Here is a 91,777-nt window from a genome sequence, read left to right as displayed (position 1 = left end):
GCGGCTCTCCCGGGGGCCCCGCGGGGCCCGGGCCGCGGCCGCCCCCCGGGGGGGGCGGGACCCCGGGCGCGGGCCCCGCGGCCGGGGTGCCGGCCGGGGCCGGTCGCCCCTGGCAGGGCTAGGCGGCCGCTTCCGGGGCCGGGAGGTCCTGGAGGACGTCGAAGCCCAATTGGAGGGCGGGCAGCCGGAGGACCCGCAGCAGCGGCGGGTGGGTGCACACCAGCCGCAGCCGCCCCTCGCGGGCGACCGCGCGGCTGCGGGCGCGCACCAGGGTGCTGATGCCGCTGCCGTCGAGGAACTCGACCTGCCGCAGGTCTATGAGCAGGTCGGGGTGGAGGCCCGCGGTCAGCGCGTCCAGGAAACGGCTGAGGCCGGGGGCGGTCAGAAGATCGATCTCGCCGCGGAGCGGCACCACGGTGCAGTCACCATGGGTGTGGGTGTGGTCCGGTGCGAACACGGGCGTGCTGGACACTTCCACGACGGCTCCCTCGGATACGGGACGATCGTGCACGGGCACCGACGGGGTCAGGGTCGACGCGAGTTACCGTACGGGTGCTCGACGGGATCCGGACGCCATTCGGCGAAATCCTGCGGCAATGGCGGCAGTTGTGGTAGAGCGGAGCCACTCGGCGCACCCCCTCCCTGCAACGGGCCGCCGGACGCCGGGCCTCAGCCGGCCGCGGACGCGAGGACGGCGGCCACGTCGGGGTTCCTGACGCTCAGCACGTCGAAGAGCCCCAGGGCGTCGAGGGCGGGCCCCAGTTCGCGGATCTCCGCGGCGACCGCCCGGTACTCCGCCCCGGCCGGATCCAGGCTCTCCAGGGCCCTGGCGTTGGCGAGGAAGGCCGCGATCGACCCCTTCCGGACGAACAGCCCGTTGAACTCGGCACCCTCCTGGCCGTCGGCGAGCACGTCCCGCGCGGTCACCGGCCCGGACGGCGCGGACGCGGACGGGGTGGGCTGGGACGGGGTGGGCTCGAAGGTGCTGGACTCGAAGGTGCTGGACTCGGACATGGGGGACCTCTTTCCCGGGCTCTCGCCGCCGATAATGCGTGCCAGCGGCACGCTTCTCCGACGGTAACAGAGAAACGTGCCGCCGGCACGTACACTCTCCGCATGGACAACACCCCGGTCGCCGCCCGCGTCGAGGCCTCCCTCGGCCTGCTGCTCCGCCGCAGCACCCGAGCCGGCCTGTACGCCGGACTCGTCGACCAGCTGGAGGGCGTGAACGAGACCACCTATCCGGTGCTGAGCGGGATCGCCCGCCTCGAACCGGTGAGCAGCAGCCGGCTCGCCGCGGAGATCGGCATCGACCGCACCGCGACCACTCGGTACGCCGGCCGCCTGGCCGACGCGGGCCTGGTCGCGCGCGAACCCGACCCGGCGGACGCCCGGTCCACCCTGCTGCGCCTCACGGAGCGGGGGCGGAGCACCATCGACGTCGCCCGGGTGCGCCTGGTCGGCCAGGTGGAGGACGCCCTCGCGTCGTGGCCCGCCGACGAGCGCGCGGTCTTCGCGACGGTGCTGGAGCACTTCGTCGAAACGCTGCGCTCCCGCTAGCCGAGGCGGGAGAGCTTGTCGGGGTTGGTCACGAAGTAGATGCCCTGCACCCGCTCGCTGCCCGGGACCAGTTCGACGACCAGCACCGCGAAGGGCGTCCCGGCACGGAACAGCACCGCCGAGGGGTCCCCGTTGATCCGCTCGTAGCGAATGTCCAGGCCGCGCCCGGTGCGGCCGGCGCCGGCGGACAGCACCCTGGCCACCTTGTCGCGGCCGTGGACCGGCCGCCGCCCGGCGGCGGTGGCCTTGCCGCCGCCGTCGGCCCACAGCGTCACGTCGGGCGCCAGGAGTTCCAGCAGCCCCTGCAGGTCGCCGCCGGAGACCGCGGCGGCGAACCTCTCGGTCACCTGCCGGCGCAGCCGCGGGTCGGCCCGGTAGCGCGGGCGGCGGGCGTGCACGTGCTCGCGGGCGCGGTGGGCGAGCTGGCGGACCGCCGCGGGGGTGCGGCCGAGGATGTCCGCGGTCTCGGTGTGGGCGTAGCCGAACAGCTCGTGCAGGACGAACACCGCGCGTTCCAGCGGGGTCAGGGTCTCCAGGACGACCAGCAGCGCCATCGACACCGACTCGGTGCGCTCGGCGGCGTCGGCCCCGTCGCCGGGGTCGGGCGGGTCGGTGAGCGGTGTGATCAACGGCTCGGGGAGCCACGGTCCGATGTACGTCTCCCGGCGCCGGCTGATCACGGCCCGGCGGGCGAGCGCCTTGTTCACCGCGATCCGCACCAGGTACGGGCGCGGGGCGGCGATCGGCTCGGCGCCGGGCGCTCCCGCCCGCGAGGTCCACGCCAGCCAGGTCTCCTGCAGCACGTCCTCGGTGTCGGCGACGCTGCCGAGCATGTCGTAGACGATGGAGAACAGCAGCTCGCGGTGGCCCACGAACACCTTCGTGGCGTCGTCCGCCGCCGTTTCGGGGGCGCCGTCGGCGGGCGGGGCGTCGGCGGGCGGGGCGTCGGACATCGTGGGCCTCCTGTCGCTGGTACCACCCGAGAGCGGTGCGGACGGCCGGAGTGTGACATCCGCGGCGACGGTACGGGCCCCGCCCGCGACGGCGGGGGGCGTGGCCCCCCGGAGAGGGGGTACACGACGAGCGACGAATGTCCCCCGCGAGACCCGGAGGTGTGCCGTGGATTCTTCCCGCCTGCTGCTGAACGCTGTCGTGCGCGTCGTCTGCCCGCGCTGCCACCGCACGAGGTGCATCTGCGCCCTGCGGGGGCAGCGCTCGTACTGACCGACCCCCGGCGGGCCGCCCGCGGCGTCAGTCCCGGACGCTGATGGCCCCCGCCGGGCAGCAGGCGACCGCCTCCTCGACGGAGGACTCGGCGTCCTCCGGCGGGGTCTCCACCAGGAGGACGACGCGCCCGTCGTCGTCCGCCTGGTCGAAGACGTCGGGGGCGGTCAGGACACACAGGCCCGAGCTGCAGCACAGGGCACGGTCGACGGTGACGCGCACGGGGTTACTCCTTCACGACGGGGGCGACGGGGCGGCAGGGGCGACGGACGGCACGTGGTCACACCGACCCACGGCCGAGCGGTCCCGCGGTCACCAGACGACGGGCAGCCGGAAGAGTCCGAAGATCGCCATGGTGTCGCGGAACGCCAGTTCCCCGGCGGGCACGCCGATCCGCAGGCCCGGCAGCCTGCGCACGATGCCGGTGAGGGCGACCTGGAGTTCCAGCCGGGCCAGCGGCTGCCCCAGGCACTGGTGGACGCCGAAGCCGAAGGCCAGGTGCCGGCGGCCGGGACGCCCCACGTCGAGCAGGTCCGGTTCGGGGAAGGCCCGCTCGTCCCGGTTGGCCGCCGCCAGCGAGACCAGGACGCCCTCGCCCGCCCGGACGGTGATGTCGCCGATCTCCACGTCGGCCAGCGCCACCCGCGGCAGCCCGGTGTGCACGATGGTCTGGTGGCGCAGCAGTTCCTCCACGGCGCCCGCCACGCGGCCGGGATCGGCGCACAGCAGTTCCCACTGCCGCGGGTGCTGCAGCAGGTCCAGGACGGACAGCGCCGTCATGTTGGCGGTGGTCTCGTGCCCGGCGATGAGCAGCAGCAGGGCCATCCGGACGGTGTCGTCCACCGTCAGCTCGTCGCGCTCGGTGCGGGCGGTGAGCAGCCTGCTGAGCAGGTCGTCCCGCGGCCGGGCGGCCTTCTCCTCGACCAGCTCCCGCAGGTAGCCGCTCAGCTCGTCGCGCGCGGTTCGCACCTGCTCGACGGGGGCCAGCTGGTTCAGCAGCACCCGGCTGCGGTCCTGGAAGAAGCCGTGGTCGGCGTAGGGGACGCCCAGCAGTTCGCAGATCACGAGCGAGGGCAGCGGCAGGGCGAACGCGTCGACCAGGTCCGCCGGCGGGCCGGCCGCGACCATGTCGTCGAGCAGGCCGTCGACGATCCGCTCGACGCGCGGGCCGAGCCGCGCGACGCGCTTGATCATGAACTCCTGCGTCACCATCCGGCGTTGCCGGTCGTGCTCCGGGGGGTCCATTCGGATGAACGAGGGCGGCGAGTCGCGCAGCGCGGTGGCGGCCGGCGAGACGAACGGAAAGCCGTCCCGGCCGGAATCGGCGCTGAACCGCTCGTCCCGCAGCACCTGCCGGGCCTCCGCGTGCCGGGTGACGAGCCAGGGCCGGCTGCCGTCCCACAGCGTGACGCGGGACGCGGGCGCCTGCTCGCGCAGCTCACCGAGGAGGGCCGGCGGATCCATCGGGCAGCCGCGCCGTGCCGGGAAGGCGGGGTCGGCGTGGCCGGCGGACGGACCGTTGTGGGAGTGGACGGCGTCGGTGTGGGTCATGGCGAACATGCACCTCCGGGGTGGCCGCGCGACGATTGGTCGCCTGAGGTAACCAATTCGACCGTAGATCGTCCCTTCCGGAAGCGGTAGGGCGCCTTCCGGACAGGGTGGATTCCGCGTCCCGGCCGCCCGGGCTTCCGGCGAGTGCCAGACTGGGCGCGTGATGGGGCACATTCCCGAGGAATCCACCAGTTTCGTCGGACGCGTCAGCGAACTGACCTGCTTGGACGGAGCGTTGACCGGACACCGGCTGGTCACCCTGACCGGCATCGGAGGTGTGGGCAAGACACGGCTGGCGTTACGGGCGGCGGCCCGCGCCGCCGAGCGGTACCAGGACGGCGTGTGGTGGAGCGACCTGTCGTCCCTCGACGGGGAACGGCTGCTGCTGGCCACCGTCTCGGACGCGGTCGACCTCGCCGACCACACGTCCCGCATGCCGGTCGAGTCGCTGTGCGAATGGCTCGCCGGCAAGGAGATGCTGCTGGTGCTCGACTCCTGCGAGCACCTGGTCGACAGCTGCCGGGACCTCGTGGCGGACCTGCTGACCACCGTGCCGGGCCTGACCGTCCTGACCACCAGCCGCCAGCCCCTCGGCCTGGAGGCGGAACACGTGATCGACGTGCTGCCGATGCCGGCCGAGGGCCAGGACGCGACCTCCCTGTTCAAGGAGCGTGCCACCGCCGCGGGAGCCGCCGGCCGGCTCGCGGAGCCCGGCGCCGACGAGGCCGTCCTCGCGATCTGCCGCCGGCTGGAAGGCGTCCCCCTGGCCCTGGAGCTGGCCGCCGCCCAGGTCGGCCGGGCCACCGTCCAGGAGGTCGCCGAACGTCTCGGCTCCCGTTTCGACCTGGTCAGCCGCTCCCTCGTCGTGTGGCCGCAGCGCCACCGGGCGCTGCGGACCACGATCGGCTGGAGCCATGAGCTGTGCCGGCCGGTGGAGCGGCTGCTGTGGGCGCGGCTGACGATCTTCCGGGGCGGCTTCGACCTCGAGTCGGCCCGCTCGGTGTGCTCCGGCGGCCCGCTGAGCGCCGAGGCCGTCGGCCCGGTGCTGGAACGGCTGGTGGCGCAGTCGGTGGTGCGCCGGGACGGCGACCACTACCGGATGCTGGACACCATCCGGGAGTACGGCCAGTGGTGGCTGCGCGCGCTGGCGGAGGAGTCCGCGCTGGCCGACCGCCACGCCTTCCACTACCTGCGGCTGGCCCGCCAGGCCGACGAGGGGTGGCTCAGCGCCGACCAGGCCGGCTGGTACCGCTGGGTCAACACGGCGCGCACCGACCTGTGCACCGCCCTGGACCACCTGCTGGCCACGGCCCCCCGCTACGGGCTGGACCTCGCGGGGCTGATCGGCTTCTTCTGGAGCGGCTCCGGCCGGCTCCACGAGACCCGCGGCTACCTGGAGCAGGGGCTCGCCGCATACCCGGCGCACGGCCCGGAACGGACCCGGGCGCTGTGGGTGCTGGGCCTGACCGTGACGCTGCAGGGCCAGTACGAGGACGCCCGCCGGCTGAGCGTGGACGCCGCCCGCGCGGCCTGGGAGGAGGGCGACAACGAGGCGGTCGTCGCCGCCGCCAACATCAGCAGCCTCATCTCCGTGCTGACCGGACAGCCGCTCGCCGCACAGGTGACCACCGACCACGCACTGGAGGTCGAACCCGGCCGGCACTTCGCCTCGGCCGCCCGCTTCCGCTGCCACCTGGTCCGGGTCTTCGCCCTCATCGGCCTGGGCAAACTGCGCGACGCCCGGGCCGAGGCGGAGGCGCTGCGCGACCGGTGCGTGGAGCTCGACGAGTGCTGGACCCGCTCCTATCTCGACTACCAGCTCTCCATCGTCGCCCTCCTGGCGGGCAACCCCACCGTCGCGGCCTGCCACGCGCGCACCATGCTCGACGGCAAGCGACTGCTGCGCGACAACTTCGGCATCGCCCTGGGCCTGGACGTGCTGGCCGCCGCCATCGCGGCCCAGGGCGAGGCCGAACGGGCGGCCGGGGTCTTCGGCGTCGGGCAGGCCTACTGGCGCACGGTCGGCCATCCCCAGCGCGGAACGCCGGAGTTGGGCCCGATCCGGGCGGAGTGCGAGCGCTCGGCCCGCGCCGGCATAGGCGACGAGGCCTACGAGCGCGCCTTCCGGCGCGGCGCCTCGGCGGACCTGCAGGCCGCGCTGGCCTCCGTGCTGGACGCCGCCTCCCCCATCGAGGCCTGACCGGGCCCGCTCCGGGCCCGGCCGGAATCCGGCCGGACGCGTACGAACGCCCCACCCACCCCCTCGGCGGAACCCGTCCGGCCCCCTGAACCCCCATGGGACCACCCCCGCCGGGGGCTCAAAAGCCCCAGTTCAGGACGGTGGGGGCAGCCAACGAGGGCAAGGTCACAGTCATGGGCCTGCCCTGCCTTTAGCGGCTGCCCTAGCCTTTCCCCATGACGGTCCCGCCAGATCACGGACTCCCCTTGGCCGACGAGTTCCCCGACGCTTCCCGCGAGCAGTGGCAACGCCTAGTCGAAGGCGTTCTCACCAAAGCGGGCACAGCCGTCCCGGGCACCCCGGCCGAGGAGACGCTGTCCACCACGCTCCAGGACGGGATCGCCACCCGTCCGCTGTACACCGCACAGGACAGCGCCGCGGAGCCCGGCTATCCCGGCTTCCCGCCGTTCACCCGGGCCGGACGGCCCGAGGGCACCGCGCGCGCCGGGTGGGACGTACGCCAGCGGCACGCGCTGCCCGACGCGAAGCGCACCAACGAGGCCGCGCTCGCGGACCTGGAGAACGGCGTCACCTCGCTGTGGCTCCTCGTCGGCGGCTCCGGCCTGCCCGTGGCCGGGATCCCGGCGGCCCTCGAGGGCGTCTACCTCGACCTGGCCCCGATCGTCCTGGACGCCGGCCCCGACTTCGACGCCGCCGCCCGTGCCCTGCTGGACCTGTACGAGGCGCGCGGGGTGCCGGCCGCGTCGGCGCTCGGCAACCTCGGCGCGGACCCGCTGGGACTTGCGGCCCGCACCGGCCGGCACGACGGCTACGCCGACCGGTCCGCCGCGGCCGCCGAGCTGGCCGCGCTGTGCCACCGGCAGTACCCGGGGCTGCGGGCCCTGACCGTGGACGCGCTGCCCTACCACGGGGCCGGCGCCTCGGCCGCGCAGGAGCTGGGCGCCTCCCTCGCCACCGGCGTCGCCTACCTGCGGGAGCTGACCGCCGCGGGGCTGAGCGTCGACACGGCCTGCGGCCAGCTGGAGTTCCGCTACGCCGCCACCGCCGACCAGTTCCTGACCATCGCCAAGCTGCGCGCCGCCCGGCGGCTGTGGGCCCGGGTCGCCGAGGCCAGCGGGGCCGCCGACGGCGCGGGGGCGCAGCGCCAGCACGCGGTGACCTCGCCGGTGATGATGACCCGGCGCGACCCGTGGGTGAACATGCTGCGCACCACCGTGGCCTGCGTGGCCGCCGGGGTGGGCGGTGCCGACACCGTCACCGTGCTGCCGTTCGACGACGCGCTCGGCCTGCCGGACGACTTCGCCCGGCGGATCGCCCGCAACACCTCGTCCATCCTGATGGAGGAGTCGCACCTGGCCCGGGTCATCGACCCGGCGGGCGGCTCCTGGTACGTGGAGCGGCTGACCGACGAACTGGCGCACGCGGCCTGGGCCTGGTTCCAGGAGATCGAGCGCGCCGGCGGCCAGGCGGCCGCCCTGCGCTCGGGGCTGATCGCCGAGCGCCTGTCCGACACCTGGGAGCAGCGGTCCGCGGACCTCGCGCACCGCCGCGAGCCGATCACGGGCGTCAGCGAGTTCCCCCACCTGGCCGAGCAGTTGGTGGAGCGCGAGGCCGCGCCGGAGCCGGCCGGGATCCTCACCGGCGACGGCGGCGGGCTGCCCACGGTCCGGCGCGACGACGCTTTCGAGGCGCTGCGGGCCCGCTCCGACGCCCACCTGGCCGCCACCGGCTCCCGCCCGCGGGCGTTCCTGGCCGCGCTGGGCCCGGCCGCGGCGCACACCGGGCGGGCGAGCTTCGCCGCCAACCTCTTCCAGGCGGGCGGCATCGAGACTGTCCAGGACCCGGTGACGGTCGACGCCGCCACGGCCGCCGAGGCGTTCGCGCGCAGCGGCGCCACCGTGGCCTGCCTGTGCTCCAGCGACAAGCTCTACGCCGAGCAGGCCGCCGACACGGCGGCCGCCCTGGTGTCGGCCGGCGCGCAGCGGGTGTTCCTCGCGGGACGCCCCGGCGAGCAGCGAGAAACGTACCTTCGGGCCGGAGTCGACGAGTTCGTCTTCGCGGGCGGCGACGCGGTCGCCGTCCTCGCCTCCGTCCTCGACCGCATGGGAGTGGCGTGATGCAGGGCAGCACGGGGCAGCCGGGGCCGATTCCGGACTTCACGCAGATCAGCCTGGACGCGGACGGCCCGGCCGCCGGCGTCACCGGGGAGCAGTGGCGGGCGGCCGTGCGGGAGAGCACGGGCAAGGACGACGAGGACCTGCTCTGGCAGACCCCCGAGGGCATCGCCGTCAAGCCGCTCTACACCTCCGACGACCTGGCCGGGCTCGACTTCCTCGAGACCTACCCGGGGATCGCGCCGTACCTGCGCGGACCGTACCCGACCATGTACGTCAACCAGCCGTGGACGATCCGGCAGTACGCCGGCTTCTCCACCGCCGAGGAGTCCAACGCCTTCTACCGGCGCAACCTCGCGGCCGGCCAGAAGGGGCTGTCGATCGCCTTCGACCTGCCCACCCACCGCGGCTACGACAGCGACCACCCGCGGGTCACGGGCGACGTCGGCATGGCGGGCGTGGCCATCGACTCCATCTACGACATGCGGCAGCTGTTCGACGGCATCCCGCTGGACCGGATGAGCGTGTCGATGACGATGAACGGCGCGGTGCTGCCGGTCCTCGCCCTCTACATCGTCGCGGCCGAGGAACAGGGTGTGCCCCCGGAGAAGCTCGCGGGGACCATCCAGAACGACATCCTCAAGGAGTTCATGGTCCGCAACACCTACATCTACCCGCCGCAGCCGTCGATGCGGGTGATCTCCGACATCTTCGCGTACACCTCGCAGAAGATGCCGCGCTACAACTCCATCTCCATCTCCGGCTACCACATCCAGGAGGCCGGGGCCACGGCCGACCTGGAGCTGGCCTACACGCTGGCCGACGGCGTCGAGTACCTGCGCGCCGGGCTGGAGGTCGGCCTCGACGTGGACGCCTTCGCACCGCGGCTGTCGTTCTTCTGGGCGATCGGCATGAACTTCTTCATGGAGGTCGCCAAGCTGCGGGCCGCCCGGCTGCTGTGGGCCAAGCTCGTCAAGGGCTTCGACCCCAAGAACCCCAAGTCGCTGTCGCTGCGCACCCACTCGCAGACCTCGGGCTGGTCGCTGACCGCGCAGGACGTGTTCAACAACGTGCCGCGCACCTGCGTCGAGGCGATGGCCGCCACCCAGGGCCACACCCAGTCGCTGCACACCAACGCGCTGGACGAGGCGCTGGCGCTGCCCACCGACTTCTCCGCGCGCATCGCCCGCAACACCCAGCTGTTCCTGCAGCAGGAGTCGGGCACCTGCCGGGTCATCGACCCGTGGGGCGGCAGCGCGTACGTCGAGAAGCTCACCCACGACCTCGCCCGGCGTGCCTGGCAGCACATCGAGGAGGTCGAGGCGGCCGGCGGCATGGCGAAGGCCATCGACGCGGGCATCCCCAAGCTGCGCGTCGAGGAGGCCGCGGCCCGCACCCAGGCCCGGATCGACTCCGGGCGGCAGGCGCTGATCGGCGTCAACAAGTACCGCGTGGGCACGGACGAGAAGATCGACGTGCTGAAGGTCGACAACTCCTCGGTGCGCGCCCAGCAGATCGAGAAGCTGCGGCGGCTGCGCGCGGAGCGGGACGAGGGCGCCTGCCAGGACGCGCTGCGCGCGCTGACCGCGGCCGCCCGGAACGGCAACCGGCCCGGCGGCGGCCTGGAGGGCAACCTGCTGGCGCTCGCGGTGAACGCCGCACGCGCCAAGGCGACCGTCGGGGAGATCTCCAGCGCCCTGGAGGAGGTGTACGGGCGGCACGTCGGCCAGATCCGTACCATCACCGGTGTGTACCGAGACGAGGCAGGAACGTCACCCGGCGTGGAGCGCACCCGCAAGCTGGCGGACGCGTTCGCCGACGCGGAGGGCCGCCGCCCGCGCATCCTGGTCGCCAAGATGGGCCAGGACGGCCACGACCGCGGCCAGAAGGTGATCGCGACCGCCTTCGCCGACCTCGGCTTCGACGTCGACGTCGGCGCGCTGTTCCAGACGCCGGCCGAGGTGGCCCGGCAGGCGGTCGAGGCCGACGTCCACATCGTCGGGGTCTCCTCGCTCGCCGCCGGCCACCTGACGCTGGTGCCGGCGCTGCGCGAGCAGCTCGCCGAGGCCGGCCGGGAGGACATCACGATCGTCGTCGGCGGCGTCATCCCGCCGCAGGACATCGAGACCCTCCACGAGGCGGGCGCCACGGCGGTGTTCCCGCCCGGCACGGTCATCCCGGACGCCGCCTACGACCTGCTCAAGACCCTCGCCGCCGCTCTCGGCCACGAGTTGTGAGCCGATGGCACCCACGATCGACATCGACAGTTACATCAAGGGCGTCCTCGACGGGTCGCGACCGCACATCGCCCGGGCGATCACCCTCGTCGAGTCCACCCGCCCGGCCCACCGCGAGCTGGCCCAGCGGCTGCTGACCGAGCTGCTCCCGCACTCGGGAACGGCCCGCAGGGTCGGTATCAGCGGGGTACCCGGCGTGGGCAAGTCCACGTTCATCGACGCGCTCGGCACCCTGCTCACCGGCCTCGGCCACCGGGTCGCGGTGCTGGCCGTGGACCCGTCCTCGACCAGGACCGGCGGCTCCATCCTGGGCGACAAGACCCGGATGGAGCGCCTGGCGGTGGACCCGGCGGCCTTCGTGCGGCCCTCCCCCACCTCCGGCACGCTGGGCGGGGTGACCCGGGCCACCCGTGAGTCGATCATCGTCATGGAGGCGGCGGGCTACGACGTGGTGCTCGTCGAGACCGTCGGGGTCGGCCAGTCCGAGACCGCCGTGGCCAACATGGTCGACTCCTTCCTGCTGCTCACCCTGGCCCGCACCGGCGACCAGCTGCAGGGCATCAAGAAGGGCGTGCTGGAACTCGCCGACCTGGTGGCCGTCAACAAGGCCGACGGCCCGCACGAGCGCGAGGCGGCCTCCGCCGCCCGGGAGCTGGCCGGCGCGCTGCGGCTGCTGCAGCCGCTGGACGCCGGGTGGACGCCGCCCGTGCTCACCTGCAGCGCGCGCGAGAACACCGGGCTCGACGCGGTCTGGGAGCGCCTGGAGCAGCACCGCAAGGTGCTGCTGACCGACGGCCGGCTGGAGGCGAAGCGGCGCGACCAGCAGATCGAGTGGACCTGGTCCATGGTCCGCGACCAGCTCCTGGCCCGGGTGCGCGAGCACCCGGACGTGCGCGGCCTGGCACCGGACGTCGAACGCCAGGTCCGCGAGGGCACCCTCACCGCGACGCTGGCCGCCGAGCGCCTGCTCGCGGCCTTCCAGCCGCCGGACGCCTGAGGCCGGCCGGCCTCAGGCGCAGCCGGCGGTGCGGGACAGCTCGACCTCGTCCGCGTACAGCAGCGGCCGGTTGTTCCTGGCCAGCCACTGCCGGTACGCGGTCGCCGCGGCGGCCGCCTCCCGGTAGGCCGCCTCCAGGTCGGCGTAGAGCGCGTCGACCCCGTCGGCCCCCACCCCGTCCGCCCCGCCCTCGGCCGGCGGCCGGGACGCCATGAACAGTTCGACCGCGATCGGGTCGCCGCGCAGCGGCCGGATCGCCATCCCGTGCCGCGGCTGCGAGGTCGGCTGGCAGGGCGCGACCGCCTCACCGGCGGCGACCAGGTCGGCGGCGGTGAGGTAGTCGCCGTACGCGACGCGCGGGGTGAACCCGGACGCGCGTAGCGCCCGCCGGACACCGTCCCACTCACCGTCCACGCTCGGGTCGACCATCCACCGGTCCCCCGCGACGTCCGCCAGCGGCACCACGCTCTTGCGCGCGGCCGGATGGTGCGCGTGCAGGGCGATGAACTGCGGCTCCCGCGCGACCAGGACCCGCCGTTCGAGGCCGTCCGGGATCCGCAGCGGCGCGCCCTCGACCTCGTGGACGAACGCGACGTCGAGCTGGTTCAGCGCGACCATCTGCAGCAGCGCGTTGGCCGACACGTCCACCCGGATCGTGGTCTCCGCGTCCGGCAGCCGGGCGTGCACCCTGCTGACCCAGCCGGCCATGGCGCGGCTGGCCGTGCCGCCGATCCGCAGGTGCGGCCCCGCGGCCCGGTCCACGGCCGCCTTCGTCTCGGCCACCAGGGTGTTCATCTCGGCGACGAGGGGCCGCGCCCGGCACAGGACCGTCCGCCCCAGCGGCGTCGGGCGGCTGCCCGTGCGCTCCCGGGAGAACAGCTGGCCGCCGAGCGCGCTCTCGATCCGTCGGAGCTGTGTCGTCAAGGACGGCTGGGTCATCCCCAGCTGCCGCGCCGCTTTGCGGACACTGCCGGTATCGGCGATGGCGCACAGCGCGCGAAGGTGCCTCACCTCGAGCTCCATGAGCGGAGGATATGGCGGCATCCGCACGTCGCACCAGGGTCCCGAATCGCAGCAATACCCGTCTTTCGCGTACGAGTCGACCCGCCGGTTCGGGTGATGTCGCCGGCCTATCGGCCCCTGACATCATCCGCGACGGTGCGCGCCTCCCGCACACTCACCGGCATCAGCAGTTCATCCCCCAGCCCCGGTCGCCGTTCCCCCCAATTCAGCTCTACCCGACGGCGACCGACGGCTTCTCGGAGGAGAAGGAGACCCCCCATGCGATACCCCAAGGTGCTGCTCACGGCAGCGCTGGGCATCGGCCTCGCTGCGAGTCTGGGCACCGTGCCCGCCATCGCCGCCGCCCCCCAGGCGGAGCAGAGCGCCACCCAGGCGTCGGCGTCCTACGAGGCCTACGCCGGCTCGAACGAGAACGCGGCGGCCAACAAGGCGTTCTTCGAGGCCGTGCAGCGGTCCGTGGCGGCCAAGCGCGCGGCCAACCCGAGCCTGCAGACCGTCACGCTGATCTACAGCACCGGCAACGCGCCCTCGTTCCGGTCCCAGATAGCGCGCAGCGCGCAGATCTGGAACTCCGCGGAGAGGAACGTGAAGCTGGCCGAAGGCAGCAACGCGGACTTCGCCTACTACGAGGGCAACTCCAGCCAGGGGTCGTACGCCAGCACCGACGGACACGGCAACGGCTACATCTTCCTGGACTACCGGCAGAACCAGCAGTACGACTCGACCCGGGTCGTGGCCCACGAGACCGGGCACGTGCTCGGCCTTCCGGACCACTACTCGGGCCCGTGCAGCGAGCTGATGTCGGGCGGCGGCCCCGGCACCTCCTGCCACAACCAGGTGCCCAACGCCACGGAACGCGCCCGCGTGGACCGGCTGTGGGTCAACGGTCTGGCCGCGGGGATCGCGGGCCGCGGCTGATCCGCCCCGCCTGAAAGGCCCCGGAAGGCCCCCGCACCGCACGGTGCGGGGGCCTTCCGGCGTTCGGCGCCGGGGGTCAGGGACCGGCCGGCCGGCGGCGGACCCAGGCGAGGACGACGACGGAGGCGGCCGCGGCGAAGGCGCACCAGGTGGAGACGAACTCCAGCCGCCACGCCGCCGCGCAGATCACCGCCCCGGCCGTGACGAGCCCGCCGAGCAGCCGCAGCCACCGGTCACCGCTCAGCAGCAGCGAGCCGATGGTCGCGAAGAGATAGCCCGCGACGACGAGCACCGGCCACGGCAGGTGCAGACCGTAGCCGACGGTGTGGCCGCGCACCTCGGCGGTGACGGTACCGACGGCGAGGAAGTACCCGAGGGCCACCGCGGTGGCCAGCCCCACGGCGGCCGGGACCAGCAGCCGCCGCCGCGCGCTGCGGGGCGCGGCGAGCAGCACCCCGAACGGCACCCACACCGGCAGCAGCGGCAGGGCGATGACGGCCCAGGCCGTGGTGTCGGGGCCGGCGCCGCCGCCGGTCCGCCAGACGGACGCCTCGATGATCTGGTGGGCGCCGAGGAGCAGCGGCAGCGCCGCGAGCGGCAGATCGCGGGCCCGCCGCACCCGCGCCACGCAGACCGCGCCGACCGCGGCGATTGCGGCACCTGCCACCAGGTCGGCGGTCGCGCTCCAGCACATGGCGTCATCCCGGGTTCGGTGGAGAAGGGGGGCGGTACACCTTTCTCCACCGTACGACCCGGGCGGCGGCGGAGGGCTCAGGCGCCCCGCCCCGTCAGCCCGCGACCGCGACCGCCAGGGCGCTCTGGCACTCGGCGAGCTGGCACTCGATGGCGTCGCGGTCGGCTCCGGACAGGTCCAGGGCCCGCCGGTAGTCCGCGATGGCGGACCGCCAACTGCCCGCCGCCTGATGGGCGAAGCCGCGGTTGTACAGCAGGTCGGCGTCGTCACCGGTCACCGCCAGGGCGCGGGTCAGGTCCTCGACGGCCGCCGCGTGGTCGCCCGCCTCGTAGTGCAGGACGGCGCGGTTGGCCAGCGCCGCCGAGCGGCGCGGGTCGGCGGCGAGCGCGGCGTCGAACGCGGCCAGGGCCTCGTCCGCGGCGTCCCGCTCCATGGCGAGCAGCCCGCGGGCGCACAGCAGGTCCGGCTCGTCCGGGTGCAGCTCCAGGCCCTGCGCGAGGTGGACGGCGGCGAGGTCCGTGTCGCCCGCGTCGGTGAGCAGCGAGATGAGGTTGACCCGGGCGGCGAGGTAGTCGGGTTCGAGCTCCAGCACGTACCGCAGGTCGCTCAGCGCGCCGTCGGTGTCCCCGGCGTCCGCGCGGGCGTCCGCCCGGTTGTAGTACAGCTCGTGGATGGGCGGGGTGAGGGTGGCGGCCGTGTCGTAGTCGGCGAGCGCCGCGTCCAGGTCGCCCCGCTTGTACTGCAGCGCGGCACGGTCGCAGTAGTACTCGGGGTAGTACGGATCGAGGGCGAGGACTCCGTCGAAATCCTCCAGCGCCTCGTCCAGCCGGCCGAGGGCCACGTTCACCTGGGCCCGGTTGTGCAGCAGCACAGAGCGGTGCAGCGAGTGCGCGCCCTCCTCCAGCTCGCGGTCCAGCCGGGCGAGCCCCTCGGTGACCAGCCGCAGGGCCGTCTCGGGGTGGCCGCGGCGCAGTTCGACCAGGGCCAGTCCGTTCTGGTGGAAGACCGTGTGGAAGGCGCGCTCGGCGGGGTCGGGCAGCTGCTGGGCGATGGCGATGGAGTTGTGGACGTACTGCTGGGCCAGGTCCGGGTCGAGCAGTTCCTCGGGGTGGATCCGGGTGTACAGCATGGCCAGCGCGTAGCTGGAGACCATGTGCACCACCGGGTCGGTGTACCGGCCGCGCAGCTCGCGGTAGATCGCCTCGGCCTCGGTGGTGCGCCCCAGCGCGCCCAGCGCCTGGGCCGTCTTGCCGCTGGCCACGCAGTACAGCCGCTCCCGCGCCACCGGGTCGAAGCTCGCCCGTCCCTGGCTGCCGAGTTCGATGGCCGCGTCGTAGTAGCCCATCCGCAGGCAGTAGTCGGCGGCGGTCAGCAGTTCGCGGCACTCGTCGTCGGTCCGCTCGCCGGCGCGTGCGCGGTGGTGGGCGATGGCGCCCAGCCGCAGGCTCCAGTCGCTGTCCTCCTCCAGTTCGACGGCGCGGACGCGGTGCAGTTCCTCGCGCAGCCGCGGGTCGGCGTTGCGGTAGGCCGCCGCCTCCGCCGGGTTGTCGCCGGTGCCGTCGGAGGCGATGTACGCCTGGAGGAGTTCGTCCGGGGTGCGGGTGTCCGGGGTGGCGGGCGCGGCCGGCAGGGCGGTGCGCAGCGTGTGGCGCTCCAGCGCCTGTACCAGGGCGTCGGGGAGGTCCGGGGCGGCGCAGGTGCCGATCGCGATCGTGAGCACCTCGGTCCTGGCGCGGCGCAGCAGGACCGTGATCAGCTCCTGGTCGGTGGGGTCGGCGGCGTGCAGGTTGTCGAAGAGCAGCAGTTGCGGCCGCCCCGCGGTCGTCCCGGCGTCTTGGGCCCAGGCGTTGAGGAATTCGGTGAGCCCGTGGGCGATCCTGCGGGTGCGCAGGGGCGAGTAGTACCGGGTCCGTTCGGTGGGCGACGCGAGCGAGGTCAGCGTCTGCGGCGGCGCGTCGACGGTGTCCTGGAGTTCGGGCGCGACCGACAGGATCTCGATGGCGTGCCGGGCGACCAGCGCGGGCCTGCCGCGCAGCACGCCGGGGACGATGGCGCGCAGCAGGCTGCCGGCGGCGGTGTACGGCCCGCGCAGCTGCCGGTGGCAGTCGACGGCGGTCAGGTGCCCGGGGGCGGCCAGCTCTCCGGCGGCGGCGACCCGCACCGTGCGGTCGGGCCCGCTGAGCCAGTGGTGGCGGGGCGTCGGGCGGTTGCTGCTCATGGGGTGCGTTCCTCTCTGCGGGCGCTCTTCCTGGCCGGCAGGAGGAACGGCAGGGCGAATTGGGCGAGGATCAGGGTCACGGAGCCGATGGAGTCCCAGAAGTACGGGTCGGTGGCGCCGTCGCCGGTCAGCCCGGCGGCCATCCGGGTCCCGAACTCCACCAGCGCCGGCACGATGGCGAGGGCCGCCCAGGCGATCAGCAGGACGACGCCGCCGATCATCGCCGGGGCGTACCAGCGCGCCACCGCGGCGTCGCGCGGCGACCAGGGTCCGGCGTCGGCCGGCCGGGGGCGCACGCCGGGCACCCGGCGCCACTGCCTGCGCAGCCGGGCGGTCGCCGCCGCGTGCAGGTCCGTGCAGCCCAGCACCGTCGTGACCATGTAGTACAGGTCGGTGCGCAGGAAGAAGAAGAACTGCCAGGCGATCCTGAACAGGGTGGGGAAGGCGAACGCCAGGGCGAGGCGGCCCGGCCAGGACAGCCCGCCGTGCGCCGCGTCGGCCGCGGCGCCCACCGTCAGGGCCGAGAAGAGCAGCACGTCGGCGAGGACCCCGGCGGTGAAGGGCAGGTAACGGCGCCGGGCCGGTACGCCGAGCAGGCCGTCGAGATGGGTCTCCAGGACGAGGAAGTACATCCGCCGCCCGATGGTCATCCGGGAGCCGACGCCGAGCCGCCGGGCGGCCAGGACGTGGAACATCTCGTGCCACAGCAGCCCCGGTATCTGGCCCAGCAGCAGGACGAGTTGGGTGAGCAGCAGCGAGTCCGCCAGGAAGATCGCGTGGGGGTGCGGGCGCGCCGACGGCTCGCGGATGATCGCCAGGATCGCGGCGGCGGTCAGGGCGGCGAAGACGATCCAGGCCGGGGGTGAGAACAGCCGGCGGCCCAGGCGCTGGTAGCGCACCGGGGCCGGCGGCGCGGTCTCCTCGCCCTCGGAGCGGACGAACCCGCAGTCGTCGAGGGTGCTGAGGAAGTCGGTGATGTCGACCGGCTCGCCGTAGGTCTCCTGGTACCAGTGGGCCGCGGCGGCCGTCTCCATGCCGTCCATGAGGCGTCGCAGCAGTTCCGCGCCGTCCGCCGGGAACGTCACGTAGGACTCGATGTCCGCGCGCCCCACCGTGACCTCGTCGCGGTCGGTCACGAAGGTCAGTTCGTGGAATTGCGGGTGCGGGGCTGTCATCACACGTCTCCTGCAACGGCCTGAGCCCGCGCACGGGAGGGATTCCCGGGCACGGGCCACCAGCGGAACGGATCAGCAGAAGGGCCAGGTCCCGTACTGGGACGAAGCCGAGGTCAGCTTGACCGGGCCGTTCTTGCGGACAGTGATCTTCTTCATGTCATCACCTCCTCAGGCGGAAGGTGATGACCGTGTACTGTCACACTGCAGAAACACTCAGGTCCTGCGGGACCCCCAGCTCAGCAGCGTGTGCGCGACCCGCCACGCACCGTCATACGGGAGCGGCGCCTCTCATTTCCGCGGTCGGCCGGAGCTCCCTCAGGCCCCCAGCGCCGCGCGGCCGTGCGGCGCGGTCCACCCCGACAGGTCCGGCCCCTTGGGCACGATGCGCGACGGGTTCAACTGCTCGTGCGTGGCGTAGTAATGGCGCTTGATGTGGTCGAAGTCGACCGTGTCGCCGAAGCCGGGGGTCTGGAAGAGGTCGCGGGCGTAGGCCCACAGCACCGGGTTCTCGGCGAGCTTGTTCCGGTTGCACTTGAAGTGGTTGTGGTAGACCGCGTCGAAGCGCACCAGCGTCGTGAAGAACCGCACGTCGGCCTCGGTGAGCCGGTCACCGACGAGGTACCGCCGGGTCGCCAGCCGCTCGGTGAGCGCGTCCAGCCGGCCGAACAGGGCGTCGTACGCCTGCTCGCACGCCTCCTGCGAGGCAGCGAACCCGCACCGGTACACCCCGTTGTTCACGTCGCGGAACAGCTCGTCGGCGACCGCGTCGATCTCCGGCCGCAGGTCGGCCGGGTAGAGGTCCGGCGCCCCCGGGCGGTGGAACGCGGTCCACTCGGTCTCGAGGTCGAGGGTGATGCGCGGGTAGTCGTTGGTGACGACCGTCCCGGTCCGCGTGTCGACGAGGGCCGGGACGGTGACCCGGCCCTCGTACGCCGGATCGGTCCGCAGGTACGCCTCGGAGAGGAAGCCGATCCCGAGCACCGGATCGCGGTCGCCCTCGTCCAGCGTGAAGCGCCACCCCCGCTCGTCGCGGATCGGGTCGACCACGCCCAGGCTGATCGCGTCCTCCAGGCCGAGCAGCCGCCGCACGATGATCGCGCGGTGCGCCCAGGGGCAGGCGAGGGAGACGATCAGCCGGTAGCGGCCCGCCTCCGGCACCCGGCCGCTCGAACCGTCGGCGGTGATCCGGTCGGTGAAGCGGTTCGCCTGCCGGGTGAACTCGCCCTTGGTGCCCGTCTCCCGTACGAACTGTGCAGCCATGTCCCCGACCCTACCCAGAGCGCCGCCCGCCCGCGGTGCTTCCGCGCGCCTCAGCGCGCCGCGCGAAAGGCCCGGCCCGCGTCCGTCGCGACGGGCCCGCTGCGGAACAGCCCGCTGCTGGGGGCGGTGTCCGAGGCGCCGAGGCCGAACCAGGCGTAGCGCTGCACGTAGGGCAGCGCCGCGAGCATCGCGGTCGAGGCCGTGACGAACGCGGCCTGCTGCTGCGAGGTGGGGAAGCGGGTGCCGTGCGAGAAGTCGATCAGGGCGTACTCGGTCAGCCAGATCGGCTTGTGGTACCGGTCGTGGACGGCCTGCAGGTACGACTTCAGCTGGCTGACGGCGTTGGGAGTGGAGAAGTCCCCGCCGTACCAGTGCAGCGCGATGAAGTCGACGCGGTAGCCGCGGGCGGCGGCCCCGGTCATGAAGCGGTCGAGCCAGCCGCCGGGGGTGTCGCCGCCGTAGGCGACGGCCGGGCTGCCGAGGGTGGGGCCGGCCGCGGTCAGCCGCGGCCACAGGGACAGTGCCTGATCCACCGTCATGTTGGACTGGGCGGCCATGTCGGGTTCGTTGAACCCCAGCAGGTACGGGCTGGCGGCGCGGGCCTGCGCCAGGGCGGCGTCGGTGACGGAGGCGGCGCCCCAGATCATCGGGACGAAGCCCGCCGAGGACCCCGTGACCCCCTGGTGCTGCGTGGACCAGGTGTAGTACCAGCTCGCCCCGGACTGCGTCAGCGCCTGGTTCACCCCGGGGAACGTCCAGACGCCCACGCCCTTCTTCGACGAGCGCGCGGCGGGGGCGGTGGCCGCCGGCACCGGATGCCGGGAGGGGGTGGCGGAGGGGGCGGGCGTGGGCCGCCGGGAGGCGGTGGGCGTCGCGGACGGCCGGACGGGCAGCGCGACGGCGGGGGGCGGGGTGGCCGACGCGGACGCGGACACCGCCGGGGCGGGTGCGGCGTCGGCGGCGAGCGGCGCCGCGGGGTTGGCGGTCAGATGGGTGGCGACCAGGACGCCCGCGACGATGACCGCCGCGGCCGCCAGCGCCGCCGCACCGGCGACGGGAGGGCGCCGGAGGACCGACCGGGAGCCGCGCGGCGGCCGGGAGTGCGTCCCGCGCGCCCTCCCGGGCGCACCGCCGGAACCGTGCGAGCCGCCCGGACCGGGCGTACCCCCGGAAGCGGGCGGATGCGGAGCGGCGGTGTGCGGGGCGGCATCGTGGGGTATCGCCGCGTGCCCGGAGGTGGCCGGGAGGATCCGCGCGGTCAGGTCGACCGGCGGCACCAGCAGCGGCAGCCCGCCCAGCAGCCGGTTCATGGGCAGCAGTTCGCCGACCTGCCCGCCGCAGGCGGCACAGCCGCGGACGTGCCGGGCCAGCCGCTTGCGCCACAGCGGGCTCGGGGTCCCGTCCCAGTCCCGGGTGAGCAGGCCCAGCTCGGCGCAGCCGCCCGGCTGCCCGACGTGGTGCAGCGCCCGCACCACCGAACGGGCGGTCTCCATCTGCTCCTTCATCCGCTGGACGCGGACCGCGGCATGGCGCCCCGACAGGCCCAGCGCGTGGGTCAGTTCGGCCCGGTCCAGCTCCCCGGTCTGCTCCAGCCACCACAGGGCGAGCAGCTCCCGGTCGTCCCCGTCGAGCCAGCGGGTGGCCTCGGCCACCTCGCGGCGCTGGTCGGTCAGGCGCAGCCGCAGGATCGTCACCGCGGCGAAGTCGGAGCCGGGGTCGGGCAGTTGCTCGGCGGTCTCCAGGTCGGCGCGGTGGTGGCGCGCGGTCCGGTGCTGCTGCTCGCGGTCGCGCACCTGGTGGACGGCGATGGCGACCATCCAGGACCGGAAGGCCCGCGGGTCGCGCAGGTCGGGCAGCCCGCGCACGATCCGCAGCAGCGTCTCCTGGACCACGTCGTCGACGTCGCTGTGCCCGTTCAGCGCCCGTCCGACGATGTTGTAGACGAGCGGGACGCAGCCGGCGAGCAGCTCGTCCAGCGCCCGCCGGTCGCCGCCCCGGGCCGCGATCACCGTGCCGGTGTCCGGTCCGCTCCGCTCGGTTCCTCGCATCGCGCTGTGCTCCCTGTCGTTCGCCCGTCGTCCCGCCCCGCGCGCCCTCCGCCGGGATCGGCACTTGCCTGCCGTTCAGGAGACTCCCGCACGGCGGCGGAACAACGGAAAAACCTCGGACTCCCCGAAACGGGCTGCGCGAAGGCCTTCGCGAACCGGCGTCACGACCCGGCGTGGGCGGTCCCAGTGTGCGGCAGGCGGGCGCGCCCGGGGACCCGGGGGTCAGCTGCCGGGCAGGTAGTGCTGCGGCAGGTGCCGCCGGTCGGCCGGCGGGAGGTTGCGCGGCGGGGTGTGGACGACGGGTGCGTCCAGGGGCAGCCGGCCCCGCTCGCGCCGCCAACCGGCCCGCGCCCGGGGGTGGTAGCGCCGCTCGTGCGGCACCAGCCGCCAGCCCTGGTGCACCAGGTGCCCGAGGGCCCGCAGCCGGCGCTCGTCGCGCGGCGTCCACGCGTAGCCCAGCCGGTCCCGGACGGCCTGCGGGTACATCCCGACCGTCATCCACACCGTCAGCCGGGCGAGCGGGATCCGGGCCGCGGCCCAGACCGGCGCCGGCAGCAGGCGCAGGACGGGCGGCCGGACGACCGCGCCCACGTCGAGGACCTGCCGGGTGGGCGCGTTGTCCTCCAGCACGTCCGCGCACATGCGCTCCCAGTACGCCTGGAACTCCTCCCAGGTCGCGGGGACCGGCTTCATGCTCACCCCGTACAGCGCGTACCAGCGCACGTGCTCGTCGAACAGCTGCCGCCGCTGGGCGTCGGTGAGCCCGCCGCCGAAGTACTCCGCGACATGCATGGTCAGCACGAAGAAGGTCGCGTGCGCCCAGTAGAACGTGCCGGGGTTGAGGGCGTGGTACGGGCGGCCCGAGCCGTCCACGCCCGTGATCGTGTCGTGGTAGCCGCGCACCGCCCGCGCGGTCTCGGCGGCGCGCGGTCCGTCGTAGACGACGCCGCCGATCGGGTAGAGCGAGCGGAAGAGCCGCTCCCAGCGCTCCTCGAAGAACCGCGAGTGCTCCGCGACCCCGGCGCCGAGTTCGGGGTGCATGTTCTGCATCGACCCGGCCCAGGTCGCCAGCAGCAGGGCGCGCCAGTCGCCGAAGTACTTCCAGGTGAGTGATTCCGGTCCGAGCGGTCGGACGTCCGTCACGGTGCACCTCCAACTGATGACGGGTGTCATCAGACTAGGATGCCCAGACTAGAATGTGCGGACAGGTGTCGTCAACACCGCTACGAGGAGACCCAGTTGAGCGATCGCACCTGGGGTGGCAGCACCCTGGCCGCCCGCCGCGAGACGCGCCGCGAGACCCTGCTCGCGACCGCGCTGAGCCTGGCCGGCCAGGACGGCAGCGCGGCGGTGACCGTCCGCTCCGTCTGCCGCCGCGCCAAGCTGACCGACCGCTACTTCTACGAGAGCTTCGCCGACCGCGACGCCCTGCTGCTCGCCGCCTTCGAACGGGTCGCCACCGAGGCCCGCGACACCCTCGCCGACGCCGTCGAGCGCGCCGCGCCGGAGCCGGAGGCCCGTGCCCGCGCCGCCGTCGAGGCGTTCGTCGCGCTCGTCCTGGACGACCCGCACAAGGGCCGGCTGCTGCTCCTGGAACCCTTCGCCGATCCGGTGCTGGGCGAGCACAGCCACCGGCTGATGCCCTCGTTCACCGACCTCATCGACGGCCAGCTCGCGGACGGCACGGACGACTCGGGCCGCCGGATGACCGCCTACGCGCTGGTCGGCGGGCTGGCCAACCTCTTCGCCGGCCGGCTGCGGGGCACCTTGGACGTGTCGCGCGAGCGCCTGGTCGACCACAGCGTCCAGCTGGTCCTGGCCGCGCACGCGGCCACCGCCCGCCCGCAGGCCCGCCCCGACGCCTCCCGGCCGTGAGGTCCCTGCCGCTACCCCGTCGCGCAGGCGACGGACAGCCGGCCCGCCGCGTCCGCCAGGGGCGTGACGTCCGGGCCCTTGCCCGCCGCGGCACGGTCCTGGGCAGTGCCGAGGGCGACGGTCAGGTCGTCGACGGCCTTGCGGACGTCGGCGCCGCTGCCGCCCCCGACCTGCCGGAGGTCCTGCCGCAGCTTCTCCAGCGACGCGGCGGTGGCCTGCCGGCGGCTCTGCTCCGACAGTTGGCCGATATTGGTGGCCGCCGACTGCAGGTCCTGCACGTCCCCGGCGATCCGGGTGGCGACCCTGGCGCAGTCGAGCGCCTTGTCCATTCCGTCGCAGGCCGTGACCGCCGGACCGGCCAGGAGCAGGCAGACCGCGGCGACCAGCGGACGCGTCAACCTCTGGGACATGTGCGGGCCTCCTCCCCCGAGGGGCACGGCGAACTGCCCCGACCACTCTTGCACCGCTCACCTCGAACGGTACTCAAGCGCGGTGCCCCGGGAGACCGGAACGGGACACCGGTCGCCGCGCTGTCCCGGTCGGTCATCCCGCTGTCCGGCTCGGTCAGCTCGCTGCCTCAGTCGGTCACCTCGGCGATCAGGTCGTCCTCGGAACTGCCGCGCTTCCAATAGCCGGTGAAGGTGATCGCCCGGCGGTCGATCCCGCGCTCGGACACCAGGTGGCGGCGGAGCGCCTTCACCACCGCCGACTCACCCCCGATCCAGGCGTACGGCGTGCTCCCCGGCAGCTCCGCGGCGCGCACCGCCTCCAGGACGGGCGTCGCGCCGTCACCGATCAGCCAGGTCACCACGGTGTCGGCGCGGCTGGGCAGTTCGCGGCGGTCGTCCGCGTGCGGGATCTCTATCCAGACCTTGGCCGGCAGATCGGCCGGCAGCCAGGCCAGGATGCCGGCGACGGCCGGCAGGGCGGTGGCGTCGGCGGTGATCAGGACCGAGTCGGTGCCGGGCGGCGGCCGGAAGTCGACGCCGCCGTTGTCCTCCTCGACCGCGCCGAGGATGACGAGCCGGTCCCCGGGGCGGGCGGCCTGCGCCCAGCCGGAGGCGGGAACGGTGTCGCCGTGCAGGGCGAAGTCCACGTCCAGTTCGGCGGATCGCTGCCCCGCCTTGCGCAGTTCCCGCACGGTGTAGGTGCGCATGATGCCGCGGACCGCCGGGTCCAGCGCCCGCCAGGCGGTGAACCAGTCGGGGTCCGACGGGTCGGGCATGACCGGCAGGTCCTGGCCGGGGTGCGGCAGGAACAGCTTGAACCGCTGGTCGCGGCCGCCGGAGACGAACCCGTGCAGCTCCGCGCCGCCGAAGGTGACCCGGACGAAGCCGGCTCCGACCCGGGCCGTCCGCAGGACGTGGACGGTGAAGAAGCGGAAGGGCAGCCCGCTCACGCGACCTTCACCGCCTTCTCGACCGCCGCGGCCAGCCGCTCGATCAGCGGGGCGGCACCGGCGTAGGAGAAGCGCGGCTCGCTGGCCCAGGGAGTAACCTGTCCGGCCTTGACGGCGGGCAGTTGGGCCCAGGTGGGCTTCGCGGCGAGGTCCTTGGGCTGCAGCGCGGACGTGCGGTCGTCGAGCAGGATCAGGTCGGCGGGGTACTTGTCGACGTTCTCCCAGCTGAGGTTCTCGAAGAAGCCGCCGGTGACCTTGCCCGGCGTGATGACGTCCACGCCCAGCGATCGGAAGTAGCTCAGGTCCGCGTAGACCCCGGGGGTGGAGACGTAGAGCAGGTCGGCGCTGCCGGAGGCGGCGAGGACCCTGAGGCCGCCCTTGGCCTTGGCCGCGCTGCGCAGCGCCTGGGAGGCCTTCTCGAACCGGGCCTTGGCGTCGGTGACCTTCGCGGCCCTGAGGTCGGCGCCGAGGGACGCGGCGAGTTCGGCGTAGCGCTGGATCGGCCCGGTGAGGGGGACGCCGGCGACGGTGAAGGCGACGCTGGGGGCCAGCGAGAGGATCTTCTTCCGGCTCTCGTCCGGCACGTACCACAGGGCGTCGGGCTGGTACATGTTGGTGACCAGCAGGTCGGGGGCGAGCGCCGCGTACTTCTCGACGTTGAACTCGCCCCAGGCGTTGCCCAGGACGGTCGTCTTCGCGATGTCGAGGTCCCCGGCCTGGGGGTCGGCCTTGCCGTCCTTGAGCCGGGTGGGTCCGAAGACCCCGACGCACTCGACGCCGAAGTCGTGCAGCGCGGCCGCGGCCCCGGTGAAGGCCACCACCCGGGCGGGGGTCCGGTCCGCCTTCGCGGTCGCCCTCCGGTCGTCCGTGAAGGTCCACGGACCCTTGGCGCCGGCCGGCTCCGCGGACGTCTTCCCGCCGCCGCCCCCGCAGGCGGAGACGAGCGCTCCGAGGCCGAGGGCGCCCCCCGCGGTGAGCAGGGCGCGGCGGGACGGTGACGAGGAGCGGGGGAGGTGCATGGCGGGGCGGCTTCTCTCTCGGGGCGGCAATGTGAGGGTAGGCTAACCTAAGTTCATGTTGTCAGACAGCCCCGCCCTTCCACCGGCGACCGAGCGGGCCGCACCCCGAAGGCGCGACGCGCGACGCGCCGCCGGCCTGCTCGCGGCCACCGCCGTCCTGGTGCTCGTCGCCCTCGCGAGCATCGCGACCGGCGCCAAACCGATCCCGCCCGACCAGGTCTGGCACGGGCTGTTCCACAGCACCGGCACGAGCACCGACGTCGTCATCCGCGAGCTGCGGGTACCGCGCACCCTGCTCGGACTGCTGGTCGGCGCCGGGCTCGGGCTGGGCGGCGCGGTACTGCAGGCACTGACCCGCAACCCGCTGGCCGACCCCGGGCTGCTCGGCATCAACGCCGGTGCCTCCGCCGCCGTCGTCTCCGCCATCAGCTTCCTGGGCGTGACCTCCTTGACGGGGTACGTCTGGTTCGCCTTCCTCGGCGCCGCGGCCGTCGCGGTCCTGGTGTACGTGCTCGGCGGCGGCCGCGGTGCGACCCCGGTGCGGCTGGCGCTCGCCGGCACCGCCCTCACCGCCGCGCTCTACGGCTACGTCAACGCCGTCGAACTGCTGGACACCGCGGCCCTGGACACCATGCGCTTCTGGACGGTCGGCTCGCTGGCGACCGCGACGACGACCGTGGTCGGCCAGGTCGCGCCGTTCATCGGCGCCGGCGTGCTGCTCGCCCTCGCGCTGGCCCGCCCGCTCAACGCCGTCGCGCTGGGCGAGGACACCGCGCGGGCGCTGGGCGCCTCGCTGCCCCGGACCCGGGTGCTGGCGATGGCCGCCGTCACCCTGCTGTGCGGGGCGGCGACCGCCGCCTGCGGGCCGATCGTGTTCGTCGGCCTGATGGTGCCGCACCTCGTCCGCTCGATCACCGGCCCCGACCTGCGCTGGACGCTGCCGTACGCCGCGATCCTGGCACCCGTGCTGCTGCTCGGCGCGGACATCGCCGGCCGGCTCGTCGCCCGGCCGGGCGAGCTGCAGGCCGGCATCATCACCGCCCTCGTCGGCGGCCCCGTCTTCGTCCACCTGGTACGCCGCCGAAGGATGGCCCAGCTGTGAGAGGTTCCGTACTGCGCACCCGGGGCGGTCTCTCGATCCGCCTCGACACCCGCGCGGCCGCCGTGGTGGTGCTGCTGGCCGCCGTCGCCGCGGTCCTCGCGGTGGCCCTCATCGGCACCGGGGACTACCCGATGTCGCCCGGCGAGGTACTCGGCACCCTGACCGGTGGCGGCACCGCCGCCCAGGAGTTCATCGTCCAGGACGTGCGGCTGCCGCGCGTCCTGACCGGCCTGCTCACCGGCGCCGCCCTGGCCACCGCCGGCGCCGTCTTCCAGAGCGTGACCCGCAACCCGCTCGGCAGCCCCGACGTGATCGGCCTCGGCCAGGGCTCCGCCGCCGGGGCGCTCGGCGTCATCGTGCTCTTCCACGGCGGGACCTACGCCGTCACCGGCGGGGCCGCCGCCGGAGCGCTGGCCTCCGGGGCCGCGATCTACCTGCTGGCGTGGAAGCGCGGCATCCACGGCTACCGCCTCGTCCTCGTCGGGATCGGCGCGGCGGCCGTGCTCGGCGCCGTCAACAGCTACCTGCTCACCCGGGCCGACTACGTCGACGCCGCCCGGGCCGTCCTCTGGCTGACCGGCTCGCTGGAGGGCCGCGACTGGAACCAGGTCTGGCCCCTGGCCGTCGTCTGCGCGGTCCTGCTGCCCCTGGTCCTCGGCCACGGCCGGGCCCTGCGCGCCATCGAGATGGGTGACGACGCCGCGTACGCGCTGGGGGTCCGGGTGGAGCGCACCCGGCTGGTGCTGATGCTGGCCGCCGTCGTCCTCACCGCCGCCGCCACCGCCGCCGCGGGCCCGGTCGCCTTCGTCGCCCTCACCGCACCCCAGCTCGCCCGCCGGCTCACCCGCTCCCCCGGTCCCAACCTGCTGCCCTCCGCCTGCATGGGCGCCGTCCTGCTGGTGGGCGCCGACTTCGCCGCCCAGCGGCTGTTCGGCGACCGCCTGCTGCCCGCGGGTGTGGTGACCGGGATGCTCGGCGGCGGCTACCTGCTGTGGCTGCTGGTCAACGAACGCAAGGCGGGCCGGATATGACACCCCCCACGAACCCCGTCGACCACCCCGCGGGAAAGGACCCCATGCGGCACCCCACCGGTGGCCCCCGGCTCACCGCCGAGGACCTCACCCTCGCCTACGACGAGCGCGTCATCGCCGAGCACCTCTCGGTCGCGATCCCCGACGGCTCCTTCACCGTCATCGTCGGCCCGAACGCCTGCGGCAAGTCGACCCTGCTGCGCGCCCTGTCGCGGATGCTCAGGCCCGCCGCCGGATCCGTACTGCTCGACGGGCAGGCCATCGGGTCGCTCCCCGCGAAGAAGGTCGCGCGGATCCTCGGGCTGCTGCCCCAGACCTCGGTCGCGCCCGAGGGCATCACCGTCGCCGACCTCGTCGCCCGCGGCCGCTATCCGCACCAGGGGCTGCTGCGGCAGTGGTCGCGCGACGACGAGCGCGTCGTCGAGGAGTCGATGGCCGCGACCGCGGTCGGCGACCTCGCCGACCGCTACGTCGACGAACTCTCCGGCGGCCAGCGCCAGCGCGTCTGGATCGCCATGGCACTCGCCCAGCAGACACCGCTGCTGCTGCTCGACGAGCCGACGACCTACCTCGACATCCAGCACCAGATCGAGATCCTCGACCTCTGCGCCGATCTGCACGAGCAGCAGGGCCGCACGCTCGTCGCCGTCCTGCACGACCTCAACCACGCCGCCCGCTACGCCACCCACCTGATCGCGCTGCGGGACGGAAGGATCGTGGCCGAGGGCGCACCGCGCGACATCGTCACCGCGGAACTGGTCGAAGGCGTCTTCGGGCTGCGCTGCCAGGTCATCGACGACCCCGAGACCGGCACCCCCCTGGTCGTCCCCGCCGCGCGCCGCACCCGTACGGCGGGTGCGGCGGCGGCCCGTTGAGCCACGGGGCGCCGGACGGCGCTCTCACTCGTCGGCGACCCAGCTGCCGTGGAAGCCGAGCGGTACCCGGGCCGGCAGGTGGATCCGGGCCAGCGGCTCGCCGGTGAAGTCCTGTGCGGAAAGGATCACCAGGTCGGACGCCCCGCGGTCCGGGTTGTGCACGTACGCCAGCGTGTAGCCGTCGTCCTCGGCGGCCGTCGGATGCGGGTCGCAGCCGTGCCGGGACACGAAGACCGCCTCACCGGCCGGGGAGTTCCTCGGCAGCCGGTGCACCTGCGAGGTGCCCCGGACCAGGTCCTGCTTGATCAGCGCGTTGCTGAAGGACGTGTCGGGCGGGACGCCGTCGACCGTCTCGTAGGCGGTGAACATCTCGGCGGCGGCCGCCGAGTAGCCGTACCGGTGGCGCCGGGAGACCAGCGTCTCGTTGACCCGGGGGAACTCCTGCGGCCGGTCGTCGAGCACGGCGCGCCGCACCCGGCCGTGCGCCAGGTCGATGGTCCAGCGGTTCAGCGACGGGGTGCCGGACGACGAGGGGCCGCCGGTGCCCCGGCCGCCGACGAAGAAGGGGGCCGGGAAGGTGGTGATGTCCACGACCACCGAGTCGCCCTCGTCGTACGCGTTGAGGGTGTGCGAGTGGAAGTACGGCGGTACCTCGAACCAGCGGATCCGCCCGCCCTCGCGCGGCAGCACCCCGACCCGCGACGGGTGGCGGTCGTTCCAGGAGTACGGCACCAGCGCGCCCGCCCCGGCGGCCGCCGGGTCGAACGTGACGGGGATGTCGAAGACGATCACGTACTTCCTGGTGAGGGCGAAGTCGTGCATCATCGGGCTGTCCGCCACCGGGATCCGGGTGGTCCGCACCACCCGTCCCCCGGGGCCGACCACGAGGTGCCGCACGTGGTCCCACGTCGGGTAGTACGTCAGGGCGTGCAGTTCACCGGCGTGGGCGTCGTACTTGGTGTGCGCGGTGAACGCGCCGTTCAGCGTCCCGCCGAAGTCGAACGGGCCGACGGTGTTCAGCTCCTCGTCGAGCTCGTACGGCAGCGGCCCGCTCTCCTGCAGCGCCAGCACGCGTCCGCGGTGCGCGATGACGTGGGTGTTGTTCGCGAAGTCGTCCGCCGGCACCGGCCCGTGGTACGGCTCGCCCAGCTTCCGCGCCACACCCGACGAGCGGATCCACCGGTTGCGGTACCACTCGGCGCGGCCCTCGCGCAGCCTGACCCCGTGCACCATGCCCTCACCGAGCATGTAGTGGTGCGCCCGGGGGTCCTCCAGGCCCAGCACGTTCGGGCCGTTCCGCAGGTAGCGGCCGTTCAGCTCGCGCGGGACGCGGCCGGTGACCGGCAGGTCGAAGGCCGTCACCTCCTTCGTCACCGGCGCGAAGGCCCCGTGCAGGAACGGGAACTCGCTGTCCCCGCCGCCCCCTCCCGTCGCCGCTCCGGCCGGCGTCAGACCGGCCGCGCCGCCGCCCGCCAGCTGCGCCGCGAACCCTCCCGCGGCCACCATCGCCGCGCCGCGCACCACGTCCCGTCGCGTGTGTCCCGTCATCGCTGATCTCCCCGTGCTCCGTCGTGACGAACTGACGTGCACGAGTCTGCGACAGCGGGACGGCCAGGTCAGTGGGGTTGGACACCCACCGGTGGTGGTGCCGGACCCCCTGCCGGCAGGGGGCTCCGGCTACCCGCCGCCGTGCGCGCGCAGGTCCCGCTTGGAGACCTTGCCGATCCCGGTCTGCGGGAACGCGTCGACGAACTCGACCCGGTCGGGGACCTTGTACGCGGCGAGCCCGCGCTCGCGGACGAACTTCTTGATCGCGGGCGCCCTCAGCGGCTCGGCGCCGGCCCGCAGGATCACGTACGCGCAGGTGCGCTCCCCGAGGTAGGGGTCGGGGACGGCGACCACCGAGGCGTCGTGGACGGAGGGGTGGGCGAGGAGGTGGTTCTCGACCTCCTCGGCGGCGATCTTCTCCCCGCCGCGGTTGATCTGGTCCTTGGCGCGTCCCTCGACGACGACGTGACCGGTCTCCGTCATCCGCACCACGTCACCGGTGCGGTAGAAGCCGTCCTCGGTGAACGAGCGCGCGTTGTGCTCGGGGGCGTTCCAGTAGCCGCGGATGGTGTAGGGGCCGCGGGTCAGCAGGTGGCCGGGGGCGCCGGGGGCGACCGGGCGGTCCTCGTCGTCCACGACGAGGAGCTCGTCGTCGGGCGAGATCGGCCGGCCCTGGGTGGTGACGATCACCTCCTCCGGGTCGTCGAGGCGCGTGTAGTTGACCAGTCCCTCCGCCATGCCGAAGACCTGCTGGAGGGTGCAGTCCAGGGCGGGACGGACCCGGCGGGCCGCTTCCTCGCTGAACTTCGCGCCGCCCACCAGCAGCACTTCCAGACTGCTCAGGTCGTACCCGCCGCGCTCGGCCGCCTCGATCCACAGCAGGGCCAGCGGCGGCACGAGGCCGGTAATGGTGACGCCCTCGCGTTCGATGAGCGGGAAGGCGGTGTCGGGGTCGGGCCGCGGGCAGAGCACCACCCGCGCGCCCGCGTACAGCGCCCCGAGGGTGCCCGGCGAGCTGAGCGGGAAGTTGTGGGCGGCGGGCAGCACGCAGAGGTAGACGCTCTCCTCGTCGACCGCGCAGAGGTCGTTCGAACCGCGCAGCGAGTAGATGTAGTCGTCGTGGGTGCGCGGGATGAGCTTGGGGACCCCGGTACTGCCGCCGGACAGCTGCAGGAAGGCGAGGTCGCCGGGGTTCGGCCCGCCGTGGATGTCGACGGGCTCGCGGGCGACGTCCGCCAGCGCGGTGTGCTCGCCGGGGTCCCCCACCACGAACACGTGGCGCAGGGTGGGGACGTCGGCGCGGACCTTCGAGGCGAGCGCCCGGTGGTCGAAGCCGCCGTGCACGTCCGCGATCACGTAGGCGACGGCCTCGGTGAACTCGCAGAAGTAGCGGATCTCGCTCTCCCGGTGCGCGGGGAGCGCGAAGACCGGCAGCGCGCCGATCCGGAAGAGGGCGAAGATCGTCTCGAAGAACTCGGCGACGTTGGGCAGTTGCACGACCACCTTGTCGTCCTTGCCGATGCCCTGCCCGAGGAGGCCGGCCGCGAGCCGGTCGGCCCGTTCGTCCAGCTCCCGGTAGGTCCACCGGCGGTCGCCGTCGACGATCGCCACCCGGTCGGGGTGGGCGGCAGAGCGGTCGCGGAGCAACTGGCCGAAGGTCTCCCCGCGCCACCAGCCGGCGGCGCGGTAGCGCTCGGCGTACGCGGCGGGCCAGGGGGTGAAGCCGGCGGAGGTCGCGGCGCTCACAGGTCGGCTCCCACCGCGTGCAGGAACGTGCCGAACTTGGCGGCGGTCTCGGCGGTCTCCGCGCCGGGCGTGGAGGCGGCGACGATGCCGGCTCCCGCGTACAGGCGCAGCTTGCTGCCCTCGGCCTCCGCGCAGCGGATGGTGACGACCCACTCGCCGTCGCCCGAGGCGTCGCCCCAGCCGACCATGCCGGTGAAGAAGCCGCGGTCGAAGGGTTCGAGCTCCGCGATGACGCCGCGCGCGGTGGCGGTCGGCGTGCCGCAGACCGCCGGGGTGGGGTGGAGGGCGCAGGCGAGTTCGAGCGCGGAGGTGTCCTGGTCCCGCAGCACACCGGTGACGGTGGTCGACAGGTGCCACATCGCGGCGGTGCGCACCAGGGTGGGCAGCTCGGGCACGTCGATGTCCACGCAGTACGGGGCGAGCGCCTGGCTCACCGCGGCGACGACGACGGCGTGTTCGTGCGAGTCCTTGGCCGAGTCGAGCAGGGCGGCGGCCCGGCGGACATCCTCGGCCAGGTCGGGGCTGCGCGGCGCGGACCCCGCGAGGGGGTTGGCGATGAGCCGGTTGCCGCGCCGGCTGACGAGCAGTTCGGGGCTGGCGCCGAGCAGCGCGCGGCCGGGCCCGGTGGGCATGGCGAAGGTGTAGCCGCCGGCGTCGCGGCGGGCGAGGCGCTGCAGCAGGGCGGGGACGTCGACGGCTTCGGTCGACTCCAGTTCCAGGGTGCGGGCGAGCACGACCTTGCTGAACTCGTGCCGGCGCATCCGGTCCACCGCGTTCGCGACAGCCGCCCCGTACCGCTCGGGTTCCGGCACGGGCCGGATGTCCCACACCCGGGCGCCGGGGGCCGCGGCGGGCAGGGCTATGAGCGGGTCCTCGTGGAGCGGGGAGGACCAGCGGACGGTCTCGGGGACCGCCAGGGCGCTGGGCGCGTGGTGGTCGAAGGGGATGGCGCCGACGACGAGGGGCGCGCGGTTGCCCGCGGCGCGCTGCGCCCGGAGGGTCGCGGCGACCCGCTCCGGCAGCGGGCGGTCGTCGTGCGGGACCTCCGCGCGGGTGCCGTGCGCGAGGAGGGTGCGGGTGGGCGACGCGAAGAAGCGGTTGTCGCCCGGGGTGTAGGCGTCGAGCAGGGCCGTGGCCGCCCCGACGGCGGGGTGGGCCGTCCCGGTGCGGCCGGGGGCGGGGTGGTGGGCGACATCGTGTGCCGTCGTCACGGGGTGCTCCGATTCTGGGGCGGGCAGGTGGGGGGCGCGCACCGGCGGGCGCACGCGCGGGGTCCTGGGGTCCTGGGGGATGCGGGGCGGGCGCTCCGTCAGCGGAGGGTCGCGCCGCCGTCCACGTACAGGTCGTGCATCGTGATGTGGCGCGCCCGGTCGGAGACCAGGAAGGCGACGGCTTCGGCCACGTCGGAGGGGTCGCCGAGGCGCCCGAGCGGAATACCGGTGCGGTACGAGGCGAGATCGCCGTCGAGGACCGAGTCCGGAGCCTCGGGGCCGGACCACAACTGCCGTTGCATGGGGGTGTCGGTGGAGCCCGGCGAGACGACGTTGCAGCGCACCTGGCTGCGTCCCAGCTCCAGCCCGAGGCACTTGGTGAACATCGCCGCCGCGGCCTTGGACGCGGCGTACGCGGCCATGCCGGTCCGCGGGATGCCGGCCGCGTTGGAGCCCACCGTCACGATGGAGCCGCCGCGCCGCTCCACCATGGGGCGGGCGGCGGCGCGGCAGGTGTGGAAGACGCCGGTGGTGTTGACGGCGAAGGTGTCGGCCCAGTCCTGGTCGGTGAGTTCGACGACGGGGGCGGGCCGCAGGACGCCGGCGACGTTGACCAGGATGGCCAGCGGGCCGACGTTCTTCTCGATGTCGGCGACGGCGGCGTCCACGGCCGCCCGGTCGGCGACGTCGAGCGGGTAGGCCGCGATGGTGCCGGGCCCGTACGAGGAGCGCAGCCGTTCCAGCCCTTCGGGCTCCCGGTCCGCCACGGCGACGGTCGCGCCCCGGTCGGCGAGGGCCCGGGCGACGCTCTCCCCTATGCCCTGGCCTGCGCCGGTGACCAAAGCCGTACGGCCGGCCAGTTCTTGATCCTGCACGGGTCGCTCCTCACCCTGCCCGACATCTGCTTAGGTTAGCCTAACCTACACAGATAGGGCGTGGGCCGGGAGGGCGATACCCGCCGATCGGGGGCCGCGATCAGCCGGCGCGGCCGGGTGCGGCCGCCGCCCGGTCACGCGCCCGGTCCCGCGCCCCCACGGGTGCGGCGTCGGCCGGCTGCAGCGGCCGGGTGCCCAGGATGTCGGCGACGATGCCCGTGGACGACCGCATGACGTCGGCGGCGAACCGGCGGCGCCCGACGCCGAGATGGCGCAGCGCCGGGCCGTGGTCCCACACCACGACGGCGGTGGCACCGAGCAGCAGCAGCCGCCAGCCGGCCAGGACCAGAACGCGCAGCGCGTGCGGCAGCGCGCCGAGCGCCTGCCGCAGCCGCAGGCAGTGGAAGGGGACGTGCCGCCGCTCGTCGGCCAGGATCCGCGCGGCGACCTCACTCACCAGCGGGTCCCCCGCGCCCTCGCTGACGGCCCGGTAGTACCGCAGGGCCACCACCTCGGCGATCATCAGGACCAGCAACTCCAGCCGCAGGCCCAGCAGCCGGCGCAGCCGGACGAAGGCCGAGTCGCTCCAGTGGGCCGTGATCAGCGGCCTGCCGCCCGCGCCGAGCAGGGCGGCGAGCAGGCGGGCGTGGTTCTGCTCCTCCGCGACGAACAGCCGGACCGCCGCGGCGTACTCCCGGTCCCCCGCTTCGTCGGCCTTGCGGATCAGGTTCGCCCCGTCGCCGTCCTCGCCGACCTGGAAGCGCTGCAGGCTGCGGGTGAGCGGTCCCCCCAGGGTCGCGCCGCCCGCCCAGTCCGGATCGCCCTGCGCGCGCCGGCGCTCGACCTCGGCCTCGAACGCCCGTGTCCAGCCGGCGAATGCGGTCCCGCTCATGCTGCCCCCACCTCGTACGTCATCCCTGGTGCGATGACGGAGAACATAACATTGAACGTGTTCAAATCCTATGCCGGGGACGGCGCGGGACGCGACCGGGCCCGGCCGCACGAGGACGGCCGGGCCCGGGGCGGTGGCCACCGGTGGTGGTCACCGGCAGTGCGGTGGATCAGGTGCCGTAGACCTCGAACTCGTAGATCCGGGTGGCGGTGTCGGTGTTCTGGGTGGGCGTGATCACCGACAGCCGGGCGTAGCGGGCGGTGGCGGTGAACGTGTTGGTGGTGACGTCGGCGGTGTTGCCGCGCACCTGGGCCACCGAGGTCCAGTTCGTGCCGTCCGTGGAGACGTGCAAGTCGAAGTCCTTGGTGTCCCAGCCGGCCGACTCACCGCCGGCGCCCGCGTGCCGCACGGTGATGGAGCTGAGCGGGTGCGCCGCGCCGAGGTCGACCTGGAGGGTCTTGGTGCCGGCAACGCCCGAGCACCACTTGTCGGTGTTGCCCCCGGAGACGCTGCCGTTGACCGCCTTGTCGGGCGTCTCGGTGGTGGCGCAGGAGGCGGACCCGGTGGCGGGCCGGTTCAGCGCCAGGTTGCTCGGGCCGCCGCTGCCGCCCCCGTAGACCTCCAGTTCGTAGATGCGCGTCGCGGTCGCCCCGGTGTTGCCGGGGGTGTTGACCGTCATCCGGACGTAGCGCGCCTGCCGGGCCGGGACCGGGTTGTAGGTCCGGCTGGACCGGGAGCCGGTGACGGTCGCCGCGGCGGTCCACGCCGAGCCGTCGGTGCTCGTCTGGATCGTGTAGGCGCCGGTGTTCCAGGCGGTGTTCTCGCCACCCAGCCCCGCGTGCTTGACGACGAACGAGGAGACCGACTGCGCGGAGCCGAGATCGACCTGCAACGTCGGCGGCGCCGTGTTGGTGCACCACTTGCTGTTGCTCCGCAGCGAGCCGTCGACGGCCTTGTCCGCCGACTCCGCCGCCGCGCAGGGGGCCGCCGAGCTGGTCACCGGCTTGCCCTGGGCGAGGTTCGCGCCCAGTTCGGGAGCGGCCGGCACCGAGGTCCCGCCGTCCTGGAACGACGGCGGCACGTCGCCCCCGCCGGTGCCCCAGGTGGCGCTCGGCGTTCCGCCCATCGTGTAGTTCAGCGTCCCGCCTCCCGCCACGTCCGGGTAGCGCAGGTAGCTGTGGCTGGTGGAGGAGCCGTTGACGCTCAGGCCCTGGACGTAGGCGCCGGAGCCGGAGGAGTTGATGGTGATGTCCCCCGCGGCCCGCTGGATCGTGATCGAGGGGAACGTCGGACCGTGCACGGCGAGCGTGTCGGCGCCGGGGGTGGCGGGGTACATGCCGAGCGCGGCCCAGACGTACCAGGCGGAGGTCGCGCCGAGGTCGTCGTTGCCGGGCAGTCCGCCCGGTCCCGTGGTGAACGACTCGGCCATCACCTTGCGCACGGCGTCCGTGGCGCCGGACGGGTGCCGGGCGAAGTTGTACGCCCACGGCACGCCGTGCTCCGGCTCGTTGCCGATGTAGTAGTACGGTCGGCTCTGCCCGGCGTTGACCTCGGTGAAGTGGTGGTCCAGCCGCTGGACGGCGGTCTGCCGGCCGCCCATGGAGTTGACGAGGTCGGCGAAGTCGTAGGTGACCATCCAGGTGTACTGCGCCGCGTTGCCCTCGGTGTAGCCCGACTGGCTGGCCGGGTCCAGCGGCCACGGCCAGCTGCCGTCGCTGTTGCGCGGGTGGACGTAGGCCGACTCGGCGTTGTAGGTGTTGCGCCACCACTGGGCGCGCGTCATGTGCGTGGTGTAGCTGCTGGTGTTGCCCAGTGACTTGGCGAACTGCGCCACGGCGAAGTCGGAGGCCGAGTACTCCAGCGAGTCCGACGGGTCGCCGTTGATGTAGTGCAGGCTGGTGAACGTGGACTGCCGGCCGCGGATCGCGGAGCCCTGGGTGGTTCCGCCGCTGGAGGACTTCTCCATCAGCGCCAGCGCGGCGGCCGTGTCGAAGTCCCGCGCGCCGAAGGCGTACATGCTGCTCACGATGATGGGACCGGGGTCGCCCGTCATCACGAAGTCCTCGTTGGTCTGCTGCGACCACTTGGGCAGCAGGCCGCCCTGCTGGCCGTCGAGGACCATGGACCGGGCGATGTCGTTCGCCTCGGTCGGCGCGACGAGCGCGATCAGCGCGGCCCAGGAGCGGTAGATGTCCCAGCCGGAGTAGTTCTGGTAGACCGGCCGGGTGGAGTTGTGCACCGCGCCGTCGAAGCCCCGGTAGTCGCCGTTGACGTCGCTGGAGATGTTCGGGCTCTGGAAGACGTGGTAGAGCGCGGTGTAGAACTTCAGCAGTTCGGTGGCGCCGCCGCTGGGGATCGTGATCCGGCCCAGGATCTGGTCCCAGGAGGTGTCCGCCGCGGTGCGCACGGCGTTGAAGTCCCAGCCGTTGTTCTCGGCGGTGAGGTTGGCCTTCGCGTTCGCGACGCTGACGTAGGACAGCGCGACCTTGAACTGCACGCTCTGGGCGGCCGTGGTGTCGAAGGTGACGTAGGCGCCGGTGTTGGTGCCGCTGGTGCTCGCCGAGCCCGCGCTGACCGTTCCGCCGTTCCAGGTGCCGAAGCCGGTGGGCGCCTTGTCGAAGCGGATGTCGAAGAAGATCTGGTACGTCTTCGACGAGCCGCAGAAGCCGCCGGCGGTGACGCTGCCGCTGACCTCGGACCCGCTGATCTGGACCGAGCCGCTGCGGTTGCCGGTGGCACTGCGGCTGGTGTTGATCAGCAGCTTCGAGGCGGTGCCCGCCGGATAGGTGAGCTTGCCCATGCCGGTGCGGGTGGTCGCGGTCAGCTCGACGTCGGTGGCGTACTTGTCCAGCCGGGTCTTGTAGTAGCCGGGCGCCGCGGACTCGTTCGCCTTGGTGTACCCCGACGCGTAACCCGTCCAGCCGGTACCCGGCGAGGTGCCCAGCGCGCCGGTGACCGGCAGCATCGGGAGGTCCTCGTTGTTCGAGCAGCCGGCGCCGTCGAAGTGGGTGGCGCTGAAGCTCTCGACGCTGGTGTCCGAGGCGCGGTAGCCGGACGGCGAGGCGGTCGGGGTGTCCGGGCTGAGCTGGACCCCGCCGAACGGGACCACCGCGCCCGGGTAGGTGCTGCCGCCGGCGCCGCCCGGCACCGGGTTGGGCGCGGTGCTGTCATCGGTGCCGATGAACGGATCGACGTACTGGGTCGGGTTGGCCACCGCCGCTCGTGCGGGGGGCGCGGCGAGGGCGACCGCGCCCACTGCGGTCAGCAGCAGACAGGACAGGGCCACACCGAGTCTCAGCATCGGGGCGGCGCGATCGGGTGGCGGATTGGCGCCCGGGGCACCGCGGTGCCGGGCGGAGGGGGATCGGAGCACGGAGGACCACCTTGTCGTGGGGGAGGCCGCTCGCCCGCGAGGCCAGCGTCCTGAAGGCACGGAGGATGCTCGAAGTGCATGTGAACGTTATCAATCAGAACAGGATTCTTGAGGTGTCCCTGACGCCCTGTCAAGAGTGCCCACTGAGCCGCGAGGGGCGGGATATCCCGGGCTGGAAAGGCCAAAGGGTCCCCGTGCGCGGAGTATTGACACATCATCAGGTCACCTCCACAATCCGGGAATCGTTGCGAACGTTACCAAGGCACGGGGAGGTTTCCCGATGGCAGAACCACTCCTGGAGGCGCGGGGGGTGACCAAGCACTTCGGTCATGTTCAGGCTCTCCAGGGTGCTGATTTCACCGCCTGGCCCGGTGAGGTCGTCGCACTCATCGGCGACAACGGCGCCGGAAAGAGCACTCTGGTCAAGACGCTGTCCGGCACCATCAGACCGGACGGCGGGCAGATCCTGGTGGACGGCGCGCCGGTACGGCTGACCAGCCCCCTGGACGCCCGCCGCCACGGCATCGAGACCGTCTACCAGGACCTGGCGCTCGCCCCGGACCTCGACGCGGCGGCCAATCTGCACCTGGGCCGCGAACTGTTCCGCGGCGGGCTGCTCGGACGGCTGCACGTGCTCGACCGGGCCGCGATGCGCCGGTCGGCCGTCACGGCCTTCGCCGAACTCGGCGTCGACCTCCAGGACGTGGGCGTCCCCGTCGCCTCCCTGTCCGGCGGCCAGCGCCAGTCGGTCGCGGTGGCCCGCGCGGTCGCCTTCGCCAACCGGATCATCTTCATGGACGAGCCCACCGCCGCGCTCGGCGTCGTGCAGCGCGGACGGGTGCTCGACACCATCCGGCGCGTCCGGGACCGCGGTATCGCCGTCGTCCTGATCAGCCACAACATGCCCGAGGTGCTGTCGGTGGCGGACCGCGTGGAGGTACTGCGGCTGGGCCGCCGGGTCGCGCGGTTCACCGCCGCGCAGTCGTCGGTCGAGGAACTGGTCGGAGCGATGACCGGGGCCCTGGACCCGGCGGCGAACGGGGGCGGAGCGTGAAGCCGGAGATGGCGGGACGGGACATGACGGAGCCGGACGGGCCGCGGCTGGAGAAGACGCCGAAGCCGGAGCCGGTGCAGGAGCCGGTGCAGGAGCCGGTGCCGGAGCCGGTGCCGGAGCCCGCCGGGGACGGCTCCCCGCGAGCGCGGACGCGGACACGGATCGCCGTGCCGGCGTGGGCCCGGCGGGTCGCGGCGGTCAACGAGGCCTGGACGTTCGGCGTCCTGGTCCTGCTGGTCGCCTTCTTCACCATCGCCGCGCCGAACACCTTCCTCACCGCGTACGACATCACCCAGATAGCCACCAACGCCGCCATCTACCTGGTGCTCGGCGTCGGCATGACCTTCGTCATCATCGTGGCCGGGATCGACCTGTCCGTCGGCTCGGTCCTCGTCCTGGCCGCCGTGCTGTCCGGCGAGTACACCGTGCACCACGGTGGGGCCGCCTCGGGCTGGGGCACCGTCACCGTCAGCGCCCTGATCGCCCTGGCCACCGGCCTGGTGTGGGGTGCGGTGCAGGGGCTGCTGGTGGCCAAGGCCAAGGTGCCCCCGCTGATCGTCACCCTCGGCGGCTTCGGCGCGGCCCTGGGCCTCGCCCAGATCATCACCGGCGGCCAGGACCTCACCGGGGCCGTGTCGGGCAAGCTGCAGCACACCATCGGGTTCGGCAAGCTCTTCGGGCAGATCCCCTGGCTGGTGGTCATCGCGTTCGGCACCACCCTCGTCTTCGGCCTGGTGCTCGCCTGGACCCGCTTCGGCCGCTACACGTACGCGATCGGCTCCAACGCGGAGGGCGCGCGCCGGGTGGGCATCGCCGTGGACCGCCACCTCGTCCTGGTCTACGCCCTGGCCGGGCTGCTGGCGGGGCTCGGCAGCGTGATGTGGCTGGCCTACTTCGGCACCACGTCCATCGCCGGCCACTCCACCGACAACCTCAAGGTCATCACCGCCGTGGTGCTCGGCGGCGCCAGCCTCTTCGGCGGCCGCGGCTCCGTCCTCGGCACGGTGATCGGCGTCTTCATCCCGGCGGTCCTGACCACCGGCCTGATCATCATCGGCGTCCAGCAGTACTGGCAGGACGTCGCCATCGGCGTGGTCCTGGTCCTCGCCGTCTACCTCGACCAGTTCCGCAGGCGCAGCCGCGACCGCGGCTGACCACGTCCGGACGCGTCCCGCCCGCACCCTCCGCTCCCGCTCCCCCTGCTCGGGCCGAACCCTCACAGAAGGATCTCCGCCATGCACAGAGCCACGAAGTTCGCCGGATGCTGCGCCGTGCTGGCCGTGTTGGCCGCGACCGCCGGCTGCAGCGACGACAACGGGTCCAACGGTTCCGGGAAGAAGACCCTCCAACTCATCACCGGGGTCAAGAGCGACCCCTTCTACATCACCATGGCGTGCGCCGCCCAGGCCGAGGCCGCGAAGGTCGGCGTCGACCTCAAGATCAACGGCTCGGCGCAGTGGGACGTCGCGGTGCAGCGGCCGATCATCGACTCGGTCGCCGCCACCCGCCCGGACGGCCTGCTGATCTCCCCCGTGGACAGCACCGCCCTGACCCCCTCGCTCCAGCAGATCCAGAGCGCGGGCACCAAGGTCGTGCTCGTGGACACCTCGGTCACCGAGGCCTCGGTGGGCGTCTCCCGGATCTCCTCCGACAACGAGGCCGGCGGCAAGGCCGCGGCCAAGGCCCTCGCCCAGCTGATGGGCGACAAGGGCTCGGCCATCGTCATCAGCGTCAAGCCCGGCGTCTCCACCACCGACGCCCGGATCAAGGGCTTCACCGAGGAGATGCGGGCCAACCACCCCGCGATCACGCTGCTGCCCGTGCTGTACGACAACGACCTGCCGGCCACGGCCGCTTCGCAGATCCAGGCGACCCTCGCCGCCCACCCCGACCTCGGCGGCGTCTTCGCGGGCAACACCAACACCGCGCAGGGTGTCTCCACCGGACTGCAGGCGGCCGGCAAGCAGGGCAAGGTCAAGGTGGCCGCGTTCGACGCGGAGCCCGACGAGATCACCGCGCTCAAGAACGGCACCCTGGACGTCCTGGTCGCGCAGGACCCGGGCGGCATCGGCACCCAGGGCGTCGACCAGGCGCTGGCCGCGATCGAGGGCAAGAAGGTGACCGCGCAGATCGGCACCCCCATGGTCGCCATCACCAAGGCGAACATGACCGATCCCGCCATCACCAAGTACTTCTACAAGTCCGCCTGCTGACCGCCGGACCCGGGGGCGGGGGCGGGCGCCGCCGTGCGGACGGGGGCGAGCCCGGTCCCGCCCCCGGACCGGGCGGCAGGAGTGGGTAACGTTGGCGCCGCCGGTGCCCGGACCGCACGCGGGGAGTGCGGAGGGTCCCGCCGGCCATCAACCACGCGTCGCGTTCCGGCACCGCACCGGGACCCGTCGATGAGGAGGCCCGTGAAGCGCCCGACGATGAAGGACGTGGCCCGCGCCGCGGGAGTGAGCCCGATGACGGTCTCCCGCGTCATATCCGGCGAGTCGGCCGTGTCCCCGGACACCACGGCCCGGGTCGAGCAGGCGGTGCGCAAACTGGGCTACCAGCGCAACGACAACGCCCGCAACCTGCGCTCCAAGAACCTGGGGACCTCCACCATCGGCCTGGTGGTCGACGATCTGGCCAACCCGTTCTACGCCCTGATGGCCCGTTCCGTGGAGGACGAGGCCCACCGGCGCGGCTACCTGGTCCTGGTCGGCAGCACCAACGACGAACCGCGCAGGGAGCAGGAGGTCGTCGCGGCGTTCTGCGCCCGGCAGGTCGACGGGCTGATCCTCGTGCCGACCATCGGCAGCCACGGATTCCTCAAGCAGCCCATGGAGGGCGGCACCCGGGTGGTGTGTGTCGACCGCCCCGCCAAGGGCCTGGCGGTCGACACCGTCACCGTCGACAACCGCGACGGGGCCAACCGGGCCGTCACCCATCTGCTGGACCACGGGCACACCCGGATCGCCTACCTCGGCGACCGGTTCGGCATCTGGACCCAGCGCGAGCGCTACGCCGGCTACCAGGAGGCCCTCGCGGCCCGGGGGGTGGCGGAGGATCCCGAACTCGTCCGGCACGAACTGCGCTCCCAGCCCGAGGCGGCCGCCGCACTGGCGCAGCTGCGCGCCCTGCGTAGGCCGCCCACCGCGCTGTTCACCAGCAACGACCTCATCACCATCGGTGTCATGGACGGCCTCGGCCAGGCCGCGGGCAGCCTGTTCGAACGGATCGCGCTCGTCGGCTTCGACGACTTCCCGCTCGCCGAACGGCTCAGCCCGCCGCTGACCGTGGTGAGTCAGGACCCGGTCGCCCTCGGCAGCACCGCCGCGAACCTGCTCTTCTCACGGATCGACGGCGACCGCTCGGCGCCGCGCTCGGTGATCCTGCTGACCCGTTTCATCGTGCGCGGCTCCGGCGAGACGCCGGTGGCCGGGACCGGCGGAACGGTCGCCGGGACCGGCGGGACCGTGGCCGGGACCGGCTGACCCGCCGGGTGCCCCCGCGTCAGGCCGTCCGCGCGGGCAGGGCGGCCAGCGCGGCGGGGTGGAACCCCCGGGCCACCAGCCAGACCGCCAGCGACATCTCGTAGAGGAACACCGGGAGCGCGCACACGCTCCCCCACACGGAGATCTGCTCGTAGGCACCGAACATCACCAGCACGCCCGAGCCGAGGATCAGCGGCCCCCCGACGATGCCCAGGGCCGCGATCCAGCGCGGAACGAGCCGGGACCGGTACAGGAACCAGCCCATCATCAGCGTGCTCGGGCCCAGCGCGAGGTTGGGTCCGAACAGGAACGTCCAGTCGTGCTGCGCCACCAGTAGCCGGCTCGCGGCCAGGTACGGGGCGGCGTCGGGGGACTGCGCCCGCGCGAACTCCTGACTGAGCGTCATCACCGAGAGCAGGCTGATGATCCCGACGACGATGATCGCGGCCTCGAGCAGCCGGAAGCAGACGTAGCCCAGCGCCGCGACCTCACTGCGCCTGCGCACGACGGGGTACATGACGATCGCGGTGCCGATGATCGAGAAGGCGCACGTCACCTCCAGCAGCGCCCCCGACGCCACCCGCGCCGCCTGCGCGGACCCCCCGACGACATAGCCGGGGTGGTCCAGGATCGGTGCGTACTGCAGCAGTCCGACGATGGACGTGACCGCCGCCAGGATGAACAGGACCCCGGTCGCCACCGCTGTCCGTCTGTGGGTACTCATTTCCGCTCCTCACTCGCCGCGGGTTGTCCCGCCGGTGCCACACTGCGGGCCGTCCGGGCCGGGAACCTCCCCTCCGGGTCGGAAGCGCCTCCACCCCAGGGTGGAGACCGACCGAGCCTTTCGGGGGGTCTGCGGCGGCCGGGGGCCGCCTACTCTGAGCCCATGACCACACCACCGCCCCCGGCACGGGACCCCGCTGCGGCGCCCTCGCCGCTGGGCGTCCCGGCACCGGTCTGGCGCTTCCTGCTCGCGGTGGCCCTCGGGGCCGCCGCCTGGATCACGCAGGCCGCCGTGCTGCTGTCCGAACCGCTGAGCCCGGCGCGGACGGACCGCGTGGGCGCCGCACTCCTGCTGGACCTCCTGCTGGGCGCGGCCGCGCTGGCCGTGCTGCCGCTGCGGCGCCGGTACCCGCTGGCGGTCGCCTGCCTGCTGGTCGCCGCCGCCCCGCTCTCGGTGGCCGGGCTGGGGGCGATGACGCTGACCGTCGTGTCGATGGCCACCTACCGGCGGCGGCGGTGGGTCGTCCTGGTCGGAGCCCTCACGGCGGCCGGCGGAGCGGTGGCCGCGGGCGTGTACCGTCCCTGGCTCTCCCCCGCCGCGGACGGCCGCGCGGCCTCCGTGGCGGCCAACGTCGTGGTGATCCTGCTGATCTTCACGGCCGCCGTGGCCACCGGCTACTACGTCGCGGCCCGCCGCGAGCTGCTCGCGTCGCTGCGCGAGCGGGCGCTGACCGCCGAACGGGAACGGGCCCTGGCCGACCGGGCGGCCCGCGACGCCGAACGGACCCGGATCGCGCGGGAGATGCACGACGACCTCGCCCACCGGATCTCCCTGGTGGCCCTGCACGCCGGGGCGCTGACGTTCCGCGAGGACCTCAGCCGGGCCGAGACCGCGGCCACCGCCCAGACCATCCGCGCCAACGCGCAGCTGGCCCTGGTCGAGCTGCGCCAGGTGCTGGGCGTGCTCCGGTCCGGGCAGCCGTCCGGCGCCGAGCGGTCCCAGCCGGCGCTCACCGAGCTGCCGGCGCTGCTGGCCGACGCCCGGGAGGCCGGCTCGGTCGTCCGGCTCGACACCTCGGGCCTGCCCGGCGCAACCGCCCCCGACCTGGCCGCGATCACCGGGGCGCTGTCCCTGACGTCCTTCCGGATCGTGCAGGAGGCGCTCACCAACGCCCGCAAGCACGCCCCGGGCGCACCGGTCACCGTGCGGCTGGCCGGGACGCCCGGCGAGCAGCTGCGCATCGAGGTCCGCAACCCGGTCGGGCTGACCGTCGCCCCTCCGGGCGGCTCCCCGCTGCCCTCGGCCGGGGTCGGTCTGACGGGGCTGGGCGAGCGCGCCGAACTGGCGGGCGGCGTGCTGCGGTTCGGGCTGGCGGAGGACGGCGACTTCACCCTCCTGGCGAGGCTGCCGTGGCCGGCGTGAACCCGGTGCGGACCAAGGTGCTGATCGTGGACGACGACCCGCTGGTGCGGGCGGGTCTGCGGATGATCCTGGGCGGGGCGCCGGACGTGGAGCTGGTCGCCGAGGCGGCCGACGGGCAGGAGGCGCTCGACGCGGTCGCCCGCGAGCTGCCCGACGTCGTCCTGATGGACATCCGTATGCCGCGGATGGACGGGCTGGCCGCCACCCGCAGGCTGCGGGAGCTGGGCAGCGCGGCCCGCATCGTCATCCTGACCACGTTCGACACCGACGAGATGGTCCTGACGGCGCTGCGGCACGGGGCCGTGGGATTCCTGCTCAAGGACACCCCGCCGGCCGAGCTGGTGCAGGCCGTCCGGCGGGTCGCCGGCGGGGAGCCGAGCCTGTCGGCCAGTGTCACCGCCCGCCTCATCGCCGCCGTCACCTCAGCGCCCGACACCTCACGGCAGCGCGCCGCGCTCGCCCTGCTGGACCGGCTCACCGCCCGCGAGCGGGAGGTGGCGATGGCGGTCAGCGAGGGTCTGACGAACACGGAGATCGCCCGGTCGCTCTACATGGGCGTGGCCACCGTCAAGTCCCACGTCGGCAGCGTGTTCGCCAAGCTGGAGGTCTCCAACCGGGTCCAGGTCGCGCGCTGCGTGCACGACGCGGGGGCGGGGCCGGGGCCGGCGGCCGACTAGGACTCGTGGGTGTAGAGGACGTAGTACGAGGCGGCGGTGGCCGCGGCCGCGAAGCCGAGCCCCATGCCGACGCACCGCAGGACGCTCTCGCCGGTCAGGCTGTGCAGGAAGCCCACCGACACCCCCGTCAGCACCCCGTAGGCCGCGGCGCGCAGCTCGCGCGGCAGCGCCTTCTGCGTCCTCCCGAGCACGAAGCAGAGCGCGGCCACGACAGCGCCGGCGACCACGCCGAGCAGGATGTCGCCGGCGGTGAGCGGCTCGCTCCGGCGGGCGATGAACGCCGCCCAGACGCCGTAGACCACACCCAGCGTGACGGGCAGGGCGAGTCCGAGCGAACCGTGGTGCCGCACCGGCACCGCTGAGGAGGTGGCCATGACGGAACTCCTTCCGCTGTCTCCTTCCAGGTCACACCCGCGCGGACCGCACGGCAAGTGGATCTACGACGGCCCGCGGGCCGTCAGGCGCCGGCCGGCGCCGAGGCGTGTGCGGGGTTGCGCTCCCGCCCGCCGGGGTGGCGGTGCCGCCAGACGAGGAAGACCGTCACGGCCACCAGGCTCCAGGCGGCGAGCACCAGGTAAGGGAAGGCGGACTGGTGTCCCGCGAAGTAGATCGCGTTGTGCTGCGCGTTGACCGAGGCGCCCGGCGGCAGCCAGCGGCCGATGCGGCCCAGCGGCGACGGCAGCAGCGGCCAGGACACCGCGCCGCCCGACGACGGGTTGCCGAGCAGCACCATCAGGCCCCAGGTCGGGATCATCGCCCAGCGGCCGACGAGGGTGTTGAACATCGTGAAGACCATGCCCGAGGTGAACATCGTCAGCGCCAGGATCGACCAGGACTGCAGGAACGGCAGGTCGAGCACGCCCAGCAGCCAGTCCACCACCGCGCAGATGACGAACCCGCCGAAGACCGAGTACACGACCGTGAAGGCGACCCGCTCCCCCGCGTTGAGCGCCCGCGCGTGCACACTCAGCTGGATCGCCCCGACGAACCCGATGATGACCGCGGCCAGCGAGATGTAGAACAGCGCGAGTCCCTGCGGGTCGGTGGACTGCAGCGGCTTGATGTCCCGCACCGCCACCGGCGTGCGCAGCGCGGCGCCGACCTTCGGCGCGGCCGTCGTCAGCAGCCGCGCCACCGAGGCCCCGGCCGCCCCCGCGGTGTCGAGCCGGACGGCGGAGGGGCCGAGCTCGATGATCGCGAAGGCCTTCTGGGCTTCGATGGCGCCGACAGCCCGCTCGTACGTCGGGTACCGCTGCACGACGAGCGAGGCGCCGAGCGCCTTCTCCATCCCGGCCACGAACGCCTCGCCCTTGTCGGACTCCCCCGTCACCGCGGTGGGGATGCGGTGCGGGGTGGGGTTGGCCATGGCGTAGCAGTAGGACCCCGCGAAGAGCCCGGCCGCCGCCCCGAGGATGAGGACCAGCACCACGGCGGGCAGGAACGGCGACAGCTTGAACGCCCCCCAGTGCTCCCCGGGAGAACGCCTCCTGACATGCGCACCGTGCTGGTCTGCCATCCCCCCACGCTAGGCAGCCCGCCCCCGCACCACCCGCTGGAGTGGGCCATGCGGAGTCCCCGTCACACCGCCGCGCGTCGCAGCCGGTGGAACGCGAAGGCCACCAGGGCCGCCGTCCCGAGCAGCAGGATGCCGGACTCGATGAACTGGATCGGCAGGAAGTGCGAGACGGGGTGGTAATCACCGTAGAACGTGCGGGACGTCTGGCACGCGAGGTCGTCGCCGCACTGGTTGAGCGGGACCCGGGAGCCGTCCGGCAGTACCGTCCCGTTCGACACCAGCCAGGCCCCTCGCGGCTCGGTGAACAGGAACGCGCCGCTCGGTCCGACCTGAGTCGCGTGCACCATGGGATACAGGTGGGGACGCAGGGCGTACAGCGCGAGCTCGACGGCGACGACGACCCCGCCGGTCACCGCCATCGCCGGCAGCGTGCGGCGCAACAGCATCCCAGCCGCGGTGCCCAGGGCGAGTGCGAACAGCGCCGTGGTGACCGCTACCGGACCGATCACCTGGTAGATGGGCGCCGCGAACGGACTGTCGTACGAGAAGGAGTTCCGGTACACGGCGGTCCACCAGAACCGGCCGCCCACCGCGGTGAGGATCCCGGACACCAGCAGGACGATCAGACCGGCGCCGCCGAGCCGGAAGGCGAGCCAGCGGCCGCGCGGGACGGACTGCGTCCAGACGAGCGGAAGCGTGCCGTGCTCGTACTCCTGCGCCAGCAGGGGGGCGCCGAGGAACAGGCCGGCCAGCAGGGGGAGCAGCGCGAACGCGGGCAGGACGAACTGTGTGCAGCGCTGGACGTCCTGGTACAGGTCGTTCCACCGCCTGCCGCAGCCCGCGTTGCGCCATTCCAAGGGCTCGCCGCATCCGGCGCGGTGCGCGGCGCTCACGCCGTCGGAGATGACCAAGTGCTCCGCCAGGAGCCAGCCGCAGCCGAGGACCACCACGGCCAGGCCCGCCCAGGCCGCGACCCGGTTCTGCCGCCAGACCAGCCAGAGCAGACCGTGCAGCCGTCCGCCGGCCTGCGGGCGCGGCACCGGAGGGGCCGGTGTGTCGAGGGTGCCGGTCGTCATGCCGTCACCGCCGTCTCGAGGACGCGTGCGCTGTCGGTGGACATCGACGGGGCCTGCGGCGAGCGCAGATAGCCCAGGAGCAGCTCCTCCAGGCCCGGCTCGCTGCTCTGCCAGGCGCCGCCGACCGGTCCTTCGGGGCGGACCAGTGCGGTGAGCTGGCGTCCGCTGTACCGCGTCTCGATGACGTGGTGGGCGGCGAGCTCGGGTGGGAGCGCGGGACCGCTGTGCGCGCCGACCAGGACCCGGTGTGCCCGGACGATGTCGTCCACCTCGCCCGCCAGGCGCACCCGGCCGGCGTCGACGAGCAGCAGGAAGTCGATGACGCCCTCCAGTTCGCTGAGGATGTGCGAGGACATCACGATGGTGGTGGCGTGTTCCGCGGTCTCCGACATCAGCGTGCCCATGAGCTGGTGGCGCGCCAGCGGGTCCATGTCCGACATCGGTTCGTCGAGCAGCAGCAGCTCGGGGCGTTTGCCCAGGGCCAGGGCCAGTGCGACACGGGTACGCTGGCCGCCGGAGAGCGACCCGATGCGCGCCCCGGGCCTGAGCTCGCCCTGGTCGACGACGCGCTGGGCCACGCCCGCGTCCCAGACCGGGTTCAGTTCGCGGCCCAGGCGCAGCGTCTCCGCGACCGTGAAGCGCGGGTAGAGCGGCTTGGCCTGGCCGACGAACCCGACCCGGTGGCGCCGCTTCGGGTCGTCCGCGGGGCTGCCGAGCGTCCGGACGGTGCCCTCGGTCGGACGCAGCAGGCCCGCGGCCAGGGCCAGCAGGGTGCTCTTGCCCGCCCCGTTGGGGCCCACCACTCCGCACACCCGGCCCGCCGGGATCCGGAACGCGCACTCCCGCAGCGCCCACTCCCGTCGGTAGCCCATGCTCAGGCCGACCACCTCCACGGCGGTCCGCCCGGCGTCTTCCTGATCCCTCATGCGTCCCCCTCGATGTGCAGCGCGGGTGTGTCCGGGGCGGCCCCGGTCCCGTAGCGCTGTTCCAGTACGGAGGCCACCAGCGCGGTGACGTCCTCACGTTCCAGTCCCGCCGCGCGCGCCCGGTCCACCCAGCCGACCAGTTCGGCGCGCAGCGGTCCGTCCGCCTCCGCCCCGGCTCGGGCGAGCGAGCGCCGGACGAACGTGCCCAGTCCGGGGCGGGGTTCGACCAGTCCCTCACGGTCGAGTTCGCGGTAGGCCTTGAGAACCGTGTTGGGGTTGATCGCGGTCGCTTCGACGACCTCCCGCGCGGTGGGGAGCTTGTCGCCCGGCCGCAGCAGGCCCAACCGCAGTGCCTGCTTGGTCTGCAGGACGATCTGCTGATACGTGGACACGCCGCTGCGGCGGTCGATGCGGTATTCGATCATGCCCGCATCACCCTTTCACTAGTTCAGTAGTGGAATAGTGATGGAAGGCCGCCCCCGCGTCAACCACCGCGCCTCCGGGGGACGTTGCCGGACCGCGGCGAGCACCGCTTACCGGGCTCCTACCGGCGGATGACCGGTGGGTGACCGGGGGCGGTGAGAGTGGGGCGATGACCATCACCTCCCCGACCGCGGGACCGGCCGCGGCGACGGTCGGCCGACGGTCCGCGCCGCTGTGCGTGGACGTCTCCGACCCGTTCTTCTTCGATCATCCGCTCGACCACGTGCCCGGCATGCTGCTGGCGGCCGGGCTGCTCGGCCTGGTGCGGGAGGAGTCCGACGAGCGGTACGGCGCCGGCGCCGCCGGACGGTTGCGGATCTCACTCACCTTCGACCGGCTCTGCGCGCCCGACCGCGAGGTGCTGCTGCACTGCTCGCCGGTGCCCTCCTCCGGCGGACCGCGCTGGCGGGCGACCGCCGAGCAGGACGGCGTGCCGGTCTGCACCGCTCTGATCGGCCTGGACGCGCTGCGGGCGCCCGGGGAGCCGGCTCCCCCGCTCCGGTACGGCGGGGCCCGGCGGCCCGCGCCGACCCACCAGCTGGAGCGCGCCGACGCGCGCCTGGTGCACCGTCAGCGGCCGGAGAACGTGCTGCTCGGCGCGCCGCGCAGGACCGGGGGCGCCTGGGCGGAGGCCGCGGTGCTGCTGCCCCCGCCGGGTCACCGGCTGAGCCGCACGGCGGGCGGGGCGCACGCGCCCGAGGCGCTGATCGAGTCGGCCCGCCAGATGTCCACGCTGCTCGGGCACGTGGCCCACGAGCGCGAACCGGACGCCCAGATGCTCTGGGTCTCCCTCGACGCCGACCTGCCGCTGACCGTTCCGGCCGCCACCCCGCTGTCGCTGCGCTGGGACTTCGCCCCCCGCCGGGGGCGGCGCGCCGACTACGACCTGACGCTGGCCGAAGCGGGCAGCGATGTGCGGATCGGCCGCGTCGCCCTCGACATCCACACCGTCAGCCGGGCCCGGTACCTGGAGCGCAGAGGGATATGAGCGCCACCGAACCCCTGGCCGGCGACCGGCCCCGCACCGCCCGCGTCCCGCTGCGGGCCTACACGCCGCGCCTGCTGTTCTGCCTGGTGGTCCTGGCGGTCGCACCGGGGCTGGTGACGCACCTGCGGCACTACGCCGACCCCGTCCAGCTCACCGCCGGCCTGCTCGCCGCGGTGTACCTGGGCTGGCTCGCCCTGGAGATCCCGGTGACGTTCCGCCGGGCCACCGCACCGCCCGCCGAGTCCGCGACCCTGCTCTGGTACGCCACCGCCCGTATCGCGACGGCGGTCGCCGCCGCCACCGGACCGCTGCCGTGGCACCGCTGGTCGCCGTGGCTGCTGCTCCCGGCCGCGGTGTTCCTCGCCGGGATCGCCCTGCGGCAGATCGCGATCCATACCCTGGGGCGCTTCTACTCGCACCATGTGATGCGCCAGCAGGACCACCGGATCGTCTCCGGCGGTCCGTACCGCGTCATCCGCCACCCCGCCTACGCCGGAATGCTGCTCGCGCACCTCGGGTTCGTCGGCTTCTTCCTCAACCCGTTCAGCGCCGCGCTCCTGCCGGCGCTGGCCGTCGCCGTCGTGCACCGCATCCGCACCGAGGAGCGGCTGCTCCTGACCGTTCCCGGCTACCGCGCGTACGCCGTCGGCCGCGCCCGGCTCTGCCCGCGGGTGTGGTGACGATGACCCCGGACGAACTCCTCTCCACCACGCGCTCGGTCCGCAGGCGCCTGGACCTGTCCCGGCCCGTCGACCTCGCCGTCGTCACGCGCTGCGTCGAGATCGCCCTGCAGGCGCCCAACGGCGGAAACAGCCAGCGCTGGCACTGGGTGATCGTCACCGACCCCGAGCTGCGGGCGCGCATCGGCGCTGTCTACCGGCGCGCCTTCGAGGGCCGCTACCCCCCGCCGCAGGACCCACCGCCCCAGGACCCACCGCCGCAGGATGTCCCGCCGTCTGCCGCCGACCGCGAACCGCCGTCGGCGCACGAGCGGATGATGCGCAGCAGCCGCCACCTCGCCGCGCACCTGCACGAGGTGCCCGTCCTGGTCATCCCATGCCTGCGGGTACCGGGCGGCCGGCTGCCCGAGGGCAGCCAGGCCGGCACCTGGGGGTCGCTGCTGCCCGCCGTGTGGAGCTACATGCTGGCCGCCAGGGCCCGGGGGCTGGGCGCCGCCTGGACCTCGGTCCACCTGGACTTCGAGCAGGAGGTCGCCGAGCTCCTCGGCCTGCCCGACGACGTACGGCAGGGCGCCCTCATCCCGACCGCGCACCTGCTCGGCTCGCGGCTGCGGCCCGCGCCGCGCGGCTCCGTCGAGGAGGTCCTGCACTTCGACGGCTGGACCACCCCGCCGGCCGGTACCGGGGGCGGTGCACCGGATGCCTGACGTCCTCGCCACCGCGCCCCTGACCGCCGGACCGGCGCTCGGGGATCCGGGTCAGGTGGGCAACAAGTTCGCCCGCCTGCGGGCGCTGCGCCACGAGGGCTTCCCCGTACCGGACTTCTTCTGCCTCCCGGCGCCCGCGTTCGACGAGGCGCTCGCCGCCCTGCGCCCGCTACTGCCCCCGACCCCCGCACCCGCGGCGGGCGAACCGGCCGCCGCCGACTGGTGCGCGGCCGCCCGCCGGGCGCTGGCCGGCTCGACGGTGGCGGCGGAACTCGCCGCCCGCACGGCGAGCGCGTTCGACGACCTCGTCGGCGCCGGCGGGACGGCCGCCGTCCGCGCCTGCGTGGTGCCGGCCGAGGCCGGCGGCATCGGGGAGGACAGCGCCCAGGACCCCTTCGCGGGGATGAGCGACAGCTTCCTGTACGTCCCGCGCCGGGACCTGCTCGCGGCCGTCGTCCGCTGCTGGGCGTCCGCCTTCAACCCGGAGGCGGTGCGCTACCGGCTGTGGCGCGGCCTCGACCCCGCCGGCGCCCGGGTTGCCGTCGGTATCCAGCGCATGGTCCCCGGGACCCGGTCGTTCGTCGCGTTCACCCGCGACCCGCGCGACGGCGCCCGGCGCCACCTCATCGCCGCCGCGCACGGCATCGGCGAGGGCGTGGTGCAGGAGAAGGCCGACGTCGACCACTTCTTCGTCGACCTGGACGACCGCCGGGTCACCGCGAGGACCGTCCACAAACGGTGGTCGGTGGGACGGCCCGACGGAACGTCCGCCGGCGACCCCGTACTGCTGCCCGTGCCGGACGCGCTGGCCGCCGCCCCGGTGCTGGACGACGGACAGGCCCTGGCCGTGGCCGCGCTGGCCGCCCGCGTGGAGCGGTTCCTCGGCGGCCCCCAGGACATCGAGGGCACCATCACTCCCGACGGAGCCGTCCACCTCGTCCAGGCGCGCCCGATGGTGCTGCCATCCGCCGCGCCGCCGGCACCCGCACCCGCACCCGCACCCGTATCCGCTCCCGAGTCCGATCCGAGCCGGGTGTTCTGGGGCAACCACAACATCACCGAGAGCTATCCGGGGATCTCGGGCGCCCTCACCTACTCGCTGGCCCAGGAGTTCTACCGGTGCTCGTTCACCGACCTCTACCGGCGGATGGGCGTCTCCCGCCGGCAGCTGCACGACAGCGCCGACCGGCTGCGGCGCATGGTCGGCTTCCTCGACGGCCGCGTCTACTACCGCATCGACGACTGGCACGCGCTGCACGGCCGGATGCCGGCCTTCGAACTCGTCCGGCGGCCCTGGGAAGAGGCCATGGGCATCACCGGCGCGGCACGCGCCCCGCGCCGCTGGTCGCGCCCCCGCGTCGCGCTGGCCGTCCCGGGCCTGCTCCTGCGCGCGGCGCTGCACCCCTGGCACGTCCACCGGTTCCTGCGCTGGTGGGACGGGCAGACGGCGGAGGCCGCGGCGACCGGTGACACCCCCGGTGAACTCATCGCGCTGCACCGCCGCGTGTGGGCGCGGGCCTCGACGCGCTGGGGCGTCACGCTCGTCAACAGCATCCTGCTGCTGGCCGTCCTGCGCTGCGGCACCGCACTGCTGCGCCGCTGGACCGGCGAGGGGCCGCAGGTGTTCGCCGCGCTGCTCTCCGGCGGCCGGGAGAACCGGTCGCTGGCCGCGGTACGGGCGGCGATCGCGCTGGCCGAGGAGATCGGGGCGCTCCCGGAGCTGCGCGCCGCCGTCGGCAGCGGCGATCCCCGGGAGGTCTGGCAGGACGTGACGGCCGGGCGCCACGGGGCACCGGTCGCCGCTTCCGCGCTGGCGTACCTGCGGCGCTACGGCGACCGGGCGCTGCACGACCTGAAGCTGGACGAGCCGACTCCCCGCCAGCGGCCCTGGATGGTCCTCGACCTCGTCCGCCCGCTGATCCGGCAGGGCGCCACCGTCGCCGCCAACCGGGCCGACGAGCGCGCCGCGGCCGCCCGCTCCCGCACCCGGCTGCGCGCCGTCTGCCCGGGTCCGGTCCGCCGGGCGGTGCTGCTCCTGCTCGCGGCGGCGACCCGGCGGCTGGTGCGGGTGCGGGAGGACACCCGGTTCTGCCGCACCCAGCTCTTCGGCCTCTCGCGCGAGGTGCTGTGGCGGCTGGGGGCCGAACTCGCCAGGACCGGCGTCCTGGACGACCCGCTGGACGTGGTCGACCTGACGGTCGACGAGGTGATCGGCGCCTTCGACGGCACCCTCGTCTGCACCGACCTGCGGTCGACCGCCGCCCTGCGGCGCGCCGCGCGCGAGCGCCGCACCCGTGCCGCGCACCTTCCCGCCCTGCTGTCCACGGTGGCCGGCCGGCCGCTGGGCGCCGCACTGCGGGACGCCGTGGCCGTCGAGCCCGACGAGCCCGCAGGCGGGTCCGGCGACGGCTCCGTCCTGCACGGGCTCGGCTCCAGCGGCGGGGTCGTCCGCGGCCGCGCCCGGGTGCTGCTCGACCCGGCCGCCGCCCAGGGCACCGACCGGGGCGGGCCGGACGCAGCGGACGGGTCGGCGGCGGACGGCCGGATCCTGGTCGCCCGCGAGACCGACCCCGGCTGGCTGTTCCTGATGACGGCGGCGAAGGGGCTGGTCGTGGAGCGCGGCACGCTGCTCTCGCACACCGCGATCACCGGGCGGCTGCTGGGCGTCCCCACCGTGGTCGCCGTCGCGGGAGCCACCGCGCTCATCCCCGACGGCGCCTGGATCGAGATCGACGGAGGCGCCGGCACCGTCCGGCTCCTCCCGGACCCCACCGACAGGGCGCCGCGTGATGACTGAGCCGATCCCCTTCCCGTTCCCGGTCGGCGCCGGGGTGTGCCCGCCCGCCGAGTACCGGCACCTGCTCGCGGCGGGCGAGCCCGCCCCGGTGCTGCTGGCCGGCGGCCGGCGCGCGCTGCTCGTCACCCGGCACGCCGACGTCAGCACCGTACTGACCGACGACCGGTTCAGCCGCGCCGGCTACGCCGGCCGGCCGCTGCTCGCCCGCCGGGCCGCGTCGCTCTCGCTGGCCACCGCCGACGCCCCCGACCACACGCGGCGCCGCCGCTCGGTCCTGCACGCGTTCACCGCCCGGCGGGCGCGCGCGGCCGGGCCCGGCCTGGAGGCCCTCGCCGACCGGCTGCTGACGGATCTCACCGGCGGCGCCGACAGCGGCGAGACGGACCTCGTCCAGGCGCTGACCGTGCCGTTCCCGCTGCGGTTCATGTGCGGCCTGCTGGGCGTGCCGGAGGCCGACGGGGAACAGCTCCGGGCGCTGACCGACATCCTGATGTCGACCTCGGGGCACCACCCCGAGGAGGTCGCGGCGGCCCACACCCGGATGCACGCGTACTTCCAGGAGCTGGCCGCCGCCAAGCGGCGGGCCCTGGACGCCGGACAGGGCGCCGACGACCTGCTGACCGATCTGCTGCGCCGCCCGGCCGGCGACCCCGACCGGTCCCTGTCGCCCGACGAGATCACCGTCCTCACCTCGGGTCTGCTGATGGCCGGCTACGAGACGACCGGCAACCAGCTCGCCATGTGCGTCCTGCTCCTGCTCCAGGACCCCGCGCTCGCCGCCCGGCTGCGCGCGGAGCCGGAGCGGATCGCGGCCGCTGTCGAGGAGATGCTGCGCTGGACCTCCCTCAACACCACCGGCGGCATGCCGCACCTGGTCCGCGCGGACACCGTGCTCGGCGGGCGGGTGGTGCGGGCCGGGGAGGTCGTGGTGGCGCTGACCGACGCCGCCAACCGCGACCCGGCGGTGTTCGCCGATCCGGACACGTTCGACCCCGACCGCGCCACCGACCGCAGCACCGGCCGGGACGCCGGCCGGACCGCGGGCCGCGACACCCGCGGGCACCTCGCCTTCGGCCACGGGCGCCACTACTGCCTCGGGGCCGAACTCGCCCGCGCCGAACTGCGGATCGCCCTCGCCGCGCTGCTCCGCCACTTCGACCGGTTGGAGCTGGCCGTCGACGCGTCGGAACTGCGCTGGCGCGAGTCGATGTTCATCCGCGGCGTCTGGGAACTGCCGGTGCGCTGGGCGAAGTCGGCGGCGACGCCCGCCGCGGTGCGGGACGCGGACCGGTGATCCGGCGCGTCGGCCTGTTCGTACGCGGCAGCTACCCGCTGCCGCTGTCCGCGGTCTTCGCGACGGCCTGGGCGCTGGGGGTGACCGGGCTGTTCGCCGCCCTCACGCCCGGCGCGCCCGCCTGGCGGCCCGACGCCGGGACGGCCGTCGCCGCCGTGTCGGTCACCCTCGACCTGCTGCTGATGCGGGTCGCCGACGACCTGCGCGACGCCGCCTACGACCGCCTGCACCACCCGGACCGCGCGCTGGCCAGCGGCGCCGTCCACGCCCGCGACCTGGTCGTGCTGTTCGCGGCGGGCTCGGCCGTGCTCCTGGCCCTGAACGCCGGCAACGGCCCCGCCGTGCTGATCCTCACCGGCCAGCTCCTGTACACGGTGGGCCTGGTCGCCGCCGAGCTGCGCTTCGGCTGGCCGCCGGGGGACGCGGTCGTGCTCAGCGTGCTGCTCAGCTCGCCGGTCCAGGTGCTGCTGAACGGGTACCTGTACGCGGTCTTCCTGCGCAGCGCGGGGGTACCGGCGCACGGGCCGGCCCTGCTCGCCGGCCTGGCCGTCGTCCTGCTGGCGGCCTTCCACCACGAGGTGGCCCGCAAGGTGCTGCGGTCACCGGGCGCGGGAGCGCGCACCTACGTGCAGGTCTTCGGGCTGCGCGCGACGACCGTGATCGCGGTGGCGTTCGCGGTGGCCTCGGCCGCGACCGGGCTCGCCGCGCTGCGGCCGTGGGCGGGCGGCCCGTCCGCGTGGGGGTGGCTGGTGGTGCTCCCGCTGCTGCTCGTGGCGGGCGCGGCACGGCGCTTCGTGCACGGCGGGGCACCGCGCTGGCCGCTGCGCGCGGTCCTGGCCTACCTCCTGACCACGTTCGCCTGCTACGCCGTGATCGGTCTGGGGGTCACCGCATGAGGACGGACCGGCTGTTCATCGCGGGCCTGGGCACCCGCGTGCCCGAGCTGTTCCCCGTCGCCGAGGCCGTCCGGCAGGGGCTGTACGACGCGCGGACGGCCGAGGCCGACGGCTGGCGCAGCGTCGCGGTCGCCGGATCCGAGCCGGCTCCCGAACTCGCGGCGCGCGCGGGCGCCCTGGCGCTGCGGCGCTCCGGGGTGGCGGCCGCCGACATCGCGCTGCTGATCCATGCCGGCACCTACCACCAGGGCCCGGACCTCTGGTACGCCCCGCAGTACCTCCAGCGGCGGCTGCTGCCCGCGAGCACCGTGCCGGCGTTCGCCCTCCACCAGGGGTGCACCGGGATCCTCGACGCCGTCCAGCTCGCGCACGGGTACCTGACGGCGCACGGCGGCGCGGGGGCGGCGCTGGTGACGGGGGCCGACAACTACGGCACCCCGCTCTTCGACCGCTGGACGTACGCGGCGGGCTGGCGCACCGGCCGCGGGTCGGTGCTGGGCGACGCCGGCTCCGCGGTGGTCCTGTCCGCGCACACCGGTCCGCTGCGCGTGCGGGCCGTCGCCTCGTCGTCCCTCCCCGGGTGGGAGGAGCTGTACCGGGGGGACGAGCGGCTGCACCCCCCGGGCGCCACCGCCGGCACCCCGCTCGCCCTCGGCTCGCGGATGGCCGCCTACGCCGCCCGGCATCCGGGGGCGGCGGAGCGGGTCGCCGCCGACCTGGCGCGGGCGCGGACCGCACTCGCCCGGCAGGTGCTGGACGAGGCGGGGGTGAAGGCGTCGGACGTCACCCGCGTCACCCATGTCTTCACCGGCCACCCCCGCTACCTGCGGACCCTGCTGGACCCGCTGGGCATCGACCCCGCGCGCGGCCTGCTCGAACTCGGCCGCACCCTGGGCCACCTCGGCGTCAACGACCAACTCGTGGGGCTCGCCCATCTGCTGGAGACCGACGCCGTGGGCCCCGGGGACCACATCCTGATGATGGGCAACGGCGTCGGGATCTCCCTGGCGTGCGCCCTGGTCGAGGTCATCGCCCGGCCCGGATGGAAGCCGAACACCTGACGCCCGGCCCGGACGGGATCCGCCCGGCTGAGGCCCGGCCCGGTGTGCGGCGCTGGGCCGTTCGGGTCGGTGCTGCCGGCGGGGGTGCGCCGCACGGGCGACGCGGCGGCCGGAGCCGATTGGCCGGAGCCCTGCCTGGTACCCCTCCTGGCATGCGTCCTTTTCGAAGCACGGCCCGCCGTCTGGGGGCGCTGGCACTGGCCGCCGCGCTGCTCGGCGGCTGGCCGCAGGCGGCGGCCGGCTCAGCGCCGGAACCGGAACCGGCCCTCGACGCCACCGTCGAGGCCGTCCCGCCGGAGAAGCTGGTCGACACCTATCGCGCCGGCTGCCCGGTGGGCCCCGACGACCTGCGGCTGATCCGGATGAACCACTGGGGCTTCGACGGGGTGGTGCACTCCGGCGAGCTGATCGTCCACCGCACCGTCGTCGATGCCGTGGTGGGCGTCTTCGCCAAGGCGTTCGCCGCGCGCTTCCCCATCGCCCGGATGCAGGTGATGGCCGACTTCCACGGCGACGACGAGGCCGCGATGCGGGCCGACAACACCTCCGGCTTCAACTGCCGCCAGGTCACCGGGGATCCCGGCTCGCAGTCGCAGCACTCCTACGGCGACGCCATCGACATCAACACCGTCGAGAATCCCTATGTCGACATCAACGGCGACGTCCACCCCGCCGACGCCACGCGGTATCTCGACCGCGACCAGGCCGTCCCCGGGATGGTCCGACCGGGCAACGTCGTGCACAGCGCCATGGCGGCCATCGGCTGGCAGTGGGGCGGCCGCTGGGACAACCCCGACTACCAGCACTTCTCCCGGAACGGCCGCAGCCTGTGAGCTCCGGCTACCGACCGTCCGTCCCGTCGTGCCAGCCCGGCAGTGCGGAGCCGGCCGCCCAGGTCGCGTGCGTGCCGCTGGAGATGCGTTCCGGCAGCCGCACCCGGGCGATCGGCCCGTCGGTGAGGCGGGCGGCGTCGAAGACCAGGCACTCGGAGCGGTCGGCGTTCATGTCGGTCGTCAGGGTGATGAGGTAGCCGTCGTCCTCCGCGGTCGCGCCCGGTCGCGGGGCCATGGCGGTCTCACTGCCGTAGACCCCCTCGGGCAGCGCGTACCGCTCCTCGCTCCCGGTGTGCAGATCGTGCCGGACGATGCCGTCGAAGAGGAACCAGCCGGGGCGCTGGGTGGCCGCGTAGGTGTACCGGTACGGCTGTCCGCCGAGGTTCGGGTTGATCATCCCGAACTCGGTGAACCGCTCGCTGATCCGCTCCTCCTTCACCTGCCCGGTCACCAGGTTCAGCCGCCAGCGGTGCAGCCGGGTCTCCATCCGCTCCAGCGCCAGGAAGCGGAACATCCGCTGGTAGACGCCCTTCCCGCCGGGGTCGGCCGGTTCCGGGCAGCCCTGGTGGAAGCCGTCGACGACGATCTCGTCGCCGTCCTCGTAGGCGTTGACGAAGTGCAGGACGTACGTCGGGTCGGCCTCGAACCAGCGGACGTCGGTGCCGTGCCGGGGGACGACCCCGAAGCGGCTCGGCAGGTCGCGGTGGAAGCGGGAGGCGTACTTGCCCTGGGCGATCAGCTCCGGGTCCCAGAAGAGCGGGAAGTCGTTCAGGACGGCGTAGTTCTCGGTGAACGCCATGTCGTGCGGCAGGCGCGGGCCGGGCAGCGGGATGTCGGTCAGGTGCTTGAGGCGGTTGTCCGGGCCGACCACCCCGTAGCGCAGGTAGGGCGCCTCGGTGGCGTAGCTGAAGAAGAGCAGCTCGCCCGTGCGGGCGTCGACCTTGGTGTGCGCGGAGACGCCCCACTGCGGCGCCCAGGGGGACTTGCCGAGGGTCTCCAGGGTGAGCGGGTCCAGCCGGTAGAGGTCGCCGCACTGCCAGAAGCTGCTCAGCGCCTGCCCGGCGTGGACGACGATGTCGGTGCTGGAGGCGTCCTTCATCCGGGTGCGCGCACCCCAGCCGTCGGCCCGCAGCGACAGCGCGGGCCGCTCCGCGATGCCCGCCCACAGCGCCCGGCCCGCCTCCTGCTCGGCGGTGAAGCCGTCGGTGCGCACGAAGCGGTTGCGGTAGAAGGCCTTGCCGTCGCGGAACCCCACCACGTGGATCATGCCGTCGCCGTCGAACGGGTGGTACAGCGAGATGGCGGGGTGCACCGGGTTCTCGGTGTTGCGCAGGTAGACGCCGTCGAGGTCGGCCGGGATCTCACCGGTCACCTCCAGGTCGTCCGCCCGCCACTCGGTGGTCTGCGGGCGCCAGGGGCCGGTGCGGTACGGGTGGTCGTCGTCCTCCGGCAGGGTCGACAGGGCTCGCCCGACGATCTCAACGTCCATGGGATTCCTCCTCCACGATGGAAGCACGCAGGACCCGTTTGAGCACCTTGCCCACGGGGTTGCGCGGCAGTTCGGCGCGCAGCTCGAGCCGTTCGGGCAGCTTGTACGAGGCGATGTGCCGCTCCTTGAGGTAGCCGACCAGGTCGTCCAGGTCGAGCGGGGAGCGGGCGACGACCACCGCGCAGATCCGTTCGTCGAGCACCTCGTCGGGATAGCCCACGACCGCGACCTCGGCCACCGCGGGGTGCCCGGCGATCAGCTCCTCCAGCTCCGCGGGGGCGATGTTCATCCCGCCGCGGATCACCACGTCCTTCGCCCGGTCCACGTACCGCAGGAACTGCCCGCGGTCGCCCGCGATCTCGAAGAGGTCGCCCGTTTTGAGGAACCCCTGCTCGTCGAAGGGGCTGGGCAGCTCCGCGCCGCCCAGGTACCCCGCGAAGACCTGCGGGCTCCGGATCCGCAGCTCCCCCGGCCGGCCCGGCTCCTCGATGTCCTGCCCCGTCGCGGTGTCCACGATCCGCACCGTCGTCCAGCCGGCGGCGCGGGTGGACCAGGCGGTGCCGGGCACGCCGTACCGGGGGAAGAAGCGGGCCCGCTCCTGCGGATCCGGCACGTCGTACGGGTCGGTGAGCATCCCCGTGCCCTCGTTCGACCCGAAGAAGTTGATGACGCCGATCCCGTACCGTTCCTGCCAGCCGCGCACCATCGCCGGGGAGAGCGGCGCGGAGCCCGAGCCGATCCGGGTGAGCGAGGAGATGTCGGTGCTCGCGAGGAGTTCCTCCCGGGCGAGCAGCATCGACAGCAGCGCGGGCGGCGCGACGGTGTAGGTGACGCGCTCCTCGGCGATCTGCTGCAGGAACACCGGCAGGTCGAACGGGTGGTGCTGGACGAGCACGCACCCGGTCCGCAGCCACGGCAGGAACAGTCCGCCGAAACCGGCCATGTTGACCATCGGGAAGGGGTTGAGCAGCACGTCGTCCGCGGTCATCCGCGGCGCTTCCAGACACGTCCAGGCGATGGCGAGCCAGTCGTTGTGGCAGCGCGGCACGCCCTTCGGGGTGCTCTCGGTGCCCGAGGTCCAGCAGATGGTGACGCAGTCGTTCGGATCGACGGGGTGCTCGCGGGTGTACGCCGCGACGGCGGCGGGGTCGTACGGCGACCGCAGTTCGGCGTCGAGCGACACCACCCCGGGCGGCAGCTTCGCGTCGTCACCGGCCGCCTCGTACGCGAGCAGCAGCCGCAGCCGCGGCAGCCGCTGCCGCACGCCGTCGACCTCGGCGGCCATCCGCCGCTCCCCGACCCGCTGCGCGGTGATGAACGCCGTGAAGTCCGCCAGCGTGCCCAGCTGCACCGTCTCGTGCTCGCGGTACTGCACCGGCAGTGGGGAGACGATCACCCCGATCCGCCAGCAGGCGAGGTAGACGCAGACCAGCTCGACGATGTTGGGCAGTTGCACCCCCACCACATCGCCCTGGCCGACGCCGTTGCGCAGCAGCACGGCCGCGAAGCGGTCCACGTCCGCGTCGAGTTCGGCCCAGCTCACCCGCCGGGCCGGCCGGCCCACCAGCGCGGCCTTGTTCAGCGGATCGACGAGCGCGAGCCGGCCCGGGTGCTGCCGCACCCGCTCGCGCAGCAGCGAGTCCATCGTCTCGCCGTCCCACCAGCCCGCCGCGGTGTACTCCGCGACCCGTTCGGCCGGATGCAGTCCCCACGCCCCCATGTATGCCCTCTCCTCCGGCGACCGGCCGTCCGGCCCGTGCCCTACCGGTCCCGCAGCAGGGCGAGCGTCCGCTCGCCGCCCGGGTCGGCGTCCGTGCTCGACGCGACGAGGGCGACCTCGTCGACCCCCGCCGCCGCGTACTGCGCGAGGCGGGCGCGGACCGCGTCCGGGCCGCCGACCAGCCCGACCGCGGCGACCAGTTCCGCCGGAACCGCCTTGAGCAGGTCCCGCGGGTGCGGCCGGGTCCGGGCGAACTCCACGACCTCACCGAATCCGGCCTCGGTGAACATCTCCGCGTAGCCCGGCGCCGCCAGGTAGCCGACCACGCCGCGCCGCAGCTGCTCCACCGCCTCCGGGGACGGGTCGACGGCGGCCGTCACCCACGCGGCGACCCGCGGCGCCGGGCGCCCCAGCGCGGCGGCCTCCGCCCGCATCCGGCCGGTCAGCGCCGCCGCCGAGGCCGGGGTGAGGAGGTTCAGCACCATCCGGTCGGCGAACGCGGCGGCCGTGCGGACCGCCAGCGGACCGAAGGCGGCCACCGTCAGCTGCGACTTCGGCGCCGGCAGCCGCAGCCGGTATCCGCTGGTGCGCACGACCTCCCCCGCCGCCGTGGTCCGCTCCCCGTCGAGCAGTTGCCGCAGGGCCGTCGCCGACTCCCGCAGCGCCACCGCGCCGCGCCGGTGCGAGCGGCCGTGCCACTGCTCGACGACGACCGGGCTGGACGTGCCGATCGCCACGTCCACCCGCCGCCCGGCGAGGGCGGCGACCGAGGCGGCCCCGCGCGCGATCGTCATCGGGTCGCGCACGGCCACGGCGAGCGGGCCGACGGTCAGCGCGATGCTCCGGGTGCGCAGGGCGACGGCGGTGGCGAGGGCGAACACGTCGTAGGTGGCCATCTCACCGAGCCACAGCTCCTCGTACCCGTTCCGCTCGGCGGCGTCCGCCGTGAGCAGCGCCTCCTCGGGCGGCCGGTCCTGCCAATAGCCCAGCGACACGGACAACTTCACGTGCTTCAGCCTCCCCGGCCGCGGCCACGAGCCCCTCGGTGCCACGATACGCCGACGCTACAACAGGCAGCGGCGCCGCAGGGCGGCCTTCGACCGGCCGGCCCGGTCGGACAACCATCGGGACGCGGACTCCGTCCTACTCGGCAGCACTCCCTGACGACCGAGGCCGCCACCCATGCCCATCGCCCGCACGACCGTGACCACCGCGACGACCGCCACGACCCTGTTCGCGGCCGTCCTGCTCCTGACCGCCGCCCCGTACGCGCTGGCGGACTCCGGCGTCTCGCTCTCCGTCGACCCCGCCGCCAGCCGCCAGCGCGGCCGGGAGGCCGTGTTCACCGTCGCCGCCGACGCGGCGGACCTCAGTCGCGGCAAAGGGACGTTCACCCTCGCATCCCGCGCCTTCGTCGCGCCCGGCACCGTCGCCAGGGAACGCTTCCACGACGGCAAGGGCGGCCAGTTGTACGCCCGGGCCACGGCGATGGTGCGCTGCGACGCCGCACCCGGCCCGTACACGGTGGAGTTGAAGGACGGCGCCGGCGACCAGGCCGTGGCGGCGGTGACGCTGACAGTCGTGCCCGCGATGGATCCGGGCAACCGGGCCTTCTGCGACGACCCGTCGACGGGCTACGACTCCGTCGCCGACCGGACGAGCGAGGCGGCGGCCGACGACAACGTGGGACACGACGGGATCGGCGTCGGCACCGTCGTCGCGGGCGGCGTGGGCATCGGACTGGTCAGCTCGCTGGCGACCGGTTTCGCCGTCACCCGGTGGCAGCGCAGGCGGGCCGCGCGCTCCTGACGGCGGCGCCCCTGACAGCGGTGAGCCGCGCTGCTTAGGATGGCGGGCAGGACATCGCACGCCGGTCACCGGCCGGGTGAGGCGCGGAGGTGTCCGTGAGGTGCCTTCTGGAGGCATTCCACTGTGTCAGTCGAGTTGAACCACACCATCATCTTCGCCCGGGACAACCGGGCGTCCGCCGAATTCCTCGCCGGGATCCTGGGGTTGAAGGCCGGAGCGCAATGGGGGCCCTTCGTCCCCGTCCAGACGGGCAACGGCGTGACGCTGGACTTCGCGAGCGCCGGCACGGAGAAGATCTCCGCCCAGCACTACGCCTTCCTGGTCTCCGAGGAGGAGTTCACCGCGAGCTTCGACCGGATCCGGCAGGCCGGGCTCACGTACTACGCCGACCCGGGCCTGAAGAAGCCGGGCGAGATCAACCGCAACGACGGCGGTCGCGGCGTGTACTTCCTCGATCCCGACGGCCACGGCATGGAGCTGATCACCCGTCCGTACGGCAGCGGCGGGCAGTAGCCGCCCTTCCGGCCGATGACCCATCGGGTGTGACGCACGTCACATTACATGGGGGCGTTTACCCTCGGCGGGTCCGGGCAGCCGAATGGTCAGAGGCCCCCCTTACCTCGCAGTCTCGGCCCGGTCAGCTCTCCCCCCCTGCTGGCCGGGCCGAACTGCGTCCGCGGCGGCCCGGCCCGCTCACCTCAGGAGGCCACCCGCTGACCCTTGCCCAGGGCCACTATCCCGCCGGCCGACACGGTGTAGTGCTTGACGTCGTGGTCGTGGTTCACGCCGATCGTCGCCCCCGGGGGCACGACGACGTTCTTGTCGAGGATCGCGCGGCGGACGACAGCGCCGCGGCCCACCCGGACGCCCTCCAGCAGGACCGACTCCTGCACGACGGCGCCCTGCTCCACGACCACCCCGGGGGCCAGCACCGAACCGGTGACCTGGCCGCTGATGATGCACCCCGTGCTGACCATCGACTCGCCCGCGATCCCGCCGGCGACGAACTTCGCCGGCGGCCGCTGGGCCTGGTTGGTGAAGATGGGCCACTGCCGGTTGTAGAGGTTGAAGACCGGCTGGATCGACTTGAGGTCCATGTGCGCCTCGTAGTAGGCGTCGAGCGTCCCCACGTCCCGCCAGTAGCCGTGGTCCCGCTCCGTCTCACCGGGCACCTGGTTGTCGTCGAAGTCGTAGACCTGCGCCTGGCCGCGCGCGGTGAGCAGCGGCAGGATGCTGCCGCCCATGTCGTGCACGGAGTTCTCGTCCTCGGCGTCCTCCTGGAGCGCGTCGATGAGGACCTTGGTGGAGAAGATGTAGTTGCCCATCGAGGCGAAGACCCGGTCCGGGTCGTCCGCGAGGCCGGGCGGATCGGCGGGCTTCTCCAGAAAGCCGTCGATCTGCGTGCTGCGGTGTGCGGTGGTGATGACGCCGAAGGACGAGGCCTGCTCGCGCGGCACCCGTATACCGGCGACCGTCACCCCCGCCCCCGCCTCGATGTGCCGGTCGAGCATCTGCCGCGGATCCATGCGGTAGACGTGGTCGGCACCGAAGACCACGATGTAGTCGGGCTGCTCGTCGTGCACGAGGTTGAGCGACTGGAAGATGGCGTCCGCGCTGCCGAGGTACCAGCGGGGTCCCAGGCGCTGCTGCGCCGGGACGGGTGTGACGTAGTCGCCCAGCAGACCGGTCATCCGCCAGGTGGTCGACACATGCCGGTCCAGGGAGTGCGATTTGTACTGTGTGAGCACGCAGATGCGGTGGATGCCGCCGTTCACCAGGTTCGACAGGACGAAGTCCACCAGTCGGTAGACCCCGCCGAATGGCACCGCGGGCTTGGCCCGGTCCGCGGTCAGCGGCATCAGCCGCTTGCCTTCGCCCCCTGCGAGGACGATGCCCAGCACGTTCGGTCGTCCGCTCACCCTGACCCCCTTCGTCTCCGGCTGCCCGCTGGCAGCCGGTCACTCCAGTGCGGCCGGTCCTTTGACGGGGCCGGTCACTCCAGTACCGACGCGTAGACCTCGACGGTCCGCCGTGCCACCGCGTCCCAGCCGAACTCCGTCACGGCCCGCCGCCGTCCCGCCTCTCCCATCGCCCGGGCCCGCGGCCCGTCGGTGACGACCTCGTTGACGGCCGCCGCCAGCGCGGCCTCGAAGCCGCGCGGATCGGCCTCCTCGTACGGCACCAGCAGCCCCGTACGGCCGTGCTCCACCACCTCGGGGATGCCCCCGACGGCGGAGGCGACCACCGCCGTCCCGCAGGCCATGGCCTCCAGGTTGACGATGCCGAGCGGTTCGTAGACCGACGGGCAGACGAACACCGCCGCGTGGGTGAGGAGTTGGACGACGTCGGTACGGGGCAGCATCTGCGGGATCCACACGACGCCGGCGTCGCGCCGCTCGCGCAGCTCACCGACGAGCGAGCGGAACTCCGCGTCGAGCTCGGGGGTGTCGGGCGAGCCGGCGCACAGCACGACCTGCGTTCCGGGGGCGAACTCGCGCGCCGCGCGCACCAGGTGCGGGACGCCCTTCTGCCGGGTGATCCGGCCGACGAACAGGACGAACGGCCGGTCCGGGTCGATGCCGAGGCGCTCCAGCACGTCGGTGCCGGGGTCGGGCCGGTACAGGGCGGTGTCGATGCCGTTGTGCACCACGTGGACCCGGTCGGGATCCACCCGCGGGTAGCAGGCCAGCACGTCGGCGCGCATCCCGTGGGAGACCGCGATCACCGCGTCCGCGGCCTCGACGGCGGTGCGCTCGGCCCAGCAGGAGACCGCGTAGCCGCCGCCCAACTGCTCGGCCTTCCACGGGCGCAGGGGTTCCAGGGAGTGCGCGGTCATCACGTGCGGGATGCCGTGCAGGAGTTTGGCGAGGTGGCCCGCCATGTTGGCGTACCAGGTGTGCGAGTGGACGAGTTCGACGTCCGTCACCGCGGCCGCGATGGACAGGTCCACCGACAGGGTCCGCAGCGCGTTGTTCGCGTCGTCCAGTCCGGCGGCGGCCCGGTGCCGCACCAGGCCGGGGTCCTCGGCCGCGGTGGCGGAGTCGGTGGCGGCGGTGCTCCAGCTGTGGACGCTGAGATCGACGAGCCCGCGCAGCTCCCGCGCGAGGAACTCGGCGTGCACTCCGGCTCCGCCGTACACGTCCGGCGGGTACTCGCGCGTCAACAGCCCGACCTTCACCGTGTTCCACCTCTCCGCTGCTCACCCGGCGTCCGCGGCGTGACCTCCCGGCCCGTTCCGCTCCGGTGTCAGCGGGGCCGGCCCGGGACGCGGAGATCGGTACAGGCCTCGTAGCCCTCTTCTGTACCGGATCGTGGGACGGCAAACGTCACGCGGTCCGTCAGCTGCCCGCCGCCCACCGGTTTTCCCGGCGGCTTGTCCCACGACACGGCAATGGTCCGCGGCCGTGGGAGTGCGCCCTCTCGCGCCGGGCACGGACAATGGGAACAATGCCGAACGACGCGGAGCGTCCTCCACCACGGGCATCGGCCCACGGTGGGGGGCGGACCCGCACCCGGAGGAGACCCAGATGCCGCACGAGCGCGCCGGACAGCCCGCACAGCCCGCCGACCTGGTCGACGTGGCCCGGCTGGTGACCGCGTACTACACCCTGCGACCCGACCCGGGCGAGGTGGGGCAGCGGGTCGCGTTCGGCACCTCAGGACACCGCGGCTCCTCCCTGGCGGTCGCGTTCAACGAGGACCACATCGCCGCCACCAGTCAGGCGATCAGCGAGTACCGGGCGGGGCAGGGGACCGACGGGCCGCTGTTCCTGGGGGCGGACACGCACGCGCTGTCCGAGCCCGCGCGCGCCACCGCGCTGGAGGTGTTCGCCGCCAATGACGTCACCGTGCTGATCGACAGCGCGGACGGCTACACCCCCACCCCCGCGGTCTCGCACGCCATCCTGGTGCACAACCGCGGTCGCACCACGGGGCTGGCGGACGGCGTGGTCGTCACGCCGTCGCACAATCCGCCGGCCGACGGCGGCTTCAAGTACAACCCGCCGAACGGCGGCCCCGCCGGCTCCGAGGCGACGTCCTGGATCCAGGACCGGGCCAACGAACTGATCGCCGGCGGCCTCAAGGACGTCCGGCGGATCCCCTACGCCCGCGCGCTCGCCGCCGGCACCACGGACCGCTACGACTTCCTGACCCACTACACCGACGACCTGCCCGCCGTGGTCGACCTGGAGGCGGTCCGGGCGGCCGGCGTGCGGATCGGCGCGGACCCGCTCGGCGGCGCGTCGGTCGGGTACTGGGGGCGCATCGCCGAGCGGCACGGGCTGGACCTGACGGTCGTCAACCCGTACTCCGACCCCACCTGGCGCTTCATGACGCTGGACTGGGACGGCAAGATCCGGATGGACTGCTCGTCGCCGCACGCCATGGCCTCGCTCATCGCGCGGCGCGACGACTTCCAGGTCTCCACCGGCAATGACGCGGACGCCGACCGGCACGGCATCGTGACACCGGACGCCGGGCTGATGAATCCCAACCACTACCTCGCCGTCGCCATCTCCTACCTGTACGAGCACCGCGGGCAGTGGCCGGCCGACGCCGGGATCGGCAAGACCCTGGTCTCCTCGTCGATGATCGACAAGGTGGCGGCGGGCCTGGGCCGCAAGCTCGTGGAGGTGCCGGTCGGCTTCAAGTGGTTCGTGGACGGGCTGCTGGACGGCTCACTGGGCTTCGGCGGCGAGGAGTCCGCCGGCGCGTCCTTCCTGCGCCGCGACGGCTCGGTGTGGACCACCGACAAGGACGGCATCCTGCTCGCGCTCCTCGCGGCGGAGATCATCGCGGTCACCGGCCGCAGCCCGTCGGAGCACTACGCCGACCTCACCGCGCGCTTCGGCGAACCCGCCTACGCGCGCATCGACGCGCCCGCGACCCGTGAGCAGAAGGCCGTCCTCGCCTCGCTCTCCCCCGAGCAGGTGCCGGCGGGCGAGCTGGCCGGCGAGCCGGTCACCTCGGTCCTCACCGCCGCGCCCGGCAACGGCGCGTCGCTGGGCGGTCTGAAGGTCGCCTCCGACAACGCCTGGTTCGCGGCCCGGCCGTCCGGTACCGAGGACGTCTACAAGATCTACGCGGAGTCCTTCCACGGCCCGGAGCACCTCGCCCGGGTGCAGGAGGAGGCGAAGGCGATCGTGTCCAAGGCCCTGGGCGACGCGTCGAGCAGCACCTGACGAAGGGAACCACTCGTGAGCGGCAGCGGATTGTCCGGGGAGCGCCTCGACCGGATGCGCGACGTCATGTCCGGGTACGTCGAACGCGGCGAGGTGCCCGGACTGGTGACGGTGGTGCACCGGCGCGGTGAGACCCGGGTCGAGGCGCTCGGCACGACGGCCGCCGGCGGCACCGTCCCGATGCGCCGCGACACGATCTTCCGGATCGCGTCGCTCACCAAACCCGTCACCGCCGTGGCCGCGATGATCCTGGTGGAGGAGTGCCGGCTGCGGCTGGACGAGCCGGTGGACCGGCTGCTGCCGGAACTCGCCGGCCGCAGGGTGCTCCGGCGGCTCGACGGACCGCTCGACGACACCGTTCCCGCGCGTCGGCCGATCACGCTGCGGGATCTGCTGACGTTCCGGCTGGGCATCGGGTCGGTGCTCGCGCCCCGGGGGACCCACCCGATCCAGCGGGCGATGGACGAGGCCGGCCTCACCCCCGGCCCCAACCCGCCGGCGATCGGTCCCGACGAGTGGATGAAGCGGCTGGGCACTCTGCCGCTGGTCCACCAGCCGGGCGAGCAGTGGATGTACCACACGGGTGCCGACGTGCTCGGGGTGCTGATCGAGCGCGCGGCCGGTCAGTCGTTCGCGTCCTTCCTCAGCGATCGCGTCCTCGCGCCGCTGGGCATGCGGGACACCGCGTTCCACGTGCCGCCGGAGAAGCTCGACCGGCTGCCCCCCTGCTACCGGATGCTCGCCCGCACCGGTGAGCTGTCGCTGCAGGACGATCCCGGCGACAGCCGCTGGGGCCGGCCGGTGGCGTTCGCCTCCGGTGGTGGCGGGCTCGTCTCGACGGCCGACGACTACCTGGCGTTCTGCCGGATGCTGCTGGACCGGGGGCGGCACGGCAGCGGACGCGTGCTGTCCCGGACCTCGGTCGAACTCATGACCAGCAACCAGCTGCCGGCGGAGCAGAGGCCGGGAACCCACAGCTTCCTCGGTCCCGACGAGGGCTGGGGCTTCGGCCTCTCCGTGTCCCTGCGGCGCTTCGATCTGGCGACGACCCCGGGGCGGTTCGGATGGAACGGCGGTACGGGTACCTCCGCGTACACGGACCCGGGGGAAGGCCTCGTCGGCATCCTGCTGACCCAGCGCCAGATGGATTCCCCGACTCCTCCCCCGCTCTTCCAGGACTTCTGGACCTCGGCGTACCGGGCGATAGACGACTGAGCCGCGGGGTCGTCACCCCGCAGCCTCGCCGGCCCTCCGCTTGCTCACTCAGTACCTGGCCGACGTGGGCAGCCGGGACCTACTTCGGTGCGGACTCGCTCTGCTGCGGGGTCTCGGCGGCCGCGGTGGTGGCGGTGGTGGCCGGGACGGCCTCGTAGTAGACCGAGCGGGACTGCTTCGAGCGCAGGGCCGCGGACTTGCGGACCAGACCCTCGAGCGCGGTGCGCACGCTCATGATGGTGACCGCGCGCTCCGGCGTCGAGATGGCCGTGGCGACCTCCGCGGCCGAGGCCGGGGCGCCCTGCTTGAGCAGGTAGTTCTCGACGACCTTCACGAGCTTGTCGGCCTTGGGGGCGGCCGCCTTGGTGTCGGCCGCCTTCGGGGCGGCGGTCTTGGCGGCGGTGGCCTTCGCCGGCTTCTCGGTCGCGGTCTTGGTCGCGGTGGCCTTCGCCGTCGTGGCCTTGGCCGTCGCGGCCTTCGCCGGCTTCTCGGCGGCGGTCTTGGTCGCCGTGGCCTTGGTCGCGGTGGCCTTGGTGGCGGTGGCCTTGGTGGCGGTGGCGGTGGCGGTGGCCTTGGTCGCGGTGGCCTTGGCGGGCGCCTTGGTGGCGTGCGCGGCGTCGGCGACGACGCTCTTCGCGTCGGTCTTGCGACCGCGGCCGGCACGGCCCTGGGTCGGGACCGCCTTGCGCGCGGTACGACGGCGGGCGCCGGGCACCTTCGCCGACTTCGCGTGCGGCGCGGCGTGCGCCTCCGGCTCGCCGGTCACCACCGCGGCCTGCTCGGGGGCGGTCAGCTTCGTCGCGCCGACGGCGCTCTGCATGCTCAGCAGCATCTCGCGATCCTGGACGAGGATCTCGAGCTCCTTCTGGAGAGCGTCGATCTGCGCGAGGACGCGGTCGCGGTCACCTTCGTTCTGCCGCAGATCGGCGGCGACGCGGGCCTCGTACTCGCCCTGGAGACCCTGGTTCTTGGACATGACGTCCGACATGGACACCACTCGCCTTTCGTTGCTCACTTCGCGTCGTTGATGACGGTGATGGTAGCCATCAACCTTTGAGGGGATATTCGAAACGGACGCTCACATCACGTCCCCATGGTCCGGGCCGGACCGAGCTCCACCGACATCCGTATGAGTAAGACCATCCCAGTCAACGTCCGCGAAAGCCAACTCGGTTCCCGGGATCCCGTCCGGGAGGTTACATCTTTCGGGCGTCCGAGGATAGGAGCCGCGTCCGCCGTTGACCTGGAAGTGCGTCCGCCCGTGCGGCGAATTCCATTCCCAGCGCGGCGAGTTGCCCCACTCGGCCGGGTACCGGCCGGGCGGTCCCGCGCTTCCGGGTGTTCGCGGTCCGCGGGAGAAACTCGGCGAACAGTTCGAGTTCGCTCCCGCACTCCCCGCGGCGGCTCCCGGCGTCCCGCACTCGCTTTCCGGGACTCCCGGCGCCCGCCGCGGCACGGTCCGATCCTGGAGTGACGCGAGTGAATGGGCACATCGTGTTCGAGTCTTCGGGTGACTTCCGGGAAGCGGAGGACGTCCGGGCGGAAATGGATCCGGCGCCGGACGCCGAACGCCAATCCCGCCGACGGTCGTAGGAGTTGTTCGGCGCGGACGGGCAAGAAGCCGCCTATGAGACCAAGTGACGAAGTGGCCGTGCGACGCATCGGCGTGCTGCTCGTGATGCAGGGTGTGCTGTTGATCGGTTTCGGCCTCCTGCTCACCCGGTGGCTGGTGAAGGTCCCGCCTTTCACGGCCGAGGGCGGGATCAACCGCGCCTTCGCCGCGCACCGGTCGGCGGACTGGAACAGCGCCACCTACTGGATGTCCCAGGCGGGCAACACCCAGGCCGTCGTGCTGGTCACGACGGTGGCGCTCGCCGTGCTCCTGCTGCCGGCCTTCGGTGACCGGTTCCGGCGCGAGGCCCTGTTCCTGGCCGCGTCGGTGGCACTGCAGTCACTGGTGTTCCTCACCGCGACGGCGGCCATCGACCGGGCGCGGCCGGACGTGGTGCACCTCGACGCCGCCCCGCCGACCTCCAGTTTCCCCTCCGGGCACACCGGTGCGGCGACGGCGCTGTACGGCGGTCTGGCCGTGATCGCCGTCCTGCGGCTGCGCGGCGTCCGCCGCTGGGTGCTCGCCGGCATCCTGTTCGCCGTCCCCGTCCTGGTCGCGGTGTCGCGCCTGTACCGCGGGATGCACTATCCGACCGATGTGCTCTTCGGCATGCTCAACGGGTACGGAATCCTGCTCATCATGGGCCGTTCGCTGCTGCCGGCGCGGGCCCGTCCGGAACGGACGGACAAAGCAGGGCGGCGGGACACCGCGGACGCGCCCGCCGACCGGCGCGAGCGGCGGGCCGCCGTCGTGCTGAACCCGACCGTGGTCGACGACGCGCTGCACGACGCGCTCCGCCGCACCCTGGGCCGGTTCGGTTTCCATGACGTCTCGTGGCACACGACCACCGAAGAGGACCCGGGCGCCGGCGCCGCCCGGCGGGCCACGCAGCGCACGCCCGACCTGATCGTCGTGTGCGGCGGGGACGGCACCGTCATGGCCTGCGCGGGCGTCCTGGCGCACACCGGGATCCCGACCGCCGTCCTGCCCTGCGGCACCGGCAACCTGCTGGCACGCAACCTCGGCTACCCGGTCGATCCGGTCGACGCGCTCGTCGCCGCACTGGAGGGCACCGCACGGCCGATCGACCTCGGGATCGCCGAGGGCGACGGGATCGACGGGGCCCGGTTCGCCGCCATGGCCGGCGCCGGCTTCGACGCGGCCGTGGTCCAGGACGCCTCCTCCCGGATGAAGGCGGGCATCGGCTGGGCCGCCTACCTGGTCTCGGGCGCGCGCCACCTGCGCGACCCCCGGATGCGGCTGACCCTGCGGCTCGACGACGGACCCGCACTCGAGCGCCGGGCGCGCATGGTCCTGGTGGGCAACGTCGGCACCCTGCAGGGCGGTGTCCCCCTGCTCCCGGCCGCGAAGCCGGACGACGGGGTGCTGGACGTCGTGCTGCTCGACCCCACGGGACCGCTCGGCTGGCTGCGCGCCGCCACTCATGTACTGAAGCGGCAGCACCGGGAGACGGTGCCCCGGCCGCCGGGCGGCGGGGAGCGTTTCGCCCGCGGCACGCTGGAGTACTTCACCGCCCGGCGCGTCGAGATGGTTTTCCAGCAGCCCCAGGAGCGGGAGTTGGACGGCGAACCGGTCGGCCCCGGCACCCGGCTGGCGATCGAGGTCGATCCGGGCGCCCTGCTGATGCAACTGCCGGCGACGGCGCCGGCGGCACCGCCGTCGACGCAGGCACCCACCGACGAACCGGCAGTCCTGACAGGAGCACACGATGGGCACGGCAACCCGCGTTCCACAGACCCGCAACTTCACGGGGGACGAGCTCTCGGGTGACGAGGCGTGGTCCACTCTGCGGCGCTACGGCGGGTGGAAGCTGGTCCGCGACGCCTTCATGAGGTTCCGGTACGCCGACGGCTTCAGCCACGCGCGGGCGCTGGCCCTGCAGACGGTCCTGTCGCTGGTGCCGCTCGCCATCGCCCTCATCGGCCTGTCGACCGTGCTGCACGCGGAGAACATCGGGCGGGTGGCCGAACTCACCGTGCTGCGCATCTCCAGCGGCCCGAGTTCCGACGTCGTCCGGAACGCCCTCGCCGACAGCCGCCGGCACGCCGACGAGGGCGGGCAGCTGGCGCTGTGGTTCGGTCTGCTGTTCGCCCTGGTGAACGTCACCACCGCGATGAGCCAGGTCGAGCGCGGCGCCAACCGCATCTACGGCGTGGAGCGCGACCGGCCCTTCCACCTGAAGTACCGGCGCGGGCTGATGATGATGCTGTTCGCCGGGCTGCCGCTGGGCCTGGGATCCGTCCTCATGGTCAGCGGCGCGGACATCGCGGCGGCGGCGGCCGAGGTGTACCACTGGACGCACGGCCAGACCATGGCCTGGAACCTGCTGCGACGGCCGGTGGGCATCCTGCTCGCGCTCTTCGCCACCTGTGTCATCTTCCGCAGTTCGCCGCGCCGCCGGCAGCCCGGCTACACCTGGCTGGTCTTCGGCGCGGCCGTCTACCTGGTGCTGTGGACCCTGCTGACCTGGCTGCTCAGCCTGTACGTCGAGTTCAGCAGCTCGTTCAACTCCGTGTACGGCCCGCTCAGCGCCTTCATCTCCCTGCTGCTGTGGTCCTACCTCACGGCGATAGCACTGTTCCTGGGCATCGCGTTCGCCGCCCAACTGGAGGCGGTCCGGGCCCGCGTCAAGAAGCCGATCCTCAAGGACCCGGGGGTGTGAGCGTGCGTGAGCGGAACGCGGCGGGACGAGCCCCGCGAAACCAACCTGATGATTCCCCGCAGGATCGGGTAGCTGTCACCGGCATGACGGCACTGCGGCGATTTCCCGGAAACCTGATCCACCGGCTGCGCGGCCCGGACGAGCGCCTCGGGGTACGGCTGCTGCTCACCGCGGCGGCGTTCGCCCTGGCCGCCGTACCGTTCGCGCTCGTCCTGGTCCTCGTGGAGGGCCACTGGGCTCCGCTGCACCGCGCGGACCGGGGCGCGGCCGACAGCCTGCACCAGGCGGCGCTGGACCACCCGGCCTGGGTGACGGTGCTGCGCTTCCTCACCAACGGCCCGTGGTCGCCCACCGTGATGCGGCTGCTGGTGGCCGCGGTCGTGGTGTGGCTGCTGTACCGCCGTGCCTGGCGGCTGGCGGCCTGGGCCGCCGTCACGTCCCTCCTCAGCTCCTCGATCGGGGTGCTGGTCAAGACGGCCGTCGAGCGCGCCCGCCCGCAGCTGCCGGACCCGGTGGCGCACGCTCCGGGCTACTCGTTCCCCTCCGGTCACGCCATGACGGCCACCACGTCCTGCGGGATCCTGCTGCTCGTGCTGCTGCCCCTGATCCCGCCCCGGCTGCGGCCCCTGGCGTGGACGGCGGCGGTGGTGTCGGTGGTGGGTGTCGGGTACACCCGGGTCGCCCTGGGCGTGCACTGGGCCAGTGACGTGGTGGGCGGCTGGCTGCTCGGCCTGGCCCTGCTCACCGCCACCGCCGCCGCGTTCCAGGCCTGGCGCCAGGAGGCGGGCCTCGCCCACACCGCGCCGTCCCACGAGGGACTGGAACCCGAACTGGACACCCCTGGAACCGCCCCCGAACCGGCACTCGACCTGGGTCACCACGACCACCGGTGACAGCGGCCGGCCCCCGGGCCGCCGACAGCGGCCGGCGGCCCGGGGGCCCACCCGTCAGAACAGGGTGTCGGCGATTCGGTCGATCTGCTCGGGGTCCGGCGACCAGCAGTAGAGGATCACCTCGTCGGCGCCGAGGTCGGTGAACACGCCCACCGCGGCCTGGATCTCCTTGGGAGTGCCCAGCACACTGTCGGCGAAGTGCGAGGCGTCCCCCAGGAACGCGTAGTAGCGCGCGACGTTGGCGCGGGCCTCCGCGACCACCTCGTCCGGGCCGATGGCGACGTTGACCTGGGCCACGAGGCGGGGGCCGGTCGGGCGGCCGGCGTCGCGCCAGGCCTGCTCCGCCAGCCGGAACAGCCGGTCGGTGAAGTCCGGTGACGGGGCCGCGCCGAGGAAGCCGTCGCCCCAGCGGGCGGCGCGGGCGATCGCGGCGGGGGTGAAGCCCCCGAAGAGCACCTCGGGGCCGCCGGGGGTCACGGGTACCGGCCCGATCGGGCCCACTCCCTCACCGTACGACCCGCCCGCCCAGACGCGGCGCAGCACTTCGATCTGCTCGTCCAGCCGCCGGCCGCGCCGGTGGAAGTCGACCCCGGTGGCCAGGTAGTCCTCCTCGCGCATGCCGATGCCGATGCCGAGGGTGAAGCGGCCGCCGGACAGCAGGTCCAGGGTGGCGGTCTGCTTGGCCAGCAGGGCGGTGCTGTGCACCGGTGCCAGCACCACCTCGGACTGGACGCGGATGCGCCGGGTGGCGCCGGCGAGGGCGGCCAGGGTGACCAGCGGCTCGGGGTTGTCGTGGACCAGCCGGTCCAGCAGTCCGAGGGTGCTGAAGGGGCCGGCGTCGGCCCGGCGGGCCCAACTCAGCAGCTGACCGGGGTCGTCGACGGGAAGACCGAGACCGATGTTCATCAGTGTCTCCTTCGGAAGGGCACACGGGATCGCTGCCGCCCCTCCGTGATCGCGCACGAGCCGACCGTGCGGGCGCGCTCCCGTCTGCGGCGTACCTCCAGGGGGCGCTGATCGGAGTCCGGCCATCCTAGGGGCAGTCGCGCGCGGTGGGCGGGCCACCGACCGGATCAGGACAGCGCGGCGGGTCACGGTGCCCGGCGGGCGCGCTCGCGTAGGGTCGCACCGTGGCCTTGATCCGTATCGAGCGCTCTTCCGCGCTGCCCGTCGACGAGGTGTGGCGGCGGCTCACCCGCTGGGAGCGGCACGCCGCCCATGTGCCGCTGACCAGCATCGTCGTCACCACCCCGCCCCCCACCGGGCCGGGCACCGTGTTCGTGGCGCGGACCGGGATGGGGCCGGTCGGGTTCGACGACCCGATGGAGGTGGTGCGCTGGGAGCCGCCGGCGCCGGGCGGCAGCGGCCGCTGCCGGCTGGAGAAGCACGGCACGCTCGTGCTGGGCTGGGCCGAGATCGAAGTGGCGGCGCAGGGCACCGGATCGCGCCTGACCTGGCGCGAGGAGCTGCGGATCCGCGGACTGCCGCGGTTCTTCGACGGCCTGACGGCACGGTCCGGCCGGCTGATGTTCGGCCGGGCGATCACCGGACTGCTCGCGGAGGCATAGCCGCACCGGGGAGGCCCGGTCGCGACGAGGACCAGGACGAGGACGGCGGAGAGCGGCGATGGACGGACGACTGGTCGTGGTCGGCAGTCTCAACATGGACCTGTCGGTCACGGTGCCGCGCCTGCCCCGGCCGGGCGAGACCGTCTCCGGCGCCGATGTGGTGCGCGGGCCGGGCGGGAAAGGCGGAAACCAGGCGGTCGCCGCGGCACGGCTGGGCGCCCGCGTCCGCATGGTCGGGCTGCTCGGGGACGACGCCCACGGCGGCGAACTGCGCGCCGCCCTGGTGGCGGAGGGCATCGACGACCGTGCGGTGGGCACGCTGCCGGACACCCCTTCCGGACTGGCGCTGATCGTGGTGCGGCACGACGGCGAGAACACGATCACCCTCTCCCCCGGTGCCAACGACCGCCTCGACGAGAGCGCCCTGCGGACCCTCACCGCAGGGACCGTGGCGCACCGCGCCGACACCGTCCTGCTCCAGCTCGAAGTGCCGCTGCCCACCGTGCTGGCCGCCGCCCGCGCGGCCCGCGCCGCAGGGGCGCTGACCGTGCTCAACGCCGCTCCGCTGCCCGCTCCCGACCCGTTGCTTTACGAACTGCTGCGGGAGGTCGACGTCCTGATCGTCAACGAGACCGAGGCGGCCGGTCTGCTCGGTCGGCCCGGCGGGGGGAGCTGGACGGCCCGCGCGGAGCAGCTCCGCCGGCTGGGGCCGGGGACCGTCGTGGTGACCCTCGGCGCCGCCGGGGCGGTCGCCGCCGGCGCCGGGAGCCCGCTCACCGAACCGGGCTTCCCGGTCCACGCGGTCGACGCCGTCGGCGCGGGCGACGCGTTCTGCGCCCAACTCGCCCTCGCCCTCGGCCAGAAGCGGCCGCTGGCCGACGCGGTCCGCGGTGCCTGCGCCGCCGGCGCCGTGGCCGCCACCCGCCCCGGCGCCCAGCGGGCACTGCCCACCCGGGCGGAGGTCGACGCGCTGCTGGCGCGCGATCCCCGGTGATCCCCGGTGATCACGGTACGAGGGGCGCTCCGGCCCGGACGGGCTCGGCCACCCGGACTGACCGGCGGCCTCGCTCAGGAGGCGTCGTGCCGCGGCGCCCCGGGGAGGGTCCGGTTCGCCTCCTGGACGCGCGGTCTCCGGTGCCAGTGCGGACGGTGGACGGACACGGAGGCGGCGGCGCGGCGCGTCAGCGCTCCCAGGGCGATCAGGGCCACCGTCCACGTGCCGACGAAGGTGTAGATCAGGATCGGCGCGTCGGCGCGCACCGCTTCGATCAGCAGGACCAGTGACCCGGCGGCCAGACAGCCCAGCAGCGCCGCCAGCCAGCGCACCGGGGTTCTGCGCACCCGCCGGAAGGCCGTGGCGGCCCAACTGGACAGCCGGCGCAGGAGCCGGCCCTCACGGCGGAAGTTGATCTCCATGCCGGCGAGAATCCGGCGTTCCTCGTCGGTGAGTTCTACAGCGTCCATAGGCCATCTCCGCGATGTCTGGCCTCCAGGGGGAGGCCGCCCTCCTGCGCTTCTTCGCTCAACACCGGCCGCGCTCGCGGTCGGACGATACGCCGTGCTCCGCACCGTGCCGTCGCCCACCTCGAAAGAGTGGCAGGTCTCCGGCCGGTTCAGCTTCGCACGGGGGCGAAGGGCCGCCGGCCGGCCGGAGAACTCTGTACTGAAGCCGCTTCCCCCGCGAACGGGCGGCAAACGCCCGGGGCCGGACGGTACTCCCGCGGTCCACGGGGACCCGAGCGTCCGCTTGACGCGCGACGGACCGGCCCGCACCGCGCCGGGAGTCCCTGGCGGCGTGCGGGCCGGTCCGTGGCGGACGGCCGGGAGAGCGGCGGTGGTGCGGGCCGGTCAGATTCCCTGCTGGTCCTGGGGGATGCGCTCCAGCAGGCCGCGCAGGTCGTCCGCGTGCTCCTCCTCCTGGGCCAGCAGGTCCTCGAACACCCGGCGGGTGGTCGGGTCGCCGTCACCGAGCCACTTGGCGATCTCGGTGTAGGAGGCGATGGCGACGCGCTCCGCCACCAGGTCCTCCTTGATCATGTCGATCAGGCCGGGGCTCTCGTCGTACTGGGCGTGCGACCGCTTGGTGAGCGTGTCCGGGTTGAAGTCCGGCTCCCCGCCCAGCTGGACGATGCGCTTCGCCAGCTTGTCGGCGTGCTCCTGCTCCTCGCCCGCGTGCTCCAGGAACTCGGCCGCGACCGGCTCGGAGTACAGGCCGCTGGCCGTGTAGTAGTGCCGCTTGTAGCGGAGCACGCACACCAGCTCGGTGGCCAGCGCCTCGTTCAGCACCTGCAGGACCCGGTCCAGGTCCGCGCCGTACGCGTCGGTCACCGGACCCTTCTCCATCTCCTTGCGCGCCCGGCTCCGGAGGGTTTCGATGTCGGTCAGGAACTCCGCCATGTCGTTACTACCGTCCTTCGTGATCTGCGGCCAAGACGAACGGGTGACCCGTCCACGCGCTGCGCGTACCCGGCTGTCCCCCCTCGTACGCCCGCCGCGGCCGCAGATCAGCCGCCCGGCCCCGCCGTGTCCTGCGTCAGGACGTCATTCGGCGGAGTCCGGCGCTCCGCCGTCGAACCAGACGCGGGTGTCCGCCGGCACCAGCCGCGCCCCTCCGCCGCGTTGATCAGCACGATGGGGATCCGCCGCTCCTTCAACATCCGCCCGTGCTCGGGGCCCGCGTCCGCGTAGCTGGCGCCGACGAAGATGATGCCGCCGATGTTCTGGTCCAGCAGCATCCGGATGTAGTGCGCCTCCGAGACACCGTCCGCGGTCCGGGTGCGCAGCACCGGGACCAGGCCGCGCTTGGCCGTTGAACACCCGGCTGACCGTCGCCTCGCTGACGCCCGCGAACCCGGCTATTTAGGAAAGTCGTTTCGTCACAGCGCTGAAGCTACAGCAGCGTCCGCAAAAATGGAGATCACTAACGCAAGAAAGTAACTTTCTTTGCATTCGGGTCGAGGTCCCTGCCGACTCCCCGTCCCCGCACGGCCGTTGCTCCGTGCACCCGCGCGGAGACGGGGTAGCAGTCCTGCATGGGCTCGGAGCCGACCCCCGCGACCCGCCCGGTGCACCCCGGCCCGGACGGCGGTCCGCCCGTCCGGGGGCCGAGGCCCGTGCGGGTGGCGCGCCGGATCTGGCGGCGGGGCGTCGAGATAGAACTCATGCAGCGGTCGATGAGCTTCGCCGCGCTGGGCCTGGTGACGCTGGTCCCGCTGCTGATCGTCGTGGCGGCTGCCCTGGGCCACAACGGCCAGGGGTTCGTGCAGTGGATCCGGGACGCGCTCGGGGTGCGGGGCAGCTCCGCGGCTGCCGTGGAGAGCCTGTTCAGCTCCCCCGCGCGGGTGCTCAGTACGACGACCGCGCTCAGCCTGGCGTCCGTGGCCGTCTTCGGGCTCTCCTTCATCGCCGCCATCCAGACCGCCTACGAGCGCATCTGGGACCTGCCGTCCGCACCCTGGCACGCCACCTGGCGGCGGGCGCTGGCACTGGCGGTCCTGGTCGGCTACCTGCTGACGGCCGAGTACGCGGAGCACGTCCTGGAGGGCACCCCGTTGCAGCCGTTCCTGCGCATCCTGGTGACCGGCGGCGGGGGCGTGGCGTTCTTCTGGTGGAGCCAGCACTTCCTGCTCTGCGGCCGCGTCGGGCCGCGGCTGCTGCTGCCCGGCGCCCTGCTGACCGTGGCCGGCCTGGTCGGGCTCCGGTTCTTCTCCATCGCCGTCTTCGCTCCGCTGATCGCCGGCAGCGCGGTCTCCTACGGGCCGATCGGAACCGTCCTGATCGTGCAGTCCTGGCTGATAGGCATCGGCTTCGTCATCTATGCGGGAGCTCTGGCGGGGCAGGGGATGTACGAGCGCAAGCGTCCCCAGGGACGGTGAGCGCACCGTCGTCCGACCGTTGGAGAGGCACACAGTGGAGCGTTGGCAGTACGGCTTTCTGTACATCGGGTACTACGGGCCCCAGGGGGCCGAGAAGGTCTTCGAGCTGGTGGTCACCGGCCAGGGCGCGGAGATCGCCGCGCTGGAGGACTCGACGCTGCAGACCCCCACCCTGATCCTGGCCCGGCTCGACCGCCTCGGCGGCGAGGGCTGGCTGCTGGAGGCGCGCGGCGACGCCGAGTACAGCGCCCAGGGCATGGCACCCGCCTGGATGGTCGACAAGGTCAGGGAACTGGATCCCACGGGCGCGATGGGGACGTACTCGATCTACACGATGCGGCGCCTGGTGGGCTGACCGCGGCCGGCCGCCGTCAGCGGTTCTCGCACTCGCGGGCGGCCAGCGGCGGGCCGTCCACCGCGCAGTGCATGCGCGGCGCGGGCGGCTCCTCGCCCCGGGGCGCGGCCGGCGCCCCGGCCTGCGGCGGGGTGCGGATCGTCGCGGCGGCCAGCGCGGCGCCCGCCGCCAGCAGCGCCGCGGCGATGACCAGTGAGACGTGGAAGCCGTGCGAGAACGCCACCGGGTCGTCGTAGCTGCGGCCCGACAGGCCGGCGACGGCCGGCAGCGCGGCGACGGCGATGAGCCCGGCCGCGCGGGCCACGGCGTTGTTGACCCCCGACGCCACCCCGGCGTGCTCGGCGCCGACCGCGTCCAGGACCGTGGCGGTGAGCGGGGCGACCAGCACGGCCAGGCCGAAGCCCAGCACGACCACGGCGGGCAGCACGTCCCGCACGTAGTCGGCGTCCGGCCCGATCCGGAACATCAGCAGGATCGCGGCCGCGCAGATCAGCGGGCCGACGGTCATCGGCAGCCGCGGCCCGATGCGCTGCGAGAGCCGGCCGAAGCGCGCGGAGAGCAGCAGCATCATGACCGTGATCGGCAGCATCGCCGTCCCGGCGGCCAGCGGCGCGAAGCCGGAGACGACCTGCAGTTGCACGGCGAGCAGGAAGAACACGCCGCCGAAGGCCGCGTAGACGGCGAACGTGACCCCGTTCGCGGCGCTGAACTGCCGTACGGCGAACATGCTCAGCGGCAGCATCGGGTGCGCCTGCCGCGCCTCCGCGACGAGGAAGCCCGCCAGCGCCGCCACCCCCAGCACGCCGCTGACCAGCACCGTCGCCGACCCGGCGCCGTGCTCGGGGGCGGCGATGATCGCGTAGGTGATGCCCGCGAGGCCGATACAGCTCAGGGCCGCGCCGAGCACGTCGATGCGCCCGGCCGCCGCCGGGTCGCGGGTCTCGGGGACGTGCCGCCGCGCGACGAGGACGACGGCGACGGCCAGCGGGGCGTTGATGAGGAAGACCCAGCGCCAGGAGGCCGCCTGGACGAGCCAGCCGCCGAGGAACGGGCCGACCGCGGTCGCGACGCCGCCGAAGGCGGACCACGCGCCGATCGCCCGCGCCCGGTCCTCCGGGTGGAAGGACGCCTGGATCATGGCCAGGCTGCCGGGCATCAGCAGCGCTCCCCCGACGCCCTGCAGGGCTCTGGCGGCCAGCAGCAGGCCCGCCGAGGGCGCCAGCCCGCACAGCAGTGACGCGGCGGCGAACCACAGGACGCCGACGTTGAAGACCCGGCGGCGGCCGTACCGGTCGCCCAGCGCTCCGCCCAGCAGGATCAGCGACGCCAGGGCGACGGTGTACGCGGTCACCGCCCACTGCAGGGTGCCGAACCCGGCGCCGAAGTCCCGGCCGATCGCCGGCAGGGCGATGTTGACGACGGTGGCGTCGATCCCGGCCAGTGCCGACCCGAGGATGGAGGCCACCAGCACCCACCGGCCCGCGGCCGTACGGACGCGGATCTGCCCGGCGGAACCGGCGGCGCCGGGCTGCCCGGCCCCGTCCGGCCCGCGCCGGACCGTCTGCGACTTGGAGAACATGCGGGCCCACCGTCCTGATCCGGGCAGCCGGGGCCGTCGAGGGCCCGGCCGGGACCCCTCACGCTAGGTCCGCCGATCTCCGGCGGCAAGCGGTCCGCGGCCCGGACGGCGTCAGGCCTCGATGTCCCGCAGGCGCTCCATCTCGCGGCGGTCGCGCTTGGTCGGGCGGCCCGCGCCGCGGTCGCGGCGGCCCAGCGCCAGGATGTCCTCGCGCGCGGGCGGCGGCGGGCTGTTGTCGACGAAGCACTCCGCGGCGACGGGCGCGCCGACGCGCTTGCGCACGATGCGCGAGACGACCACGACGCGCTCGGCGCCCTCCCCGCGCAGCCGTACCTCGTCCCCGGCCTTCACCGTCTGGGCCGGTTTCGCGCGCTCGCCGTTGACCTTGACGTGGCCGGCGCGGCACGCCGCGGCGGCCATCGACCGGGTCTTCGTCAGCCGTACGGACCAGATCCAACTGTCGACCCGTACGGTCCCCTCGTCTGCAGCCATGGCACGACCTTAAACCGCCGGGCGGCGACCGGGTCGGGCCCGGGCGGTGTCAGCGACCGCCGACGGCCCCGCTCTCCACGGCCACCGGCCGCGGGCCCGCGCGGTGTCCGTCCGCGGCGGCGGACCGGCGCGACGGGATCGCCGCCCGCCACAGCCGGACGCACGACAGCACCGTCGCCGCCGCGAGCAGGCCGTTGCGCGCGACCAGGACGGCGACGCCCTGCCAGGAGCTGTTGAGCACCGCGCCGAAGAAGAGCGGGAAGTCCACCGCGGTGACGGCGGTGGCGAGCAGCAGCAGCACCGCCACCGGCCGCTGGGTGGTGCCGCGCACCGTCAGGCACACGGCCGCCAGGGCGAGCAGCCAGATCATGTACTGCGGGCTGATCACGCGGCTGGTGGCGGTGAACAGCAGCACCGCCGTCAGGGCCGCGTCGTAGACGGTGGCCTCGCTCCAGACGCGGGCGCGCCAGCGCCACAGCAGCAGCCAGCCGAACGCCACCGCGGTCAGCAGCAGCGAGCCGCGGGCGACGGTGGACACGTACGGGCCGAGGAACTCGAACGAGCCGTAGTGCACCCGGACGTGCCCCGGCCAGCCGCCGAGCCGGGCCAGGTGCAGCAGGGTGCCACCCATCGACTCGACCTCCACTCCCCGGTTGCCCTGCGAGGACAGGAAGCCGAACGTGCCGCGGAAGCCGACCGCCAGCAGCGCCAGCAGCACCGCCGCGGACGCGAGGACCGCGCTCCAGGCCTGGCGGGTGGAGCGGCCGCGGGGGGTGCCGAGCACGACCAGCGCCGGCCACACCTTGATCATCGCCGCGATCCCGGCGAGCGCGCCGCCCAGCCGGGGCCGCCGGTTGACCACCAGCAGCGAGAGCACGGCCAGCGCGGCCACCGCCACGTCGAACCGCGCGAAGGGCAGTGCCAGCAGCAGGGGCAGGCCCACCACCCACAGCCAGGCCCCGGCCGCGCTGCCGCGCCCGCCGCGCGCCGCGCGGGCCAGGGCCAGCACCACCACGGCATCGGCCAGCACCATCAGCACGACGAAACCCTGCAGGTACGACACCAGGGGCAGCAGCGCGGGGGCGAGCATCAGCAGCCCGGCGCCCGGCGGGTACTGCCAGGTGACGTCCCCGACCGGGAACGATCCCGCGCGCAGCTCCCCCGCCCAGCGCGCGTACAGCCGGTGCACCTCCGCGGCGATGTCCCCGTTCCCGGTGCGCAGCAAGGCCAGCATCACCAGCCGCGAGGCCACCCAGTAGGCGGCCGGCAGCCACCAGCGGGACCAGGTGCCGTCAGTGCCGCCGTCCACCCCGCACGCGCATCCCGTGCACCCGGCTCCACCGCACGACGCCACCCGAACCTCCACCGTCCACGTCACCCGCCAACCACGCCACCCCCGACGCTAAAACACGGCAAAAGCTGACAAAATGACCAACACGCAGAAACGTTCACCTAAGGCCGGGTCGGGCGAACGGCCGCGGCTCGGCAGGGGCCCGAAAAGGCCGCGGCTACGCGTCCGCCACCAGGCCCTCCAGGAGCGCGACGGCGTGGGCGGGACCGGGCAGCGCGGCGATCTCGTCCCGCAGGCGCTCGGCGGCCAGCCGGTAGGACGCGTCCGCCAGCACCTCGACGACCGCCTCGCGCACGTGGTCCGGCGCGGCCCGCACCGCGTCGAGCACCCGGGAGACCCCGAGGGCGGCACAACGGGCCGCGTTCTGGGGCTGGTCGGCGCCCATCGGGATCAGCACCGACGGCAGACCGTACGCCAGCGCGCCGATCACGCTGCCGGACCCGCCGTGCGAGACGACCACGTCGCAGTGCGGCAGGAGCGCCGCCTGCGGGACGAAGCGCTCGATGCGCACATGGGCGGGCTGCGGTCCGAGCTCCGCGGGGTCGACGTCCTTGCCGACCGTCACGACGACGTTGACCGGCAGGTCCCGCAGCCCCGCCAGCACCCGCGCGAACAGGTCGCCGGACTCCACGTTGAACACGGTGCCCAGGGTGAAGTAGACGGTCGGCCCGTCGCCCAGCTCGGCGATCCACGGCGGCACCGCCTCCGGCGGCACCGGGTCCAGGCCGCGCGGGCGCAGCGCCTGCCCGGTGGGCGGCAGCGGGAAGTCCGGGTGGCGGAAGCCGGGCGGGAAGGGCGCCAGGACGAGGTGGCGGTCGAGCATGCCGAGGCCGGGATCGGCGGGCAGGTTGTGGGCGGCGCGCAGCGCGGCCAGCGGCTCCGCGATCACGTGGTGCCGTACGAAGGAGCCGTCGGCGATGACGAGCACCCGTGCGTACGGCAGCGCGCTGCGCTCGGCCGCGACCACGCTGCCGAAGTCCATCTCCTCGACCACCACGAGGTCGGGGCGCCACGCGGCGAACAGCTCGAGCCCGCTCGCGGCGCGCTCGCGGGCCATGTGGCCGGCGAAGGCCTCGCGCAGCGTGCGGTCCTCGCGCTCGGCGCTGACCGCGAGCAGCGGGCGCCGCTCCGCGGGCCGGTCGTCGCCGTCCGCCCCCAGGACGTCGAAGCCCGCCGCCGCCACCGTCCGCACCATGCCGGGGCCGCAGGTGAACGCGACGGTGTGGCCCGCGGCCCGCGCGGCGGCCGCGATCGGGACCAGTGGTTCGAAGTGGCCGTTTCCTCCGACGAAGGTGAACAGAATGCGCACCGTGGCGCCCCCTCTCGCTCGCGAAGCCCGCCATCATGCCACCACCGCGCGAACGGCTCCCGCGCCGCGGGCCGTCAACCGGTGGGATTGGGTTCCACCAGCAGTCGGGCGTAGTTGGCCGCCGAGCGCTGGTAGCGGGGCAGGTGGCCGGCCAGCGCCGTCAGCGCGAGCGACAGCGCCTCGCGTTCGCGGCCGGTGTCCGCCAGGGCGAGGGCGAGGAAGACGGTGACGGCGTCGTTCAGGTGGTCGGAGCCGGCGTCGCGTTCGGCGGTCAGCAGGGCGACGCCCTCCGGCGCGCGGCCGAGGTTGCGCAGCGAGCTGGCCAGCTGGATCACCGCCCGGCGGCGGCGCTCGCCCGCGAGCCCGCGGTCGAGGGCCTGGCGGTAGAGCGGGACCGCGAGGTCGGAGCGGCCGGTCGAGTCGAACGCGGCGGCCCGTTCGAACAGCCCGGCCGGATGGTCCGGCGGCAGCTCGGCGGCGAGCTTCCCGATCCGGGCGCGGAAGTCGTCCTCGCCGTAGGTGTCGATGGCGGCCCACAGCTCCGCGCTCCGCTCCTCCCACCCGGCGTCGGTCGTATCGGTCGCGTCGGTCGCCGCGTCGTTCATGTCGTGCTCCCCTCACCGTGGCCCGCCGGACGGCGGCGCCGCTCTCGGGGATCATCCTGCGAGCCTTGCTACGCTCCCCACCAGTCATTCGGCCGGGACCGAATCACTCGCCGGCCCACCCGACCCCGCGGGGAGCACACCATCGCCGTCACTCTGCGGTTCAGCCCCGCCGACCTGCGGCGCTGCCGGTTCGCGGTCTCCCCCGCGCTGGAGACGCTCGCCGCGATCCGCGTCGCCACCGGCGAGCAGGGTCCCGGCCACCACCGGCGGTGGCTGGACTCGGTCCGCCCCGCGCTCGCCGGGCTCGACCTGCGGCCGATCACCCTGCTGCAGCCCCGGCGCGGGTACACCCCCGACTTCCTGTCCCCGCCGCCCACCGGGCCGCTCGCCACCTTCGACGAGGACCTCGCCCGCATCGCGGCGACCCCGCCGGCGCAGGTCCGCGCCGAGATCGCCCGCTCACTGCGGGAGAGCCCCGGAGCGGCGGACAGCGAGACCGGACGGCTGCTGCTCGGCGAGCCGGCCGGCGTCCTGGACCTGCTGACGCGGCGGGTCCGCGAGGCCTGGCACGCCCTGGTCGAACCGGTCTGGCCGCGGGTGCGCGACCTGCTCGACGCCGACGTCGGCTTCCAGTCCCGGCGGCTGGCCGAGGGCGGTCTCGACCGGCTGTTCGCCGAGCTCCACCCGATGCTGCGGTGGCACGACAACGTCCTGACGCGGGAGTTCGGCGACGACGACCGGCGCGAGCTGCGCGGTGAGGGCCTGGTGCTGGTGCCCAGCGCGTTCAAGTGGGACGAGGTGGTCATCGTCGTGGACCCGCCCTGGCAGCCCACCGCCGTCTACCCGGTACGCGGCCTGGGCACCCTGTGGCAGCCCCCGCGCGGCACCGGGGACGCCGCGCTCGCCCGGCTGATCGGCCGCACCCGGGCCGCGCTGCTGACCGGCCTGACCGAACCGGCCTCGACCTCCGCGCTCGCCCACCGCCACGCCCTGGCGGGCGGCACGGTCTCGGAGCACCTCTCGATCCTGCGCGACGCGGGCTTCGTCGTCGGCGAGCGCCACCGCCACGAGATCCGCTACCGCCGCACCGACCTCGGCCACGCGGTGGCGCGGCGGGAATCGACGGGCGCGGGCTAACGGCCGTGCCGGCTGAACTTCCGGACCGCCAGCGGAACGAAGACCAGCAGCAGGAGCGCCGACCAGCCGAGGGTGGCGGCGACGGGGTGCTCCAGCGGCCAGGGGGCGTCCGCGGCCAGGGCGCCGGGATTGCCGAACAGGTCCCGGCAGGCGGTGACGACGGCGCTCATCGGGTTCCACTCCGCGATCGTGCGCAGCCAGCCGGGCATGCCGCCGGTGGGCACGAAGGCGTTGGTGATCATCGCCACGGGCAGCACGAGGACCCCCACCTGCGCGGCGACGTCCTCCTTGGCCACGGCGAGGCCGAGGTAGATGCCCATCCAGGTCATGGTGAAGCGGAAGAGCACCAGCAGGGCGAAGGCGGTGAGCGCGTCGGCTGCGCCACCGCGGATCCGCCAGCCGACGGCCAGGCCGATCGCGGCCAGCACCAGCAGGACGACCACCCCGACCACCAGGTCGGCGACGACCTGCCCCAGCAGCACCGCCGGGCGCGAGACGGACAGCGAGCGCAGCCGGTCGGTGACGCCCCGGCCGATGTCCCGGGCCGCACCGATCATCGTCGGCATGATGCCGTTGACCGCCACCATGGCGAACAGCCCGGGCACCAGGAACTCCCGGTAGTCGCCGCCGCCGGGCACCGTCATGGCGCTGCCGAAGACGTAGCCGAACACCACCACCATGACGGCGGGCACGATCAGCGAGGCCAGGATCAGACCGGGCGAGTGCCGGTAGTACAGCAGGACGCGCAGCGCCAGGGTGGTCGCGTCGCAGGCCGCGCGGCGCAGCGGTCCGGGGCGCGCGGTGGCGGGGGCGACGGTCGGCGGCAGGGTGGCGGTGGTCATCGGACGGCCTCTCCGGAGGTGGTCGCGGTGCGGGCGGCGGCGCCGTCCCCGGTCAGGGCCAGGAAGACGTCGTCGAGGGAGGGCGGCCGCAGTGACGCGTCCAGGGCGACGACGCCGGCCGCGTCCAGTTCCCGCACCAGGTGCGGCAGGGACACGGTCCGGCCGGGCGCGGTGACGACGCCGAGCCGCCGTGCGACCGGGTCGGCGGCGGGCTCGCCGCCGGTCAGCCGGGCCAGGACCCCGGCCGCGGTGCCGAGGTGCGCCGCGTCCCGTACCGCGACCTCGACCCTGATACCGATGGACGCCTTGAGCCGCTCCGGCGGGCCCGAGGCGATCACCTGCCCCCGGTCCATCACGGCGATGTCGTCGGCGAGCCGGTCGGCCTCGTCCAGATACTGGGTGGTGAGCAGGACCGTGGTCCCGGTCGCCGCCAACTCCCGCACGGTGTCCCAGATGTCGCCCCGGCTCCGCGGGTCGAGGCCGGTGGTGGGCTCGTCCAGGAAGAGCACGGGCGGCTGGGTGATGAGGCTGGCGACCAGGTCCAGGCGCCTGCGCATGCCTCCGGAGTAGGTGCGCACGAGCCGGTGCGCGGCCTCGGCCAGGTCGAAGCGCTCCAGCAGTTCGTCGGCGCGCCGCCGGGCGGCGGCCGAGCCGAGGTGGTGCAGGCGTCCGAGCAGGTACAGGTTGTCCCGGCCGGTGATGCCCTCCTCGACGGCCGCGTGCTGCCCGGCCAGGCCGATCCGGCGCCGGACGGCGTCCGCCTCCCGCACCACGTCGAAGCCCGCGACCCGGGCGTGCCCGGCGTCGGGCGCCACCAGCGTGGCGAGGACGCGCACGGCCGTGGTCTTGCCGGCGCCGTTCGGGCCGAGCAGTCCGCACACCGTGCCGACGGGAACCGTCAGGTCCAGGCCGCGCAGCGCGTGCGTGGCGCCGAAGCGCTTGTGGAGGCCTTCGACGGCTATCGCCGGAGTTCCGCGGGCCGTGTCGCGCATGGGCATGGGGCACCTCACCTTTACTAGGTACGTCGTACGTAGACGAGCGAACGGCGCCAGCATACTACGTACGTCGTACGTAACTAAGATGGGGGCGAGGTGATCATCCATGCCGTCCAGCGCATCCCCGTCCGGCCCGGCCGACTCCGGCCGCGGAGCCGTCTCCGCCCGAGCCCCTGAAGTGATCTGGCTGCGCCCCGAGCGCGCCGGCCGCGGACCGCGCCCGGCGCACAGCCGCGCGGCGATCGCCGCCGCCGCCATCGAGATCGCCGACGCGGGCGGGCTCGACGCGGTCTCCATGCGGCGGGTCGCCGCCGCGCTCGGGGCCGGGACGATGTCGCTGTACAACTACGTGCCCAAGAAGGAGCACCTGTTCGACCTGATGCTGGACGCCGTCGTGGGCGAGTTCGTGCTCCCCGACGAGCCCGGCGGCGACCCCCGGGCCGACCTGACCCTGCTGGGCCACCAGATGCGGGCCGCGATGCGGCGCCACCACTGGGTGTCGGGCCTGCTGGTCTCCCGGCCGTCCCTGGGCCCGAACGCGTTGCGCTGCATGGAGTACTTCCTCGGGGCGATGGAGCCCACGGGGCTGGACGGTCCCGCGATGATGGAGGCGTTCACACTGCTCAACGGCTTCGTCAGCCAGTTCGCCGAGTGGGAGCACGCCACCGCGCGGGCCGGGGGCGGCGAGGGCGCGAGCGGGGCGCAGTGGCACACCGAAGTGGCCGCCTACCTGCAGGGCGTGGCGCTCAGCGGCCGGTACCCGCGGCTGACCCGGGCGCTCGCCGGCAGCGGCCCACCGCCGGACGCCGACACGGTCTTCGAGCGCTCGCTCGGCCGGCTGCTGACCGTCCTGACCCAGCCCCCCGCGTAACGCCGGGGGCCGCGACCCGCGCCGTCAGGCCGTCGGGCGCTCGTACAGGCCGTTGAGGCGGTGGTCGAGGTCGACCAGGTCCGGATGGCGGGCGACGAAGCGCCTGCCGCGCTCCCGCTCGCGGACCGCGTCGCGCACACTGCGCCGGGCGGCGCGGTGCAGCGCCGCGGCGAAGCGGGCGGCGGGCTGACCGGCGGCGGCCAGTTCCGCGGCCACGGCGCGGAACTCCGCGTCGACCTCGGCGAGATGGGGACCGCGCCGCTCGGCCGCGTCCTCGACCGCGATCCGGGCCTCGGCCCGGTCGATGCCCAGGCGGGCGGCCAGCCGGAACGCGATCGTGTCCAGAACACGCTGCTGCTCGGGCGTCATGGATCCAGTGTCGCGCACGGACCCCCGTCGCGACAGCGTGTCAGCGGTTGTCCATCAGGCTTCGGGCTTCTCGTCCGGCGGGTTGGTCCGGCGGGTCTCCTGCGCGCGGCGGCGCAGGGTGTTGCGCCGGTATCCGGCCACGGCGATCACCAGGCCCGCGGCGAGACTGACGCCGACCCACAGGCCGAGCCACTCCAGAATGGTGATCGCCAGCGCCGCCACCTCCCTTGCCCTGCCGGCTGCGCAGGGCAGCCGGCGGCACGTGGGGCGAGCCTGTCAAAGCGACGAAATGGTCCCGGACCATGCCGAACCACCCTGACGGGATTGTCCCACCCGGGATGGCCGGAAAGGGCGACTTCCCGCAACGGTCACTCCTGTGGGGGAAGGCGCCCGTTCAAACCTCCGCCGGCCCCTCGGCTCAGACCTCGGCGCCGGTTCCCGCTCCCGACCGCTCCGCCTCGTACCGCTCCCGCAGTTGGCCGGCGTAGCGGCGCAGGCTGTCGGGGCTCAGCGCCTGGCCGCTGCGGCCGGTCACGTTGTACTTGACGAAGAGGATCTTCGCGAGATCGTCGAAGGTCGGGTACTGGCCCAGGGCGTCGGTCAGTTCGACGAAGGCCGCGTAGAGGGTGTCGAGGCGCGTGGCCGCACCCGTGGACGCGGGGGCCGGCTGCTCGCGCACGGCCACGGGTTCCGGCTCGGGCGCCGGCGCCTCGTCCGGCACCGGGTACGAGGCGTCCGGCTCGTCCGCGGGCAGCACCGGGACGGGGGTGAACCAGAGGTTCTCGTACCCCTCGTCGGCGGTGGGCTGCCCCGGGTGGGCCCGGCCGTCGACGCCGTCCGGGGCGGCGGACTGCTCGTGGCGCGTCGCCCCGCCCTGCTCGGCGTCCGCGACCGCGCCGGCGCCGTCCGGTTCGGCGGTGCCGGCGGTGACGGCCGCCACGACGGGGGCGGTGATGCCGGCGGCGGCGAGGCCGAGGGGGGCGGTTTCGGCGAGGGGGATGCCGTAGCGGGCCAGGCGCAGGGGCATGAGGGCTTCGACGGGGG

General features: G+C 73.9%; 83 protein-coding genes and 1 pseudogene. 37 read left to right on the top strand and 47 right to left on the bottom strand.

Annotation, left to right across the window (positions count from 1 at the left end):
• Positions 1-118 precede the first annotated feature (118 nt).
• Positions 119-472 carry an STAS domain-containing protein gene (locus ABZ721_RS29785; protein WP_358791849.1) on the bottom strand — a complete coding sequence of 118 codons (354 nt, stop codon included), beginning with the start codon at positions 470-472 and terminating at the stop codon, positions 119-121.
• 197 nt (positions 473-669) lie between these two features.
• Positions 670-1,014: a hypothetical protein gene (locus tag ABZ721_RS29780; RefSeq protein ID WP_358791848.1), complete on the bottom strand. Its 345-nt coding sequence runs from the start codon at positions 1,012-1,014 to the stop codon at positions 670-672.
• A gap of 102 nt (positions 1,015-1,116) precedes the next feature.
• Here ABZ721_RS29780 and ABZ721_RS29775 point away from each other — a divergent pair, with 102 nt between their 5' ends.
• On the top strand, positions 1,117-1,560 hold the full coding sequence (locus ABZ721_RS29775; RefSeq protein ID WP_358791847.1) for a MarR family transcriptional regulator: 444 nt from the start codon (positions 1,117-1,119) through the stop codon (positions 1,558-1,560).
• Here the strand turns inward: ABZ721_RS29775 and ABZ721_RS29770 are convergent.
• The 3 genes from ABZ721_RS29770 to ABZ721_RS29760 all read right to left on the bottom strand — a co-directional run bounded on the left by ABZ721_RS29770 (position 1,557) and on the right by ABZ721_RS29760 (position 4,335).
• Positions 1,557-2,513, bottom strand: coding sequence for a sigma-70 family RNA polymerase sigma factor (locus ABZ721_RS29770; RefSeq protein WP_358791846.1), 957 nt, complete (start codon positions 2,511-2,513; stop codon positions 1,557-1,559). The two genes, ABZ721_RS29775 and ABZ721_RS29770, sit on opposite strands and share 4 nt — an antisense overlap.
• A gap of 298 nt (positions 2,514-2,811) precedes the next feature.
• The gene (locus ABZ721_RS29765; protein WP_358791845.1) at positions 2,812-3,006 is read right to left on the bottom strand and encodes a ferredoxin; all 195 of its coding nucleotides are present in this window, start codon (positions 3,004-3,006) and stop codon (positions 2,812-2,814) included.
• A 90-nt stretch (positions 3,007-3,096) separates the two neighbouring features.
• A complete protein-coding gene (locus ABZ721_RS29760) occupies positions 3,097-4,335 on the bottom strand; it encodes a cytochrome P450 (RefSeq protein ID WP_358791844.1) in 1,239 nt (412 codons plus the stop codon).
• A 163-nt stretch (positions 4,336-4,498) separates the two neighbouring features.
• Here ABZ721_RS29760 and ABZ721_RS29755 point away from each other — a divergent pair, with 163 nt between their 5' ends.
• The 4 genes from ABZ721_RS29755 to meaB all read left to right on the top strand — a co-directional run bounded on the left by ABZ721_RS29755 (position 4,499) and on the right by meaB (position 11,883).
• Positions 4,499-6,535 (top strand): NB-ARC domain-containing protein, encoded by a 2,037-nt coding sequence (locus ABZ721_RS29755; RefSeq protein WP_358791851.1) that lies wholly within the window; start codon positions 4,499-4,501, stop codon positions 6,533-6,535.
• A gap of 215 nt (positions 6,536-6,750) precedes the next feature.
• Positions 6,751-8,652 (top strand): methylmalonyl-CoA mutase family protein, encoded by a 1,902-nt coding sequence (locus ABZ721_RS29750; RefSeq protein ID WP_358791843.1) that lies wholly within the window; start codon positions 6,751-6,753, stop codon positions 8,650-8,652.
• Positions 8,652-10,886 carry a methylmalonyl-CoA mutase gene (gene scpA / locus ABZ721_RS29745; protein WP_358791842.1) on the top strand — a complete coding sequence of 745 codons (2,235 nt, stop codon included), beginning with the start codon at positions 8,652-8,654 and terminating at the stop codon, positions 10,884-10,886. The genes ABZ721_RS29750 and scpA overlap by 1 nt, the downstream gene beginning before the upstream one ends.
• A 4-nt stretch (positions 10,887-10,890) precedes the next feature.
• Entirely contained in the window at positions 10,891-11,883 is a 993-nt protein-coding gene (meaB, locus tag ABZ721_RS29740; protein WP_358791841.1) for a methylmalonyl Co-A mutase-associated GTPase MeaB, read from the top strand.
• A gap of 12 nt (positions 11,884-11,895) precedes the next feature.
• Here the strand turns inward: meaB and ABZ721_RS29735 are convergent, their stop codons facing one another.
• Positions 11,896-12,906 (bottom strand): LysR family transcriptional regulator, encoded by a 1,011-nt coding sequence (locus tag ABZ721_RS29735; RefSeq protein WP_358791840.1) that lies wholly within the window; start codon positions 12,904-12,906, stop codon positions 11,896-11,898.
• Between the two features lie 258 nt (positions 12,907-13,164).
• Between ABZ721_RS29735 and snpA the strand changes: the two genes are divergently transcribed.
• The gene (gene snpA, locus ABZ721_RS29730) at positions 13,165-13,824 is read left to right on the top strand and encodes a snapalysin (RefSeq protein ID WP_358791839.1); all 660 of its coding nucleotides are present in this window, start codon (positions 13,165-13,167) and stop codon (positions 13,822-13,824) included.
• A 76-nt stretch (positions 13,825-13,900) separates the two neighbouring features.
• Here the strand turns inward: snpA and ABZ721_RS29725 are convergent, their stop codons facing one another.
• From ABZ721_RS29725 to ABZ721_RS29700, 6 genes are all read right to left on the bottom strand, one after another.
• Entirely contained in the window at positions 13,901-14,518 is a 618-nt protein-coding gene (locus tag ABZ721_RS29725) for a DUF6629 family protein (RefSeq protein WP_358791838.1), read from the bottom strand.
• Positions 14,519-14,612: 94 nt separating this feature from the next.
• On the bottom strand, positions 14,613-16,736 hold the full coding sequence (locus tag ABZ721_RS29720; protein WP_358791837.1) for a tetratricopeptide repeat protein: 2,124 nt from the start codon (positions 16,734-16,736) through the stop codon (positions 14,613-14,615).
• A complete protein-coding gene (locus tag ABZ721_RS29715) occupies positions 16,733-17,911 on the bottom strand; it encodes a hypothetical protein (RefSeq protein WP_358791836.1) in 1,179 nt (392 codons plus the stop codon). The genes ABZ721_RS29720 and ABZ721_RS29715 overlap by 4 nt, the downstream gene beginning before the upstream one ends.
• 315 nt (positions 17,912-18,226) lie before the next feature.
• On the bottom strand, positions 18,227-19,171 hold the full coding sequence (locus tag ABZ721_RS29710) for a glutathione S-transferase family protein (protein ID WP_358791835.1): 945 nt from the start codon (positions 19,169-19,171) through the stop codon (positions 18,227-18,229).
• Positions 19,172-19,221: 50 nt separating this feature from the next.
• Positions 19,222-21,219: a sigma-70 family RNA polymerase sigma factor gene (locus ABZ721_RS29705; protein ID WP_358791834.1), complete on the bottom strand. Its 1,998-nt coding sequence runs from the start codon at positions 21,217-21,219 to the stop codon at positions 19,222-19,224.
• A gap of 222 nt (positions 21,220-21,441) precedes the next feature.
• The gene (locus tag ABZ721_RS29700) at positions 21,442-22,362 is read right to left on the bottom strand and encodes an oxygenase MpaB family protein (protein WP_358791833.1); all 921 of its coding nucleotides are present in this window, start codon (positions 22,360-22,362) and stop codon (positions 21,442-21,444) included.
• Between the two features lie 96 nt (positions 22,363-22,458).
• On the opposite strand from ABZ721_RS29700, the gene ABZ721_RS29695 reads away from it, so the two are divergent.
• The gene (locus ABZ721_RS29695) at positions 22,459-23,094 is read left to right on the top strand and encodes a TetR/AcrR family transcriptional regulator (RefSeq protein ID WP_358791832.1); all 636 of its coding nucleotides are present in this window, start codon (positions 22,459-22,461) and stop codon (positions 23,092-23,094) included.
• 11 nt (positions 23,095-23,105) lie between these two features.
• Here ABZ721_RS29695 and ABZ721_RS29690 read toward each other — a convergent pair whose 3' ends face one another.
• The 3 genes from ABZ721_RS29690 to ABZ721_RS29680 all read right to left on the bottom strand — a co-directional run bounded on the left by ABZ721_RS29690 (position 23,106) and on the right by ABZ721_RS29680 (position 25,512).
• Positions 23,106-23,504, bottom strand: coding sequence for a hypothetical protein (locus tag ABZ721_RS29690; RefSeq protein ID WP_358791831.1), 399 nt, complete (start codon positions 23,502-23,504; stop codon positions 23,106-23,108).
• A gap of 167 nt (positions 23,505-23,671) precedes the next feature.
• Positions 23,672-24,493, bottom strand: coding sequence for a siderophore-interacting protein (locus ABZ721_RS29685; RefSeq protein ID WP_358791830.1), 822 nt, complete (start codon positions 24,491-24,493; stop codon positions 23,672-23,674).
• Entirely contained in the window at positions 24,490-25,512 is a 1,023-nt protein-coding gene (locus ABZ721_RS29680; RefSeq protein WP_358791829.1) for an ABC transporter substrate-binding protein, read from the bottom strand. The genes ABZ721_RS29685 and ABZ721_RS29680 overlap by 4 nt, the downstream gene beginning before the upstream one ends.
• A gap of 55 nt (positions 25,513-25,567) precedes the next feature.
• On the opposite strand from ABZ721_RS29680, the gene ABZ721_RS29675 reads away from it, so the two are divergent.
• The 3 genes from ABZ721_RS29675 to ABZ721_RS29665 are packed head-to-tail and all read left to right on the top strand — an operon-like array spanning position 25,568 to position 28,520.
• Entirely contained in the window at positions 25,568-26,614 is a 1,047-nt protein-coding gene (locus ABZ721_RS29675) for an iron chelate uptake ABC transporter family permease subunit (protein ID WP_358791828.1), read from the top strand.
• Positions 26,611-27,645, top strand: a complete 1,035-nt coding sequence (locus ABZ721_RS29670; protein ID WP_358791827.1) for an iron chelate uptake ABC transporter family permease subunit — start codon at positions 26,611-26,613, stop codon at positions 27,643-27,645. The genes ABZ721_RS29675 and ABZ721_RS29670 overlap by 4 nt, the downstream gene beginning before the upstream one ends.
• A gap of 44 nt (positions 27,646-27,689) precedes the next feature.
• Positions 27,690-28,520, top strand: coding sequence for an ABC transporter ATP-binding protein (locus tag ABZ721_RS29665; protein WP_358791850.1), 831 nt, complete (start codon positions 27,690-27,692; stop codon positions 28,518-28,520).
• Between the two features lie 24 nt (positions 28,521-28,544).
• Here the strand turns inward: ABZ721_RS29665 and ABZ721_RS29660 are convergent, their stop codons facing one another.
• From ABZ721_RS29660 to ABZ721_RS29635, 6 genes are all read right to left on the bottom strand, one after another.
• Complete coding sequence (locus tag ABZ721_RS29660; RefSeq protein WP_358791826.1) at positions 28,545-30,068, bottom strand: carotenoid oxygenase family protein; 1,524 nt, start codon at positions 30,066-30,068, stop codon at positions 28,545-28,547.
• Between the two features lie 129 nt (positions 30,069-30,197).
• Complete coding sequence (locus ABZ721_RS29655) at positions 30,198-31,814, bottom strand: (2,3-dihydroxybenzoyl)adenylate synthase (protein ID WP_358791825.1); 1,617 nt, start codon at positions 31,812-31,814, stop codon at positions 30,198-30,200.
• Positions 31,811-33,025 carry an isochorismate synthase DhbC gene (gene dhbC / locus ABZ721_RS29650; protein WP_358791824.1) on the bottom strand — a complete coding sequence of 405 codons (1,215 nt, stop codon included), beginning with the start codon at positions 33,023-33,025 and terminating at the stop codon, positions 31,811-31,813. Before dhbC ends, ABZ721_RS29655 begins: the two co-directional genes overlap by 4 nt.
• 98 nt (positions 33,026-33,123) lie before the next feature.
• Positions 33,124-33,900 carry a 2,3-dihydro-2,3-dihydroxybenzoate dehydrogenase gene (locus ABZ721_RS29645; protein ID WP_358791823.1) on the bottom strand — a complete coding sequence of 259 codons (777 nt, stop codon included), beginning with the start codon at positions 33,898-33,900 and terminating at the stop codon, positions 33,124-33,126.
• 100 nt (positions 33,901-34,000) lie between these two features.
• The gene (locus ABZ721_RS29640) at positions 34,001-34,792 is read right to left on the bottom strand and encodes a ferritin-like domain-containing protein (RefSeq protein WP_358791822.1); all 792 of its coding nucleotides are present in this window, start codon (positions 34,790-34,792) and stop codon (positions 34,001-34,003) included.
• A 169-nt stretch (positions 34,793-34,961) separates the two neighbouring features.
• Positions 34,962-38,093 carry a GH92 family glycosyl hydrolase gene (locus tag ABZ721_RS29635; protein WP_358791821.1) on the bottom strand — a complete coding sequence of 1,044 codons (3,132 nt, stop codon included), beginning with the start codon at positions 38,091-38,093 and terminating at the stop codon, positions 34,962-34,964.
• 352 nt (positions 38,094-38,445) lie between these two features.
• Here ABZ721_RS29635 and ABZ721_RS29630 point away from each other — a divergent pair, with 352 nt between their 5' ends.
• From ABZ721_RS29630 to ABZ721_RS29615, 4 genes are all read left to right on the top strand, one after another.
• Positions 38,446-39,219 (top strand): ATP-binding cassette domain-containing protein, encoded by a 774-nt coding sequence (locus ABZ721_RS29630; protein WP_358791820.1) that lies wholly within the window; start codon positions 38,446-38,448, stop codon positions 39,217-39,219.
• A gap of 23 nt (positions 39,220-39,242) precedes the next feature.
• A complete protein-coding gene (locus ABZ721_RS29625) occupies positions 39,243-40,373 on the top strand; it encodes an ABC transporter permease (RefSeq protein ID WP_358791819.1) in 1,131 nt (376 codons plus the stop codon).
• Between the two features lie 81 nt (positions 40,374-40,454).
• The gene (locus ABZ721_RS29620; protein WP_358791818.1) at positions 40,455-41,432 is read left to right on the top strand and encodes an ABC transporter substrate-binding protein; all 978 of its coding nucleotides are present in this window, start codon (positions 40,455-40,457) and stop codon (positions 41,430-41,432) included.
• 201 nt (positions 41,433-41,633) lie between these two features.
• On the top strand, positions 41,634-42,701 hold the full coding sequence (locus ABZ721_RS29615; protein WP_358791817.1) for a LacI family DNA-binding transcriptional regulator: 1,068 nt from the start codon (positions 41,634-41,636) through the stop codon (positions 42,699-42,701).
• 19 nt (positions 42,702-42,720) lie between these two features.
• Here ABZ721_RS29615 and ABZ721_RS29610 read toward each other — a convergent pair whose 3' ends face one another.
• Positions 42,721-43,425, bottom strand: coding sequence for a DUF4386 domain-containing protein (locus ABZ721_RS29610; protein WP_358791816.1), 705 nt, complete (start codon positions 43,423-43,425; stop codon positions 42,721-42,723).
• A gap of 162 nt (positions 43,426-43,587) precedes the next feature.
• On the opposite strand from ABZ721_RS29610, the gene ABZ721_RS29605 reads away from it, so the two are divergent.
• Together ABZ721_RS29605 and ABZ721_RS29600 are read left to right on the top strand one after the other, a co-directional pair.
• Entirely contained in the window at positions 43,588-44,847 is a 1,260-nt protein-coding gene (locus ABZ721_RS29605; protein WP_358791815.1) for a histidine kinase, read from the top strand.
• Positions 44,844-45,524 carry a response regulator transcription factor gene (locus ABZ721_RS29600; protein ID WP_358791814.1) on the top strand — a complete coding sequence of 227 codons (681 nt, stop codon included), beginning with the start codon at positions 44,844-44,846 and terminating at the stop codon, positions 45,522-45,524. Before ABZ721_RS29605 ends, ABZ721_RS29600 begins: the two co-directional genes overlap by 4 nt.
• Here ABZ721_RS29600 and ABZ721_RS29595 read toward each other — a convergent pair.
• The 5 genes from ABZ721_RS29595 to ABZ721_RS29575 all read right to left on the bottom strand — a co-directional run bounded on the left by ABZ721_RS29595 (position 45,521) and on the right by ABZ721_RS29575 (position 49,467).
• Positions 45,521-45,898 carry a hypothetical protein gene (locus ABZ721_RS29595; RefSeq protein WP_358791813.1) on the bottom strand — a complete coding sequence of 126 codons (378 nt, stop codon included), beginning with the start codon at positions 45,896-45,898 and terminating at the stop codon, positions 45,521-45,523. The genes ABZ721_RS29600 and ABZ721_RS29595 overlap by 4 nt on opposite strands.
• An 83-nt stretch (positions 45,899-45,981) precedes the next feature.
• Positions 45,982-47,040 (bottom strand): ABC transporter permease, encoded by a 1,059-nt coding sequence (locus ABZ721_RS29590; RefSeq protein WP_358791812.1) that lies wholly within the window; start codon positions 47,038-47,040, stop codon positions 45,982-45,984.
• Between the two features lie 62 nt (positions 47,041-47,102).
• Positions 47,103-48,116 (bottom strand): ABC transporter permease subunit, encoded by a 1,014-nt coding sequence (locus ABZ721_RS29585; RefSeq protein ID WP_358791811.1) that lies wholly within the window; start codon positions 48,114-48,116, stop codon positions 47,103-47,105.
• On the bottom strand, positions 48,113-49,042 hold the full coding sequence (locus ABZ721_RS29580; RefSeq protein ID WP_358791810.1) for an ABC transporter ATP-binding protein: 930 nt from the start codon (positions 49,040-49,042) through the stop codon (positions 48,113-48,115). The genes ABZ721_RS29585 and ABZ721_RS29580 overlap by 4 nt, the downstream gene beginning before the upstream one ends.
• A complete protein-coding gene (locus ABZ721_RS29575; RefSeq protein WP_358791809.1) occupies positions 49,039-49,467 on the bottom strand; it encodes a GntR family transcriptional regulator in 429 nt (142 codons plus the stop codon). The genes ABZ721_RS29580 and ABZ721_RS29575 overlap by 4 nt, the downstream gene beginning before the upstream one ends.
• 167 nt (positions 49,468-49,634) lie before the next feature.
• On the opposite strand from ABZ721_RS29575, the gene ABZ721_RS29570 reads away from it, so the two are divergent.
• The 8 genes from ABZ721_RS29570 to ABZ721_RS29535 all read left to right on the top strand — a co-directional run bounded on the left by ABZ721_RS29570 (position 49,635) and on the right by ABZ721_RS29535 (position 58,781).
• On the top strand, positions 49,635-50,513 hold the full coding sequence (locus tag ABZ721_RS29570; RefSeq protein WP_358791808.1) for an AfsA-related hotdog domain-containing protein: 879 nt from the start codon (positions 49,635-49,637) through the stop codon (positions 50,511-50,513).
• On the top strand, positions 50,510-51,193 hold the full coding sequence (locus ABZ721_RS29565; protein ID WP_358791807.1) for an isoprenylcysteine carboxylmethyltransferase family protein: 684 nt from the start codon (positions 50,510-50,512) through the stop codon (positions 51,191-51,193). The genes ABZ721_RS29570 and ABZ721_RS29565 overlap by 4 nt, the downstream gene beginning before the upstream one ends.
• A 2-nt stretch (positions 51,194-51,195) precedes the next feature.
• Positions 51,196-51,900: a nitroreductase family protein gene (locus ABZ721_RS29560; RefSeq protein ID WP_358791806.1), complete on the top strand. Its 705-nt coding sequence runs from the start codon at positions 51,196-51,198 to the stop codon at positions 51,898-51,900.
• Positions 51,893-54,697, top strand: coding sequence for a PEP/pyruvate-binding domain-containing protein (locus tag ABZ721_RS29555; RefSeq protein ID WP_358791805.1), 2,805 nt, complete (start codon positions 51,893-51,895; stop codon positions 54,695-54,697). The genes ABZ721_RS29560 and ABZ721_RS29555 overlap by 8 nt, the downstream gene beginning before the upstream one ends.
• The gene (locus ABZ721_RS29550; protein ID WP_358791804.1) at positions 54,690-55,991 is read left to right on the top strand and encodes a cytochrome P450; all 1,302 of its coding nucleotides are present in this window, start codon (positions 54,690-54,692) and stop codon (positions 55,989-55,991) included. The genes ABZ721_RS29555 and ABZ721_RS29550 overlap by 8 nt, the downstream gene beginning before the upstream one ends.
• Positions 55,988-56,887: a hypothetical protein gene (locus ABZ721_RS29545; RefSeq protein WP_358791803.1), complete on the top strand. Its 900-nt coding sequence runs from the start codon at positions 55,988-55,990 to the stop codon at positions 56,885-56,887. The genes ABZ721_RS29550 and ABZ721_RS29545 overlap by 4 nt, the downstream gene beginning before the upstream one ends.
• Positions 56,884-57,948, top strand: a complete 1,065-nt coding sequence (locus ABZ721_RS29540; RefSeq protein ID WP_358791802.1) for a ketoacyl-ACP synthase III family protein — start codon at positions 56,884-56,886, stop codon at positions 57,946-57,948. The genes ABZ721_RS29545 and ABZ721_RS29540 overlap by 4 nt, the downstream gene beginning before the upstream one ends.
• A 152-nt stretch (positions 57,949-58,100) precedes the next feature.
• Positions 58,101-58,781, top strand: a complete 681-nt coding sequence (locus ABZ721_RS29535) for a M15 family metallopeptidase (RefSeq protein WP_358791801.1) — start codon at positions 58,101-58,103, stop codon at positions 58,779-58,781.
• 7 nt (positions 58,782-58,788) lie between these two features.
• Here ABZ721_RS29535 and ABZ721_RS29530 read toward each other — a convergent pair whose 3' ends face one another.
• The 3 genes from ABZ721_RS29530 to ABZ721_RS29520 are packed head-to-tail and all read right to left on the bottom strand — an operon-like array spanning position 58,789 to position 62,997.
• On the bottom strand, positions 58,789-60,270 hold the full coding sequence (locus ABZ721_RS29530) for a carotenoid oxygenase family protein (RefSeq protein WP_358791800.1): 1,482 nt from the start codon (positions 60,268-60,270) through the stop codon (positions 58,789-58,791).
• Complete coding sequence (locus ABZ721_RS29525) at positions 60,260-61,990, bottom strand: class I adenylate-forming enzyme family protein (RefSeq protein ID WP_358791799.1); 1,731 nt, start codon at positions 61,988-61,990, stop codon at positions 60,260-60,262. The genes ABZ721_RS29530 and ABZ721_RS29525 overlap by 11 nt, the downstream gene beginning before the upstream one ends.
• Before the next feature lie 41 nt (positions 61,991-62,031).
• A complete protein-coding gene (locus ABZ721_RS29520) occupies positions 62,032-62,997 on the bottom strand; it encodes an LLM class F420-dependent oxidoreductase (protein WP_358791798.1) in 966 nt (321 codons plus the stop codon).
• Between the two features lie 175 nt (positions 62,998-63,172).
• Here ABZ721_RS29520 and ABZ721_RS29515 point away from each other — a divergent pair, with 175 nt between their 5' ends.
• Positions 63,173-63,799, top strand: coding sequence for a hypothetical protein (locus ABZ721_RS29515; protein ID WP_358791797.1), 627 nt, complete (start codon positions 63,173-63,175; stop codon positions 63,797-63,799).
• A gap of 123 nt (positions 63,800-63,922) precedes the next feature.
• Complete coding sequence (locus ABZ721_RS29510; protein WP_358791796.1) at positions 63,923-64,312, top strand: VOC family protein; 390 nt, start codon at positions 63,923-63,925, stop codon at positions 64,310-64,312.
• Positions 64,313-64,497: 185 nt separating this feature from the next.
• Here the strand turns inward: ABZ721_RS29510 and glgC are convergent, their stop codons facing one another.
• Together glgC and glgA are read right to left on the bottom strand one after the other, a co-directional pair.
• The gene (glgC, locus tag ABZ721_RS29505; RefSeq protein ID WP_358791795.1) at positions 64,498-65,718 is read right to left on the bottom strand and encodes a glucose-1-phosphate adenylyltransferase; all 1,221 of its coding nucleotides are present in this window, start codon (positions 65,716-65,718) and stop codon (positions 64,498-64,500) included.
• A gap of 74 nt (positions 65,719-65,792) precedes the next feature.
• Positions 65,793-66,977 (bottom strand): glycogen synthase, encoded by a 1,185-nt coding sequence (gene glgA / locus ABZ721_RS29500; protein WP_358791794.1) that lies wholly within the window; start codon positions 66,975-66,977, stop codon positions 65,793-65,795.
• 349 nt (positions 66,978-67,326) lie between these two features.
• On the opposite strand from glgA, the gene pgm reads away from it, so the two are divergent.
• On the top strand, positions 67,327-68,982 hold the full coding sequence (pgm, locus tag ABZ721_RS29495; RefSeq protein WP_358791793.1) for a phosphoglucomutase (alpha-D-glucose-1,6-bisphosphate-dependent): 1,656 nt from the start codon (positions 67,327-67,329) through the stop codon (positions 68,980-68,982).
• 15 nt (positions 68,983-68,997) lie between these two features.
• Positions 68,998-70,197, top strand: coding sequence for a serine hydrolase domain-containing protein (locus ABZ721_RS29490; RefSeq protein ID WP_358791792.1), 1,200 nt, complete (start codon positions 68,998-69,000; stop codon positions 70,195-70,197).
• Between the two features lie 79 nt (positions 70,198-70,276).
• On the opposite strand, the gene ABZ721_RS29485 is transcribed toward ABZ721_RS29490, so the two are convergent.
• Positions 70,277-71,185, bottom strand: coding sequence for a hypothetical protein (locus tag ABZ721_RS29485; protein ID WP_358791791.1), 909 nt, complete (start codon positions 71,183-71,185; stop codon positions 70,277-70,279).
• 639 nt (positions 71,186-71,824) lie between these two features.
• Here ABZ721_RS29485 and ABZ721_RS29480 point away from each other — a divergent pair.
• The 3 genes from ABZ721_RS29480 to ABZ721_RS29470 all read left to right on the top strand — a co-directional run bounded on the left by ABZ721_RS29480 (position 71,825) and on the right by ABZ721_RS29470 (position 75,385).
• A complete protein-coding gene (locus tag ABZ721_RS29480) occupies positions 71,825-73,600 on the top strand; it encodes a diacylglycerol kinase family protein (RefSeq protein ID WP_358791790.1) in 1,776 nt (591 codons plus the stop codon).
• A complete protein-coding gene (locus ABZ721_RS29475; protein ID WP_358791789.1) occupies positions 73,539-74,492 on the top strand; it encodes a YihY/virulence factor BrkB family protein in 954 nt (317 codons plus the stop codon). The genes ABZ721_RS29480 and ABZ721_RS29475 overlap by 62 nt, the downstream gene beginning before the upstream one ends.
• Positions 74,493-74,575: 83 nt before the next feature.
• Complete coding sequence (locus ABZ721_RS29470; protein ID WP_358791788.1) at positions 74,576-75,385, top strand: phosphatase PAP2 family protein; 810 nt, start codon at positions 74,576-74,578, stop codon at positions 75,383-75,385.
• Between the two features lie 54 nt (positions 75,386-75,439).
• Here the strand turns inward: ABZ721_RS29470 and ABZ721_RS29465 are convergent, their stop codons facing one another.
• Complete coding sequence (locus ABZ721_RS29465) at positions 75,440-76,291, bottom strand: LLM class flavin-dependent oxidoreductase (RefSeq protein ID WP_358791787.1); 852 nt, start codon at positions 76,289-76,291, stop codon at positions 75,440-75,442.
• A gap of 224 nt (positions 76,292-76,515) precedes the next feature.
• Here ABZ721_RS29465 and ABZ721_RS29460 point away from each other — a divergent pair, with 224 nt between their 5' ends.
• Positions 76,516-76,953 carry an SRPBCC family protein gene (locus ABZ721_RS29460; RefSeq protein ID WP_358791786.1) on the top strand — a complete coding sequence of 146 codons (438 nt, stop codon included), beginning with the start codon at positions 76,516-76,518 and terminating at the stop codon, positions 76,951-76,953.
• Between the two features lie 58 nt (positions 76,954-77,011).
• The gene (locus ABZ721_RS29455) at positions 77,012-77,947 is read left to right on the top strand and encodes a ribokinase (protein ID WP_358791785.1); all 936 of its coding nucleotides are present in this window, start codon (positions 77,012-77,014) and stop codon (positions 77,945-77,947) included.
• Positions 77,948-78,021: 74 nt separating this feature from the next.
• Here the strand turns inward: ABZ721_RS29455 and ABZ721_RS29450 are convergent, their stop codons facing one another.
• The 3 genes from ABZ721_RS29450 to ABZ721_RS29440 form a co-directional block, all read right to left on the bottom strand.
• Positions 78,022-78,417, bottom strand: coding sequence for a hypothetical protein (locus tag ABZ721_RS29450; protein ID WP_358791784.1), 396 nt, complete (start codon positions 78,415-78,417; stop codon positions 78,022-78,024).
• 384 nt (positions 78,418-78,801) lie between these two features.
• Positions 78,802-79,350 (bottom strand): ferritin-like domain-containing protein, encoded by a 549-nt coding sequence (locus tag ABZ721_RS29445; RefSeq protein WP_358791783.1) that lies wholly within the window; start codon positions 79,348-79,350, stop codon positions 78,802-78,804.
• A 107-nt stretch (positions 79,351-79,457) separates the two neighbouring features.
• Positions 79,458-79,739: a hypothetical protein gene (locus ABZ721_RS29440; RefSeq protein WP_358791782.1), complete on the bottom strand. Its 282-nt coding sequence runs from the start codon at positions 79,737-79,739 to the stop codon at positions 79,458-79,460.
• 246 nt (positions 79,740-79,985) lie between these two features.
• On the opposite strand from ABZ721_RS29440, the gene ABZ721_RS29435 reads away from it, so the two are divergent.
• The gene (locus tag ABZ721_RS29435; protein ID WP_358791781.1) at positions 79,986-80,828 is read left to right on the top strand and encodes a ribonuclease BN; all 843 of its coding nucleotides are present in this window, start codon (positions 79,986-79,988) and stop codon (positions 80,826-80,828) included.
• Between the two features lie 34 nt (positions 80,829-80,862).
• Positions 80,863-81,183 (top strand): hypothetical protein, encoded by a 321-nt coding sequence (locus ABZ721_RS29430; protein WP_358791780.1) that lies wholly within the window; start codon positions 80,863-80,865, stop codon positions 81,181-81,183.
• A 16-nt stretch (positions 81,184-81,199) separates the two neighbouring features.
• Here ABZ721_RS29430 and ABZ721_RS29425 read toward each other — a convergent pair whose 3' ends face one another.
• The 5 genes from ABZ721_RS29425 to ABZ721_RS29405 all read right to left on the bottom strand — a co-directional run bounded on the left by ABZ721_RS29425 (position 81,200) and on the right by ABZ721_RS29405 (position 86,519).
• A complete protein-coding gene (locus ABZ721_RS29425) occupies positions 81,200-82,762 on the bottom strand; it encodes a DHA2 family efflux MFS transporter permease subunit (protein WP_358791779.1) in 1,563 nt (520 codons plus the stop codon).
• Positions 82,763-82,873: 111 nt separating this feature from the next.
• Positions 82,874-83,254, bottom strand: a complete 381-nt coding sequence (locus ABZ721_RS29420) for an RNA-binding S4 domain-containing protein (RefSeq protein WP_358791778.1) — start codon at positions 83,252-83,254, stop codon at positions 82,874-82,876.
• A gap of 49 nt (positions 83,255-83,303) precedes the next feature.
• Positions 83,304-84,563, bottom strand: a complete 1,260-nt coding sequence (locus ABZ721_RS29415; RefSeq protein ID WP_358791777.1) for a glycosyltransferase 87 family protein — start codon at positions 84,561-84,563, stop codon at positions 83,304-83,306.
• Positions 84,564-84,762: 199 nt separating this feature from the next.
• Positions 84,763-85,914: a glycosyltransferase gene (locus tag ABZ721_RS29410; RefSeq protein WP_358791776.1), complete on the bottom strand. Its 1,152-nt coding sequence runs from the start codon at positions 85,912-85,914 to the stop codon at positions 84,763-84,765.
• A 74-nt stretch (positions 85,915-85,988) separates the two neighbouring features.
• The gene (locus ABZ721_RS29405) at positions 85,989-86,519 is read right to left on the bottom strand and encodes a tetratricopeptide repeat protein (RefSeq protein WP_358791775.1); all 531 of its coding nucleotides are present in this window, start codon (positions 86,517-86,519) and stop codon (positions 85,989-85,991) included.
• Positions 86,520-86,522: 3 nt separating this feature from the next.
• Between ABZ721_RS29405 and ABZ721_RS29400 the strand changes: the two genes are divergently transcribed.
• Positions 86,523-87,656, top strand: coding sequence for a DUF5937 family protein (locus ABZ721_RS29400; protein ID WP_358791774.1), 1,134 nt, complete (start codon positions 86,523-86,525; stop codon positions 87,654-87,656).
• Here ABZ721_RS29400 and ABZ721_RS29395 read toward each other — a convergent pair.
• Positions 87,653-88,498 (bottom strand): ABC transporter permease, encoded by an 846-nt coding sequence (locus ABZ721_RS29395; RefSeq protein ID WP_358791773.1) that lies wholly within the window; start codon positions 88,496-88,498, stop codon positions 87,653-87,655. The two genes, ABZ721_RS29400 and ABZ721_RS29395, sit on opposite strands and share 4 nt — an antisense overlap.
• A complete protein-coding gene (locus tag ABZ721_RS29390; RefSeq protein WP_358791772.1) occupies positions 88,495-89,496 on the bottom strand; it encodes an ATP-binding cassette domain-containing protein in 1,002 nt (333 codons plus the stop codon). Before ABZ721_RS29390 ends, ABZ721_RS29395 begins: the two co-directional genes overlap by 4 nt.
• A gap of 103 nt (positions 89,497-89,599) precedes the next feature.
• Here ABZ721_RS29390 and ABZ721_RS29385 point away from each other — a divergent pair, with 103 nt between their 5' ends.
• Positions 89,600-90,364 (top strand): TetR/AcrR family transcriptional regulator C-terminal domain-containing protein, encoded by a 765-nt coding sequence (locus ABZ721_RS29385; protein WP_358791771.1) that lies wholly within the window; start codon positions 89,600-89,602, stop codon positions 90,362-90,364.
• Between the two features lie 24 nt (positions 90,365-90,388).
• On the opposite strand, the gene ABZ721_RS29380 is transcribed toward ABZ721_RS29385, so the two are convergent.
• The 3 genes and pseudogenes from ABZ721_RS29380 to ABZ721_RS29370 form a co-directional block, all read right to left on the bottom strand.
• The gene (locus tag ABZ721_RS29380) at positions 90,389-90,733 is read right to left on the bottom strand and encodes a hypothetical protein (protein WP_358791770.1); all 345 of its coding nucleotides are present in this window, start codon (positions 90,731-90,733) and stop codon (positions 90,389-90,391) included.
• A gap of 54 nt (positions 90,734-90,787) precedes the next feature.
• On the bottom strand, positions 90,788-90,955 hold the full coding sequence (locus ABZ721_RS29375; protein ID WP_358791769.1) for a hypothetical protein: 168 nt from the start codon (positions 90,953-90,955) through the stop codon (positions 90,788-90,790).
• Positions 90,956-91,151: 196 nt separating this feature from the next.
• A pseudogene (locus ABZ721_RS29370) lies at positions 91,152-91,777 on the bottom strand (hypothetical protein); the annotation flags it as partial.

Origin of the sequence: Streptomyces sp. NPDC006733 (assembly GCF_040636125.1) — a bacterium.
Taxonomy (GTDB): Bacteria; Actinomycetota; Actinomycetes; order Streptomycetales; family Streptomycetaceae; genus Actinacidiphila.
This window is presented reverse-complemented; position numbering and strand designations above follow the sequence as displayed.

Bases quoted from the DNA above. Each gene is read 5' to 3' on its own strand.
- ABZ721_RS29780 (WP_358791848.1), bottom strand. From the start codon at position 1,014: ATGTCCGAGTCCAGCACCTTCGAGTCCAGCACCTTCGAGCCCACCCCG.
- ABZ721_RS29775 (WP_358791847.1), top strand. From the start codon at position 1,117: ATGGACAACACCCCGGTCGCCGCCCGCGTCGAGGCCTCCCTCGGCCTG.
- ABZ721_RS29770 (WP_358791846.1), bottom strand. From the start codon at position 2,513: ATGTCCGACGCCCCGCCCGCCGACGCCCCGCCCGCCGACGGCGCCCCC.
- ABZ721_RS29760 (WP_358791844.1), bottom strand. From the start codon at position 4,335: ATGACCCACACCGACGCCGTCCACTCCCACAACGGTCCGTCCGCCGGC.
- ABZ721_RS29755 (WP_358791851.1), top strand. From the start codon at position 4,499: ATGGGGCACATTCCCGAGGAATCCACCAGTTTCGTCGGACGCGTCAGC.
- ABZ721_RS29750 (WP_358791843.1), top strand. From the start codon at position 6,751: ATGACGGTCCCGCCAGATCACGGACTCCCCTTGGCCGACGAGTTCCCC.
- scpA (WP_358791842.1), top strand. From the start codon at position 8,652: ATGCAGGGCAGCACGGGGCAGCCGGGGCCGATTCCGGACTTCACGCAG.
- meaB (WP_358791841.1), top strand. From the start codon at position 10,891: ATGGCACCCACGATCGACATCGACAGTTACATCAAGGGCGTCCTCGAC.
- ABZ721_RS29735 (WP_358791840.1), bottom strand. From the start codon at position 12,906: ATGGAGCTCGAGGTGAGGCACCTTCGCGCGCTGTGCGCCATCGCCGAT.
- snpA (WP_358791839.1), top strand. From the start codon at position 13,165: ATGCGATACCCCAAGGTGCTGCTCACGGCAGCGCTGGGCATCGGCCTC.
- ABZ721_RS29725 (WP_358791838.1), bottom strand. From the start codon at position 14,518: ATGTGCTGGAGCGCGACCGCCGACCTGGTGGCAGGTGCCGCAATCGCC.
- ABZ721_RS29720 (WP_358791837.1), bottom strand. From the start codon at position 16,736: ATGAGCAGCAACCGCCCGACGCCCCGCCACCACTGGCTCAGCGGGCCC.
- ABZ721_RS29715 (WP_358791836.1), bottom strand. From the start codon at position 17,911: ATGACAGCCCCGCACCCGCAATTCCACGAACTGACCTTCGTGACCGAC.
- ABZ721_RS29710 (WP_358791835.1), bottom strand. From the start codon at position 19,171: ATGGCTGCACAGTTCGTACGGGAGACGGGCACCAAGGGCGAGTTCACC.
- ABZ721_RS29705 (WP_358791834.1), bottom strand. From the start codon at position 21,219: ATGCGAGGAACCGAGCGGAGCGGACCGGACACCGGCACGGTGATCGCG.
- ABZ721_RS29690 (WP_358791831.1), bottom strand. From the start codon at position 23,504: ATGTCCCAGAGGTTGACGCGTCCGCTGGTCGCCGCGGTCTGCCTGCTC.
- ABZ721_RS29680 (WP_358791829.1), bottom strand. From the start codon at position 25,512: ATGCACCTCCCCCGCTCCTCGTCACCGTCCCGCCGCGCCCTGCTCACC.
- ABZ721_RS29675 (WP_358791828.1), top strand. From the start codon at position 25,568: ATGTTGTCAGACAGCCCCGCCCTTCCACCGGCGACCGAGCGGGCCGCA.
- ABZ721_RS29665 (WP_358791850.1), top strand. From the start codon at position 27,690: ATGCGGCACCCCACCGGTGGCCCCCGGCTCACCGCCGAGGACCTCACC.
- ABZ721_RS29660 (WP_358791826.1), bottom strand. From the start codon at position 30,068: ATGACGGGACACACGCGACGGGACGTGGTGCGCGGCGCGGCGATGGTG.
- ABZ721_RS29640 (WP_358791822.1), bottom strand. From the start codon at position 34,792: ATGAGCGGGACCGCATTCGCCGGCTGGACACGGGCGTTCGAGGCCGAG.
- ABZ721_RS29635 (WP_358791821.1), bottom strand. From the start codon at position 38,093: ATGCTGAGACTCGGTGTGGCCCTGTCCTGTCTGCTGCTGACCGCAGTG.
- ABZ721_RS29630 (WP_358791820.1), top strand. From the start codon at position 38,446: ATGGCAGAACCACTCCTGGAGGCGCGGGGGGTGACCAAGCACTTCGGT.
- ABZ721_RS29625 (WP_358791819.1), top strand. From the start codon at position 39,243: ATGACGGAGCCGGACGGGCCGCGGCTGGAGAAGACGCCGAAGCCGGAG.
- ABZ721_RS29620 (WP_358791818.1), top strand. From the start codon at position 40,455: ATGCACAGAGCCACGAAGTTCGCCGGATGCTGCGCCGTGCTGGCCGTG.
- ABZ721_RS29610 (WP_358791816.1), bottom strand. From the start codon at position 43,425: ATGAGTACCCACAGACGGACAGCGGTGGCGACCGGGGTCCTGTTCATC.
- ABZ721_RS29605 (WP_358791815.1), top strand. From the start codon at position 43,588: ATGACCACACCACCGCCCCCGGCACGGGACCCCGCTGCGGCGCCCTCG.
- ABZ721_RS29595 (WP_358791813.1), bottom strand. From the start codon at position 45,898: ATGGCCACCTCCTCAGCGGTGCCGGTGCGGCACCACGGTTCGCTCGGA.
- ABZ721_RS29590 (WP_358791812.1), bottom strand. From the start codon at position 47,040: ATGGCAGACCAGCACGGTGCGCATGTCAGGAGGCGTTCTCCCGGGGAG.
- ABZ721_RS29585 (WP_358791811.1), bottom strand. From the start codon at position 48,116: ATGACGACCGGCACCCTCGACACACCGGCCCCTCCGGTGCCGCGCCCG.
- ABZ721_RS29580 (WP_358791810.1), bottom strand. From the start codon at position 49,042: ATGAGGGATCAGGAAGACGCCGGGCGGACCGCCGTGGAGGTGGTCGGC.
- ABZ721_RS29575 (WP_358791809.1), bottom strand. From the start codon at position 49,467: ATGATCGAATACCGCATCGACCGCCGCAGCGGCGTGTCCACGTATCAG.
- ABZ721_RS29570 (WP_358791808.1), top strand. From the start codon at position 49,635: ATGACCATCACCTCCCCGACCGCGGGACCGGCCGCGGCGACGGTCGGC.
- ABZ721_RS29565 (WP_358791807.1), top strand. From the start codon at position 50,510: ATGAGCGCCACCGAACCCCTGGCCGGCGACCGGCCCCGCACCGCCCGC.
- ABZ721_RS29560 (WP_358791806.1), top strand. From the start codon at position 51,196: ATGACCCCGGACGAACTCCTCTCCACCACGCGCTCGGTCCGCAGGCGC.
- ABZ721_RS29555 (WP_358791805.1), top strand. From the start codon at position 51,893: ATGCCTGACGTCCTCGCCACCGCGCCCCTGACCGCCGGACCGGCGCTC.
- ABZ721_RS29550 (WP_358791804.1), top strand. From the start codon at position 54,690: ATGACTGAGCCGATCCCCTTCCCGTTCCCGGTCGGCGCCGGGGTGTGC.
- ABZ721_RS29540 (WP_358791802.1), top strand. From the start codon at position 56,884: ATGAGGACGGACCGGCTGTTCATCGCGGGCCTGGGCACCCGCGTGCCC.
- ABZ721_RS29535 (WP_358791801.1), top strand. From the start codon at position 58,101: ATGCGTCCTTTTCGAAGCACGGCCCGCCGTCTGGGGGCGCTGGCACTG.
- ABZ721_RS29530 (WP_358791800.1), bottom strand. From the start codon at position 60,270: ATGGACGTTGAGATCGTCGGGCGAGCCCTGTCGACCCTGCCGGAGGAC.
- ABZ721_RS29525 (WP_358791799.1), bottom strand. From the start codon at position 61,990: ATGGGGGCGTGGGGACTGCATCCGGCCGAACGGGTCGCGGAGTACACC.
- ABZ721_RS29515 (WP_358791797.1), top strand. From the start codon at position 63,173: ATGCCCATCGCCCGCACGACCGTGACCACCGCGACGACCGCCACGACC.
- pgm (WP_358791793.1), top strand. From the start codon at position 67,327: ATGCCGCACGAGCGCGCCGGACAGCCCGCACAGCCCGCCGACCTGGTC.
- ABZ721_RS29485 (WP_358791791.1), bottom strand. From the start codon at position 71,185: ATGTCGGACGTCATGTCCAAGAACCAGGGTCTCCAGGGCGAGTACGAG.
- ABZ721_RS29480 (WP_358791790.1), top strand. From the start codon at position 71,825: ATGAGACCAAGTGACGAAGTGGCCGTGCGACGCATCGGCGTGCTGCTC.
- ABZ721_RS29475 (WP_358791789.1), top strand. From the start codon at position 73,539: ATGGGCACGGCAACCCGCGTTCCACAGACCCGCAACTTCACGGGGGAC.
- ABZ721_RS29470 (WP_358791788.1), top strand. From the start codon at position 74,576: ATGACGGCACTGCGGCGATTTCCCGGAAACCTGATCCACCGGCTGCGC.
- ABZ721_RS29465 (WP_358791787.1), bottom strand. From the start codon at position 76,291: ATGAACATCGGTCTCGGTCTTCCCGTCGACGACCCCGGTCAGCTGCTG.
- ABZ721_RS29455 (WP_358791785.1), top strand. From the start codon at position 77,012: ATGGACGGACGACTGGTCGTGGTCGGCAGTCTCAACATGGACCTGTCG.
- ABZ721_RS29450 (WP_358791784.1), bottom strand. From the start codon at position 78,417: ATGGACGCTGTAGAACTCACCGACGAGGAACGCCGGATTCTCGCCGGC.
- ABZ721_RS29445 (WP_358791783.1), bottom strand. From the start codon at position 79,350: ATGGCGGAGTTCCTGACCGACATCGAAACCCTCCGGAGCCGGGCGCGC.
- ABZ721_RS29435 (WP_358791781.1), top strand. From the start codon at position 79,986: ATGGGCTCGGAGCCGACCCCCGCGACCCGCCCGGTGCACCCCGGCCCG.
- ABZ721_RS29425 (WP_358791779.1), bottom strand. From the start codon at position 82,762: ATGTTCTCCAAGTCGCAGACGGTCCGGCGCGGGCCGGACGGGGCCGGG.
- ABZ721_RS29420 (WP_358791778.1), bottom strand. From the start codon at position 83,254: ATGGCTGCAGACGAGGGGACCGTACGGGTCGACAGTTGGATCTGGTCC.
- ABZ721_RS29405 (WP_358791775.1), bottom strand. From the start codon at position 86,519: ATGAACGACGCGGCGACCGACGCGACCGATACGACCGACGCCGGGTGG.
- ABZ721_RS29395 (WP_358791773.1), bottom strand. From the start codon at position 88,498: ATGACCACCGCCACCCTGCCGCCGACCGTCGCCCCCGCCACCGCGCGC.
- ABZ721_RS29390 (WP_358791772.1), bottom strand. From the start codon at position 89,496: ATGCCCATGCGCGACACGGCCCGCGGAACTCCGGCGATAGCCGTCGAA.
- ABZ721_RS29385 (WP_358791771.1), top strand. From the start codon at position 89,600: ATGCCGTCCAGCGCATCCCCGTCCGGCCCGGCCGACTCCGGCCGCGGA.
- ABZ721_RS29380 (WP_358791770.1), bottom strand. From the start codon at position 90,733: ATGACGCCCGAGCAGCAGCGTGTTCTGGACACGATCGCGTTCCGGCTG.